98 protein-coding genes, 1 tRNA gene, 4 pseudogenes and 1 riboswitch (1 of these 104 running past the window's edge) are annotated in these 113,980 nt (G+C 72.6%); of the genes and pseudogenes, 65 read left to right on the top strand and 38 right to left on the bottom strand.

Going from position 1 to position 113,980, the window contains the following annotated elements; all coding sequences use genetic code 11:
- The first annotated feature begins 205 nt into the window (after positions 1–205).
- Both ACGFT2_RS05365 and ACGFT2_RS05360 read left to right on the top strand, forming a co-directional pair.
- A complete protein-coding gene (locus ACGFT2_RS05365; protein WP_393273677.1) occupies positions 206–1,111 on the top strand; it encodes a metallophosphoesterase family protein in 906 nt (301 codons plus the stop codon).
- A complete protein-coding gene (locus tag ACGFT2_RS05360) occupies positions 1,059–1,739 on the top strand; it encodes a 4'-phosphopantetheinyl transferase (protein ID WP_393273675.1) in 681 nt (226 codons plus the stop codon). The genes ACGFT2_RS05365 and ACGFT2_RS05360 overlap by 53 nt, the downstream gene beginning before the upstream one ends.
- Before the next feature lie 152 nt (positions 1,740–1,891).
- Here ACGFT2_RS05360 and ACGFT2_RS05355 read toward each other — a convergent pair whose 3' ends face one another.
- From ACGFT2_RS05355 to ACGFT2_RS05345, 3 genes are all read right to left on the bottom strand, one after another.
- Positions 1,892–2,119, bottom strand: coding sequence for a hypothetical protein (locus ACGFT2_RS05355; RefSeq protein WP_393273674.1), 228 nt, complete (start codon positions 2,117–2,119; stop codon positions 1,892–1,894).
- Between the two features lie 395 nt (positions 2,120–2,514).
- The gene (locus ACGFT2_RS05350) at positions 2,515–3,093 is read right to left on the bottom strand and encodes a toxin-antitoxin system, toxin component (RefSeq protein WP_393273672.1); all 579 of its coding nucleotides are present in this window, start codon (positions 3,091–3,093) and stop codon (positions 2,515–2,517) included.
- 17 nt (positions 3,094–3,110) lie between these two features.
- Positions 3,111–3,764, bottom strand: a complete 654-nt coding sequence (locus ACGFT2_RS05345; protein ID WP_393273670.1) for a helix-turn-helix domain-containing protein — start codon at positions 3,762–3,764, stop codon at positions 3,111–3,113.
- Between the two features lie 239 nt (positions 3,765–4,003).
- Here ACGFT2_RS05345 and ACGFT2_RS05340 point away from each other — a divergent pair, with 239 nt between their 5' ends.
- The 9 genes from ACGFT2_RS05340 (at position 4,004) to ACGFT2_RS05300 (ending at position 16,262) form a co-directional block, all read left to right on the top strand.
- The gene (locus tag ACGFT2_RS05340; protein WP_393273668.1) at positions 4,004–4,675 is read left to right on the top strand and encodes a hypothetical protein; all 672 of its coding nucleotides are present in this window, start codon (positions 4,004–4,006) and stop codon (positions 4,673–4,675) included.
- 159 nt (positions 4,676–4,834) lie between these two features.
- Complete coding sequence (locus tag ACGFT2_RS05335) at positions 4,835–5,833, top strand: LacI family DNA-binding transcriptional regulator (protein ID WP_393273666.1); 999 nt, start codon at positions 4,835–4,837, stop codon at positions 5,831–5,833.
- Positions 5,834–5,973: 140 nt separating this feature from the next.
- Entirely contained in the window at positions 5,974–7,326 is a 1,353-nt protein-coding gene (locus ACGFT2_RS05330; RefSeq protein WP_393273663.1) for an ABC transporter substrate-binding protein, read from the top strand.
- Between the two features lie 5 nt (positions 7,327–7,331).
- On the top strand, positions 7,332–8,285 hold the full coding sequence (locus tag ACGFT2_RS05325; protein WP_393273661.1) for a carbohydrate ABC transporter permease: 954 nt from the start codon (positions 7,332–7,334) through the stop codon (positions 8,283–8,285).
- Positions 8,282–9,160: a carbohydrate ABC transporter permease gene (locus ACGFT2_RS05320; protein ID WP_393273659.1), complete on the top strand. Its 879-nt coding sequence runs from the start codon at positions 8,282–8,284 to the stop codon at positions 9,158–9,160. Before ACGFT2_RS05325 ends, ACGFT2_RS05320 begins: the two co-directional genes overlap by 4 nt.
- A 37-nt stretch (positions 9,161–9,197) precedes the next feature.
- Positions 9,198–10,814 carry an alpha-amylase family glycosyl hydrolase gene (locus ACGFT2_RS05315; RefSeq protein WP_393273657.1) on the top strand — a complete coding sequence of 539 codons (1,617 nt, stop codon included), beginning with the start codon at positions 9,198–9,200 and terminating at the stop codon, positions 10,812–10,814.
- 50 nt (positions 10,815–10,864) lie between these two features.
- The gene (locus ACGFT2_RS05310) at positions 10,865–13,042 is read left to right on the top strand and encodes a discoidin domain-containing protein (protein WP_393273655.1); all 2,178 of its coding nucleotides are present in this window, start codon (positions 10,865–10,867) and stop codon (positions 13,040–13,042) included.
- A 259-nt stretch (positions 13,043–13,301) separates the two neighbouring features.
- Positions 13,302–15,350: a phosphocholine-specific phospholipase C gene (locus ACGFT2_RS05305; RefSeq protein ID WP_393273654.1), complete on the top strand. Its 2,049-nt coding sequence runs from the start codon at positions 13,302–13,304 to the stop codon at positions 15,348–15,350.
- A gap of 66 nt (positions 15,351–15,416) precedes the next feature.
- Complete coding sequence (locus ACGFT2_RS05300; RefSeq protein WP_393273652.1) at positions 15,417–16,262, top strand: phospholipid scramblase-related protein; 846 nt, start codon at positions 15,417–15,419, stop codon at positions 16,260–16,262.
- Between the two features lie 78 nt (positions 16,263–16,340).
- On the opposite strand, the gene ACGFT2_RS05295 is transcribed toward ACGFT2_RS05300, so the two are convergent.
- A complete protein-coding gene (locus tag ACGFT2_RS05295) occupies positions 16,341–17,402 on the bottom strand; it encodes a hypothetical protein (protein WP_393273650.1) in 1,062 nt (353 codons plus the stop codon).
- Positions 17,399–18,214 (bottom strand): phosphatase PAP2 family protein, encoded by an 816-nt coding sequence (locus ACGFT2_RS05290; RefSeq protein WP_393273648.1) that lies wholly within the window; start codon positions 18,212–18,214, stop codon positions 17,399–17,401. The genes ACGFT2_RS05295 and ACGFT2_RS05290 overlap by 4 nt, the downstream gene beginning before the upstream one ends.
- Before the next feature lie 245 nt (positions 18,215–18,459).
- Between ACGFT2_RS05290 and ACGFT2_RS05285 the strand changes: the two genes are divergently transcribed.
- On the top strand, positions 18,460–19,104 hold the full coding sequence (locus ACGFT2_RS05285) for a TetR/AcrR family transcriptional regulator (protein WP_393273646.1): 645 nt from the start codon (positions 18,460–18,462) through the stop codon (positions 19,102–19,104).
- Positions 19,105–19,221: 117 nt separating this feature from the next.
- Here the strand turns inward: ACGFT2_RS05285 and ACGFT2_RS05280 are convergent, their stop codons facing one another.
- The 3 genes from ACGFT2_RS05280 to ACGFT2_RS05270 all read right to left on the bottom strand — a co-directional run bounded on the left by ACGFT2_RS05280 (position 19,222) and on the right by ACGFT2_RS05270 (position 23,153).
- The gene (locus ACGFT2_RS05280) at positions 19,222–20,421 is read right to left on the bottom strand and encodes a DUF2510 domain-containing protein (protein WP_393273644.1); all 1,200 of its coding nucleotides are present in this window, start codon (positions 20,419–20,421) and stop codon (positions 19,222–19,224) included.
- Positions 20,422–20,531: 110 nt separating this feature from the next.
- Entirely contained in the window at positions 20,532–21,701 is a 1,170-nt protein-coding gene (locus ACGFT2_RS05275) for an anhydro-N-acetylmuramic acid kinase (protein WP_393273642.1), read from the bottom strand.
- A 3-nt stretch (positions 21,702–21,704) separates the two neighbouring features.
- Entirely contained in the window at positions 21,705–23,153 is a 1,449-nt protein-coding gene (locus ACGFT2_RS05270) for an MFS transporter (protein WP_393273896.1), read from the bottom strand.
- 226 nt (positions 23,154–23,379) lie between these two features.
- Here ACGFT2_RS05270 and ACGFT2_RS05265 point away from each other — a divergent pair, with 226 nt between their 5' ends.
- Positions 23,380–26,061 (top strand): ATP-binding protein, encoded by a 2,682-nt coding sequence (locus ACGFT2_RS05265; protein WP_393273640.1) that lies wholly within the window; start codon positions 23,380–23,382, stop codon positions 26,059–26,061.
- A 178-nt stretch (positions 26,062–26,239) separates the two neighbouring features.
- On the opposite strand, the gene ACGFT2_RS05260 is transcribed toward ACGFT2_RS05265, so the two are convergent.
- Complete coding sequence (locus tag ACGFT2_RS05260; RefSeq protein WP_393273638.1) at positions 26,240–27,256, bottom strand: DUF3048 domain-containing protein; 1,017 nt, start codon at positions 27,254–27,256, stop codon at positions 26,240–26,242.
- A gap of 188 nt (positions 27,257–27,444) precedes the next feature.
- Here ACGFT2_RS05260 and ACGFT2_RS05255 point away from each other — a divergent pair, with 188 nt between their 5' ends.
- A complete protein-coding gene (locus ACGFT2_RS05255; RefSeq protein ID WP_393273636.1) occupies positions 27,445–28,635 on the top strand; it encodes a zinc-dependent alcohol dehydrogenase in 1,191 nt (396 codons plus the stop codon).
- A gap of 242 nt (positions 28,636–28,877) precedes the next feature.
- On the opposite strand, the gene ACGFT2_RS05250 is transcribed toward ACGFT2_RS05255, so the two are convergent.
- On the bottom strand, positions 28,878–29,957 hold the full coding sequence (locus ACGFT2_RS05250; protein ID WP_393273634.1) for an ATP-dependent DNA ligase: 1,080 nt from the start codon (positions 29,955–29,957) through the stop codon (positions 28,878–28,880).
- Positions 29,958–30,030: 73 nt separating this feature from the next.
- Here ACGFT2_RS05250 and ligD point away from each other — a divergent pair, with 73 nt between their 5' ends.
- Both ligD and ACGFT2_RS05240 read left to right on the top strand, forming a co-directional pair.
- Positions 30,031–31,050 (top strand): non-homologous end-joining DNA ligase, encoded by a 1,020-nt coding sequence (gene ligD, locus ACGFT2_RS05245; protein WP_393273632.1) that lies wholly within the window; start codon positions 30,031–30,033, stop codon positions 31,048–31,050.
- A 95-nt stretch (positions 31,051–31,145) separates the two neighbouring features.
- The gene (locus tag ACGFT2_RS05240) at positions 31,146–32,234 is read left to right on the top strand and encodes a LacI family DNA-binding transcriptional regulator (protein WP_393273630.1); all 1,089 of its coding nucleotides are present in this window, start codon (positions 31,146–31,148) and stop codon (positions 32,232–32,234) included.
- A gap of 44 nt (positions 32,235–32,278) precedes the next feature.
- Here the strand turns inward: ACGFT2_RS05240 and ACGFT2_RS05235 are convergent, their stop codons facing one another.
- Positions 32,279–33,073 carry a VOC family protein gene (locus ACGFT2_RS05235; protein ID WP_393273627.1) on the bottom strand — a complete coding sequence of 265 codons (795 nt, stop codon included), beginning with the start codon at positions 33,071–33,073 and terminating at the stop codon, positions 32,279–32,281.
- A 332-nt stretch (positions 33,074–33,405) separates the two neighbouring features.
- Here ACGFT2_RS05235 and ACGFT2_RS05230 point away from each other — a divergent pair, with 332 nt between their 5' ends.
- Positions 33,406–33,654: a WhiB family transcriptional regulator gene (locus ACGFT2_RS05230; RefSeq protein WP_393273625.1), complete on the top strand. Its 249-nt coding sequence runs from the start codon at positions 33,406–33,408 to the stop codon at positions 33,652–33,654.
- A 42-nt stretch (positions 33,655–33,696) separates the two neighbouring features.
- Here the strand turns inward: ACGFT2_RS05230 and ACGFT2_RS05225 are convergent, their stop codons facing one another.
- The 4 genes from ACGFT2_RS05225 to ACGFT2_RS05210 form a co-directional block, all read right to left on the bottom strand.
- On the bottom strand, positions 33,697–34,671 hold the full coding sequence (locus tag ACGFT2_RS05225; RefSeq protein WP_393273623.1) for an acyl-ACP desaturase: 975 nt from the start codon (positions 34,669–34,671) through the stop codon (positions 33,697–33,699).
- A gap of 221 nt (positions 34,672–34,892) precedes the next feature.
- Positions 34,893–35,669 carry a dimethylargininase gene (gene ddaH, locus ACGFT2_RS05220; protein ID WP_393273621.1) on the bottom strand — a complete coding sequence of 259 codons (777 nt, stop codon included), beginning with the start codon at positions 35,667–35,669 and terminating at the stop codon, positions 34,893–34,895.
- 135 nt (positions 35,670–35,804) lie between these two features.
- A complete protein-coding gene (locus ACGFT2_RS05215) occupies positions 35,805–37,430 on the bottom strand; it encodes an ABC-F family ATP-binding cassette domain-containing protein (protein WP_393273619.1) in 1,626 nt (541 codons plus the stop codon).
- Positions 37,431–37,796: 366 nt separating this feature from the next.
- The gene (locus ACGFT2_RS05210; RefSeq protein WP_393273617.1) at positions 37,797–38,213 is read right to left on the bottom strand and encodes an SsgA family sporulation/cell division regulator; all 417 of its coding nucleotides are present in this window, start codon (positions 38,211–38,213) and stop codon (positions 37,797–37,799) included.
- A 204-nt stretch (positions 38,214–38,417) separates the two neighbouring features.
- Between ACGFT2_RS05210 and ACGFT2_RS05205 the strand changes: the two genes are divergently transcribed.
- The 3 genes from ACGFT2_RS05205 (at position 38,418) to ACGFT2_RS05195 (ending at position 40,933) form a co-directional block, all read left to right on the top strand.
- Positions 38,418–39,536 (top strand): WD40/YVTN/BNR-like repeat-containing protein, encoded by a 1,119-nt coding sequence (locus ACGFT2_RS05205; protein WP_393273615.1) that lies wholly within the window; start codon positions 38,418–38,420, stop codon positions 39,534–39,536.
- Between the two features lie 82 nt (positions 39,537–39,618).
- On the top strand, positions 39,619–39,957 hold the full coding sequence (locus ACGFT2_RS05200) for a plasmid stabilization protein (RefSeq protein WP_393273613.1): 339 nt from the start codon (positions 39,619–39,621) through the stop codon (positions 39,955–39,957).
- Positions 39,958–40,189: 232 nt separating this feature from the next.
- Positions 40,190–40,933, top strand: coding sequence for an endonuclease V (locus tag ACGFT2_RS05195; protein ID WP_393273611.1), 744 nt, complete (start codon positions 40,190–40,192; stop codon positions 40,931–40,933).
- On the opposite strand, the gene ACGFT2_RS05190 is transcribed toward ACGFT2_RS05195, so the two are convergent.
- Positions 40,897–41,085 (bottom strand): hypothetical protein, encoded by a 189-nt coding sequence (locus ACGFT2_RS05190; RefSeq protein ID WP_393273609.1) that lies wholly within the window; start codon positions 41,083–41,085, stop codon positions 40,897–40,899. The two genes, ACGFT2_RS05195 and ACGFT2_RS05190, sit on opposite strands and share 37 nt — an antisense overlap.
- Before the next feature lie 189 nt (positions 41,086–41,274).
- Positions 41,275–42,453 carry a saccharopine dehydrogenase family protein gene (locus ACGFT2_RS05185; protein WP_393273607.1) on the bottom strand — a complete coding sequence of 393 codons (1,179 nt, stop codon included), beginning with the start codon at positions 42,451–42,453 and terminating at the stop codon, positions 41,275–41,277.
- Positions 42,454–42,869: 416 nt separating this feature from the next.
- Here ACGFT2_RS05185 and ACGFT2_RS05180 point away from each other — a divergent pair, with 416 nt between their 5' ends.
- Genes ACGFT2_RS05180 through ACGFT2_RS05170 form a run of 3 tightly spaced genes read left to right on the top strand, consistent with a single transcriptional unit; the run spans position 42,870 to position 47,512 of the window.
- A complete protein-coding gene (locus ACGFT2_RS05180) occupies positions 42,870–44,030 on the top strand; it encodes a CaiB/BaiF CoA transferase family protein (RefSeq protein WP_393273605.1) in 1,161 nt (386 codons plus the stop codon).
- 42 nt (positions 44,031–44,072) lie between these two features.
- Positions 44,073–45,287, top strand: a complete 1,215-nt coding sequence (locus ACGFT2_RS05175; protein WP_393273603.1) for an acetyl-CoA C-acetyltransferase — start codon at positions 44,073–44,075, stop codon at positions 45,285–45,287.
- A gap of 41 nt (positions 45,288–45,328) precedes the next feature.
- A complete protein-coding gene (locus ACGFT2_RS05170; protein WP_393273601.1) occupies positions 45,329–47,512 on the top strand; it encodes a 3-hydroxyacyl-CoA dehydrogenase NAD-binding domain-containing protein in 2,184 nt (727 codons plus the stop codon).
- Positions 47,513–47,622: 110 nt separating this feature from the next.
- On the opposite strand, the gene ACGFT2_RS05165 is transcribed toward ACGFT2_RS05170, so the two are convergent.
- Positions 47,623–48,330, bottom strand: coding sequence for a MerR family transcriptional regulator (locus tag ACGFT2_RS05165; RefSeq protein ID WP_393273599.1), 708 nt, complete (start codon positions 48,328–48,330; stop codon positions 47,623–47,625).
- A gap of 232 nt (positions 48,331–48,562) precedes the next feature.
- On the opposite strand from ACGFT2_RS05165, the gene ACGFT2_RS05160 reads away from it, so the two are divergent.
- Together ACGFT2_RS05160 and ACGFT2_RS05155 are read left to right on the top strand one after the other, a co-directional pair.
- Positions 48,563–50,032, top strand: a complete 1,470-nt coding sequence (locus ACGFT2_RS05160) for an amino acid permease (RefSeq protein ID WP_393273597.1) — start codon at positions 48,563–48,565, stop codon at positions 50,030–50,032.
- A 125-nt stretch (positions 50,033–50,157) separates the two neighbouring features.
- Positions 50,158–51,066 (top strand): PfkB family carbohydrate kinase, encoded by a 909-nt coding sequence (locus ACGFT2_RS05155; protein ID WP_393273596.1) that lies wholly within the window; start codon positions 50,158–50,160, stop codon positions 51,064–51,066.
- A gap of 61 nt (positions 51,067–51,127) precedes the next feature.
- Here ACGFT2_RS05155 and ACGFT2_RS05150 read toward each other — a convergent pair whose 3' ends face one another.
- On the bottom strand, positions 51,128–52,615 hold the full coding sequence (locus tag ACGFT2_RS05150) for a M1 family metallopeptidase (protein ID WP_393273594.1): 1,488 nt from the start codon (positions 52,613–52,615) through the stop codon (positions 51,128–51,130).
- 172 nt (positions 52,616–52,787) lie between these two features.
- Here ACGFT2_RS05150 and ACGFT2_RS05145 point away from each other — a divergent pair, with 172 nt between their 5' ends.
- Positions 52,788–54,740: a Xaa-Pro dipeptidyl-peptidase gene (locus ACGFT2_RS05145; protein ID WP_393273592.1), complete on the top strand. Its 1,953-nt coding sequence runs from the start codon at positions 52,788–52,790 to the stop codon at positions 54,738–54,740.
- 187 nt (positions 54,741–54,927) lie between these two features.
- Here the strand turns inward: ACGFT2_RS05145 and ACGFT2_RS05140 are convergent.
- Positions 54,928–55,828 (bottom strand): annotated as a pseudogene (locus ACGFT2_RS05140) (FAD-dependent oxidoreductase).
- 254 nt (positions 55,829–56,082) lie between these two features.
- Between ACGFT2_RS05140 and ACGFT2_RS05135 the strand changes: the two are divergent.
- Entirely contained in the window at positions 56,083–57,723 is a 1,641-nt protein-coding gene (locus ACGFT2_RS05135) for an ABC-F family ATP-binding cassette domain-containing protein (RefSeq protein ID WP_393273590.1), read from the top strand.
- 43 nt (positions 57,724–57,766) lie between these two features.
- On the opposite strand, the gene ACGFT2_RS05130 is transcribed toward ACGFT2_RS05135, so the two are convergent.
- Positions 57,767–58,333 carry a TetR/AcrR family transcriptional regulator gene (locus tag ACGFT2_RS05130; RefSeq protein WP_393273588.1) on the bottom strand — a complete coding sequence of 189 codons (567 nt, stop codon included), beginning with the start codon at positions 58,331–58,333 and terminating at the stop codon, positions 57,767–57,769.
- 85 nt (positions 58,334–58,418) lie between these two features.
- Between ACGFT2_RS05130 and ACGFT2_RS05125 the strand changes: the two genes are divergently transcribed.
- Positions 58,419–58,880: a nuclear transport factor 2 family protein gene (locus ACGFT2_RS05125; protein WP_393273586.1), complete on the top strand. Its 462-nt coding sequence runs from the start codon at positions 58,419–58,421 to the stop codon at positions 58,878–58,880.
- A gap of 237 nt (positions 58,881–59,117) precedes the next feature.
- On the opposite strand, the gene ACGFT2_RS05120 is transcribed toward ACGFT2_RS05125, so the two are convergent.
- Together ACGFT2_RS05120 and ACGFT2_RS05115 are read right to left on the bottom strand one after the other, a co-directional pair.
- A complete protein-coding gene (locus tag ACGFT2_RS05120; protein ID WP_393273584.1) occupies positions 59,118–61,637 on the bottom strand; it encodes a Tex family protein in 2,520 nt (839 codons plus the stop codon).
- 103 nt (positions 61,638–61,740) lie between these two features.
- Positions 61,741–61,872 (bottom strand): LPFR motif small protein, encoded by a 132-nt coding sequence (locus ACGFT2_RS05115; protein WP_251095718.1) that lies wholly within the window; start codon positions 61,870–61,872, stop codon positions 61,741–61,743.
- 141 nt (positions 61,873–62,013) lie between these two features.
- Between ACGFT2_RS05115 and ACGFT2_RS05110 the strand changes: the two are divergent.
- Positions 62,014–62,160 (top strand): annotated as a pseudogene (locus ACGFT2_RS05110) (DJ-1/PfpI family protein); the annotation flags it as partial.
- Here the strand turns inward: ACGFT2_RS05110 and ACGFT2_RS05105 are convergent.
- Positions 62,147–62,902: an enoyl-CoA hydratase/isomerase family protein gene (locus tag ACGFT2_RS05105; protein WP_393273581.1), complete on the bottom strand. Its 756-nt coding sequence runs from the start codon at positions 62,900–62,902 to the stop codon at positions 62,147–62,149. The pseudogene ACGFT2_RS05110 and the gene ACGFT2_RS05105 overlap by 14 nt on opposite strands.
- Positions 62,903–63,236: 334 nt before the next feature.
- Here ACGFT2_RS05105 and ACGFT2_RS05100 point away from each other — a divergent pair, with 334 nt between their 5' ends.
- Complete coding sequence (locus ACGFT2_RS05100; protein ID WP_393273894.1) at positions 63,237–63,731, top strand: ATP-binding protein; 495 nt, start codon at positions 63,237–63,239, stop codon at positions 63,729–63,731.
- Between the two features lie 14 nt (positions 63,732–63,745).
- Here the strand turns inward: ACGFT2_RS05100 and idi are convergent, their stop codons facing one another.
- Both idi and ACGFT2_RS05090 read right to left on the bottom strand, forming a co-directional pair.
- The gene (gene idi, locus ACGFT2_RS05095) at positions 63,746–64,339 is read right to left on the bottom strand and encodes an isopentenyl-diphosphate Delta-isomerase (protein WP_393273579.1); all 594 of its coding nucleotides are present in this window, start codon (positions 64,337–64,339) and stop codon (positions 63,746–63,748) included.
- Positions 64,340–64,514: 175 nt separating this feature from the next.
- Positions 64,515–65,456: a cation diffusion facilitator family transporter gene (locus ACGFT2_RS05090; RefSeq protein WP_393273577.1), complete on the bottom strand. Its 942-nt coding sequence runs from the start codon at positions 65,454–65,456 to the stop codon at positions 64,515–64,517.
- A gap of 713 nt (positions 65,457–66,169) precedes the next feature.
- Between ACGFT2_RS05090 and ACGFT2_RS05085 the strand changes: the two genes are divergently transcribed.
- From ACGFT2_RS05085 to ACGFT2_RS04990, 20 genes and pseudogenes are all read left to right on the top strand, one after another.
- Entirely contained in the window at positions 66,170–67,975 is a 1,806-nt protein-coding gene (locus ACGFT2_RS05085) for a DUF5941 domain-containing protein (RefSeq protein ID WP_393273575.1), read from the top strand.
- Positions 67,972–68,724, top strand: a complete 753-nt coding sequence (locus tag ACGFT2_RS05080) for a sugar phosphate nucleotidyltransferase (RefSeq protein WP_393273573.1) — start codon at positions 67,972–67,974, stop codon at positions 68,722–68,724. Before ACGFT2_RS05085 ends, ACGFT2_RS05080 begins: the two co-directional genes overlap by 4 nt.
- Positions 68,712–69,773, top strand: a complete 1,062-nt coding sequence (locus ACGFT2_RS05075) for an iron-containing alcohol dehydrogenase family protein (protein ID WP_393273571.1) — start codon at positions 68,712–68,714, stop codon at positions 69,771–69,773. The genes ACGFT2_RS05080 and ACGFT2_RS05075 overlap by 13 nt, the downstream gene beginning before the upstream one ends.
- Entirely contained in the window at positions 69,751–70,530 is a 780-nt protein-coding gene (locus tag ACGFT2_RS05070; protein WP_393273569.1) for a CDP-alcohol phosphatidyltransferase family protein, read from the top strand. Before ACGFT2_RS05075 ends, ACGFT2_RS05070 begins: the two co-directional genes overlap by 23 nt.
- Entirely contained in the window at positions 70,527–71,411 is an 885-nt protein-coding gene (locus ACGFT2_RS05065) for a glycosyltransferase family 2 protein (RefSeq protein ID WP_393273567.1), read from the top strand. The genes ACGFT2_RS05070 and ACGFT2_RS05065 overlap by 4 nt, the downstream gene beginning before the upstream one ends.
- Before the next feature lie 107 nt (positions 71,412–71,518).
- Positions 71,519–72,448: an ABC transporter permease gene (locus ACGFT2_RS05060; protein ID WP_393273565.1), complete on the top strand. Its 930-nt coding sequence runs from the start codon at positions 71,519–71,521 to the stop codon at positions 72,446–72,448.
- A complete protein-coding gene (locus tag ACGFT2_RS05055; RefSeq protein WP_393273563.1) occupies positions 72,441–73,220 on the top strand; it encodes an ABC transporter ATP-binding protein in 780 nt (259 codons plus the stop codon). Before ACGFT2_RS05060 ends, ACGFT2_RS05055 begins: the two co-directional genes overlap by 8 nt.
- 361 nt (positions 73,221–73,581) lie before the next feature.
- Positions 73,582–74,478 carry a squalene synthase HpnC gene (hpnC, locus tag ACGFT2_RS05050; protein WP_393273561.1) on the top strand — a complete coding sequence of 299 codons (897 nt, stop codon included), beginning with the start codon at positions 73,582–73,584 and terminating at the stop codon, positions 74,476–74,478.
- The gene (gene hpnD, locus ACGFT2_RS05045; RefSeq protein WP_393273559.1) at positions 74,475–75,425 is read left to right on the top strand and encodes a presqualene diphosphate synthase HpnD; all 951 of its coding nucleotides are present in this window, start codon (positions 74,475–74,477) and stop codon (positions 75,423–75,425) included. Before hpnC ends, hpnD begins: the two co-directional genes overlap by 4 nt.
- Positions 75,425–75,553 (top strand): DUF6380 family protein, encoded by a 129-nt coding sequence (locus tag ACGFT2_RS05040; RefSeq protein WP_393273557.1) that lies wholly within the window; start codon positions 75,425–75,427, stop codon positions 75,551–75,553. Before hpnD ends, ACGFT2_RS05040 begins: the two co-directional genes overlap by 1 nt.
- A complete protein-coding gene (gene hpnE, locus ACGFT2_RS05035) occupies positions 75,550–77,025 on the top strand; it encodes a hydroxysqualene dehydroxylase HpnE (RefSeq protein ID WP_393273555.1) in 1,476 nt (491 codons plus the stop codon). The genes ACGFT2_RS05040 and hpnE overlap by 4 nt, the downstream gene beginning before the upstream one ends.
- Positions 77,025–78,158 carry a polyprenyl synthetase family protein gene (locus tag ACGFT2_RS05030; RefSeq protein ID WP_393273553.1) on the top strand — a complete coding sequence of 378 codons (1,134 nt, stop codon included), beginning with the start codon at positions 77,025–77,027 and terminating at the stop codon, positions 78,156–78,158. Before hpnE ends, ACGFT2_RS05030 begins: the two co-directional genes overlap by 1 nt.
- A gap of 156 nt (positions 78,159–78,314) precedes the next feature.
- A complete protein-coding gene (gene shc, locus ACGFT2_RS05025; RefSeq protein ID WP_393273552.1) occupies positions 78,315–80,345 on the top strand; it encodes a squalene--hopene cyclase in 2,031 nt (676 codons plus the stop codon).
- 1 nt (position 80,346) lies between these two features.
- Entirely contained in the window at positions 80,347–80,988 is a 642-nt protein-coding gene (locus ACGFT2_RS05020) for a 1-hydroxy-2-methyl-2-butenyl 4-diphosphate reductase (RefSeq protein ID WP_393273550.1), read from the top strand.
- Between the two features lie 5 nt (positions 80,989–80,993).
- On the top strand, positions 80,994–82,016 hold the full coding sequence (gene hpnH / locus ACGFT2_RS05015) for an adenosyl-hopene transferase HpnH (RefSeq protein WP_393273548.1): 1,023 nt from the start codon (positions 80,994–80,996) through the stop codon (positions 82,014–82,016).
- A 211-nt stretch (positions 82,017–82,227) separates the two neighbouring features.
- A pseudogene (locus tag ACGFT2_RS05010) lies at positions 82,228–82,371 on the top strand (4-hydroxy-3-methylbut-2-en-1-yl diphosphate synthase); the annotation flags it as partial.
- Positions 82,372–82,402: 31 nt separating this feature from the next.
- Positions 82,403–84,301 (top strand): 1-deoxy-D-xylulose-5-phosphate synthase, encoded by a 1,899-nt coding sequence (gene dxs, locus ACGFT2_RS05005; RefSeq protein WP_393273546.1) that lies wholly within the window; start codon positions 82,403–82,405, stop codon positions 84,299–84,301.
- Positions 84,298–85,683 carry an aspartate aminotransferase family protein gene (locus ACGFT2_RS05000; protein WP_393273544.1) on the top strand — a complete coding sequence of 462 codons (1,386 nt, stop codon included), beginning with the start codon at positions 84,298–84,300 and terminating at the stop codon, positions 85,681–85,683. Before dxs ends, ACGFT2_RS05000 begins: the two co-directional genes overlap by 4 nt.
- Positions 85,684–85,962: 279 nt before the next feature.
- Entirely contained in the window at positions 85,963–86,577 is a 615-nt protein-coding gene (locus ACGFT2_RS04995; protein ID WP_393273542.1) for a helix-turn-helix domain-containing protein, read from the top strand.
- The gene (locus ACGFT2_RS04990) at positions 86,574–86,696 is read left to right on the top strand and encodes a DUF6126 family protein (RefSeq protein WP_393273540.1); all 123 of its coding nucleotides are present in this window, start codon (positions 86,574–86,576) and stop codon (positions 86,694–86,696) included. The genes ACGFT2_RS04995 and ACGFT2_RS04990 overlap by 4 nt, the downstream gene beginning before the upstream one ends.
- A gap of 70 nt (positions 86,697–86,766) precedes the next feature.
- Here ACGFT2_RS04990 and ACGFT2_RS04985 read toward each other — a convergent pair whose 3' ends face one another.
- Positions 86,767–87,564: a tyrosine-protein phosphatase gene (locus ACGFT2_RS04985; protein ID WP_393273537.1), complete on the bottom strand. Its 798-nt coding sequence runs from the start codon at positions 87,562–87,564 to the stop codon at positions 86,767–86,769.
- A 172-nt stretch (positions 87,565–87,736) separates the two neighbouring features.
- Here ACGFT2_RS04985 and ACGFT2_RS04980 point away from each other — a divergent pair, with 172 nt between their 5' ends.
- The 3 genes from ACGFT2_RS04980 (at position 87,737) to ACGFT2_RS04970 (ending at position 92,309) form a co-directional block, all read left to right on the top strand.
- Positions 87,737–89,809 carry an alpha-galactosidase gene (locus tag ACGFT2_RS04980; protein ID WP_393273893.1) on the top strand — a complete coding sequence of 691 codons (2,073 nt, stop codon included), beginning with the start codon at positions 87,737–87,739 and terminating at the stop codon, positions 89,807–89,809.
- Positions 89,810–90,121: 312 nt separating this feature from the next.
- Positions 90,122–90,284, top strand: a riboswitch (cyclic di-AMP (ydaO/yuaA leader).
- A 4-nt stretch (positions 90,285–90,288) separates the two neighbouring features.
- Complete coding sequence (locus ACGFT2_RS04975) at positions 90,289–91,251, top strand: peptidoglycan DD-metalloendopeptidase family protein (RefSeq protein WP_393273535.1); 963 nt, start codon at positions 90,289–90,291, stop codon at positions 91,249–91,251.
- A 272-nt stretch (positions 91,252–91,523) separates the two neighbouring features.
- Complete coding sequence (locus ACGFT2_RS04970; RefSeq protein WP_393273533.1) at positions 91,524–92,309, top strand: SGNH/GDSL hydrolase family protein; 786 nt, start codon at positions 91,524–91,526, stop codon at positions 92,307–92,309.
- A 245-nt stretch (positions 92,310–92,554) separates the two neighbouring features.
- Here the strand turns inward: ACGFT2_RS04970 and ACGFT2_RS04965 are convergent, their stop codons facing one another.
- Together ACGFT2_RS04965 and ACGFT2_RS04960 are read right to left on the bottom strand one after the other, a co-directional pair.
- Positions 92,555–93,175, bottom strand: a complete 621-nt coding sequence (locus ACGFT2_RS04965) for a TetR/AcrR family transcriptional regulator (protein WP_393273531.1) — start codon at positions 93,173–93,175, stop codon at positions 92,555–92,557.
- A gap of 71 nt (positions 93,176–93,246) precedes the next feature.
- Complete coding sequence (locus ACGFT2_RS04960; RefSeq protein ID WP_393273529.1) at positions 93,247–94,431, bottom strand: Glu/Leu/Phe/Val dehydrogenase dimerization domain-containing protein; 1,185 nt, start codon at positions 94,429–94,431, stop codon at positions 93,247–93,249.
- A gap of 296 nt (positions 94,432–94,727) precedes the next feature.
- Here ACGFT2_RS04960 and ACGFT2_RS04955 point away from each other — a divergent pair, with 296 nt between their 5' ends.
- The 10 genes and pseudogenes from ACGFT2_RS04955 to ACGFT2_RS04910 all read left to right on the top strand — a co-directional run bounded on the left by ACGFT2_RS04955 (position 94,728) and on the right by ACGFT2_RS04910 (position 105,213).
- Positions 94,728–95,894, top strand: coding sequence for an MBL fold metallo-hydrolase (locus ACGFT2_RS04955; protein ID WP_393273527.1), 1,167 nt, complete (start codon positions 94,728–94,730; stop codon positions 95,892–95,894).
- A 659-nt stretch (positions 95,895–96,553) separates the two neighbouring features.
- A pseudogene (locus ACGFT2_RS04950) lies at positions 96,554–98,629 on the top strand (sensor histidine kinase); the annotation flags it as partial.
- Positions 98,630–99,233: 604 nt separating this feature from the next.
- Positions 99,234–99,668 (top strand): roadblock/LC7 domain-containing protein, encoded by a 435-nt coding sequence (locus ACGFT2_RS04945; protein ID WP_393273526.1) that lies wholly within the window; start codon positions 99,234–99,236, stop codon positions 99,666–99,668.
- Between the two features lie 2 nt (positions 99,669–99,670).
- Positions 99,671–100,042 carry a DUF742 domain-containing protein gene (locus tag ACGFT2_RS04940; RefSeq protein ID WP_393273524.1) on the top strand — a complete coding sequence of 124 codons (372 nt, stop codon included), beginning with the start codon at positions 99,671–99,673 and terminating at the stop codon, positions 100,040–100,042.
- Entirely contained in the window at positions 100,020–100,619 is a 600-nt protein-coding gene (locus ACGFT2_RS04935; protein WP_393273522.1) for an ATP/GTP-binding protein, read from the top strand. Before ACGFT2_RS04940 ends, ACGFT2_RS04935 begins: the two co-directional genes overlap by 23 nt.
- 61 nt (positions 100,620–100,680) lie before the next feature.
- Entirely contained in the window at positions 100,681–101,256 is a 576-nt protein-coding gene (locus ACGFT2_RS04930) for a GAF domain-containing protein (protein ID WP_393273520.1), read from the top strand.
- 229 nt (positions 101,257–101,485) lie between these two features.
- Positions 101,486–102,514, top strand: a complete 1,029-nt coding sequence (tdh, locus tag ACGFT2_RS04925) for an L-threonine 3-dehydrogenase (protein WP_393273519.1) — start codon at positions 101,486–101,488, stop codon at positions 102,512–102,514.
- 49 nt (positions 102,515–102,563) lie between these two features.
- The gene (locus ACGFT2_RS04920; protein ID WP_393273517.1) at positions 102,564–103,763 is read left to right on the top strand and encodes a glycine C-acetyltransferase; all 1,200 of its coding nucleotides are present in this window, start codon (positions 102,564–102,566) and stop codon (positions 103,761–103,763) included.
- Positions 103,764–103,794: 31 nt separating this feature from the next.
- A complete protein-coding gene (locus tag ACGFT2_RS04915; protein ID WP_393273515.1) occupies positions 103,795–104,697 on the top strand; it encodes a LysR substrate-binding domain-containing protein in 903 nt (300 codons plus the stop codon).
- Positions 104,698–104,853: 156 nt separating this feature from the next.
- Positions 104,854–105,213: an MmcQ/YjbR family DNA-binding protein gene (locus tag ACGFT2_RS04910; RefSeq protein ID WP_393273514.1), complete on the top strand. Its 360-nt coding sequence runs from the start codon at positions 104,854–104,856 to the stop codon at positions 105,211–105,213.
- A 262-nt stretch (positions 105,214–105,475) separates the two neighbouring features.
- Here the strand turns inward: ACGFT2_RS04910 and ACGFT2_RS04905 are convergent, their stop codons facing one another.
- Together ACGFT2_RS04905 and ACGFT2_RS04900 are read right to left on the bottom strand one after the other, a co-directional pair.
- Positions 105,476–106,399, bottom strand: a complete 924-nt coding sequence (locus ACGFT2_RS04905; protein WP_393273513.1) for a transketolase family protein — start codon at positions 106,397–106,399, stop codon at positions 105,476–105,478.
- A 34-nt stretch (positions 106,400–106,433) separates the two neighbouring features.
- Positions 106,434–107,141, bottom strand: coding sequence for a transketolase (locus ACGFT2_RS04900; protein WP_393273511.1), 708 nt, complete (start codon positions 107,139–107,141; stop codon positions 106,434–106,436).
- 125 nt (positions 107,142–107,266) lie between these two features.
- Here ACGFT2_RS04900 and ACGFT2_RS04895 point away from each other — a divergent pair.
- Positions 107,267–107,340: transfer RNA gene (locus ACGFT2_RS04895), tRNA-Pro, on the top strand.
- 63 nt (positions 107,341–107,403) lie between these two features.
- On the opposite strand, the gene ACGFT2_RS04890 is transcribed toward ACGFT2_RS04895, so the two are convergent.
- From ACGFT2_RS04890 to ACGFT2_RS04870, 5 genes are all read right to left on the bottom strand, one after another.
- Positions 107,404–108,174: a maleylpyruvate isomerase N-terminal domain-containing protein gene (locus tag ACGFT2_RS04890; protein ID WP_393273509.1), complete on the bottom strand. Its 771-nt coding sequence runs from the start codon at positions 108,172–108,174 to the stop codon at positions 107,404–107,406.
- Positions 108,175–108,388: 214 nt separating this feature from the next.
- Positions 108,389–108,916: an NUDIX hydrolase family protein gene (locus ACGFT2_RS04885; protein WP_393273891.1), complete on the bottom strand. Its 528-nt coding sequence runs from the start codon at positions 108,914–108,916 to the stop codon at positions 108,389–108,391.
- Positions 108,917–108,932: 16 nt separating this feature from the next.
- On the bottom strand, positions 108,933–110,111 hold the full coding sequence (locus ACGFT2_RS04880; RefSeq protein ID WP_393273507.1) for an amidohydrolase family protein: 1,179 nt from the start codon (positions 110,109–110,111) through the stop codon (positions 108,933–108,935).
- Between the two features lie 2 nt (positions 110,112–110,113).
- Positions 110,114–111,517: a glutamine synthetase gene (locus tag ACGFT2_RS04875; RefSeq protein WP_393273505.1), complete on the bottom strand. Its 1,404-nt coding sequence runs from the start codon at positions 111,515–111,517 to the stop codon at positions 110,114–110,116.
- 29 nt (positions 111,518–111,546) lie between these two features.
- Positions 111,547–111,960, bottom strand: coding sequence for an SAM-dependent methyltransferase (locus ACGFT2_RS04870; protein WP_393273504.1), 414 nt, complete (start codon positions 111,958–111,960; stop codon positions 111,547–111,549).
- A gap of 159 nt (positions 111,961–112,119) precedes the next feature.
- Here ACGFT2_RS04870 and ACGFT2_RS04865 point away from each other — a divergent pair, with 159 nt between their 5' ends.
- The gene (locus ACGFT2_RS04865) at positions 112,120–112,974 is read left to right on the top strand and encodes a Cof-type HAD-IIB family hydrolase (protein ID WP_393273889.1); all 855 of its coding nucleotides are present in this window, start codon (positions 112,120–112,122) and stop codon (positions 112,972–112,974) included.
- A 116-nt stretch (positions 112,975–113,090) separates the two neighbouring features.
- Here ACGFT2_RS04865 and ACGFT2_RS04860 read toward each other — a convergent pair whose 3' ends face one another.
- Together ACGFT2_RS04860 and ACGFT2_RS04855 are read right to left on the bottom strand one after the other, a co-directional pair.
- Positions 113,091–113,888 carry an SAM-dependent methyltransferase gene (locus ACGFT2_RS04860; RefSeq protein ID WP_393273502.1) on the bottom strand — a complete coding sequence of 266 codons (798 nt, stop codon included), beginning with the start codon at positions 113,886–113,888 and terminating at the stop codon, positions 113,091–113,093.
- Between the two features lie 67 nt (positions 113,889–113,955).
- Positions 113,956–113,980, bottom strand: partial view of an endonuclease gene (locus ACGFT2_RS04855; protein ID WP_393273501.1) — the 3' portion only. It continues 623 nt past the right edge of the window; 25 of the gene's 648 nt are visible here — the last part of the coding sequence; the start codon falls outside the window, past its right edge; the stop codon is at positions 113,956–113,958.

Here is a 113,980-nt window from a genome sequence, read left to right as displayed (position 1 = left end):
CCGGCCCCCGCAGTGCGTCCGCGCCCGGTGCGGCGCGGCCCTCCCCGGCGCGGTGCCGGGACATGTCCGGCCGGGCCGTCTTCCCTACGCCGGGCGGGTGTTCGGCGCCAGGTGGAAGCCGGTGCCCGGCCCGAAACATCTTGTCCACCGTATGGAAATGTGTTCTCGTGGTGTCCACGACCGATGATCGGAAAAGGGGTGCGGGGTGGAGACGACGGCCGGGGCCGGACAGCTGCTGGCCATCAGCGACCTGCACATCGGCTACCCGGAGAACCGGGCCCTGGTCGAGAGCATGCGCCCCGCCGGCGACGACGACTGGCTGATCGTGGCAGGCGACGTCGCGGAGAAGGCCGCCGACATCCGCTGGGCGCTCGGCACGCTCGCGGACCGCTTCCGCAAGGTGCTGTGGGCACCGGGCAACCATGAGCTGTGGACCCACCCGAAGGACCCGGTCACCCTGCGCGGCGTCGCGCGCTACGAGCACCTGGTCGAGCTGTGCCGGGAACTGGGCGTGCTCACCCCCGAGGACCCGTACCCGGTGTGGCACGGCGCCGGCGGCCCGGTCGCCGTCGCCCCGCTGTTCCTCCTGTACGACTACTCGTTCCTGCCGGCCGGCTGCGCCACGAAGGCCGAGGGCCTCGCCTACGCTGAGGGCACGGGCATCGTCTGCAACGACGAGTACCTGCTGCACCCCGACCCCTATCCGACCCGTGAGGACTGGTGCCGGGCCCGGGTCGCCGAGACGGAGCGCAGGCTCGAGGCGCTGCCCGAGGGCCTGCCGACCGTGCTCGTCAATCACTATCCGCTGGACCGGCATCCCACCGAGGTCCTGTGGCACCCCGAGTTCGCCATGTGGTGCGGGACGAGCGCGACCGCCGACTGGCACCGCCGGTTCCGCGTCGCCACGATGGTCTACGGCCATCTGCACATCCCCCGCACCACGTGGCACGACGGAGTCCGCTTCGAAGAGGTCTCCGTGGGGTATCCCCGCGAGTGGCGCAAGCGCCCCGGGCGCCCGGGAACGCTACGTCGTATTCTGCCGATGGAGGTCGAAGCCGGTGATCGAGGAGCTGCTCCCGGAGTCGGTCGTGGCCGTGGAGGCACACCGTGACGACCCGCTGTGGGACGCCCCGCTCCACCCGGAGGAGCAGACGTTCGTCGCGCGTGCCGTGGCCAAGCGCCGCCGCGAGTTCGCGGCCGTGCGCGGCTGTGCCCGGCGTGCCATGGAGAAGCTCGGCGTGCCGCCCCAGGCCATCGTCACCGGCGAGCGGGGCGCCCCGCGCTGGCCGGACGGTCTGATCGGCAGCATGACCCACTGCGACGGCTACTGCGCCGCCGCCCTGGTCCGCGTCGGCGACCTTGCGTCCGTCGGCATCGACGCCGAACCGCACGGCCCGCTGCCGGACGGCGTGGGAGCCACCGTCTTCCTGCCGGCCGAGGCCGAACGGCTGGCCCGGCTCGCCGGGCAGCGGCCCGCCGTGCACTGGGACCGGATCCTGTTCAGCGCCAAGGAGTCCGTCTACAAGGCGTGGTACCCCCTCACCCGCAAGTGGCTGGACTTCTCGGAGGCCGACATCACCCTGAGTCCACACCCCGGCGGCGGACCGGCCGGCACCCTGCACGCCGAGCTTCTCGTCCCCGGGCCGCTGGTCGGCGGCCACCGGCTGCAGTCCTTCGACGGCCGCTGGGCCGTACGCGACGGAGTGGTGGCCACGACCGTCGTCGTACCGCACGCCTGACCCCGCCGCCCGGCCCGTCCTCGGCGGGCGCGTGCGGCAGCGCGGCCGCGTCGGGCCGGACCTTTCGTGGCCGCTGCCACCGGGTGCGCATCGCGAGGCCTCCGCCGCCGGCCTCGCGGCGCACGTGCCGGCGGCGGACCGGCTCCGGCCGGTCAGGAGGCCGGGCACCATTCGCGCAGCAGCAGGAAGAACCGCTCCTCGTTGCCCGAGAGTCCCGCCCGGTCCAGGGCCGCCTCCGCCTCGGCGAGCACGCTGGGCGGGACGACGGCGGGCCGGTCGCCGTCCGGCGGCCCGTCGAAGGCGGCGCGCACCGTATGCAGCAGCCGCAGGTAGGCCTGGACGGCGGTGCGCTCACGGTCGGTCAGTACGGCGGTGGGCATCGGTCGGCTCTCCCCGGGTAGGCGTCACGGTCACGCGCCCTGCGGCGCCGTGCGCCGAGTCGTACGGCGCACGATTCCAGCTTGCCGTCCACCACTGACAACGCCGTCCGGCGCCGCGTCGGTTCGCCCGCTCAGCGGAGGTGAAAGGGCGGCGCATCCGGCGGACGGACTCCCGGCCGTGCGGCTGGCCGGTCGCGCGGCGACATGGCGACGGGGCGACGGGGCAGTGCGGCGATGCGGCCGTGCGGCGAGGCGGTATCAAGGTCACGCGCCGTACAGTCATGCGGTCATGCGCCGTACCGCCCTGCGGTCCTGCGGTCGTGCGGTCGTGCGGTCGTGCCGCGATTGTGCGATGCGGCGGGACCTGGTCAAACTCCGTGGCGCCCGCGTCCGGCTCAGCCCTGCGAGCCCCGATATCCCAGGGACGCGCCGATGCGGCCGACGAGGCCGTCGTGTTGCACCGGGCCGCGCGGCGCGGAACCGATGAGCCGGGTACGGCACTTGCTGGCCAGCAGCAGTCCGAAGGTCTCGGCCTGCCGTTCCTCGACGTGGTCGAAGCGGGTATGGGCCGCGACGCGGCGCCCTGCCGCCCGCGGCCCGACACGGTCGGTGCCGTCCCGGTCCGCGTCGGCGAGCAGCCGCCGCGCTCCACCCGGCCCCTCCCCGTGGCCGCCGTCCTGACCGCGCTGGTGTGCCTGCATGTGCCACAGTTCGTGGCCCAGGATCACCAACTGGTGCTCGGGGGCCGTGCGTTCCTCCACGACGATGAGATCACGGTCGGCCAGATCCAGCCAGAGCCCGCTCGCCGTTCCCGGCGGGAAGACGGCCGTACGGCAGAGCACGGGGCGGCCGCGGCGACCGCTCATCGCCTCGCACAGCGCGCGGTACAGCTCGTGCGGCGGCGCGGGTGCGGGCGTCGCGAGTCCGCTCACCAGCTCGTCGCACAGCCGGCGCATCTCCCTGGGGACGCCCACGGTCCACCCCCGGCTCACTACTCGGGTCGTTTGACGCTCTCCAGCAGCATGTCGAGCCACTCGGCGACCTTGTCCCGGTGCTGATCGGTGGGCAACTGGGCGGCACGCCAGGCGATTCCGCGCACCCCGTGGTCCTGCAGCAGCCGCTCCAGCGGATCCTCGGCCGCCTCCGCCGCGGCCCGCTCCCGGTCGGCGAGCTTCTGCAGCAACTCCTGCTCGGTGCGCTGCAGGGCGCCGGCCAGTGCCTCGGGATCCTCCGCGGTGAGGAAGCCGGCGTGCACCCGGAAGAAACGCTGCAACGCGTCGCAGTGCTCCATCGTGGGCCGCCGGTCGCCGTTGATGAGCGCGCCGGCCTGCTGCCGGGACATGCCCGCACCGTCGGCGATCTCCTGCTGGGTGTACCTGCGGCCGTTGGGCTTCAGCCGCGTGCGCCGCAACAGGTCCAGGCGCTGCAGGAATCGCGCCTGGACATCGGGTTCGCCCGCCGGCCGCCCGCTGAGCAGGGCCTTGACCACCGGCTCGGGCACACCGCAGCCGGTGCAGAGCCGCCCGACGTCGAAGACCTCGGCGTGCGCCACACCGAGCCGGTCGGCGAGCGCGGTGACGCGGGCGACGACGGCCGGCAGCTGGGCGGTCGCCGCGGCGCCCGGATCCTCGTAGCCATCCGTCACCGACAGAACTCCTACGTCTCTCGAGGGTTTCAGACGCGTGCGTGCTTCTCGCAAGCGGTCGCCGTGAACTTCCCGGAGAGTAGCGGGTGCCTCGAACTCACATCCAGGTCTCGCCACAACTGTGGCGAATTTCAGCCGTCGAGCGGCATGAAATGCCACGATAGTTGACACCGATCGTGGCGGGCAGCAGGATCACATCGCCGCGTGAAGGCCGCAGAGGCAAGAGGGGTGACCTCCCGATGGCATATCAGGCAGGAGGGCGGCGGCCGGCACCGCGGCCCGTCCCCGAGACCTGCGCGACCCAGTCGTACCTGGCGGACTACGCCACGCTGCTGGAGTCCCTGCCCTACCCGTCCCTTGTCGTCGACCGGCACTGGAACGTCGTCATGGCCAACAACGCCTTCGGGACGCTCTTCCGCGGCATGCGCCCCCATCCGACGGCCATGCCCGGCGACAACTTCCTGCGGTTCGTCCTGTTCCACCCCGACGCGGGCGAGGTCCTCGGCGAGCACGAGCCGGGCTGGTGCCTGCCGATGCTGGCCCACCTGCGCACCGCGCTGGAGAGCGGCGGTCACGACCACGAACTCCAGGCGATCCGCCGGGACATCGCCCAGGACCCGCTCATGGAGGCCGCCTACCGGCAGGGTCTGCCGCACTGGATCCGGGCCGTCGGAGAGGCCGCCACCCGGCTCGACGGGGCCGTCCGGCTGCTGCTCCACCCCGACCCGCGCCGGGGTCCCGTGGAGTGCCGCATCGTGGAGGAGACCCCGCAGACCCTGCGGGACCTCGGCCACCGGCGTCTGACCATGGTCCTGCGCGAGCCCCGCCGGGCGGTCGCGCAGGTGCGCCGCTCGCGCCGGCACCGCGGCACGGGCACCCATCTGACGGTCGTTTCGGCACCCGAGGACTGACCCGGCACCGCCGGTGTTCAGGTCACCGGCGGCGCCGGGTCGAAACGGGCCGGCCCCCTGCCACGGGACCTGCCCCTGTCCACGGCCCCCGCCCGGCCCGCCGATTCACCGCGTACCGTTACGCAAGCTGTTTGCGTTGCTTGCGCTAGGCTTGCATGCATGACGCGACGACTTGCGGAAGTGGCGAAGAAGGTCGGGGTCAGCGAGGCCACGGTCAGCCGGGTGCTCAACGGCAAACCCGGGGTCTCGGACGCCACCCGGCAGTCGGTGCTGTCCGCACTGGACGTGCTCGGCTACGAGCGGCCCACCCAGCTGCGCGGCGAACGCGCCCGGCTCGTCGGCCTGGTCCTGCCGGAGCTGCAGAACCCCATCTTCCCCGCCTTCGCCGAGGTCATCGGAGGCGCCCTCGCCCAGCTGGGGCTCACCCCGGTGCTGTGCACGCAGACCAAGGGCGGTGTCTCGGAGGCCGACTACGTCGAGCTGCTGCTGCAGCAGCAGGTCTCCGGAGTGGTCTTCGCCGGCGGTCTGTACGCGCAGGCCGACGCGCCGCACGACCACTACCGGCTGCTCGCCGACCGGCACATCCCCGTCGTGCTGGTCAACGCGGCCATAGAGCACCTCGGCTTCCCCGGCGTGTCCTGCGACGACGCCGTCGCCGTGGAGCAGGCCTGGCGGCACCTGGCCTCCCTGGGGCACGAGCGCATCGGCCTGGTCCTCGGCCCCGCCGACCACGTGCCCTCGGCCCGCAAGCTGGCGGCCGCGCGGGCGATCACCGGCGACCTGCCCGAGGAGTTCACGGCGCGCGCCATCTTCTCCATCGAGGGCGGCCACGCCGCGGCCTCCCGGCTCATCGACCGCGGCGTCACCGGCATCATCTGCGCCAGTGACCCGCTCGCGCTCGGCGCCGTACGGGCGGCCCGCCGCAAGGGGTACGACGTCCCGGGCCGGATCTCCGTCGTCGGCTACGACGACTCGGCCTTCATGAACTGCACCGAACCGCCGCTGACCACCGTGCGCCAGCCGATCGAGGCCATGGGCCGCGCGGCCGTCGAGCTGCTGAACGTGCAGATCGGCGGCACCGCCGTATCCGCGGAGGAGCTGCTGTTCGAGCCCGAGCTGGTGGTGCGCGGGTCCACCGCGCAAGCGCCGCGTCCCTGAGAACCGCAGGCTCGGCGGAGTCCTTCCATCCGCTGTCAAATAATTACAGATTCTGCGCGCCATCTTGCGGTCACTTGCCGGCGGTGCTTGAGTGTGCGGCGCCCACCGCTCCTGCCATGAGTGCCACGAGGGGTCCACCGATGAGAAGCACCGGGTTCCGCCGTACCTATGTCGCGATCGGCGTCTGTTCCGCCCTCGCGCTTGCCGCTACCGCCTGCGGGTCGAGTGACGACGACGCGGCGGACGGCAAGACGCGCATCACCGTCAACTGCGAGCCGCCGAAGAGCGCCAAGGTCGACCGGAAGTTCTTCGACGCGGACGTCGCCGCGTTCGAGAAGCAGAACCCGGACATCGACGTCGTCCCCCACGACGCATTCCCCTGCCAGGACCCGAAGACCTTCGACGCCAAGCTCGCCGGCGGTCAGATGGAGGACGTCTTCTACACGTACTTCACCGACGCGGGCCACGTCGTCGACATCAACCAGGCGGCCGACCTCACGCCGTACCTGAAGGAACTGAAGAGCTACGGCACCATCCAGAAGCAGCTGCGGGACATCTACACCGTGGACGGCAAGGTCTACGGCATCCCGCGCACCGGGTACTCGATGGGACTGATCTACAACCGCAAGCTCTTCGGGAAGGCCGGACTCGACCCGGACAAGCCGCCGGCGACCTGGGAAGAGGTCCGCGCCGACGCCAGGAAGATCGCGGCCCTCGGCGGCGGCACCGTCGGATACGCCGACTACAGCGCCCAGAACCAGGGCGGCTGGCACTTCACCGCCGAGCTGTACTCGCAGGGCGGCGACGTCGTCGGCCCCGACGGCAGGAAGGCGACGATCGACACCCCCGAAGGCCACGCCGTCCTGCAGAACCTGCACGACATGCGGTGGACGGACGACTCGATGGGCAGCAAGCAGCTCCTCGTCATCAACGACGTCCAGCAGCTGATGGGTTCGGGCCGGCTCGGCATGTACCTCGGCGCCCCGGACAACATCCCGATCCTGGTCAAGGAGAAGGGCGGCGACTACAAGGACCTCGCCCTCGCCCCCGTGCCCGGCGGGAAGGGCACCCTCATCGGCGGCGACGGCTACATGTTCGGCAAGAAGGACAGCCCGGCCCAGATCCGCGCCGGCCTGAAGTGGCTCGACCACATGTTCCTCACCCCCGGATCCGGCTTCCTCGGCGACTACGCGCGCTCCAAGCAGAACGACGCCCCCGTCGGCCTGCCCGAGCCGCGCCTGTTCACCGGCGCCGCCGACGCCAAGGACCAGCAGCTCAAGAAGGCCAACGCCAATGTGCCGGTGGACAACTACCAGGCCTTCCTGGACGGCAACCAGCAGCTGCAGATGAAGATCGAGCCGCCGAACGCCCAGCAGATCTACTCGGTCCTCGACGGCGTCGTCTCCGCCGTCCTCACCAAGAAGGACGCGGACATCGACCAGCTCCTCGAGGACGCCTCCGGCAAGATCGACAGCATCCTGGCCCGGAGCTGACCGCCATGACGAAGACGGCCGAACGGCGGCTCCCGGCACAGCCGGCCGCCCACCCGGTCCCGGCGCCGCCCCCGGCAGGGGACCGGAGGCGGCGCCGCCTCGTCGACCAGGCCCGCGCCTACGGCTTCCTCCTCGGCGGCCTGGTCTGCTTCGCCCTGTTCTCCTGGTACCCGGCGATCCGGGCGGTCGTGATCGCCTTCCAGAAGTACACGCCCGGCTCCTCGCCCGAGTGGGCCGGCACCGCCAACTTCACCCGCGTCCTGCACGACCCCGAGTTCACCGCGGCCTGGCGCAACACCTTCACGTTCACGCTGCTGGCCCTGCTCATCGGCTTCGCCGTCCCCTTCGCCCTGGCGCTCGTCCTCAACGAACTGCGGCACGCCAAGGCCTTCTTCCGGGTCGTGGTCTACCTGCCGGTGATGATCCCGCCGGTGGTCAGCGCCCTGCTGTGGAAGTGGTTCTACGACCCGGGGGCCGGCCTCGCCAACGAGGCGCTGCGCTTCGCGCACCTGCCCACCTCGAACTGGTCCAACGGCGCCGACACCGCGCTCGTCTCCCTGGTGATCGTGGCCACCTGGGCCAACCTGGGCGGCACCGTCCTCATCTACCTGGCCGCCCTGCAGTCCATCCCGGGCGAGCTGTACGAGGCCGCGGAACTGGACGGGGCGAACCTGCTCCAGCGCATCCGGCACGTGACGATCCCGCAGACCCGGTTCGTCATCCTCATGCTGATGCTGCTTCAGATCATCGCCACCATGCAGGTGTTCACCGAGCCGTTCGTCATCACCGGTGGCGGCCCCGAGAACGCGACGGTCACCGTCCTCTACCTCATCTACAAATACGCCTTCCTCTACAACGACTTCGGCGGGGCCTGCGCGCTCAGCGTGATGCTCCTCGTCCTGCTCGGCGTCTTCTCCGCGATCTATCTGCGGCTCACCCGGGCCGAGGGGGACGCATGAGCGGGACCCGCACCCTGATCTCCCCGGCCACCCTCGCCCGCCCGCGTGGAAAGGCCGCCTACTGGACGGTGTTCACGGCCGTCGTGCTCCTCTTCGCGCTCGCCTTCCTCTTCCCGGTCTACTGGATGGTGACGGGCGCGATGAAGTCCCCGGACGAGGTCGCCCAGACCCCGCCGACGCTGCTGCCGAAGCACTGGCACACCGGCGGCTACACGGACGCCTGGGACCTGATGCAACTGCCGCGGCACCTGTGGAACACGGTGGTGCAGGCGGCCGGCGCCTGGGCCTGCCAGCTCGTGTTCTGCACGGCAGCCGCCTACGCCCTGTCCAAGCTGAGACCCGCCTTCGGCAAGGTCGTCCTGGGCGGCATCCTGGCCACCCTCATGGTCCCGGCACAGGCACTCGTCGTACCCAAGTACCTCACCGTCGCCGACCTGCCGTTCCTGCACACCAGCCTGCTCAACGACCCGCTCGCCATCTGGCTGCCGGCCGTCGCCAACGCCTTCAACCTGTATCTGCTCAAGCGGTTCTTCGACCAGCTGCCACGCGATGTGCTGGAGGCCGCCGAGATCGACGGCGCCGGCAAGCTGCGCATCCTGTGGTCGGTGGTGCTGCCCATGTCCCGGCCGGTCCTCGGCGTGGTGTCCATCTTCGCCCTGGTGGCCGTCTGGCAGGACTTCCTGTGGCCGCTGATGGTCTTCTCCGACACCGGCGAACAGCCGATCAGCGTGGCGCTCGTCCAGCTGTCGCAGAACATCCAGCTCACCGTGCTCATCGCCGCGATGGTGATCGCCAGCATCCCGATGGTGGCGCTGTTCCTCGTCTTCCAGCGGCACATCATCGCCGGGATCAGCGCGGGCAGCACCAAGGGCTGAACCGCCCTGGAGCCCCCGAGACAGAAAGGCACGCACCGTGGGACAGCCCACCCCTGCCCGCAACCCCCAGCCGGACCAGGACTGGTGGCGCTCCGCCGTCATCTACCAGGTGTACGTCCGCAGCTTCGCGGACGGCGACGGCGACGGCACCGGCGACCTCGCGGGCGTCCGCGCCCGGCTGCCGTACCTCGCCGAACTCGGCGTGAACGCCCTGTGGTTCACCCCCTGGTACCTGTCGCCCCTGAAGGACGGCGGCTACGACGTCGCCGACTACCGGACCATCGACCCGGCCTTCGGCACCCTGGCCGAGGCGGAGAAGCTCATCGCCGAGGCCCGTGAGTCGGGCATCCGCACCATCGTCGACATCGTGCCCAACCACGTCTCCGACCGGCACCCCTGGTTCCGGGCGGCGCTCGCCGCCGGACCCGGCAGCCCGGAGCGGGAACTGTTCCACTTCCGGCCCGGCCGCGGCCCGGACGGTGAGCTGCCGCCCAACGACTGGCCGTCGCAGTTCGTCGGCTCCACCGAACCGGTGTGGACCCGGCTGCCCGACGGCGACTGGTATCTGCACCTGTTCACCCCCGAGCAGCCGGACCTCAACTGGGCGCACCCGGCGGTCCGCCGGGAACACGAGGACATCCTGCGGTTCTGGTTCGAGCGGGGCGTCGCCGGTGTCCGCATCGACTCGGCGGCCCTGCTCGTCAAGGACCCGGAGCTGCCCGACCTCGCCGCGCACCCGCAGCCGCACCCGTTCGTCGACCGCGACGAACTCCACGACGTCTACCGCTCCTGGCGATCCGTCGCCGACGCCTACGACGGCGTGTTCGTCGGCGAGGTGTGGCTCCCCGACGCCGAGCGCTTCGCCCGCTATCTGCGCCCCGACGAACTCCACACCGCCTTCAACTTCTCCTTCCTCGCCTGCCCCTGGGACGCCGAGCGGCTGCGCGCCTCGATCGACACCACCCTGGCCGAGCACGCCCCCGTCGGGGCCCCGGCCACCTGGGTGCTGTGCAACCACGACGTCACGCGCACCGTCACCCGCTACGGCCGCGAGGACACCGCCTTCGACTTCGCCGCCAAGGCCTTCGGCACGCCGACGGACCTCGCGCTCGGCACCCGGAGGGCCCGCGCGGCCGCCCTGCTGTCGCTGGCGCTGCCCGGATCGGTGTACGTCTACCAGGGGGAGGAACTGGGCCTGCCGGAGGCCGACATCCCGGCCGACCGCGTCCAGGACCCCATGTACTTCCGATCGCACGGCGTCGACCCCGGCCGCGACGGCTGCCGGGTGCCGCTGCCGTGGGCCGCCGGCCTGCCGTACGCGGGATTCGGCTCGCGCGAGGAGCCGTGGCTGCCGCAGCCGGCCGGCTGGCCGTCGTACGCGGTCGACCGCCAGCGCGACGATCCGCGGTCCATGCTCTCCCTCTACCGCGAGGCCATCGCCACCCGTCCGGTCTTCGGCGACGGACCCCTCACCTGGCTGCCCGCCCCCGACGGGGTCCTCGCCTTCTCCCGTGCCGGAACAGCGGTGTGCGTGGTCAACCTCGAGCCCGCCCCCGCCGATCTCCCCGCACACTCACGAATCCTGCTCAGCAGCGGTCCCCTGGACGACGCGGGCCGGCTGCCGCAGGACACGGCGGCCTGGCTGCGCGCCTGAGCCGGCCACGCACAGCTGTCCCCGCACCCCCACCACGAAGGGATCAGCACATGCACAGAAGTACCGCCAGATATGTCAGGAGCATGCCGGCCATCGGCGCGGTCGTCGCGCTCGCCGCCGGCATGCTCGTCACCGTGGCCCCGGCCGCGCACGCGGCCGCGGGTGCCACGCTTCCCTTCACCTCCGTGGAGGCCGAGTCCGCGACGACCGACGGCACCCGGATCGGACCCGACTACACCCAGGGCTCCCTCGCCTCGGAGGCCTCCGGCCGGCAGGCCGTGCGGCTGACGGCCGGTCAGCGCGTGGAGTTCACCGCGCCGCGCGCGGCCAACGCGTTGAACATCGCCTACAGCGTCCCCGACGGCCGGTCCGGTTCGCTGAACGTGTACGTCAACGGCACCAGGCTCGCCAGGACCGTCCCGGTGACCGCGAAGTACTCGTACGTCGACACCGGCTGGATCGCCGGCGCGAAGACGCACCACTTCTTCGACGACGCCCGGCTGCTGCTGGGGCGGAACGTCCAGGCCGGCGACCGGATCGCCGTCGAGTCGGCCGGTACCCAGGTGACCGTGGACGTCGCCGACTTCGAGCAGGTCGCCGCGGCCGCCGCCCAGCCCGCCGGTTCGGTGTCGGTCGTGTCCAGGGGAGCCGATCCCAGCGGCAACGGCGACTCCACCCAGGCGTTCCGGGACGCCATCGCCGCCGCCCGGGGCGGAACCGTCTGGATCCCGCCGGGCGACTACCGCGTCACATCCTCCCTGAGCGGCGTGCAGAACGTGACCCTGCGGGGCGCCGGCAGCTGGTACTCGGTCGTGCACACCTCCCGCTTCATCGACCAGTCCGGCTCCGCCGGCAACGTCCACATCAGGGACTTCGCGGTCATCGGTGAGGTCACCGAACGCGTCGACTCCAGCCCCGACAACTTCGTCAACGGCTCCCTCGGCCCCAACTCCTCCGTGTCCGGCATGTGGATCCAGCACATGAAGGTCGGCCTGTGGCTCACGGGCAACAACGACAACCTGGTGGTCGAGAACAGCCGCATCCTCGACACCACCGCCGACGGACTCAACCTCAACGGCAACGCCCGCGGGGTCCGCGTCCGCAACAACTTCCTGCGCAACCAGGGCGACGACTCGCTCGCGATGTGGTCGCTGTACTCGGCCGACACCGACAGCAGCTTCGAGAACAACACCATCTCGCAGCCCAACCTCGCCAACGGCATCGCCGTCTACGGCGGCACCGACATCGCCGTACGGAACAACCTCGTCTCCGACACCAACGCCCTCGGCAGCGGCATAGCGATCTCCAACCAGAAGTTCGCCGACCCCTTCTCCCCGCTGTCCGGCACCATCACCGTCGACGGCAACACACTGGTGCGTACCGGCGCGATCAACCCCAACTGGAACCACCCGATGGGCGCGCTGCGCGTGGACTCCTACGACAGCGCCGTCGACGCGACCGTTGACATCACCAACACCACCATCACCGACAGCCCCTACAGCGCCTTCGAGTTCGTCTCCGGCGGCGGACAGGGACACCCGGTCCGGAACGTCGACGTGACCGGTGCGACCGTGCGCGGCACCGGCACGGTCGTGGTCCAGGCCGAGGCGCCGGGAGCGGCCACCTTCCGGAACGTCACCGCCACCCAGGTGGGCGCCGCGGGCACCTACAACTGCCCCTACCCGGCGAACTCGGGCTCCTTCACGCTCACCGACGGCGGCGGCAACTCCGGCTGGCCCGGCACCTGGGCGGACTGCTCCACCTGGCCCCAGCCCGGTCACGGCAGCCCCGACCCCGACCCCGGCCGCAACCTCGCCAAGGGCCGGCCGGCCACCGCGACCGGCTCCCAGGACGTCTACACCCCCGGCAAGGCCGTCGACGGCGACGCGGGCTCCTACTGGGAATCGGCCAACAACGCATTCCCGCAGTCCCTGACGGTCGACCTCGGCTCCTCCTACGCCGTACGGCGGCTGGTGCTGAAGCTGCCCCCGTCCACGTCCTGGGGCGCCCGCACACAGACCATCGCCGTGCTCGGCAGCACCGACGGCGCCGGCTACACGACCGTGCTGGGCTCCCAGGCGTACCGCTTCGACCCGGCCACCGGCAACACGGCCACCGTCACCCTGCCCGTGTCCACCAGCCTGCGCCACCTCCGGCTCAGTGTGACCGCCAACACGGGCTGGCCGGCCGCCCAGCTCAGCGAGGTGGAGGCCTACCTGACGCCCTGAGTGCCGCCGCCCGCCGCCGCGTCTTCGGAGCAACGCCTTCGGAACGCGGCGGCGATCCACGGACTTCCGCCGATCAGCCCGGAACGAGAGCCGGTCGACGGCGCCGACGCCGGTGGTACGCCGCACCGCACGGACCGCCGAGATTCACACGGGCGCCACCAGACCCTTCCCTGACGTTTGTTGCTCTTGGAACACTCACTCCGCGCAGATTCCGTCATCTGACGGGATCACGTACGTCAGGATGAGAGGGTCCTCACTCATGTCCGAAGTCAATCGGCGGCGATTCCTGCAACTCGCGGGAGCCACCACCGCCTTCACGGCGCTGTCCGGCAGCATCCAGCGTGCCGCGGCACTGCCCGCCCAGTCCCGCACCGGATCGGTGGAGGACGTCGAGCACATCGTCGTGCTGATGCAGGAGAACCGTTCCTTCGATCACTACTTCGGCTCGCTCAAGGGAGTCCGGGGCTTCGGCGACCCACGTCCCGTCACACAGAACGGCAAGTCCGTCTGGAGGCAGTCCGACGGCAAGAAGGACATCCTGCCGTTCCACCCGGACGCCGACGACCTGGGCCTGGCCTTCATCCAGGACCTGCCGCACGGCTGGAGCGACGGCCATGCCGCCTTCGACCAGGGCAAGTACGACAAGTGGGTGCCCGCCAAATCCGCGACGACGATGGCGTACCTCACCCGGAACGACATCCCGTTCCACTACGCCCTCGCCGACACGTTCACCGTCTGCGACGCCTACCACTGCTCGTTCATAGGCTCCACCGACCCCAACCGCTACTACATGTGGACCGGGCACACCGGCAACGACGGCAAGGGCGGCGGTCCGGTCCTCGGCAACGAGGAGGCGGGCTACGGCTGGACGACGTACCCCGAGCGGCTGGAGCAGGCGGGCGTCTCCTGGAAGATCTACCAGGACATCGGCGACGGCCTCGACGCCGCCGGCTCCTGGGGCTGGATCGGGGACGCCTACCGGGGCAACTACGGCGACAACTCCCTCCTCTACTTCGATCAGTACCGGAACGCGCAGCCCGGCAACCCGCTGTACGACAAGGCCCGCACCGGCACCGACGCGAGGAAGGGCGAGGGCTACTTCGACCGGCTGAAGGCGGACGTGAAGTCCGGCGAGCTGCCCCAGGTGTCCTGGATCGTCGCCCCAGAGGCCTTCACCGAGCACCCCAACTGGCCCGCCAACTACGGCGCCTGGTACATCGCGCAGGTCCTGGACGCGCTCACTTCCAACCCCGACGTATGGGGCAGGACCGCGCTGTTCATCACCTACGACGAGAACGACGGGTTCTTCGACCACGTGATCCCGCCCTACCCGCCGGCCTCCGCCGCCCAGGGCCGGTCCACCGTCGACGCCTCCCTGGACCTGTTCAAGGGTGACGCCGGGCACGCCGCCGGCCCCTACGGGCTCGGCCAGCGGGTGCCCATGCTGGTCGTCTCCCCCTGGAGCAAGGGCGGTTACGTCTGCTCCGAGACCTTCGACCACACCTCGATCATCCGGTTCATCGAGCGCCGTTTCGGTGTACGCGAGCCGAACATCTCACCCTGGCGGCGCGCCGTCTGCGGCGACCTGACGAGCGCCTTCGACTTCTCCCGCAAGGACACCGCACCGGCCGCGCTGCCCTCCACGGCCGGCTACCAGCCGCCGGACCGCAACCGTCACCCCGACTATGTGCCCACCCCGCCCGCCAACCCCTCCCTGCCCAAGCAGGAACGCGGCAGCCGGCCCGCCCGGCCGCTGAAGTACGCACCGGTGGTGGACGGCTCCGCGGACACAGCGGCCGGGAGGTTCACGCTCACCTTCGCCTCGGGGGCGCAGGCGGGTGCGGCCTTCCTCGTCACCTCGGGCAACCGCGCCGACGGCCCCTGGCCCTACACCACCGAGGCCGGCAAGACCCTCTCCGACACCTGGAACTCCACCTACTCGGGCGGCTCCTACGACCTCGCCGTTCACGGCCCGAACGGCTTCCTGCGTGTCTTCAGGGGCCGCAACGCGGTCGCGGGCCCCGAGGCCACCGCACGGTACGCCGGCGACCGCGTGGAGCTGACGTTCACCAACAAGGGATCCGGCACGGTGGAGCTGAAGGTCACGAGCGGCTACGGCGGCGGCCCGGGCACGGTGACCGTACGGCCCGGTGCCACCGTGAAACGGACCTTCGACCTGACGGCGAGCCTGCGCTGGTACGACCTGACCGTCACCTGCGCCACCGACCCGGCGTTCCTGCGCGGGTTCGCCGGGCACGTCGAGAACGGGCTGCCCGGGGTCAGCGACCCGGCGATCGTGACGGGGTGAACGGGCGGTGAACACCGTTCCGTGCGGACTGGTCAGGTACCGGTCACATCAAGGTAGTGTGCCCCGGTGACCACGCAATCGAACACTCCTGCAGGCTGGTACCCGGATCCGCACGGAGCGGCTCAGACGCTCCGCTACTGGGACGGCTCGCAGTGGACCGAGCACACCAACCCGGCGCAGCAGGCCGCCGTGCAGGCGCCGCCGCAGGCCGCTCCCCAGCAGCCGGCCTTCCCGCAGCAGCAGACCGCCGACGCCAAGGTGCAGCGCCAGGTGCAGCGGCAGGCCGGCGTCGCCGGCGGCGGCCCGGGCGGCGGCACCCTCTTCACCGAGCCCGTCCTGGTCGTGAACCAGAAGGCCAAGCTGATCGAGCTGACCAACGAGTACAAGGTCATGGATCAGAACGGCCGGGAGCTCGGGTCGGTCACCCAGGTCGGCCAGGGCGTGCTGAAGAAGATCCTGCGCTTCGTCTCCAGCCTGGACCAGTTCATGACGCACAAGCTGGAGATCCGCGACGCCTACGGCCAGCCGCAGCTGCTGCTGACCCGGCCGGCGAAGATCTTCAAGTCCCGGGTGATCGTGACCCGTCCGGACGGGTCGCAGGTCGGCGAGATCGTCCAGAAGAACATGATCGGCAAGATCAACTTCGCGATGAACGCGAACGGCCAGCAGGTCGGCGCGATCAAGGCGGAGAACTGGCGGGCCTGGAACTTCGCGATCGTCGACCACGCGGACAACGAGGTCGCCCGGATCACCAAGACCTGGGAGGGCCTCGCCAAGACCCTGTTCACGACCGCGGACAACTACGTCCTGCAGGTCCACTACCAGCTGCCCGAGCCGCTGCTGAGCCTCGTGGTGGCGACGGCCCTGACCGTCGACACCGCGCTCAAGCAGGACGCGCGCGGCTGGGGCTGAGACCGCCCGGGCAGCTACGGCGACGGCGGCGGCCGGTGTTCGCGGGTCTCCCCGCGCATCGGCCGCCGCCGTCTTCGCTCACAGGGCGGTGAGATGCCCCGGCTGCTCCGGTTGCCGCGGCTGCCCCGGCTGCCGGGGCACCAGTGCCGGTTCCGCCGTCGCCGTCCCCGGCTCCAGCGCGAGCACCGCCGCGACCGGATGCTCGTCGTGCTCGTCGTACCCGTCCTGCTCGGCGTGTCCGCCGCGTTCGCTCCGGCCGCCCTGCCCCTCGTGCCCGGTGGACGCTCCGTGTGCGCCGGGGTGACCGGTGTGCTCCGGCGCGGAAGCCCTGCGGGTCAGCAGGAGCACGCCCCACGCGGCCAGGCCCGCCCCGGCCAGGGCCAGCAGCACACCCGCGGCGCCGCCCTGCAGTCCCTGTCCCAGCATGGTCAGGCCGATCACCGCCGCGGCCAGCGGGTTGGCGAGGGTGACCACCGCCAGCGGAGCCCCGAGCCCGCCGCGGTAGGCGGTCTGCGAGAGCAGCAGCCCGCCGACGGCGAAGGCGGCGACGAGCACGGCGACCACGATCACCCCGACGCCGAGCGCCGGGCCGGAGCGGTCGGTGGCCGCCACGGTCACCGTCTGGGTCAGCGCCGAGGCGACGCCCGAGGCGAATCCGGACGCGGCCGCATGCCTCAGCCCCGGGCGCGCGCCGGGCCGGGACAGCACACCGATCGCGGCCGCGGTCGTGGCGGCGACCGCCAGCGCCCCGGTCAGCGACAGCACCCGATCGGGGGCCGGTCCGGATGCGGTGACCAGCAGCGTGGCCAGCCCGAGCAGCGTCAGCGCCGTACCGCGCCACTCCGCCGTGCTGACCCGCCGCCCGGCCGCACGCGCCCCGAGCGGCACGGCCGCCACCAGGGTGAGCGCGCCCAGGGGCTGTACGACGGTCAGCGGCCCGTACTTGAGGGCGACGACGTGCAGCAGGGCCGCGGCGGCGTTCAGGCCGACCGCCGACCACCAGGCACCGGTGCCCAGCAGCCGCAGCAGGCCGGCGCCGGCGTCGCGGGAGGCGAGGCGTTCCTGGGCGACGGCGGCCAGCGCGTAGGCGACGGCCGAGATCAGCGAGAGGCCCACGGCGACCAGGGCGGCGGCGCTCATCGGCCCGCTCCCACCAGGACGGAGGTGCCGGCGGCGAGCCCGTCCGTGCCATGCTCCGCCGTGCCGCGCTCCGCCGTGGCGGGCGTCCGCTGCGGCGGGTGGATGACGGCGAGGGCGAGACCGAGCATGACGGTGGCGACGATGGCGTCCAGCCAGTAGTGGTTGGCCGTACCGACGATCACCAGCAGCGTGACCAGCGGGTGGGCCAGCCACAGCCAGCGCCACCGGGACCGGGTGGCCGCGATCAGGCCGATCGCCACCATCAGCGCCCAGCCGAAGTGCAGCGAGGGCATCGCCGCGAACTGGTTGGAGAGGTGGTCGCTGGACGGCGGCCCGTACACGGAGGGGCCGTAGATCCGGGCGGTGTCCACCAGGCCCGTCCCGGTCAGCATCCGCGGCGGGGCCAGGGGGAACGTGAACGGCAGCACCAGGGCGGCCGAGGTGAGCACGGCGAGGACCCGGCGGGCCCACACGTAGTGCGCGGGCCGCCTGAGGTACAGCCAGACCAGGAAGGCCAGCGTGGCCGGGAAGTGGACGGTCGCGTAGTAGGTGTTCGCGAGGTGGACCAGGGCGTCGCCGTGCAGCAGTGCGGACTGCACGGAGGTCTCGTGGGGCAGGTGCGCCGCTCGTTCGAGATCCCATACGCGGCGGGCGTCGCGGAAGGCGTCCCCGGTGTGGCCGGTGGCCAGCTGCCGGCCGAGCTTGTAGACGAGGAAGAGTCCCGCGACCAGCAGAAACTCACGTATGAGAGCCGGACGCGCGGTAGCGTCCGGCCCCGCTTCTGCCGCTGCGGGCTCGGTTCGGGCAGTCATCCCCCGGCCCCTTCGCTGACGGTGGTGCGTGCGGTGGTGCGCTCGCGTCCGGGCCGCGCCCGGAAACTCATCGATACGTCCGCGTACCGATACGCCAGTGTACCGATACGATTCAGTACCGGTACACTGCCGTATCGATTGATGTGCGCCACACTGGAGACGCGGCCTGGAGACCGGCTCGAGCCCCGCTCCAGGGCGCCGCACACGCTGAGGACGGGCCGCACACGAGTGAGGGGAAACACCGCATGACGTCGCAGGCCGCGGACGGACCGGAGACGGTCGCCGCCTCGCGCCGCTCCAAGATCACGCCGGAGCGTGAGCGGGAGTTCTTCGACGCCGTGCTGGAGCAGATCCGCGAGTGCGGATACGACTCCGTCACCATGGAGGGGGTCGCCGCCAGCACCCGGTGCAGCAAGTCCACGCTGTACCGGCAGTGGAGGAACAAGCCGCAGTTCGTCGCGGCCGCGCTGCGCGCCAGCCGCAAGGTGCGGTTCGCCGGCATCGACACCGGATCGCTCGCGGAGGACCTGCGGCAGGCCGCCCGGGCGGCCGGCGACTGGTCCAACAAGGACGCGACGCTCATGCAGGCCCTCGGGCACGCGGTCACGGCCGACCACGAACTGGCCCAGGCGCTGCGCGAGGCGCTCGTGCTGCCCGAGATCGCGGCGCTCCAGGCGATGCTCGACCGGGGCGTGGAGCGGGACGAGGTGGCGGCGGGCCACCCCGCGCTGGAGTACGTACCCGCCATGATGTTCGGTGTCCTGCGCGTCCGGCCCGTGCTCAGCGGCCAGTACGCCGACGCCGACTACCTCGTCCGCTTCGTGGAGGCCACCGTGCTGCCCGCGCTCGGACTGACCCAGGACCCAGGCCGCCGTTCACGGGATGACTGAACGGTGACCTGATCGCGCCGCACCGTGGGGACGGGGGCGGCGCGCACCCCCGGCCGGGTGGGGTTCCCCTTGAGCGGAGGGGCGCCCCGCCCGGCCGGCTCACAGCGCCGGCAGGCGTCAGACGTCCTGGCCCGCGCCGTCGGCCGATGAGGCCTTGATGCCCTTCAGGATCTCGTCGATGACGGACACCTTCTGGCCGACGTCCACGCCGAAGCGCACCACCACGATCTGCTGGGCGTTGCCGGGGGAGGGGAAGGCGACCGACTCCACGTAGCCGTCGGCGCCCTTGCTCGTGACCGCCTTCCAGCGCACCCGGTAGCCCTTCTGCCCGGCCACCGTCACCGCCCTGGACGCCAGCACCTTATGCGAGGTGACGGCGCCGTAGGTGGCACCGCCGTACGACTGCTCGGCGTTGGCCGCGATGTCCGCCTTGGCGACCTCCTCGGCCGTCTCGCCCTTGTCCTTCAGCAGCGCTGCCGGAGCCGTGTAGGCGCCGCCCGGGGTGCACGTCTTGTCGCTGTCGCCCGGGCACTTGTAGGCGCCGCCGGAGGTGATCTGCGCGCCGGCCCTGAACGTCTGCCCGGTCCAGCCCTCGGGCACGTGCAGGCTGATGCCGTCGGCCGGGTCCTGCACCGTGCCGCCGCCCTGGACCTTCGGCGCCTGGGACGGACCGGGCGAGGCCGAGCCACCACCAGTCCCGCCGGAGTCACCGGGCCCACCGGATCCACCAGTCCCGCCGGAGTCACCGGGCCCGCCGGATCCGCCCGTCCCGCCGGGCCCGCCGAAGGGGCCGCCGCGGCCGCCGTCCTGGCCCTGCCCCTGCGAACCGGCGCGGTTGCCGCCGCCCCCGTCGTCCTTGGCGAGGGCGTACACGCCGACGCCTATGCTCACCAGCACCGCGGCCGCCACCGCTACGGCGATGCCGGTGCGCAGACCGCGCCGCGAACCGGCCGCGGGCGGCTGGGGAAAGCCCCCGTACCCCGGATGGGGGCCGTACCCGCCCGGGACCGTGGGCGCCGCACCGGCCGGCATGCCGTAGCCGCCGGGAGCCATGGGCGCCGCACCGGGGGGCACGCCGTATCCACCCGGAGCGGAGGGTGCCGCACCGGCCGGCGGTGCCGGGTGTGCCGGCGGTGCCGGCTGCCCCGGCTGCGGGGTGCCGGGACCCGGATGCGTCGGGGGACCCCACGCGGCGGCCGTCCCGGCGGGGCGGGTCCGGTCCGTCCAGGCTTCGCCGTCCCACCAGCGCTCGGTGGGCGGACCGTCATTCGTCTGCCCGGGGTCGGGGTACCACCCGGGAGGAGTCACCTGCGTCATGCCCCCACCGTATGAGGCGCCGGTGAAAGTGGGATGAGAGGATCCCCCGCGATTCCGGCGAACCCGCCCGCTTCGCCACGCAATCTCCCCCGGTGTCCGCTACGGCGGTGCTACGGCGTGCTGTTCGGGGGCTCCACCACCAGGCGTTCCGGTGCGCGCTGCGGGGGAGGGGGCAGCTGGAGACCGGTGGAGCCCGGCGTCAGGGAGCCCAGGACGCGGGCGTGCCGGGCGCCGGTGCTGCGTGGGTCGGTGCCCGGCAGGCCGTGGGCGGTCAGAAAGCCGAGGACCGCGAAGGCGTACGCCTCCTTCGCCGCGGCCGGCAGCCCCAGCTCGTCCGAGGCCCGCAGCGGGATCCCGGCGAGAAGCCGCCCGAGCCTTCCGGCCAGCACCGGGTTGCGCATGCCCCCACCGGACGCGATCACCTCGGTGGCGCCGACGGACCGTACCGCGCCGGCGACGGTCCGGGCCGTCAGTTCGGTGAGCGTCGCCAGCGCGTCCTCGGGGCGGACCCCGTCGAGCATCCCCGACGCCCGCAGATACCCGGCGTGGAACAGCTCCTTGCCGGTCGTCTTCGGCGTCGGCAGCGCGTAGTACGGCTCCGCGAGCAACCGCTCCAGCAACCCGCGGTCCACCCGGCCCCGCCCGGCCAGCGCGCCGTCGGCGTCGTACGCCAGCCGCCCGCCGCTGAACTCGCGCACCGCGGCGTCCAGCAGCGCACAGCCCGGCCCGGTGTCGAAGGCCGTCCCGTCGGGGGCGGTCAGATTGGCGATGCCGCCGATGTTCAGGGCCACCGGCCTGCCGGGCCGGCCCCGCAGCCACAGCAGGTCGAACAGGCTCACCAGCGGCGCGCCCTGGCCGCCCGCCGCGACGTCCCGGGCCCGGAAGTCGGCGACCACCGGCAGCCCGGTCGCCTCCGCGATCCAGGCCGGCTGCCCGAGCTGCAGCGTGCCGTGCACCCGGCCGTCGGCCACCCAGTGGAACACCGTCTGCCCGTGCGAGGCCACCAACTCGGCATCTCCACCGCACAGTTCACGATCGGCCCGGACCGCCGCGGCCGCGAACGCCCGTCCGATGCAGGTGTCCAGCCGGCACACCTCGGCGAGCGGCAGCGAGGCCGGGGGCAGCGCGGCCGCGAGGGCGGCCCGCAGACCGTCGTCGTACGGCGTGCTCAGCATCCCCAGCGGCCGCAGCACCAGCGTGCCGCCCTCGAACCGCAGGCCGGCCGCCGCGGCGTCGACCGCGTCGTACGACGTGCCCGACATCAGCCCGATCACCAGCATGGGTCAACTCCCGTTCCCGGAGGTCCGCTTCAGAAGGGCGACGGCGCTCACCGCGCAGGCCGCCGCCGCGTAGAGGGCGGGCACGTCCGGGTTCCCGGTGCGCCGCACCGCCTCCGTGATGATCAGGCCCGCGCAGCCGGAGAACAGCGCGTTCGACAAGGCGTAGGCGAGCCCGAGTCCGGTCCAGCGCACCCGGGTGGGGAACATCTCGGCGAGCAGCGCGGGTCCGGGCCCGGCCATCAGCCCCACGATCGCGCCCGCGGCGCACAGCGCCCACGCCTTCACCGCGCTCGACGCGTCCGGATCCCGCAGCAGACCGAGCAGGGGCAGCGCCGTCGCCACCACCAGCACGGCCCCCGCGAGCAGCACGGGCCGCCGCCCGACCCGGTCGCTCAGCAGCCCCGCCGGGAGGATCGCCACCGCGAACCCGGCGTTCGCGGGCAGCGCCGCGAGCAGTGCGTGCCGGACGTCCGTGTGCAGGGTGAGCTGCAGATACGACGGAAGCACCACCAGAAAGGTGTAGCCGGCCGCGGACCAGCCCATCACCCGCGCCGCCGCCAGCACGAGCGCCCCGCACCCGAGCCGCACCACCCCCTCCCGCTCCGGCCCGGGAGCCACGGCCGGCGGCGACGGCGGATCCGCGGCGCCGGCCGCGGACCGCGCCGACGGGGGATCCGCCGCGCGGGCCGCGGACCGCGCCGACGGAGGATCCGCCGCGCGAGCCACGGACCGCGCCGACGGAGGATCCGCCGCGCGAGCCACGGACGGCGACGCCTCCGGATCCGTGACGCCGGCCGCGAACGGGCACGCCTCCGGATCCGTCCCGCCGGCCGCGAACGACGGCGACTCCGCCAGGCCCGTCCGCAGCCACAGCGCCACCAGTCCCAGGGGCAGCGCCAGCAGGAAGGGCAACCGCCAACCCCAGGAGGCCAGTTGGGCATCGGTGAGGGACGTCGCCGTCACCGCCGTCACCCCGGCCCCGCCGAGCAGGCCCAGCGCCACCGTGAAGGACTGCCACGCGCCGTACAGCCCGCGCCGGCCCGGCGGTGCCAACTCCGTCAGCAGCGCCACCGCCCCGCCGAACTCCCCACCCGCCGCGAGCCCCTGGACGGCCCGCAGCAACGTCAGCAGCCAGGGCGCGAGGGCCCCCACGGTGTCGTACGTCGGCAGCACGCCGATCAGCGCGGTCGCGCCCGACATCAGCGAGACCACCCCGATCAGCACCGGCCGCCGCCCCCACCGGTCGCCCAGCCTGCCGAACACCACCGCACCGACCGGCCGGAAGAAGAACGCCAGGGCGAACGAGGCGTACGTGCGCACCAGCGCCGCCGCCGCGCCGCAGCCCGCCGGGGCGAAGAACCGCTCCGCCAGCACCGTCGCCAGAAAGCCGTAGACGCCGAACTCGTACCACTCGACGAGGTTGCCCACCGACCCCGCCGCCACCGCGCGCACCCCCGGACCCCGCGTCACCTCGCGGCTGCCGGTAACCGGCCTCGTTTTAGACACCGTTGACGCTCCGTCCGCTGCTGGCCCGCTGGTCGGGGCGGGTGCGCGTCGCCCCGCCGCACCCACTTTCACCCGGCGGGGCAACAGGTGCCCCGACCGGCCACCACACATCCCACCGGACGGCTACGCTCGTGGTCTGTACGTCATTCGGGCGACCTGGGGAGGTAACGGGATGACGGAGGGACGGCCGGCGGCGGCCGCCTCGGCTTCTCTGTGGGAGCGGGACGCGGAGATCGCCACCGTCGTGCAGGCGCTCGACGTCCTGTGCGCCGACCAGTCCTCCGCGGGCAGCCTGCTCGTCTTCCGCGGCGAAGCCGGACTCGGCAAGACGGCGCTGCTGCACGAGACACGCCGTATCGCCGAACGCCGCGGCTGCACGGTCTGGTCCGCCCGCGGCGCGGAGACCCTCAGATCCGTGCCGTTCAACGTGGTCCGGCAGCTGCTCCAGCCCGCGCTGCTGTCCCTGCTGCCCGAAGAGGCCCGCGAATACCTCGGCGACTGGTACGACATCGCGGGTCCCGCCCTCGGCATAGTCGACCCCCAGGAGGGCAGCCCGGACCCGCAGTACGTGTGCGACGGACTCGTCGCGGCGGTGCGCCGGCTCGCCCGCCGCGAGTGGCCGCTCGTCCTGCTCGTCGACGACGCGCACTGGGCCGACCAGGAGACACTGCGCTGGCTCGCCGCGTTCGCCGAACGCCTGCAGGACCTGTCGGTGCTCGTCGTGGTGGCCCGCAGGCCCGGCGAGGTCGGCGGGGAGAGCGCCCGCCATCTGGACGCGGTGGCCGCGGCGGCGGACCGCCCGGTCAACAACCTCAGCGCCCTGACGCCCGATGCCACCGCCGGGATCACCCGGGCCACCGTCGGCCGGCACGCCGACGACGCCTTCTGCCGCGAGGTCTGGGCGGTCACCGCCGGGAACCCCTACGACGCCGTCGAACTCCTCGCCAAGGTGCAGGACAGCGAGCTGCAGCCGGTCGAGGCCCAGGCCGCGGAACTGCGCGGCCTGAACCGTGCCGCGCGCGGCGGCGGACTGGTCGCCCGGCTCAAGGGGCTCGGCCTGGAGGCCACCCGGTTCGCCTGGGCGGCCGCCATCCTCGGCACCAACATCACCGTCGACATGGTCGCCCGCCTCGCCACCATGGACGACGACCTCGCCCGGCACTGCGCCGAACGGCTCTGCGGCTCCCGCATCCTCACCGAGCCGGACCCGGCCTCCGGTGCCGAACACGAGGACGGCGAGCTGGAGTTCGTCCATCCGCTGATCGCCACCGCCGTCTACAACTCCATCCCGCCCGGCGTGTGCACCGCCATGCACGGGGTCGCCGCGCAGATCATCACCGAGCTGGGCCGCGGCGCCGCCGAGGCCGCCCGGCACCTGCTCAAGGTGCACCCGGACGACGACGAGGAACTCGTCGAGCAGCTGCGCGAGGCCGCCCGTGAACACCTCGCCGTCGGTGCGCCGGACGCCGCCCGCCGCTGCCTGGAACGCGCCCTCGAAGAACCGCCCCGGCCCGCCGTCCACGCGCAGGTCCTGTACGAACTGGGCTGTGCCACCCTGCTGACCGCGCCCGCCGTCACCATCGACCACCTGCAGAGCGCCCTCGGCATGCCCGGGCTGGACGGCGACGACCGTGTGAACGCCGTCGTCCGGCTCTCCCAGGCCCTGCTCCACAACGACCAGACGGAGGAGGCCGTCCGCACCGTCGAGTCGGAGGCCGCCCGGCACGACGCGGGCCCGGTCCGCATGCGGCTGCAGGCCTTCCAGTACATGCTGGAGGGCATCCACGGGGACACCGTGACCACGGCCCGTCCTCTCGGCCTCTCCGAACTCGCTCGCACCTGCGTCGGCCGCGACAACGCCGAACGCGCCCTGCTGATCCTGCGCGGCTTCGAGGCGATGACCCATGGCGAGAACGCCGCCGAGGTCATCGAGCTGTGCGACCGGGCCCTGGTCAACGGCCGTCTCGCGCCGGGCCTCGGCTGGACCGACCCCGAGTGGGGCGTGGAACTGCTGATGATGCTGGGCAGTTCCTACGCCTACGCCGACCGGCTCGACCGTGCCGAGAGCCTCTTCGCCGAGGCCCGCCGCGTCTATACCGGCGCCGGCTGGCGCGGCGGCCATCTCTCCCTCGCCAACGCCTTCCTCGGCCTCGCCTACCGCAGACAGGGCCGCCTGAAGGACGCCGAGGCGACCCTGCGCGAGGGCCTGGCCCTCGCGGAGCGCGTCGGCCGCCGCCTGCCCCTGTACTGGTCCTCCACCTGCGGACTCGTCGACACGCTGCTGGCCCGCGGCCGGGTCGAAGAGGCGTGGGCGATCGCCCGGCAGTACGGGTTCGCGCCGCCGTACCCGTCGACGATCGTGCTGCCCGACATCCGCTCCGTGCGCGGCCGGCTGCTGCTCGCCGTCGGCCGCACCGAGGAGGGCATCGACGAACTCGAGGCCGCCGAGAAGACCGCCGTCTCCCGTGGCGGCCACAACCCCGTCCTCGCACCCTGGTCCATCGACCTCGCCAAGGCCCTCGCCGGCCGGGACCCGGCCCGCGCCGCCCAGCTCGCCGCCGACGCCCGCCGGCAGGCCGAGCGCTTCGGCACGGACACCGCCATCGGCGAGGCTCTGCGCTGCGCCGCCGCCCTGGAGACCGGACAGCGCGCGGTCGCACTCCACGCCCAGGCCGTCACCTACCTGGAGGCCTCGCCCTGCCAGTACGAACACGCGGCGGCCCGGGTCGGCTACGGCATCGCCGCCGGCTCGGCGGCGGAAGTCAACAGGGGCCTGGACCTCGCCCGCGCCTGCGGAGCCGACGGCTTGGTGGCGCAGGCCCGGGAGGCCCTGCAGACGGGACGGGCACGCTAGCCCGCCCGCGGCCCGGCGCCCGGCCTGCCGAGGACCTGTGCCTTTCGGCACCCGCCGGCCACCGGAAGGCAGCCCCCGGGCCACCGCAAGGCAGCCCGCCGGTCACCGCAAGGCAGCCCGCCGGTCACCGGAAGCTGACCGCCGGTCACCGGAAGGCAGCCCGCCGACGGCCGCGCCCCTACGGCGCCGGTGCGAACACCACCCACACCTGCCCGGTGGCGAAGCTCAGCGGGCTGCCGTCGGCCGCCGTGAACGTCGTACCGCCCCCCGCGGCTGGCCGCGACCAGGTGGCCGCGAAGGCACGTCCGTCGCGCAGCACCTGCGCCTTCCCGGACCCGACCGTCTCGGTGTAGGGGGTGCGACTGCCGAGCACGTCGTGGTACTCGGAGTCGCGGACCCGCACGTACTGCACGACGACCGTGGCCGCCGCCACCCGCGCGCCCCGCGCCGTCACCGTGGGAGTGCCGTCCATCGCGACCAGCCAGCTCCCGGGCCCGGGGGACCAGGTGAAGGTGAAGCGGGCCGCCGGGTAGCGCACCGTGCGTGACGCCGTGGGCGTGCCGCCGGCGGGCGCCGGGCCGTAGCGGAAGCCGGTCGTCAGCGCGCCGCCGCCCGGGGCGGTGGGCAGCAGCTCGGCGGGGCGCAGGTACAGGTTGTGCGGGGCGGCCCGCCCGGTGTCCCGGTAGTAGGCGTCCGGGGCCGCGTCGGGCGGTTCGGCCCGCAGCGGCGCCCGGCCGATCAGCGGCAGCAGGGCGTGCCGGGCGCCGGAGAAGGCCAGGGTGGGCCGGTCGAACTGGCGCAGCAGCTCCAGGTCCGACTCGCGTGCGCTGCGCACCGGCCCGACGGTCTTCGGCAGCCGCGTCGCGTACACCGCCATCAGCCGGCTCAGGCCGCCCTCCACCTGCTCGGCGTACACGACGTCGGCCTCCTCGAGGCCGGACTGCGGGCGGGCCGCGGGCAGGTTGTCGATCTTCACGGCGAGCGGTGCGCCGGCCGCCGCGAGCGAGTGGCCCGGTGCCGGGGTACGGTCCGGGGCGCGGTCGCCGTCCCGGCCGTGGCCGGTACAGCCGGCCGTGAGGGACACCGTCAGCGCGGCGGCCAGAAGAGCCGCCGCGCATGTCCCGCGCCGCGAGCGCGTCCCGTGTCCCATGCCCACCGCCGCCACCCCGTCCGTGTGGTCCGATTGTGCGCTCATCGGGTCCCGCCGGCCATACACGCCGGCCACGGACGTGCGCAGCGGGGGCATCCGGCGCGGCGCGACCGGACGGGTTCGGCGCACCGGCGCACGGGTACCCGGCCGCCATCGCACACAGGACGCAGACACTGCGCACCGGATGCGCCAGGGCGGACCGGCGCGCAGGTGAGGCAAGGGAGCGCGACCCCATGAAGGCAGTGACCTGGCATGGCAGGCGGGACGTACGGGTGGACGAGGTGCCCGACCCCAGGATCGAGGAACCCACGGACGCCGTCATCCGCATCACGTCCACCGGACTGTGCGGGTCCGACCTGCACCTGTACGAGGTGCTCACGCCGTTCATGACCCCGGGCGACATCCTCGGCCACGAGCCCATGGGCATCGTCGAGGAGGTCGGCTCCGAGGTGACGAACCTGCGGCCCGGCGACCGGGTCGTCGTGCCGTTCCAGATCGCGTGCGGGCACTGCTTCATGTGCGACACCGGGCTGCCCACCCAGTGCGAGACCACCCAGGTCACCGGCGAGGGCATGGGCGCCGCCCTGTTCGGCTACACCCGTCTGTACGGTGCCGTGCCCGGCGGCCAGGCCGAGTATCTGCGCGTTCCGCAGGCGCAGTTCGGGCCGATCAAGGTGCCCGAGGGCCCGCCCGACGACCGGTTCGTCTACCTCTCCGACGTGCTGCCCACCGCCTGGCAGGCCGTCGAGTACGCCGCGGTCCCGCCCGGCGGCACCGTCGCCGTCCTCGGTCTCGGCCCGATCGGCGACATGTCCTGCCGGATCGCCCTCGCCCGTGGTGCCGAGCGGGTGTTCGGCGTCGACCTGGTGCCCGAGCGGCTCGCCCGGGCCAACCGGCGCGGCGTGCAGACGTACGATCTGAGGGCCTTCGACGACGAGAAGGCACTGGTCAACGCGATCCGCGACGAGACCGGAGGCCGCGGCCCGGACGCCGTGATCGACGCCGTCGGCACCGAGGCGCACGGCAGCGCCGCCGCGAAGCTGGCCCAGTCGGCCACCGCGATCATGCCGCGCAAGCTCAGCGCGCCCTTCGCGGAACGCTTCAGCATCGACCGGCTCGGCGCCCTCTACATGGCCATCGACCTGGTCCGGCGCGGCGGCACGATCTCGCTCAGCGGTGTGTACGGCGGCATGGCCGACCCGATGCCGATGCTGACCCTGTTCGACAAGCAGATCCAGCTGCGCATGGGCCAGGCCAACGTGCGCCGCTGGAGCGACCAGATCATGCCCTACCTCACGAGCGAGGACCCGCTCGGCGTAGAGGACTTCGCCACGCACCGGGTGCCGCTCGCCGAGGCCCCGCACGCCTACGAGATGTTCCAGCGCAAGCAGGACGGCGCGGTCAAGGTCCTCATGCAGCCGTGAGGGTGTGAGCGGCGGGTCGGCGAGCCGGAGGCTTGGCGAGTCGGCGAGTCGGCGTGGCGGGTCGGCGAGCCGGAGGGTCGGCGAGTCGGAGGGGTCGGCGAGTCGTTGGGCTGTGGCTGTGGCTGTGGCTGTGGCTGTGGCTGTGGCTGTGGCTGTGGCTGTGGCTGTGGCTGTCGCTGTGCCTGTGGCGTGGCTGTGGGCCGGGTGCCGTGCCGGGCCGTCGGGGTGGCGGACCGGGCTGGTCAGTCCGCGGAGTCCTTCTCGCCGAGGATCTCCGCCAGGTCGTAGCGCACCGGCTCCTCCAGCTGCGCGTAGGTGCAGCTGTCCGGCACCCGGTCCGGGCGCCAGCGGCGGAACCGGGCGGTGTGCCGGAATCGCTGCCCGTTCTCCATGTGGTCGTAGGCCACCTCGGCCACCCGCTCCGGCCTCAGCGGCACCCAGGACAGGTCCTTCTTGCCCGACCAGCGGCTCGGCGCACCCGGCAGCCGGGCCGTCTCGTGAGCGGCCTCGTCCGACCAGGCCGCCCACGGGTGGCCCGCCACGTCCGCCATCCGCAGCGGTGCCAGCTCCTCCACCAGCTCGGCCCGCCGCTGCATCGAGAAGGCGGCCGACACGCCCACGTGCTGGAGCCTGCCGTGCTCGTCGTACAGCCCCAGCAGCAGTGAGCCGACCACCGAGCCGCTCTTGTGCAGGCGGTATCCGGCCACCACGACGTCCGCCGTCCGCTCGTGCTTGATCTTGAACATGGCCCGCTCGTCCTGCCGGTACCGCAGGGTGAGCGGCTTGGCGACCACCCCGTCCAGCCCGGCGCCCTCGAACTGCTCGAACCACTGCCGGGCCACGTCGATGTCGGTCGTCGCCGGCGCCACGTGCACCGGCGGTGTCGACCGGGCCAGCGCCCGCTCCAGGAGGGCCCGCCGGTCGGTCAGCGGGACGTCGACCAGGGAGTGTTCGTCCAGCGCCAGCACGTCGAAGGCGACGAACGAGGCCGGATTCCTCTCGGCCAGCATCCGCACCCGGGACTGGGCCGGATGGATGCGCTCGGTCAGCGCGTCGAAGTCCAGCCGGCCCTCGCGGGCGATCACGATCTCACCGTCCAGCACGCACCGCTCGGGCACCCGCTCCCTCAGCGCCTCGACCAGCTCGGGAAAATACCTGGTCAACGGCTTACCGGTACGGCTGCCCAGCTCGATGTCGGCCCCGTCGCGGAACACGATCGAACGGAACCCGTCCCACTTCGCCTCGTAGTGCATACCCGGCGGAATCTTCGCCACCGACTTGGCGAGCATGGGCTTCACGGGCGGCATCACCGGCAGATCCATGGTCCGATTCTGCGCGCCGGGGCCCGCCGCCGCCCGGTGTGCGAGCCGTGCGGGGTGCGCCTACCGTGGCGGCATGGGCGATGCGGTGCAACTGGAGGTCGGCGGCCGGGCCGTACGGCTGTCCAGCCCGGACAAGGTGTTCTTCCCGGAGCGCGGCTTCACCAAGCTGGACGTCGCCCGGTACTACGCCGCCGTCGCCCCCGGCATCCTGCGCGCCCTGCGCAACCGGCCCACCACCCTGGAGCGCTACCCGGACGGTGTAGGCGGCGAGTGGTTCTACCAGAAACGGGCCCCCAAGGGCATGCCCGACTGGATCCCCACCGCCCACATCACCTTCCCCAGCGGGCGCAGCGCCGACGAGATGTGCCCCACGGAACAGGCCGCCGTGGTGTGGGCGGCGCAGTACGGCACGCTCACCTTCCACCCCTGGCCGGTGCGCGCCACCGACGTCGACCACCCCGACGAACTGCGCATCGACCTGGACCCGCAGCCCGGGACCGACTACGACGACGCCGTCCGCGCCGCCCACGAACTGCGCGCGGTCCTGGACGAGTTCGGCGGGCTGCGCGGTTGGCCCAAGACCTCCGGCGGCCGGGGCCTGCACGTGTTCGTCCCCATCGAACCGCGCTGGACCTTCACCCAGGTGCGGCGCGCCGCGATCGCGGTCGGCCGGGAGATGGAACGCCGTATGCCGGACCACGTGACCATCAAGTGGTGGAAGGAGGAGCGCGGGCGCCGGATCTTCCTCGACTACAACCAGACGGCTCGCGACCGCACCATCGCCTCGGCCTACTCCGTGCGCCCCCGCCCGCAGGCCCCCGTCTCGGCCCCGCTGCGCTGGGAGGAGGTCGGGGTGGCCCACCCCGCCGACTTCGACCTCGCCACCATGCCGGCCCGCTTCGCCGAACTCGGCGACGTGCACGCCGACATGGACCACCACGCCTACTCGCTGGACGCGCTGCTGGAACTGGCCCGCCGCGACGAACACGACCACGGCCTGGGCGACCTGCCGTACCCGCCGGAGTACCCGAAGATGCCGGGCGAACCGAAGCGGGTCCAGCCCAGCCGCGCGCGCCCCGGGGCGGCGCCCTAGCTGTTCAGGGAGGGCGGCGAGCTGCCGATTCCGCAGGTACGGCGTGCCGGGCGCGCGGCTAAGCTGGCCCGCAGCCGCCGATGAGGAGTCCCGAAGTGACCGAGGCAGTGTCGCGTCCCACGCTGGAGGCCGTGGCCGCGCGGGCCGGCGTGTCCCGGGCCACCGTGTCACGGGTGGTCAACGGCGGGGACGGGGTGCGGGAGCCCTTGGCCGAGCGGGTCCGCCGAGCGGTTGCGGAACTGGGCTACGTCCCCAACCAGGCGGCGCGCAGTCTCGTCACGAAGCGGCACGACGCCGTCGCCGTCGTCATCGCCGAACCGGAGACCCGGGTCTTCGCCGACCCGTTCTTCGCCCTCCAGCTGCGCGGCATCAGCAAGGAACTGACCGCCCACGACAACCAGCTCGTGCTGCTGCTCACCGAGGGCCGCGACGACCACGCGCGCGTGGCCCGGTATCTCGCCGGCGGCCACGTCGACGGCGCCCTCGTGTTCTCCCTGCACCTCGACGACCCGCTGCCCGGCCTCATCCAGGACGCCGGAGTGCCCACCGTGTTCGGCGGGCGGCCCGGCTGGGGTGACGGCACCGGCGGCTCCCCGAGGGGGCACGCGGACGCCGTGTACGTCGACTGCGACAACCGGGGCGGCGCCCGTACGGCCGTACGCCATCTCGTTGGCCTCGGCCGCGGGCGCGTCGCGCACATCACCGGCGCGCTGGACCAGACCTCCGCGGTGGACCGGCTCGACGGGTACCGGGACGTCATGGACGGCCTGCCCGGCGGGAGCGATCCCCGGCTGGTCGTGGAGAGCGACTTCACCCCGGCCGGCGGTGAGCGCGCGATGCGCACGCTGCTCGACCGCTGCCCGGACGTGGACGGCGTGTTCGCCGCCAACGACCTCACCGCACTCGGTGCCCTGCGCGTGCTGCGCGAACGCGGCCGGCGGGTGCCCGAGGACGTGGCCGTGATCGGCTTCGACGACATGGTGCCGGTGGCCGAACAGAGCGACCCGCCGCTGACGACGGTCCGTCAGGACATCGAGGAGATGGGCCGGCTGATGGCCCGCATGCTGCTGCGGGGCACCCGGTTCGGCGGCCGCGGCGGCGAGGGGCCCGCACCGGACGCGCAGGTCGCGCCGGGCGCCGGTGTGATCCTGCCGACGACGCTGATACGCCGCGCGTCCGCGTAGCCGTCCGCGTCACGCGGGAGAAGCGTCATCGCAGCGGTGCGGGATCAGTCCTGCGGCGACTCGCTCCTGATCACCGCGAAGCGTACCCCGTAGGGGTCGGCGAGTTTCGCCATGCGGCCCACGCCCGGCACGGACGTCGGGGGCAGCCGCACCGTCCCGCCGAGCCGCTGCGCCAGGTCGGCCACGGCGTCGGCGTCCTCGACCTCGAAGTACGGCAGCCAGTACGGGCCGGCACCGGCCTCCGCCTCGGCGGGAGCGTCGGCCAGCGGCACCATTCCGCCGAACACCGCGTCGTCTGCGCCGCTCGGGTTGACACAGGTGTAGGTCCCGCCCGGGAAGGGCCCCGCCGACGTCTCGAGGCCGAGCACTTTGTGGTAGAAAGCGGCGGCCGCGGCGATGTCCGGGGTGTACAGCTCGACCCAGCACAGGGCGCCCGGTTCGTTCGCCGCCTCCACGCCCTTGGTAAGGCCCGGCTGCCAGACGCCGAACGTCACGCCCGCCCGGTCGGCGAGAACCGCCAGGCGCCCCTGGCCCATCACGTCCGTCGGCTGCCGGAGCACCCTGCCGCGGGCCTGTTCGGCCGCCTCGGCCGTGGCCCGTGCGTCCTCAGTGCGGAAGTACACCGTCCAGGCGGGCGGGCCCTGCCCGGGGTCGGTCTGCATACCGCCCGCCACGGTCCTGCCGTCGAGCTGGAAGAAGCCGTAGCCGCCGGCGTCCGGTCCCGCCGAACGGAAGCGCCAGCCGAAGAGGTCGCCGTAGAAGGAGCCGGCACCGGCGATGTCGGGCGTGGCGATGTCGATCCAGTTCGGGGCGCCGTCGGCGAAACGGGTGGTGAGCATCTTCGCCCTCCTCGGAAAGATCCCGGCCTGTGCACCGCCGAGCCCGGCCTGTGCACTGCCGAGTCTGGCCTGTGCACCGCCGAGCCCGGCCTGCGCACTGCCGAGTCTGGCACCGCCCACCGGCAACCGCCGCCGGAGCACCACGGCGCGCCCGGACCGCGCCCGCCCTCACGCCGGGTGACCGGAGGCTTTCCTTCGGTCTTCCGCTCGCCCCGCGCGCCGCCGTGCACGGGTGTGCGTCCGAGGAGCATCATCGGGGCGGCGGGAGGTCCGGCGGTCGCGTTGACCCCGCGTTGATCGAACGTTTTTCGCCGCACGGCACGATCCTGGCCATGCACTTCGACACGACCATCACCCCGGCCGACGACACCTGGCGGGCGCAGGCCCTGTGCGCGCAGACCGGGCCGGACTTCTTCTTCCCGGATCCCGGCAGCTCGGTGCGCGAGGCGAAGCGGATCTGCGCCATGTGCGAACTGCGCCCGGCCTGCCTGGACTACGCGCTGACCAACGACGAGCGTTTCGGCGTCTGGGGCGGCCTGTCCGAGAAGGAGCGCCTCGCACTCAGGCGCACCTCCTCCTGACCCCGCGGGGCCCACCCTGCACGCGGCACACCCGGCCCGGCGTCAGCCGGCGGCGCGCGCCGCCATGCGGGCCTTGCGGGCGGCCAGCTTCTCGTCGAACTTGAGGGCCTCCGCGTCCAGGCCGCCCATGAACAGACCCAGCTCCTCCTGCGCCTGGTGCCCCTCGGGGCCTAGGCCGTCGATCTCCAGGACCTTGAGGAAGCGCAGCACCGGCTGCAGTACGTCGTCGTGGTGGATGCGCAGGTTGTAGACCTCGCCGATCGCCATCTGCGCGGCGGCCCGCTCGAAACCGGGGATGCCGTGGCCGGGCATGCGGAAGTCGACCACGACGTCGCGGACCGCCTGCATGGTCAGGTCGGGGGCCAGCTCGAAGGCGGCCTTCAGCAGGTTGCGGTAGAAGACCATGTGCAGGTTCTCGTCGGTCGCGATGCGGGCCAGCATGCGGTCGCAGATCGGGTCGCCGGACTGGTGACCGGTGTTGCGGTGCGAGATCCGGGTGGCGAGTTCCTGGAACGCCACGTAGGCGATCGAGTGCAGCATCGAGTGCCGGTTGTCGGACTCGAAGCCCTCGCTCATGTGCGACATGCGGAACTGTTCCAGCTTGTCCGGGTCCACCGCGCGCGAGGTGAGCAGATAGTCCCGCATCACGATGCCGTGGCGGCCCTCCTCGGCCGTCCAGCGGTGCACCCAGGTGCCCCAGGCGCCGTCGCGGCCGAACAGCGAGGCGATCTCGTGGTGGTAGCTGGGCAGGTTGTCCTCGGTCAGCAGGTTGACCACGAGGGCGATGCGGCCGATCTCCGTCACCTTGGACTGTTCCTTGCCCCAGGCCTCGCCGTCCTCGAAGAGGCCGGGGAAGTTGCGGCCGTCGCTCCACGGCACGTACTCGTGCGGCATCCAGTCCTTGGCGACCTTCAGATGCCGGTTCAGTTCGTTCTCGACCACTTCCTCCAGCGCGTACAGCAGCCGCGCGTCGGTCCATACGGACGGGCTGCCGAGGTGAGGGGAGGTGATCGTCACGAGAACTCCAGGGGGACGCCGAGCAGGGGGAGGGGACGGTCCGGCGAGCGGTACCGGGAAACCTACGAGATCGTAGGCTACGAATCCGTAGGTTACGAAGCCGTAGGTTAAGGCCTCCGTAAAGATCGCTGATCAGGGGGCGTGGCCCGGCCTCGGCTCCGTGTCCGACACAGCCCAAGGACCGCTGGCCCCGGGGCTGTTCGAGCAGACCGTGTACCCGTTCAGGCGTACAACTCCCGCAAGCGTACCGAGAGGCAGGTCACACAGCCCTCCAGCTTCTCGAACTCGCTGATGTCCACCGTGACCACCTCGTGCCCTAGGTCGGTCAGCAGTTCCGCGGTCCGCGGGGCGCTCGCGGCCATCAGCAGCTTGCCGCCGCCGAGGAGCACCACGTGCGCGCCGGCCTCCTCGGGTACGGACAGGAAGCCCGGGAACAGCGAGGGCCGGTCCACCATCGGGATGTGCCCGATCACCGTGCCGTCCGGCAGAGCGGTCACCGCCGACTTCAGGTGCAGCACCTTGCTCACCGGTACGGCCACCACCCGCGCGCCGAGCGGCTCGAACGCGGCCCGCAGCTGCTGCACGCCGGCCGCGTTGGTCCGCCCGCCCCGGCCGACGTAGACGGTGTCGCCGACCTTCAGGACGTCACCGCCCTCCAGCGTGGCCGGCTCCCAGATCCAGTTCACCGAGCAGCCGAGGCGGGCCACCGCCTCCTCGACACCGGCGGTCTCCTCCCGCCGGGACTCGGCACCGGGCCGGGTGATCAGCGCCACGTTCTTGTACATGACGACGGTGTCCTCGACGAACACCGAGTCCGGGCAGTCGTCCGCCGGATCGACCTCGATGGTGTCCCAGCCGTGCGTGCGCAGTGCCTCGACATAGGCTTCCCACTGCTCCACGGCGAGCCCGACGTCGGCCTTCTCCCGCTCGATGTGTGTCACCAGGCCTTCGGCGAGGCGGGGGGAGGGGCGGCGGACGAGGGCCTTCTTGCTGGGCACGAGGGACCTTTCTCATCGGTCGGGGCGGTGGTGCGCTCTTTCGGTGCCGGCGGTGCGGCACCGGTCCGCCATCATGCAGGGCGGACCGGCCGGGGCCAAACACCGGCCGGCCGGGCCCGGCCGAGACGTGCGGACCTAGGCGGGGGAGCCGACGTCCCCGGACGTGATCTCCTTCAGTTCCCCCTCCTCCATCAGCAGCCAGCGGGTGATGCCGATCGACTCCAGGAACGGCAGGTCGTGACTGGCGACCAGCAGCGCGCCCTCGTACGACTCCAGGGCCGAGGTCAGCTGCCGGACGCTGGCCATGTCGAGGTTGTTGGTGGGCTCGTCGAGCAGCAGCAGCTGGGGAGCGGGCTCGGCGAGCATCAGTGCGGCCAGAGCCGCCCGGAAGCGCTCGCCCCCGGAGAGCGTGGCCGCCGTCCGGTCGGCGCGTGCGCCCCGGAACAGGAAGCGCGCGAGGCGGGCCCGGATCCGGTTGTTCGTGGCGCCCGGTGCGAACCGGGCCACGTTCTCGGCGACCGTCAGCCCGTCGTCGAGGACGTCCAGCCGCTGCGGCAGGAACCGCAGCGGGACGTGTGCCCGCGCCTCGCCCGCCACCGGCTCCAACTCCCCGGCGACGGTCCGCAGCAGTGTCGTCTTGCCGGCGCCGTTGCGGCCGACGAGCGCGATCCGCTCCGGGCCGCGCAGATCGACGACGCCGTCCACGCGCGCGCCGTAGGCCATCGCCAGGTTCTCCAGGGTGAGCACCTGCCGGCCGGGTGGCACGGCCGTCCAGGGCAGTTCGACGCGGATCTCGTCGTCGTCCCGCACCGCCTCCGCCGCCTCGTCCAGCCGTTCCCTGGCCTCGGTGAGCCGCTCCTCGTGCATGATCCGGTGCTTGCCCGCCGACTCCTGGGCGGCGCGTTTGCGGTTGCCCATGACGATCTTCGGTTCGCGTTTCTGCTCGTACATCTTCTGCCCGTACCGCTTGCGGCGGGCCAGTTTGACCTGGGCGTCGGCCAGTTCCCGCTTCTGTTTTCGCACATCGGCCTCGGCGACGCGCATCATCCGTTCGGCGGCGTCCTGTTCGACGGCGAGGGCCTCCTCGTAGGCGGTGAAGTTGCCGCCGTACCAGGCGATCTCCCCGGAGCGCAGTTCCGCGATCTGGTCGACCAGGTCGAGCAGATCCCGGTCGTGACTGACCACGAGCAGCACGCCCGACCAGGCGGCGACGGCCTGGTACAGCCGGCGGCGCGCGTACAGGTCGAGGTTGTTGGTGGGTTCGTCCAGCAGCAGGACGTCGGGACGGCGCAGCAGCAGTGCGGCGAGCCGCAGCAGCACCGACTCGCCGCCGGACACCTCGCCGACGGTGCGGTCCAGGCCGATGTGGCCGAGGCCGAGCTCGCCGAGGGTGACCAGGGCGCGTTCCTCCACGTCCCAGTCGTCGCCGACCGTCTCGAAGTGCTCCTCGGCCACGTCGCCCGCCTCGATGGCGTGCAGCGCGGCCCGCCGGTCGGCGATCCCGAGCGCCTGGTCGACGCGGAGGGCGGTGTCGAGGGTGACGTTCTGCGGGAGGTGACCGATCTCGCCGGTCACCCTGACCGTGCCGTCGGCCGGGTGGAGTTCCCCGGCCAGCAGTTTCAACAGGGTCGACTTCCCGGATCCGTTGACGCCGACGAGCCCGGTTCTGCCGGGGCCGAGGGCGAGGTCGAGGCCGTCGAGGACGGCGGTGCCGTCGGGCCAGGCGAAGGACAGGGACGTACAGGTGAGGGCAGCGGACATGAGGGCCTCGCGAGGGGGTGTGCGGTCGTGTGGACGCGTGTCGAGACACCGCGAGGCGAGGAACCGAAGGGCCTGGGCACGGGGAGGCCACGAAAAAGGGCCTGTGCCGGGAGGACGGCTCGAACGCCGAGGTCGTACGCCACGCACACCCAAGGGGTGTGGACGCGGTGTCTCAGGACCTCAGACGAGCAACGTCCTTCTCCAATCGACGGCAACAGGACCGATGTAACCGTACGAAGGGGCTGCTGGGCTGTCAACGCGATTACGGTCCCGCTTCGCCCGTGCCCCGGCGCGTACCGGGTCCGCAGCGCGGCCCCGCACCCTCACGCGCGCGCAGGGCTCAGCAGGCGTTCGCGCACGCAGGGCTCAGCACGCGTCCCGCATCAGCTCGGCCAGGCCGTCGTCCAGATCGAGCTGGAGGTGTTCGCGGCCGACGGGCACCAGTTCGCCGGCCGCCGCCAGGAACCGCCGTATCTCACCCGAACGCACATGGATGACGGCCGTGCCCTCGGGGGCGTGGAACTCCAGCACCGTGCGGTCGTACCCGTACGGCCGCACGCGCACGTCGCCATGGCCCTCGGGGCCCTGAAGTCCGGCCGTCAGCAGCTCCCGGGAGAAGGTCCAGCACACCTCGACGCCCTCCAGGGTGGCAGGCGCCGGAAAGGTCATGCGGACGGCGAACGGGTCGCACCGGTCGTAGCGCAGCGTGGCGGGGATGCTCGGCATGCGCGGTGCGGCGGCGACGAGACGGGCCTCTACGGGCTGCTCGATGACGGTGGACAACGCGTTGCTCCCTCGTGACGGCTGGACTACGTCCGAATGTGCGACACCCGGCACAGGAGGAGACGACGGATTCGGCCGATGCGTGCACACGATGTACTAGTGACCTCGGTCACCGCCTCCATGCATGGCGGAAAACCGATGACTGTGCATGCCGGGTTGCGGGCCTCTGGACGGCGTCCGGGGCATGGGCTAGCTTCGCCCGCCATGAGGCGCTTGGGGAGCACGCGACGCGGCGGACGGACGAGCAGACTGGTGGCGGCGGGGGTGGCGTGCGGCGCCGCGCTGGCCGCGCTGACGGTCCCGGCGGCCGAGGCCGGCCCGTTCGGGCGGGACGGCGCGCACCCCGGCGGCGTGCACTGGGCGGCCAAGGACACCGGTACCCCGCAGGTCCGCTTCCGCGGACTCGCCGCCGTCGACCGGCACACGGCCTGGCTGGCCGGCACGGGCGGCACCGTGCTGCGCACCACGAACGGCGGCTCCACCTGGCGAAACGTCTCTCCGCCGGGGGCCGGCGAGCTGGAGTTCCGCGATGTGCAGGCCTTCGACGCGCGGCGCGCGGTGGTCCTGGCCGTCGGCGAGGGCCAGGACTCCCGGGTGTACCGCACCGAGGACGGCGGCGTGACCTGGACGGAATCCTTCCGCAACGCCGACCCGAAGGCCTTCTACGACTGTCTGGCCTTCTTCGACCGCCGTCACGGCCTCGCCCTGAGCGACCCCGTGGACGGGAAGTTCCGCATCCTGTCCACCCGCGACGGCGGCCGCTCCTGGCGGGTGCTGCCCTCCGACGGCATGCCGCCCGCCCTGGACGGCGAGGCGGGGTTCGCCGCGAGCGGACAGTGCCTGGCGACCGCCGGATCGCGGGACGTCTGGCTGGCCACCGGCGGCGGCGCCCACGCGCGCGTACTGCACTCGGCCGATCGCGGACTGACCTGGCAGGCCACCGGTGCGCCCGTCCCGGCGGGCGATCCGGCCCGGGGTGTCTTCGCCCTCGCCTTCCGCGACCGCGCCCACGGGGTCGCGGTGGGCGGCGACTACCGGCCCGGGCGGCCCTCCCCGCAGGCCGCCGCGGTCACCGCCGACGGCGGCCGCACCTGGCGGTCCGCCACCACGCCCCCGCCCGCCTACCGCTCCGGCGCGGCCTGGCTCCCGCACAGCCGTACCGCCGCGCTCGCCGTCGGTCCGACCGGCACCGATCTGACCACCGACGGCGGCCGCACCTGGCGCACGATCGACACCGGCTCCTACGACACCGTCACCTGCACCGCCGACCTGAGCTGCTGGGCGGCCGGCGAGCAGGGCAGGGCCGCCCGGTTGGAGCGCTGAGCCCGCGCCCGGCGCGTCGCGGGCCGACGTAGGGGACCCGAAACCGGGTACCCGTTCCCCGTCGCAAAGGAAAGGAGCGATCATGCCAGCCGGTTCCAGCCCCAAGCGCGAGCGTCAGTACGAGCACATCAAGAAGAGCGCGCAGGACCGGGGCGAGAGCGCCGGACGCGCCGAGGAGATCGCCGCACGGACGGTCAACAAGGAACGCGCCCGCTCGGGCGAGTCGAAAACGGCCAGCCGCACCTCGACGCAGGACATGTCGTCGAGCAAGCGGGGTGGCCAGCGGTCGGGCAACCGGGTCGGTTCGCAGGGCCCGACGCGCGACCAGTTGTACAACGAGGCCAGGCAGCGCGGCATCGAGGGTCGTTCGCACATGAACAAGGACCAGTTGCAGCGTGCGCTGAACTCGAAGAAGAGCTGAGCCGGGAGGGAGCCGGACGGTACGGACCGGCTCCGCCGGCCGCACCGCAGCGCGAGCGCGAGCGCGAGCGCGACCAGCGGCTCCGGCAGGCCGCCGTGCGCGCCGCCGCCCGGCTCGCTCGCGGGCCGGTTCCGCGACGATCTCCGGACGGCGCACGGGCCGCCCGCGACGGAGTCCGGTCGCCTGCCCGCCGTCCGGGTGCCGGCCCCCGGCCCGTACAGTCGTGATCATCATGACGACCGTAGGTGTACCGGCGGGCTGGCCCGCTACCGAGGAAGAGGCCCGCGCCGTACAGGACGAACTGCGCGGACGGGTCGTGCTCGACGAGCCGGGACCGCCGGCCGGGACCGGCCGGGTCACCGGGGTCGACGTCGCCTACGACGACGATCTCGATCTCGTCGCCGCGGCGGCCGTCGTCCTCGACGCCGCCACGCTGGACGTGGTGGCCGAGGCCACCGCCGTCGGCCGGATATCGTTCCCGTACGTTCCCGGCCTCCTCGCCTTCCGCGAGATCCCCACCGTCCGGGCCGCCCTGGACGCCCTGCCGTGCCCGCCGGGCCTGGTGGTGTGCGACGGCTACGGCCTCGCCCACCCGCGCCGCTTCGGGCTCGCCAGCCACTTGGGCGTGCTGACGGATCTGCCGACCATCGGCGTCGCGAAGAACCCGTTCACCTTCGCCCACCCGGACCCGTCCCACGCCCGGGGCGGCAGCGCGCCGCTGCTCGCGGGGAACGAGGAGGTCGGGCGCGCGCTGCGCACCCGGGACGGTGTCAAACCGGTCTTCGTCTCGGTCGGCCACCGGGTGAGCCTGGACAACGCCGTGGCGCACACCCTGGCGCTGAGCCCCCGGTACCGGTTGCCGGAGACCACGCGCAAGGCGGACGCCCTGTGCCGCCGGGCGCTGCGCGAGGCGGCACGGGAACCGGCCGGCGGGAAGGCTCAGGACTCCACGACGCGCCAGGCGCCGACCTCCTGATACGCCGAGTCGTAGACGGCCGAACGGTCGCCGGGCCGGAGCGCGTAGTGGTGCAGGTTGCCACCCCAGTACCGCAGGATGCGACCCAGCTCGCCCGCCGGGTCCTCCGCCATCGCACCCTCGTCCACGGTCACTTCGAGCACGAACTTCACGTCTGCTCCGCCTCCTTGGGCTCTTCCGCCGGGGCCTCATCGTCTCATCCGGCGGCCGGCCGGCGCCCCGGGCCGGTACCCGCGCGCGACGGACGCGCCGGCCGGCGGGACGTCACCCGTGGCGGGGGCGAGGTGGTGGGGGCGAGCCGGACAGCGGGCGCGGGTGCCGGGCGGCCGCCCGGCGGTGCGCTAGTGGGTCGCCGCCACCCGGAAGGTGATGCCGGCGGCGCGCAGCCGCTCGGTCAGGGCGTCGCCCATCGCCTGTGCCGTGGTGACCTGCCCGGCCGTCGGCGGCAGGTCGTCGAAGGCCAGGCCCAGGGCCGCCTCGGCGAACATCTTCGCCGTCTCGTCGTAACCCGGGTCGCCGCCCGCGACCTCGGTGAACACGCGCCGTCCGCCGCCCTCGCCGACGAAGCGCACCGCGAACCAGCTGTTCGCGCGCTTCTCCGCGCTGGGCCCGTCCCCCGGCTTGAGCCGGTCCGACAGCCAGCGCCGCGCGGGCGGCAGCTGGGCTGCGGCCACCGCCGTGCCGACGGCCGCGACCGAGCCGAGGGCGACCGGGAGACGCTTCACCGCGGCGTAGTGGCGATAGCGGAAGTCGGGACCGTACCGCTCCAGGGCCTTCGCCGAACGGCGCACGATCTGCGGATCGATGGTCGGCAACGGCAGCGCCCACGCGCCGACCTCCCCGGCGAACCTCGGAACGCCCGTCGGCGCGGCCACCTTGCGTCCCACGAGCCGCGGCTCGTGCCGCCCCCGTTCGCGCGCCGCGGCGAACATCCGCCGGCCGCGGGCCGCCTGGTTCAGCGCCGAGGCGAGGGTGCCGCCGGAGAAGGCGGCGTCGGCGCTCACGTATCCGTCCACGGTCAGCGGCACACCCTCCGGCAACTGCCGCACCGTGAAGTACACGCCGAGATCGTGCGGAACCGAGTCGAAACCGCAGGCGTGCACCAGCCGGGCGCCCGTCTCACGCGCGCGTGCGTCGTGCCGGACGTACATCAGGTCCACGAACTCCGGTTCACCGGTGAGATCCAGATAGTCCGCGCCGGTGTCCGCGCAGGCGGCGACCAGTTCCTCGCCGTAGCGCACGTACGGTCCCACGGTCGTGGCGACCACGCGCGCGCTCTCGGCGAGGGCGCGCAGGGAGGCCGGTTCGCCCACGTCGGCTCGCAGGACGCCGATGTCCGTGCCGCCGGGCAGCCGCTCGCGCAGCCGCTCCAGCCGGCGTCCGTCGCGGCCGGCGAGCGCCCAGCGCAGGTCCTTCGGCGCGTGCGCGGCGAGATACTCCGCGGTGAGCGTGCCGACGAACCCCGTCGCTCCGAAGAGCACGACGTCATAGGGACGGTCTGTCCTTTTTGGCCTGTTCATGACACCCCTTGGTCGTTCAGCCCGCGCCACTGTCGGTGGCCGAGGCTAGCGTGAAGTGTGCGCAGTCCCACGAGCAGCCCGCAGGCGGCGGTGACCGCAGCGACCCGCCGGGCGTCACGGTCGAGCCCGGCGCCGACGCGCTGTCCGCGAGGACCGGAAGCCGCCGCCCGGCCGGTGCCGACGCGCTGCCCGCGGGGGCCGCGGGGGCCGGAAGCCGCCGCCCGTGCGGCGCCGGGCCGGGGCCCCGGGGGCCGGGGCTGCCCGACGGCGCGCTTTCTCACTCTCCCGGGTGACAGCGGCCGCGTCGGGCACTTGGCTAAGCGCTTGCTCGTTCAGGTCTTGTGTCCGGTGGAACGTGTTCTTAGCATCACCGGTGTTACATCAGTTGTGTCATACGCACTCTGGGGGCTGGACGCATGACGACGGCAGGGAAGCCGACCAGGCCGGGCACCGGCCCGCTCTCCGGCGTGCGCGTGGTGGAGCTGGCCGGTATCGGGCCGGGCCCGTTCGCCGCGATGCTGCTGGCCGACCTGGGCGCGGACGTGGTCCGGGTGGACCGGCCGGGCGGTCCGGGCCTCGCGATCGACCCCGCGTACGACGTGACGAACCGCAACAAACGCTCGGTCGTGATCGACCTGAAGGCACCGGACGGCCCCGCCCGTGTCCTGGACCTCGCCGAGCGGGCCGACATCCTCGTCGAGGGCTACCGCCCGGGCGTCGCCGAGCGGCTCGGCGTCGGCCCCGAGGAGTGCCACGCCCGCAACCCGCGCCTGGTCTACGGCCGGATGACCGGCTGGGGCCAGGACGGCCCGCTCGCCCCCCGCGCCGGCCACGACGTGGCCTACATCGCGCTCACCGGCACCCTCGGCATGATCGGCGGCCCGGACGAGCCCCCGGCCGTCCCCGCCAACCTGCTCGGCGACTACGCGGGCGGCTCCCTGTACCTGGTCGTCGGCGTTCTCGCGGCCCTCCACCACGCCCGGGCGACCGGCACCGGCCAGGTCGTCGACGCCGCCATCGTCGACGGCACGGCCCATCTGTCGGCGATGATCCACGGCATGCTGGCCGCGGGCGGCTGGCAGGACAGGCGCGGCGCCAACCTCCTCGACGGCGGCTGCCCCTACTACGGCACCTACGAGACCGCCGACGGCCGGTACATGGCGGTGGGAGCCCTGGAAGGGCGGTTCTACGAGGAGTTCCTGCACCTGCTCGGCCTCGACGACCTGGCCGGTGCCCGCAGGGACTGGACCCGCTGGGGCGAGCTGCGCGAGCGGATCGCGTCCCGCTTCGCATCCCGTACGCGCGACGAGTGGACGGCCGTGTTCGAGGGCTCCGACGCGTGCGTGGCCCCGGTCCTGTCCCTGAGCGAGGCTCCGCACCACCCGCACCTGGCCGCCCGCGGCACCTTCACCGACCACGCCGGCATCACCCAGCCCGCGCCCGCTCCCCGCTTCTCCGCGACCCCCACCACCGTCCGCACCGGCCCCGCCCGGCCCGGCGCGGACACCGAGGCGGTGGCGCGGGACTGGGGAATACCGGAACGTGTGGACGACGACCCGGTCGCCGACCACCACTGACCCGGCCCACCCGCTCGGCCCACCCTCCCGAAAGGCACACCAGTGAGCACCGAAGCGTACGTGTACGACGCGATCCGCACCCCGCGCGGCCGCGGCAAGGCGAACGGCGCCCTGCACGGCACGAAGCCCATCGACCTGGTCGTCGGTCTCATCCACGAGATCCGCGCCCGCTTCCCCGGCCTCGACCCGGCCGCGATCGACGACATCGTGCTCGGCGTCGTCGGGCCGGTCGGCGACCAGGGCTCCGACATCGCCCGGATCGCCGCGATCGCCGCCGGACTGCCGGACACGGTGGCGGGTGTACAGGAGAACCGCTTCTGTGCCTCCGGTCTCGAGGCCGTCAACCTGGCCGCGGCCAAGGTCCGTGCGGGCTGGGAGGACCTGGTCCTGGCAGGTGGCGTCGAGTCCATGTCCCGCGTCCCGATGGCCTCCGACGGCGGCGCCTGGTTCAACGACCCCATGACCAACCTCGAGGTCAACTTCGTGCCGCAGGGCATCGGCGCCGACCTCATCGCCACCATCGAGGGCTTCTCCCGCCGGGACGTCGACGAGTACGCGGCCCTGTCGCAGGAGCGCGCCGCCAACGCCATGAAGGACAGCCGCTTCGAGCGCTCGGTCGTCCCCGTCAAGGACCGCGCCGGCCTGGTCGTCCTCGACCACGACGAGCACCCGCGCCCCGGCACCACCGCCGACTCCCTCGCGAAGCTCAAGCCGTCGTTCGCGGACATCGGCGAGCTGGGCGGCTTCGACGCCGTGGCGCTGCAGAAGTACCACTGGGTGGAGAAGATCGACCACGTCCACCACGCGGGCAACTCCTCCGGCATCGTGGACGGCGCCTCGCTCGTCGCGATCGGCTCCAAGGAGGTCGGCGAGCGCTACGGCCTCACCCCGCGCGCGCGGATCGTCTCCGCGGCCGTCTCCGGTTCCGAGCCGACCATCATGCTCACCGGGCCCGCCCCGGCCACCCGCAAGGCCCTCGCCAAGGCCGGCCTCACCATCGACGACATCGACCTGGTCGAGATCAACGAGGCGTTCGCGGCGGTCGTGCTGCGCTTCGTGAAGGACATGGGCCTGTCCCTGGACAAGGTCAACGTCAACGGCGGGGCCATCGCCCTCGGCCACCCGCTCGGCGCGACCGGCGCCATGATCCTGGGCACCCTCGTCGACGAACTCGAGCGCCAGGACAAGCGGTACGGCCTGGCCACACTGTGCGTGGGCGGCGGCATGGGCATCGCCACGATCATCGAGCGCATCTGAACTCCCAGCGGTATCAAGCGACTTCAACGGAGACGACTGTCATGACCGAGAGCACCACCATCCGCTGGGAGCAGGACGACACCGGTGTCGTCACCCTCGTCCTGGACGACCCGAACCAGTCCGCGAACACGATGAACCAGGCGTTCCGCGACTCCCTCGCCGCGATCACCGACCGGCTGGAGGCCGAGCGGGACTCCATCCGCGGCGTCGTCTTCACCTCGGCGAAGAAGACCTTCTTCGCGGGCGGCGACCTGCGCGACCTGATCCGGGTCACGCCCGAGACCGCGCGGGAGCTGTTCGACGGCGGCCTCGCCATCAAGCGGAACCTGCGCCGCATCGAGACCCTGGGCAAGCCGGTCGTCGCCGCGATCAACGGCGCGGCCCTCGGCGGCGGTTTCGAACTGGCCCTCGCCTGCCACCACCGGGTGGCCCTCGACACCTCCGGCACCAAGATCGGCTGCCCCGAGGTCACCCTCGGCCTGCTCCCCGGCGGCGGCGGAGTCGTCCGTACGGTACGGCTGCTGGGCATCGCGGACGCGCTGCTGAAGGTGCTGCTCCAGGGGCAGCAGTACAACGCGCGCCGGGCCCAGGAGAACGGCCTCGTGCACGAGGTCGCCGGCACGCAGGAGGAACTGCTGGCCAAGGCCCGCGCGTTCATCGACGCCAACCCCGAGTCCCAGCAGCCCTGGGACAAGCCCGGCTACCGGATCCCCGGCGGCACCCCGGCCAACCCGAAGTTCGCCGCCAACCTGCCCGCCTTCCCGGCCACCCTGCGCAAGCAGACGGGCGGCGCGCCCTACCCGGCCCCCCGCAACATCCTCGCCGCCGCCGTCGAGGGCTCCCAGGTCGACTTCGAGACCGCCCAGGTCATCGAGGCCCGCTACTTCGTGGAGCTGGCCGCCGGGCAGACCTCGAAGAACATGATCCAGGCGTTCTTCTTCGACCTCCAGGCGGTCAACTCCGGCGCCAACCGCCCGAAGGGCGTCGAGCCGCGCAAGGTCCGCAGGGCAGCCGTCCTCGGAGCCGGGATGATGGGCGCCGGCATCGCCTACTCGTGCGCTCGCGCGGGCATCGAGGTCGTCCTGAAGGACGTCTCCCTGGAGGCGGCCCTCAGGGGCAAGGCGTACTCCGAGAAGCTGTGCGCCAAGGCCGTGGCCAAGGGCCGTACCAGCCAGGAGAAGGCCGACGAGCTGCTCGCCCGCATCACACCCACCGCCGAGGCGGCCGACCTCGCGGGCTGCGACGCCGTCATCGAGGCCGTCTTCGAGGACACGACCCTGAAGCACAAGGTGTTCCAGGAGATCGAGTCGGTTCTCGCGCCGGACGCGCTGCTCTGCTCCAACACCTCCACGCTCCCCATCACGACGCTCGCCGAGGGCGTGGAGCGCCAGGCGGACTTCATCGGGCTGCACTTCTTCTCGCCGGTCGACAAGATGCCGCTGGTGGAGATCATCAAGGGTGAGCGGACCGGCGACGAGGCCCTCGCCCGGGCCTTCGACCTGGTCCGGCAGATCAACAAGACGCCGATCGTCGTGAACGACTCGCGCGGCTTCTTCACCTCCCGGGTGATCGGCCACTTCATCAACGAGGGCGTCGCCATGGTCGGCGAGGGCATCGAGCCCGCCTCCGTCGAGCAGGCCGCGGCCCAGGCCGGTTACCCCGCCAAGGTGCTCTCCCTGATGGACGAGCTGACCCTGACCCTGCCGCGCAAGATCCGCAACGAGACCAGGCGGTCCGTCGAGGAGGCGGGCGGCACCTGGGCCGCGCACCCGGCCGAGGCCGTCATCGACCGCATGGTCGACGAGTTCGGCCGCACCGGCCGCAGCGGCGGCGCCGGCTTCTACGACTACGCGGAGGACGGCAAGCGCGCGGGGCTCTGGCCGGGGCTGCGGGAGCACTTCACCGAGCCCGGCCGCGAGATCCCGTTCCGGGACATGCAGGAGCGCATGCTCTTCGCCGAGGCGCTCGACACCGTGCGCCTGCTGGAGGAGGGCGTCCTCACCTCCGTCGCCGACGCCAACATCGGCTCGATCTTCGGCATCGGGTTCCCCGGCTGGACCGGCGGCGTGCTCCAGTACATCAACGGCTACGAGGGCGGACTGCCCGGATTCGCGGCACGCGCGCGGGAGCTCGCCGAGAGCTACGGCGAGCGTTTCACCCCGCCCGCGCTCCTCGTGGACAAGGCGGAGAAGGGGGAGACCTTCGGCGACTCGGTCCGATCCTGATCCGCTGAGCCACCGGCCCGGCGGCTCGTCCGTGTTCCGAGCCGCTGAGCCGCCAGCCCGGCGGCTCGGTCCGGTGCGGTCCTGTGCCGGTGGGCCACCGGCCCGGCGGCTCAGTCCGGTTCTGAGCCGCCGAGCCACTCGCTCAGCTCTTCCCGCAGCGACCGCTGGAACGTGGTCAGCAGTGCCTGCACCACCAGAGGATGCATGTGCGCCGACAGGGACTTCACATCCCGGGCGTCACGCTCCGCCACCTCGCCGCGGAAGAGCTGGGAGAGTTCGTGAGCCGCGGCGCGCGAGTGCTCGACGAGCACCTTGCGCGCGGCGAGGATCGCCTCCTGGGACAGCGGTACGTCGAGGAGCCGGACGCCGAGCCTGAGCAGCCCGGCGTCCACGCGGAAGGTGTCGCCGTCGCCCGGTGCGACGGCGTTCATCGCCGTCAGCCGCTCCACGTCCTCCTCGCTCAGCGGCCGGCCCGCCCGCCGCTCCAGGTCCCGGCGCGAGACCGTCTCCGCCGCGTCCGGCGCCCAGGAGGCGATCACCGCGCGGTGGATGGCCAGATCGTGCGGGGTGAGGTCCGGCGGCAGCTGCCGCAGGTAGCGCTCGATCGCCGCCAGAGTCATGCCCTGCCGCTGCAGCTCCTCGATGAGGGCCAGCCGCGCCTCGTGCCGGGGGCCGTAGCGACCCACCCGGCGCGGGCCGATCACCGGCGGCGGGAGCAGGCCCCTGCTGCCGTAGAAGCGGACGGTGCGGACCGTGACGCCGGCCCGGGCGGCCAGCTCGTCGATGGTGAGGCTGGGCTCCTCGGCATCGGTCGTCATGTGCAGCAGTATCGCTGTTACACCAATACTGTGAAACCTCGCGGAAACTCGTGTGTACTTCGGGCGGAACATGTGAGAAGTCACGCTCTGTGACGTAGGCCACCGCATACCGGCGATCTCTCTGGGAAGCTGCTGCCTTGGTCTGTACCGCGACACTCAGGGTGGTGCGGGCCAGGACCTGCACGAACCCCGGGCCCACGAGGCCCGGGCGCACCAGGAAGTGGTACCACCCGTGAGCAGCAAGGAAGCCGTGGAAACGGCACAGACCGCCGCCCATCCCGAGGTGGACCGGACGCCCGTGGACGCGGGCGACGCCGGTTACAGCAAGGACCTCAAGGCCCGGCACGTCAACATGATCGCCATCGGCGGCGCCATCGGCACCGGCCTGTTCCTCGGCGCCGGCGGCCGCCTGCACAACGCGGGGCCGGCGCTCGCCCTGGCCTACCTGGTCTGCGGCGTGTTCGCCTTCTTCGTCGTCCGTGCCCTCGGCGAGCTGGTCCTGTACCGGCCGTCCTCCGGCTCCTTCGTGAGCTACGCGCGCGAGTTCCTCGGCGAGAAGGGCGCCTACGTCGCCGGCTGGATGTACTTCCTGAACTGGTCGACCACCGGCATCGCCGACATCACCGCGATCGCGCTGTACACGCACTACTGGAGCCTGTTCACCTCCGTCCCCCAGTGGGTGCTGGCCCTGATCGCCCTCGCGGTGGTCCTCGCCGTGAACCTGATCTCGGTGAAGATCTTCGGCGAGATGGAGTTCTGGTTCGCGATCATCAAGGTCGCCACGCTGGTGAGCTTCATGCTCGTCGGCATCTTCCTGCTGGCCACCCAGCACGACGTCGACGGCACCAAGCCCGGTCTGAGCGTCATCACCGACCACGGCGGCGTCTTCCCGCACGGCCTGATGCCGGTCGTCCTCGTCATGCAGGGCGTGATCTTCGCCTACGCCGCCCTGGAGCTGGTCGGCGTCGCCGCCGGCGAGACCGCCGAGCCGGAGAAGGTCGTCCCGCGCGCGGTGAACTCGATCATGTGGCGCGTCGGCGTGTTCTACGTCGGCTCCGTCGTGCTGCTCGCCCTGCTGCTGCCCGGCGCGGTGTACTCCGCCGACCAGAGCCCGTTCGTCACCGTCCTGTCGAAGATCGGCATCCCGGCGGCCGGCGACGTGATGAACCTGGTCGTCCTGACCGCCGCCATGTCCTCGCTCAACTCCGGCCTGTACTCCACCGGCCGCATCCTGCGCTCCATGGCCATGGCCGGCTCCGCGCCTAAGTTCACCGCCCGCATGAACCGCAGCCAGGTCCCCTACGGCGGCATCCTGCTGACCTGCGCGGTCTGCGTGCTCGGCGTCGGCCTGAACTTCCTGGTGCCGAGCCAGGCCTTCGAGATCGTGCTGAACGTCGCCTCCCTCGGCATCATCAGCACCTGGGTGATCATCATGGTCTGCCACCTGGTCTTCGTCCGCCGTGCCCGCGCGGGCCTGGTGGCCCGGCCGCACTTCCAGCTGAAGTTCAGCCCGGCCACCGAGATCGCCACGATCGCCTTCCTGATGGTCTGCCTCGGCATGATGTGGAACGACCCCGAGGTCGGCCGCAAGACCCTGCTGCTCATCCCCGTGATCGCCGTCATGCTGGTCGCCGGCTGGTTCGGCGTCCGCCGCCGGGTGTCGCAGAACTCCGCAGAGCGGCTGACCGGGTCCTCGAAGTAGCACCCGGGAAAACCCTGTGCCACGGTCCGTGGCACCGCCTACGGTGGCGTCATGTCGGAGATCTTGTGTGTCCGGGCTGACGCCACCGTTCCGTGTCCGCGCGTGGTCACGGCGGAGGGCGGCCGATGACCCGGCGGGCCGATGTCCTGGTGCTGGGCGGAGCGGGCGTGGACACGATCATCCAGGTCCCCGAGCTGCCCCTGCCGTACGCCGACAGCTACATGATCGACTCCGGGATCCGCACCAGGGCCGGCCAGACCGGCGATTTCGTCGCTCTCGGCCTTGCCGCCCTCGGCCTGGACGTCCACCACCTCGACCTGCTCGGTGACGACCCCGAGGGGGATCTCGTCCGCGCCCTTCACCGCGAGCACGGCATCGCCCTCACCGCGCTCCCGCAGCCCGCCGGGACCAGGCGGGCGGTGAACCTGGTCGGCCCGGACGGCCGCCGCCTGTCCCTGTACGACACCAGCCGCGCCCGCGCCGGCGACCGCTTCCCCGAGTCCACCGTGCGCGCCCTGGCCGCCGCCGTCGGACATGTGCACGTGACCATCACCCAGCCGTGCGCCGAGGCCCTCCCGGTTCTGCGCCGGACGGGCGTGCCGCTCTCCACCGACCTGCACGACTGGGACGGCGAGAACCCGTACCACGAGCCGTTCGCGTACGCGGCCGACGTCGTCTTCCTGTCGGCCGCCGCCCTGACCGACCCCGAGCGGACCATGCGGCGCATCGCCGAGCGCGGCCGCGCCGGCACCGTCGTCGCCACGGCCGGTGCACACGGGGCGTACCTGCTCGCCGGCGGCGAGCTGACCCGGATACCGGCGGCGCCCCCGCCCGCGCCGGTGGTCGACTCCAACGGCGCGGGCGACGCCTTCGCCGCCGCGTTCCTCTACGGCCGGCTCAGCGGCGAGCCGCCCGAGGTGTGCGCCCGCTACGGCGCGGTCGCGGGCGCCCACGCGTGCACCGTCCCGGCCTCCCGCACTCAGGCGGTGGGCCGGGACGAGCTGCTGGGGCGAGCGGCCGAGCCGAGCCCCTGAGGCGGGCGCCGCGGACGCCGGTGGCCATAACGGCGTCGGTGGCCCTGGCCGCCGAGGGACCTCAGTGGCCGTGGACGTCGTTCGTGGCCTCGATCCTCTTCCACGACTTCGGCTGCGCGACCACCTCGGCCGACTTCACCAGGGACCGGGCGGCGGCCGCGGCCGGCTTCGACGGCTGGAAGAGCCAGGTGTCGAACAGCCCGGACAGCCTCTTGCCGGACACCTGTTCGGCGTACCGCTGGAAGTCGGCCACCGAGGCGTTGCCGTACGCGTGCTTCTCCGGCCAGCCCTTCAGGATCGCGAAGAAGGCGCGGTCACCGATCTCGTTGCGCAGGGCCTGGATGGCGGCCGCGCCCCGGTCGTAGACCGCGGCGTCGAACTGGCCGTCCGCGCCGGGATCGCCGGGTGCGACCTTCCAGAACGCGTCCTCGGCCGGGTGTGAGGCGTACACGTAGTCGGCGAGTTCCTGGGCGGTTCCCTCGCCCTCGTGCTCGGACCACAGCCACTGCGCGTAGCGAGCGAAGCCCTCGTTGATCCAGATGTCCTTCCAGCGCTTCAGCGACACGTCGTCGCCGTACCACTGGTGGGCCAGCTCGTGCACGACCACCGAGGTGTTGGAGCCGCTCGCGAACTGCTTCGGGCTGTAGTAGACCCGGGTCTGGGTCTCCAGCGCGTAGCCGGTGGTGGTGTTCGGCACGTAACCGCCGGCCGAGGCGAACGGATACGGCCCGAAGTAGCCGCTCAGCCAGTCGACCAGCTCACCGGTGCGCTCTACGCTCGCCCGCGCGGCACCGTCGTTCCCGCCGAGGTCCCTGCTGTAGGCGTTGACGACGGGCACACCACCGTCGGAGGTGCCGGTGGTGATGTCGAACCGGCCGAGGGCGAGCGTGGTCAGATAGGTCGCCTGCGGTTTGTCCTGCCGCCAGTTGTAGCGGGTCCAGCCGAGCTTCGAGCTGGTGGACTGCAGAGTGCCGTTGGAGATGGCCTGGGTGCCGTCCGGGACGGCCACCGACACGTCGTAGGTGGCCTTGTCGCTCGGGTGGTCGTTGCTCGGGTACCACCACCAGGCGGCCTCGGGTTCGTCGGCCGCGACGGCGCCGTCCGGCGTGCGGTGCCAGGTGGTGAAGCCGTAGGCGCTCTTCGTCGACGGCACCCCGCTGTAGCGGACCACCACCGTGATCGGCGTGCCGGCGGCGATCGGCTGCTTCGGGGTGACGACCAGTTCGTGCTGGCCGGAGGTGGTGAACGCCGCCTTGGCGCCGTTGACCCGCACCTCGCCGACGTCCAGCAGGAAGTCCAGGTCGAAACTGGACAGGTCCTCGGTGGTCTTCGCCAGGATGGTCGCCGTGCCCTGCAACTCGTCCGTCTTCGGCTGGTACTGCAGCCTCAGGTCGTAGTGCGACACGTCGTAGCCGCCGTTGCCGTAGTACGGGTAGTAGGGGTCGCCGATCCCCGGTGCGCCGGGGGACCAGCTCGCGGCCGATGCCGGGATCGCCAGCAGGAGGGAGGCCGCCGCCAGTGCCCCCGGCGCGATGATTCTGCGGTGCACGTCAGCTCCAAGTCGTCGGGACAGGAAGTCTGTTCGGAGCCTATTCAGACCCGGTGGCCCCTGGCCTGTCCATGACCGCTCCTGTCACACGATCGCCATTCAGCCGTCACGAGCGCTCGCGTCACCCAGCTGCCCTCTTTTGCCCGGGAGTTGACCGGAGTACCGTCCGCGCATGCCGACACGCACGCGCTTCACGACCTGGAGGACGCTCGCGACAGCGGCCGTCGCCGTCCTGACGGCGGCCCTCCTCACCCCGGCCGCCGCCCACGCCGCCTCCCCGCGCGAGAGCCGGCCCGTCTACTCCTACGCCGGCGCCGTCCGTGAGTCCGTGTGGGTGGACACGGGCCTCGACGGCGACGGCGACGGGAGGACCGACCGGGTCGCCGCCGACATCGTCCGGCCCGCCGAACCGGCCCGGCAGGGCCGCAAGGTGCCGGTCATCATGGACGCCAGCCCGTACTACTCCTGCTGCGGGCGCGGCAACGAGAGCCAGCTGAAGACGTACGACGCGAGCGGCCATGTCGTGCAGATGCCGCTGTTCTACGACAACTACTTCGTGCCCCGCGGCTACGCCTTCGTCGGTGTCGACCTCACGGGCACCAGCCGCTCGGACGGCTGTGTCGACGTCGGCGGGCGCTCGGAGATCCGCTCAGCGAAGGCCGTCGTCGACTGGCTGAACGGCCGGGCCAGGGCGTACACCGGCCGCACCGGCGGCACACCGGTCACGGCCGGCTGGACCAACGGCCGGACCGGCATGATCGGCAAGAGCTGGGACGGCACGATCGCCAACGGCGTCGCCGCCACCGGGGTCAGAGGCCTGAGGACCATCGTCCCGATCAGCGCCATCTCCTCCTGGTACGACTACTACTTCGCGCAGGGCGCCCCGCTCTACGACGGCGGCCCCGACGAACTGGCCGGCTACGTCGAGAGCGACGACGCGCGGGCCCGCTGCGCGGCCGTGCACAAGAGACTCGCCGACGGCAGCCCACGCAGCGGCGACTGGACCCCGCTGTGGACCGAACGGGACTACGTCAAGGACGCGGCCGAGGTGCGCGCCAGCGTGTTCGTCGTGCACGGCATGCAGGACCTCAACGTCCGTACGAAGAACTTCGGCCAGTGGTGGGACGCCCTCGCCCGGCACGGCGTCGAGCGGAAGATCTGGCTGTCCCAGACCGGGCACGTCGACCCCTTCGACTACCGGCGCGGCGCCTGGGTCGACACCCTGCACCGCTGGTTCGACCACGAACTGCTCGGCTACGACAACGGCATCGACCGCGAGCCGACGGCCGACGTGGAACGCCACCCCGGCCAATGGGTGACCTCCCGGACCTGGCCCCCGCCGGGCACTCGCGCCACCACCCTGCACCCCGCCCCCGGCACCCGGGCCGGTGTCGGCACGCTCGGCCTGCGGCCGGCCGCCGGCACCGAGATCCTCACCGACGACCCGAAGCTCGGCGAGACCGACTGGGCGGCCCACCTCACCACGTCCACACCCGAGAAGGCCGGTTTCCTTACGGCACCCCTCACCCGCGACCTGCGCCTGTCCGGTTCCTCCAGAGTGACCGTCACCGCCACCCCGAGCACGGCCTCGGCGCACCTGACCGCCGTCCTGGTGGACCTGGGCCCCGCCACCATCCGCGACTACGCCGACGGCGGCGAGGGCATCACCACGCTCACCGACCGCACCTGCTGGGGCGAGAGCACGGCGGGCGACAGCGCCTGTTTCAAGGAGACCGAGGCCAGGACGGCCGCCGTCGAGCACACGGTGTTCAGTCGTGGCTGGGCCGACCTCGGCCACCACGCCTCCCTCGGCAAGGGCGTCCCGCTCATCCCCGGCAGGGCGTACACGATGACCCTCGACCTCGCGGCCACCGACCACGTCGTGCCCAAGGGACACCGACTGGCCCTGATCGTCGCCGGCACGGACAAGGACCTCATCGATCCGCCGTCCACCCGGCCGACGCTCCGGCTGGCCCTGTCCGGTACGGGCGCGCGGCTCCCCCTGGTCGGCGGCGCGGCGGCATTCGCCCGAGCCACCTCCGGCAGCACCTCCGGGCTTCCCGCCCCGGCGGTCCTCGACGGCCTGCGCACCCACCACGCTCCGGGCCACGTCCCGGCGGGCTGACACGAGCCGAGCCGGCCGGTGCGAGCCGGCGCCGGCCCGGGCGGGGGCGATGTGTGCTGACGCCGACCCGGGCGGGGGCGATGTGTGCTGACGCCGGGCGGGCCGCCCCGCCCGGGCCCCGCCGGCACGCATCGGCACCACACCGGACCTGCAACAGCACCTCGGGAGTCCGGGGGACGGGGACGGATCAGGCGGCCGGAGCCACCAGTCCGGCCGCCTCCCGGGCGCAGCCCCACGCCACCGTGATCCCGGCCCCGCCGTGGCCGTAGTTGTGCACGAGCGCCCGTCCGTCCGGCAGGGTCTCCCGCTCCAGCCGTACCGCGTCGCGGGCCGGCCGCAGTCCCACCCGGTGGGCGAGCACCCGCGCACCGGCGATCTCCGGCCGGACCGCCGCGCAGCGGGCGACGATCGCAGCGGCGGTGTCCGGGTCCGGCTCCAGGGACCAGTCGTCCTCGTCCGCCGTCCCGCCGAGGAGGAGTCCGCCCGGCTGCGGGATGAAGTACGTGGAGGCCGCCGAGGAGTGGTCGACGGAGGTGAACCAGGTGCTGACGCCCGGGTTCGCCACGACGACCAGTTGCCCGCGCACCGGACGCACAGCGGGGTCCGGCACCAGCGAACGGGCCCCGAGACCGGTGCAGTTGACCACCACCGGGGCGGGCACCGCGGTCAGGTCGGTCACTTCCCGCTCCTGCACCGTCCCGCCCGCCTTCGCCAGCCGCTCGCGAAGCCACGCCAGGTGCACCGGCATGTCGATCACGGGCAGCCGGGCGGCCAGTCCGCCGTCCACCCCGCGCAGCCCCGCAACCCGGCCCGCCCACTCGCCCAGCTCGTCCGGCCGGGCCCCCCGGTGCACGCCGTCGAGCAGGCGGACGCCCGTCTCGCGCGGGCGCGCGGCCAGTTCCCCGTACACCGCGAGCGATTCCAGCGCCCAGGCACCGGCCAGCGGCTCCGGTTCGATGCGATACGGCCACCACAGGCCACCCGCGACCGCCGAGGTCGTACGCCCGGTGGGCTCCCGCGCCCACACCCGGACCCGCCGCCCGGACTCGGCCAGCACGCCCGGCGATCCCGGCCCCGACCACGATCACTTCGTCACTCGGCTCGCTGTCCACGCGAGGACGATAGGTCCTGTCCGGCCGAAACCGACATGGCCCGTCCGGCCGAAACCGGCATGGCCTGTCCGGCCGAAACCGGCATGGCCTGTCCGGCCCGGCGAACAGTCGGCCGGATCCCGGCCGGTCCGGGCCGGGCGCGTCCCACGGCGCGTTCCGTGCCGCGTCCGCTGCCGCGTCCGACCGCGCGTGGGATGCACGGATCCCCGGCGGACTAGGATCGCGTTCTGATGACTGCCACCCTCGTCGCCAAGAACCTCGCCGCCGGGCACGGCGACCGCTCCCTCTTCTCGGGTCTCGACCTCGTCGTCGCCCCCGGTGACGTGATCGGACTGGTCGGTGCCAACGGCGCGGGCAAATCCACCTTGCTGCGCCTGCTCGCCGGGCTGACCGCACCCGAGCAGGGCGAGCTGCGGCTGTCCCCGCCGGCCGCGACCGTCGGGCACCTGCCGCAGGAGCCCGAGCGCCGGCCGGCGGAGAGCGTCCGGGCGTTCCTGGCCCGCCGCACCGCAGTCGCCGAGGCGCAGCGCGTGCTGGACGAGACCACGCAGGCGCTGGTCGACGGGGCGCCCGGAGCCGACGACGCCTATGCGGTCGCGCTGGAACGCTGGCTCGGACTCGGTGGCGCCGACCTGGAGGAGCGCGCGGAGGAGGTCGCCGACTCGCTCGGCCTCGCCGTGGACCTCGACCAGCCCATGACCTCCCTGTCCGGCGGCCAGGCGGCCCGCGCCGGCCTCGCCTCCCTCCTGCTCTCCCGGTACGACGTCTTCCTGCTCGACGAGCCGACCAACGACCTCGACCTGGACGGCCTGGAACGCCTGGAACGGTTCGTCACCGGCCTGCGCGCGGGCACGGTCGTCGTCAGCCACGACCGCGAGTTCCTCACCCGCACCGTCACCAAGGTCCTCGAACTGGACCGCGCCCAGGGACAGATCAATCTGTACGGCGGCGGCTACGAGGCCTATCTCGAGGAACGCGAGGTGGCCCGCCGGCACGCCCGTGACGACTACGACGAGTACGCCGACAAGAAGTCCGCCCTGCAGGACCGCGCCCAGATGCAGCGGACCTGGATGGACAAGGGCGTGAAGAACGCCCGGCGCAAGGCCGGCAACGACAACGACAAGATCGGCCGCAAGTTCCGCAGCGAGGCCAGCGAGAAGCAGGCCGCCAAGGCCCGGCAGACGCAGCGCATGATCGAGCGCCTGGAGGTGGTCGAGGAACCCCGCAAGGAGTGGGAGCTGCGCATGGAGATCGCGGCCGCCCCGCGCTCGGGCGCCGTGGTCGCGACCCTGCGGGAGGCCGAGATCCGCCGCGGCGACTTCACCTTCGGCCCGGTGTCGCTGCAGATCGACTGGGCGGACCGGGTCGCGGTCACCGGGGCCAACGGCGCAGGCAAGTCGACGTTGCTCGGTGCGCTGCTGGGCCGCATTCCGCTCGACTCCGGCCACGCGGCGCTCGGCTCGGGCGTCCTGGTCGGCGAGGTCGACCAGGCCCGGGGGTTCTTCCACGGCCCCGAGACCCTGTTCGACGCGTTCCGCGCGGCCGTCCCCGACACCGAACCCGTCGAGATCCGCACCCTGCTCGCCAAGTTCGGCCTGAAATCGGACCACGTGCTGCGTCCGGCCGCGACCCTCTCGCCGGGCGAGCGCACCCGTGCGGCGCTCGCGCTGCTCCAGGGCCGGGGCGTGAACCTCCTCGTCCTGGACGAGCCGACGAACCACCTCGACCTGCCGGCCATCGAGCAGCTGGAATCGGCCCTCGACGCCTACGAGGGCACGCTGCTCCTGGTCACCCACGACCGGCGCATGCTGGACGCGGTCCGGGTGACCCGGCGCCTGGAGGTGGCCGACGGCAAGGTGACCGAGCGCTAGGTGGGGTGGACCGGCGCGCCGCCGGCCCACCCAGCCCACGGGATCAGGGGTTCGCGAGCAGCGTCGCTGCGGCTGCACGGGCATGGCGGGCCGGGGCCGGATCGCCGCTGACGGCCGCGGTCACGATGGCTCCTTCGGCGAGCAGGCACACCGGTTCGGCCGCCGGCGTCCCGGCCGCGTGGACCCATGCGGCTATCTGGCCGTGGAACGCCCGCTTGTGCGACCGGACCTCGGCCAGGACCGCCTCCGACGAGGAACCGAGCTCGCCGTAGGCGTTGATCCACGCGCAGCCCCGGAAGCCGGGCCGCGCGAACCACTCGCCGAGCCAGTCGAAGACCGCGAGCACCCGCCCCCGAGGATCCGGGACCCGGTCCACGTACGCGGCCAGCTCTCCTCTCCAGCGCCGGTCGCGGCGCCGGAGCACCGCCACGACCAGGTCCTCCTTCGCCGCGAAGAATCGGTAGATCCGCTTCAGCGGCAGACCGGACGCCGTGCGCACCTCGTCCATTCCGACCGCCTGGACGCCTCGTTCGTAGAAGAGCCGCTCCGCCGCGTCGAGCAGCGCCTCGCGGTCCAGGCGGTTCCGCTCCTCGGTGATCGGGGCTGGCATCCGGGCTCCTTGAGTTGAGAACGACCGTTCCCTAAGCTAGTCGACGGCAGTAGAGAACGCACGTTCTCGATGTGAGGAGGCCGCCGTGCCCGAAGATCGCCCGCCCTTCCCGCCGTTCACGCGGGAGACAGCAGTGCAGAAGGTCCAGGCCGCCGAGGACGCGTGGAACACCCGTGACCCCGAGCGGGTGGCCCTGGCCTACACGCCGGACTCGGTCTGGCGGAACCGCGACACCTTCCTCCGCGGACGCGAGGAGATCGTCGCGTTCCTGACGCGGAAGTGGGAGCGCGAACTGGACTACGCGCTGCGCAAGAGCCTGTGGTCGTTCCACGACGACCGGATCGCCGTCCGATTCCAGTACGAGTGCCACGACGCGGACGGCCGGTGGTGGCGCAGTTACGGCAACGAGCTGTGGGAGTTCGACGAGCACGGTCTGATGACACGCCGCGAGGCGAGTATCGACGACGTCGAGATCACCGAAGCCGACCGGCGCATCCACGGCCCGCGCCCCGCGGACGAACACGGCCTCGACATCCCGCTCCGGTAGCCCCGACGGCGGCGCGGCCCGGCGGCCGGAGCCGCCGGGCAAGCCGGTAGACGGGGGAGCGGCGAGATGGCGAGGGGCCGGGGGTGGCTGCCCCGGCCCCGGCGTCGAAACGGCGAGGGGGCCGGGGGTGGTTGCTCCGGCCCCGGCGTCGAAACGGCGAGGGGGCCGGAGGTGGCTGCTCCGGCCCCGGCGTCGAAACGGCGAGGGGGCCGGAGGCGGTTGCTCCGGCCCCTCTCGTCAGCGCTTCTTCGGGTCCAGCAGGCCCGCCCGCCGCAGCGCGTCGGCCATCGCACTGTTGGCCGGGGCCGGCGCCTGCCGTCCGCCCCGGTCGCCGCCGGCGCGGCCCTGCCGCTGACCCTGACCGGCCTGACGCTGGGCCTGGCCGCCCTGGCCGCCCTGGCCGCCCTGGCCGCCCTGGCCGCCTTGGCCGCCCTGGCCTCCTTCGCCGCCCTGCCGAGGGGCCTGCCCGCCCTGACGCCGGCCCTGGCCGGCCTGCCGCTGCTGGGGCGGCCGGGCACCGCCGCGCTGCGGCCGGCCGCCGCCCTGCCCCTGCGGGGCCGCCTCGTCGTCCAGGCGCAGGGTCAGCGCGATCCGCTTGCGCGGGATGTCCACGTCGAGCACCTTCACCTTGACGATGTCACCCGGCTTGGCGACGTCCCGCGGGTCCTTGACGAACGTCTTCGACATCGCCGAGACGTGCACCAGACCGTCCTGGTGGACGCCGATGTCCACGAACGCGCCGAACGCCGCCACATTCGTGACCACTCCCTCCAGGATCATCCCGGCGGACAGGTCGGAGATCTTCTCCACACCCTCCTTGAAGGTGGCCGTCTTGAAGGCGGGACGCGGGTCGCGGCCCGGCTTCTCCAGCTCCTTGAGGATGTCGGTGACGGTCGGCAGGCCGAAGGTGTCGTCGACGAAGTCGGCGGGGCGCAGCGAGCGCAGCACCCCGGTGTTGCCGACCAGGGAGGCCACCTCCTGGCCGGTGGTCTTCACCATCCGGCGGACCACCGGATAGGCCTCCGGGTGCACGCTCGAGGCGTCCAGCGGGTCCGCGCCGCCGCGGATGCGCAGGAAGCCCGCGCACTGCTCGTACGCCTTCGGGCCGAGCCGGGCGACCTTCTTCAGCTCCGAGCGGGAGGTGAACGGCCCGTTCGTGTCCCGGTGCGCGACGATGTTCTCGGCGAGGCCCGCGGAGATGCCGGACACCCGCGACAGCAGCGGCACGGACGCGGTGTTGACGTCCACGCCGACGCCGTTCACACAGTCCTCGACGACCGCGTCCAGCGAACGGGACAGCTTCACCTCGGACAGATCGTGCTGGTACTGGCCGACACCGATCGACTTCGGGTCGATCTTCACCAGCTCGGCCAGCGGATCCTGCAACCGCCGGGCGATGGAGACCGCGCCGCGCAGCGAGACGTCCATGCCGGGCAGCTCCTGCGAGGCGTACTGCGACGCCGAGTACACGGACGCGCCGGCCTCGGACACCATCACCTTGGTGAGCTTCAGCTCAGGGTGCTTGTCGATGAGCTCACCGGCGAGCTTGTCGGTCTCGCGGGACGCCGTGCCGTTGCCGATCGCGACCAGGTCGACCGCGTGCCGCTCGGCGAGCCGCGCCAGCTTGGCGATCGACTCGTCCCACTTGTTGGCCGGGACGTGGGGGTGGATCACGTCCGTGGCGACGACCTTGCCGGTGCCGTCCACCACCGCGACCTTCACCCCCGTGCGGAAACCGGGGTCCAGGCCCAGCGTGGCGCGCGTGCCGGCCGGCGCGGCCAGCAGCAGGTCGCGCAGGTTCGCCGCGAAGACGTTCACCGCCTCGTCCTCGGCCGCCGTCCGCAGCCGCAGCCGCAGGTCGATGCCGAGATGGACGAGGATGCGGGTGCGCCACGCCCAGCGGACCGTGTCCGTCAGCCATTTGTCCCCGGGGCGGCCCCGGTCGGCGATCCCGAAGCGGTGGGCGATGATCGCCTCGTACGAGGACGCCGCCTGCGGCGGGTCGGACGGCTCCTCCGGCTCCAGGACGAGGTCCAGGACCTCCTCCTTCTCCCCGCGCAGCATCGCCAGGATCCGGTGCGAGGGCAGCTCGGTGAAGGGCTCGGCGAAGTCGAAGTAGTCGGCGAACTTGGCGCCCGCCTCCTCCTTGCCCTCGCGCACCTTGGCGGCCAGCCGCCCGCGCACCCACATGCGCTCGCGCACCTCGCCGATCAGGTCGGCGTCCTCCGAGAAACGCTCGGTCAGGATGGCCCGCGCCCCGTCCAGCGCGGCCTGCGGGTCGGCGACTCCCTTGTCCGCGTCGACGAACGCGGCGGCGGCCGCCGACGGTTCGACGGAGGGGTCGGCCAGCAGGCCTTCCGCGAGCGGCTCCAGGCCGGCCTCGCGCGCGATCTGCGCCTTGGTGCGCCGCTTGGGCTTGTAGGGAAGGTAGACGTCCTCCAGCCGCGCCTTCGTCTCGGCGCCGCGGATCCGCGCCTCGAGTTCCGCGGTGAGCTTGCCCTGCTCACGAACCGACTCCAGGATCGCGGACCGCCGCTCCTCCAGCTCCCGCAGATAGCGCAGCCGCTCCTCGAGCGTGCGCAGCTGCGCATCGTCGAGCATCTCGGTCGCTTCCTTGCGGTAGCGGGCGATGAAGGGCACCGTCGAACCGCCGTCGAGCAGTTCGACCGCGGCCTTCACCTGCCGCTCCCGTACGCCGAGTTCCTCGGCGATCCTGCCTTCGATGGATCCTGCTTCGATGGACCCGGGTGTCGTCACGATCCCGTACCGCCTTCTCCACTGAGGTTGCGCGGCAATTGTGGCAGGTGGCGCCGACAATCGGGGATCAGGGCGGCACGCGGCGGGCCGCCGGGCCGGAACCTCAGGCCCGGCTCCCGCGGGCGGAGGAGGAAGCTCCGCCGAACAGCCGGGCGACCGCCCGGAAAGGCAGCGTGACCACCGTGGCGATGGCCCCGCCGATCTGCCGCAGTACGTCAGCGATGGCGCGGAACACGAATTGCTCTCCTTTCCGCCTGATCCCGGTGACCAGACGGGGACCGGGTACCTCCGCACAGCGCGCTGGAACCCGCGACGGCGGAAAAGGTGGGAAACCCGTCGTTGCGGCCATCGCGGAACCCGCCGAGAAGGACCGGACAGGATCGCCGGCGACGACCACGCCCAGGTTGTCCAGCTCGCCACGGAGTGCGATCCGCAGCCGCCCTACGACGCCGGCTCGCCGGGGAAGGCACCCGCGCACGTCGTCGCGGAACTCCGCGGGCGCAGCCGCTTCATTCTGTCGTAGCCACGCTCCAGGTGAAGCGGGGCTGCCGGCGCTCCAGGAAGGCGGCGACCCCCTCCGCGGTGTCGCCGCCCGTGCGCGCCTGCTCCGCCCAGTGCCCGTCCCGGTCGCTCCGGCCGTTGGCGAACTCCTTCGCCGCTGCCTGGGTGAGCTGCGAGCGGGACGCCAGGACCCGGGCCAACCCGGCGACCCGCTTGTCCAGTTCGCCTTCCGGCAGTACCTCGTCCACCAGCCCGGTGCGCAGCGCCCGCCCGGCGTCGATCAACTCGGCCGTGAACAGCAGGTACTTGGCGGCGGCCGGCCCCACCAGCGACACCAGCCGCCGGGTCGAGGACGCGGGGTAGACGATGCCCAGGCGCGCCGGCGTCACCCCGAACAGCGCGCCCTCCTCGGCCAGCCGCAGATCGCAGGCCGCGGCGAGCTGCGCCCCGCCGCCCACGCAGTGCCCGCGCACCGCGGCGAGGGTCGGCTTCGGGAACCCGGCCAGCGCCTCCTCGGCCGCCACCGCGAGCCCCTGCGCCTCCTGCGGGGCCCCCTGGAGCGTGCTGATGTCCGCGCCCGCACAGAAGGTCCCGCCCTCCCCGGTCAGCACCAGCACCCGGACGTCCGGGTCGCGCGCGAACCGGTCCAGCAGCGGTGGCAGCGCTCGCCACATCGCGGCCGTCATGGCGTTGCGCTTGGCCGGGTGGCGGATGACCACGGTGGCGACGGAGTCGGCGACCTGGTGCGACAGCTGGGGCTCCATGATCCGGATCGTAGCCGCAGCCCCGCCCCCGTTCGGCCCCGGCCCGGCTCGCCCCCCGCCCCGGCCCCCCCACCCCGGTTCGGCCCTGCCCGGGCGCCTGCCGCCGGCTCCCCGGCTCGCGGTGGCACACCGGCAGGTCAAACACCTACAAGCCGAAGAGTTCGCGAACCGGCGTCCGGGAGGCAGGAACAGTCCCACACGTGCCGATGTCATACGCAGTCGATCAGAAACCGCTCGATACCCGCTGACTTCTGTTCAGTCCGACGGAACACGGTGGATCGTTACCAACACTCGACGTGTGGTGACAATCGAGCGCGAGGGTGGCGACCGGACGATGGATGACCACGGGCGCGGGGACGGCCCGGGCCCGGCGGGGGCCCCCGAGCGGCCGCCCGGTCCACTGCCGTACGAAGGGGTCTGGCGGTTCACCGCGCCCGCCGTGGACGCCTCGGTTCCGCAGGCGCGCCGCGCGGTGCGCGACCTGCTGCTGCGTCAGGGCGTGCCGGTCGGGGAAGACCTGGTCCACGGCCTGCTGCTGATCGTCTCCGAACTGGTCACCAACGCGGTACGGCACGCGGCGCTGCTGTCGCCGATGCTGGCCGTGGAGGTGGCCGTCGGAGCCGAATGGGTACGGGTGTCCGTGGAGGACAACCACCCCTATCGCCCGACCGCCCTGGAGGCCGACCACGGCCAGACGGGCGGCCGGGGACTGCTCCTGGTCCGCGAGGTCGCCCGGGAGGCGGGCGGGGTGATCGACATGGAGCACACGGCGAGCGGCGGCAAGGTGATCTGGGCCGCCCTGCCGCTCGAGCCCGCCCTCCTCACGTAGCGACGCGCGGCGGCCTACCAGCCGGCCGACGGGCCCGTCAGCTCCCTGACCGCCGGACGGGCCGCGTCCAGGACGGTCATGAACCAGGCCGAGAACGGGTCCCGGGCGTGCCGCTCCGCCAGCTCGGCCGCCGTGACGAAGGCGGTCGAGCCGACCTCCTCCTCGTCGGGCGCGAGCGGAGCCTGCACCAGGCCGACGAACAGGTGGTTGTACTCCTGCTCCACCAGGCCCGAGGCCGGGTCCGGGTGGTTGTAGCGGACCGTGCCCGCCTCCGCCAGCAGTGACGGGGACACGCCCAGCTCCTCGAAGGTGCGCCGGGCCGCCGCCGCGAAGGGTGCCTCGCCCGGGTAGGGGTGGCCGCAGCAGGTGTTGGACCACACACCGGGGGAGTGGTACTTGCCGAGCGCCCGCTGCTGGAGAAGCAGCCGGCCCTGCTCGTCGAAGAGGAACACCGAGAACGCGCGATGCAGCTGTCCCGGCGGCTGGTGGGCGGCGAGCTTCTCCGCCGTTCCGGTCGTCACGCCCTTCTCGTCGACCAGTTCCAGCAGAATCGCCTCTTCGGTGCCCTTCGACGAGCTGTGCGTCGCGGTGGCAGGTGTGATCGGCATACCCATCCTTCGCCTCGGTCTTCGCCCCCCAAGTCTGCCGTACGAATCCGGCACTCCCGGCACTTCCCGGCACGTCCGCGCGCGGCGCGGCACCGGAAGCGGGATCCGGTGGATCACCGTGCCCGCGGCTCGCGGTCCGGAACCGCCCAGGAGGCCCGAACGGCAGTACGCACGGTCAGTGGCACAGCCGGGCCTCGTGCTCGGCGTGGCCGCCCGGCTCCAGCTGGAAGGTGCAGTGCTCCACGTCGAAGTGGTCGCCCAGGCAGCCCTGCAGTTCGTGCAGCATCTTCTCGTGGCCGATGGCGTTCAGCGCCTCGGAGCTGACCACGACGTGAGCGGAGAGCACGGGCATGCCCGAGGTGATCGTCCAGGCGTGCAGATCGTGCACGTCCTCCACGCCGTCCAGCGCCAGGATGTGCGCCCGGACCTCCGCCATGTCGACGTTCTTGGGGGCCGCCTCCAGCAGCACGTCCAGCGTCTCGCGCAGCAGCTTCCACGTCCTCGGCACGATCATCAGGCCGATCACCAGCGAGGCGACGGGGTCGGCCGCCTGCCAGCCGGTGGTGAGGATCACGGTCGCGGAGATCAGCACCGCCACCGAGCCGAGCGCGTCGGCGGCCACCTCGAGGAAGGCGCCGCGCACGTTCAGGCTCTCCTTCTGCCCGCGCATCAGCAGGGTGAGCGAGATCGTGTTGGCGACCAGGCCGACCAGGCCGAACACGATCATCTGGCCGCCCCGGGTGTCCGCGGGCGTGACGAACCGCTCGATGGCCTCGAAGAGGACGTACCCGCCGACGCCGAGCAGCAGCAGGCAGTTGGCCAGTGCGGCCAGGATCTCGGCGCGGGCGTAGCCGAAGGTGCGGTTGGTGCTCGCCGGGCGGTTCGCGAAGTGGATCGCCAGCAGCGCCATGGCGAGGCCCACCGCGTCGGTCGCCATGTGCGCCGCGTCCGCGATCAGCGCGAGCGAGTCCGCGACCAGACCGCCGATGATCTCGACCACCATGACCGTGAGCGTGATGCCCAGCGCGATGCGCAGCCGGCCCTGGTACGCGGCCGCGGCCGTACCCGTGGGCGGCGCGTGCGAGTGCGCGTGCCCGTGGTCGTGCCCTGCCCCCATGACCTACCGCCCTTCCGTGTGCCGTCAGGCAGCCAGTCAACTACGGGCGGGGGGTATCGGGCAACGCGGCACTGAACACCGTTGTCATGTGCCCTGACCTGCGGAAACGTTACGCAGGTCAGGGCGGTGACGCGCGCCCCGCGCCCGGCGCCCCCGCGCCCGGCGCCCCCGCGCCCGGCGCCCCGCGCCCGCCGCCGCCTGTCGTGGGCCCTGCGGGCCGCGACCAGGTCGCCGTCGTTCCACCGGGCCACGGAGCGCCCGTGTGCCGCGCGAAGCCCTGCGCCCAGCGAAGCCCTGCGCCCAGCGAAGCCCTGCGCCCAGCGAAGCCCTGCGCCGCGCGAAGCCTTGTGCCGCGAACCCCGTGCGCCCCGCCAAGCCCGTGCGCTCCCACGGTTCATGCGCCGGCCCCCCACGGCCCGTACGCCCCGCCGCGCCCGTGTGCCCCATGACGTCCGTGCGCGGCCCGGGCCCGAGGGGTGTCCCGGATGCCCGGGTCTGCTCCGTGGGTTTGTGGGCCGGGCCCCGGATCACCGATGATGATCGCGGCAAAGGCCGGGGCAGCCCCCGTGGACCGGGCCGTGAACGGGCGGTGAACACGGGCTCCGCACCATCCGATAGCCTTCGCCGACATGCCGCCCGGGTGCCGCAGGCAGGGCGCCCCACCACGCACGAAGACCGGCGCCCGCGCGCCGGCACCCAGGGAGTGAGTTCGGTTGCCGACCGCCATCGTCACCGGTCTGCCGGTCCCCGGATCGTCGCTCGAGAGCGATCTGCGGACGCTCGGCTTCGACGTGCAGGTGGCAGCGGGCGCCGCCGAGGCCGAGACCCTGGTCGCCGCCACGCCCGCCGCGGACCGCGTGGCCCTGGTCGACGCCCGCTTCGTCGGCCACCTGCACACCCTGCGCCTCGGCCTGACCGACCCCCGCTTCCCGCTCGCCGCGGTCCCCGGCGCCGTCACCGCCCAGCCGGCCGCCCGGCAGGCGCTGACCCGGGCCCTGGCCCGCGAGACGTCGGCGAGCGGCGGCACGGCACTCGCCGTGGACAGCCTCGCCGACCGCATCGCCACCGCGCTCGACGTCGACGTCGACGGCGGCGCGGTGCACCGGCCCGAGCTGGGCAGCCTGGTCGCCGCCGTCCCCGCCGACCCGCAGGCCCGCAACGAGGCCCGGCAGTCCGTCGCCGCCGTCGACGACGAGGCGGTACGCCTGAAGTCGGCCGTGAAGTCCCGCGACGGGTTCTTCACGACGTTCTTCATCAGCCCGTACTCGCGCTACCTCGCCCGCTGGTGCGCCCGCCGTGGCCTGACCCCGAACCAGGTCACCACGGCTTCGCTACTCACCGCCCTGATAGCGGCGGGCTGCGCGGCCACCGGCACCCGGGGCGGGTTCGTCGCGGCCGGCGCCCTGCTGATCGCGTCGTTCGTGCTCGACTGCACCGACGGCCAGCTCGCCCGCTACGCCCTGAAGTACTCCACGCTCGGCGCCTGGCTCGACGCCACCTTCGACCGGGCCAAGGAGTACGCCTACTACGCCGGCCTCGCCCTCGGCGCGGCCCGCGGCGGCGACGACGTCTGGGCCCTGGCGCTCGCCGCGATGATCCTGCAGAGCTGCCGGCACGTGGTGGACTTCTCGTTCAACGAGGCCAATCACGACGCCGCAGCCAACACCAGCCCCACCGCCGCCCTCTCCGACAGGCTCGACAGCGTCGGCTGGACGGTCTGGGTACGCCGCATGATCGTGCTGCCGATCGGCGAGCGCTGGGCGCTGATCGCGATCCTGACCGCCGCCACGACCCCGCGCGTCACCTTCTACGTGCTCCTCGTCGGCTGCGCTCTCGCCGCGGCCTACACCACGGCCGGCCGTGTGCTGCGCTCGGTGACCCGCAAGGCCCGGCGTACCGACCGCGCGGCCCGGGCCCTGGCCGACCTCGCCGACTCGGGCCCGCTCGCCGAGGCCGTCGGGCGGGTGGCCGGGAGGGGGCTGCCCGGCCTCGCCGTGCCGGCCGTGGCACTGCTGGGCGGCACCGCCGTCGTGGCCGGCTCGGCCCTGACCGGCTTCGGCGGCTACCTGCCGGTCCTCGGCGCCCTCGTGTACGTCGTCACCTCGGCCCTGGCCGTCGCCCGCCCGCTCAAGGGCGCCCTCGACTGGCTCGTACCCCCGATCTTCCGGGCCGCCGAGTACGGCACCGTCCTCGCGCTGGCCGGCAAAGCCGGGGTGAACGGTGCCCTCCCTGCGGCTTTCGGCCTGGTGGCCGCCGTCGCCTACCATCACTACGACACGGTGTACCGCATCCGCGGCGACGCCGGAGCGCCGCCAGCCTGGCTGGTGCGCGCGGTCGGAGGGCACGAGGGGCGGACACTGCTGATCGCAGTTCTCGCCGCGGTGCTCACCGCTTCTCAGTTCAAGGTCGCGCTCACGGTGCTCGCCGTGGCCGTCGCCGTGCTGGTGCTCGTCGAGAGCATCCGCTTCTGGGTGTCCGCTGGGGCGCCCGCCGTACACGATGAAGGAGAAACCGCATGATCGGCCTCGTGCTGGCGGCCGGCGCCGGGCGGCGTCTGCGCCCCTACACCGACACCCTGCCCAAGGCTCTGGTGCCGGTCGGACCCGAGGGCGCGCAGGACTCGCTCACGGTTCTCGACCTGACCCTGGGCAACTTCGCCGAGGTGGGTCTGACCGAGGTCGCGGTCATCGTCGGTTACCGCAAGGAGGCCGTGTACGAGCGCCGGGCGGCCCTGGAGCAGAAGTACGGCCTGAAGATCACGCTGATCGACAACGACAAGGCCGAGGAGTGGAACAACGCCTACTCCCTGTGGTGCGGCCGTGACGCGCTGAAGGACGGCGTCATCCTCGCCAACGGCGACACCGTGCACCCGGTGTCGGTCGAGCAGACGCTGCTCGCCGCGCGGGGCGAGGGCAAGCGGATCATCCTCGCGCTGGACACCGTGAAGTCCCTGGCCGACGAGGAGATGAAGGTCGTCGTCGACCCGGACAAGGGCGTTCAGAAGATCACCAAGCTGATGGACCCGGCCGAGGCGACGGGCGAGTACATCGGCGTCACGCTGATCGAGGGCGACGCGGCCGAGGAGCTGGCCGACGCGCTGCGGGCGACCTTCGAGCGGGACCCCCAGCTGTACTACGAGGACGGTTACCAGGAGCTGGTGAACCGGGGCTTCAAGATCGATGTTGCGCCGATCGGCGACGTCACGTGGGTCGAGATCGACAACCACGACGACCTCGCGCGCGGCCGGGAGATCGCATGCCAGTACTGACCCGGCTCATCCCTTCGCCCGTCGTCGTGGACATCCGCCCGGGTGCCCTCGACGACCTGGGATGCGTCCTCGCCGACGAGCGGATCGCGCAGTCCGGCCGGCTCGCGGTCGCCGTCAGCGGCGGCTCGGGCGCCAGGCTGCGCGAGCGCATCGCGCCCTCGCTGCCCGGAGCCACCTGGTACGAGGTGGGCGGCGGCACCCTGGACGACGCCATCCGGCTGGCCGGCGACATGAAGTCCGGCCGCTACGACGCGGTCGTGGGCCTCGGCGGCGGGAAGATCATCGACTGCGCCAAGTTCGCGGCGGCCCGCGTCGGCCTGCCGCTGGTCGCCGTCCCGACCAACCTCGCCCACGACGGCCTGTGCTCCCCGGTCGCCACGCTCGACAACGACGCGGGCCGCGGCTCCTACGGCGTGCCCAACCCGATCGCGGTCGTCATCGACCTGGACGTGATCCGCGAGGCCCCGGCGCGCTTCGTGCGGGCCGGCATCGGCGACGCGATCTCCAACATCAACGCGATCGCGGACTGGGAGCTGGCGAACCGCGTCAACGGCGAGAAGATCGACGGTCTGGCCGCGGCGATGGCCCGGCAGGCCGGCGAGGCCGTGCTCCGGCACCCGGGCGGGATCGGCGACAACGAGTTCCTCCAGGTGCTGGCCGAGGCGCTGGTGCTCAGCGGCATCGCGATGTCGGTGTCCGGTGACTCCCGCCCCTCCTCCGGTTCCTGCCACGAGATCAACCACGCCTTCGACCTGCTGTTCCCCAAGCGGGCGGCCGCCCACGGCGAGCAGTGCGGCCTGGGCGCGGCCTTCGCGATGTATCTGCGCGGCGCCCACGAGGAGTCGGCGTACACGGCCGAGGTGCTGCGCCGGCACGGGCTTCCGGTGCTGCCCGAGGAGATCGGCTTCACCGTGGACGAGTTCGTCCGCGCCGTGGAGTTCGCCCCGGAGACCAGGCCCGGCCGCTACACGATCCTCGAGCACCTCGACCTCAAGCCGAACCAGATCAAGGACATCTACGCCGACTATGTCAAGGCCATCGGTAGCTGAACTCCGTCCGGTCGTCCACCCCGCCGGGGTGAAGGACCGGCGCAGCGGTGAGCACTGGGCGGGACGCCTCTACATGCGCGAGGTGTCCCTGCGCGTCGACCGCTACCTGGTCGACACCAGGGTCACGCCCAACCAGCTCACGTACCTGATGACCGTGTGCGGCGTGCTCGCGGCCCCGGCCCTGCTGGTGCCCGGGGTCTGGGGCGCCGTCCTCGGTGTGGTCGCCACCCAGCTGTACCTGCTGCTGGACTGCGTCGACGGCGAGATCGCCCGCTGGCGGAAGCAGTACTCGCTCGCCGGTGTCTACCTGGACCGCGTGGGCGCCTATCTGACCGACGCGGCCGTGCTGGTCGGCCTCGGCCTGCGCGCGGCCGACCTGTGGGGCGGCGGCCGTATCGACTGGCTGTGGGCCTTCCTCGGCACCCTCGCCGCGCTCGGCGCCATCCTGATCAAGGCCGAGACCGACCTCGTCGGGGTCGCCCGCCACCAGACCGGCAAGCCGCCGGTGCAGGAGGCGGCCGCCGAGCCGCGTTCCTCGGGCATGGCGCTGGCCCGCCGGGCCGCCGCCGCGCTGAAGTTCCACCGGCTCATCCTCGGCATCGAGGCCTCGCTGCTGATCGTGCTCCTCGCGATCGTGGACCAGATCCGCGGGGACCTCTTCTTCACCCGCCTGGGCACCGCCGTCCTGGCCGGCATCGCCCTGCTGCAGACCCTGCTGCACCTGGTGTCCATCCTCGCCTCCAGCAGGCTGCGATGAGCGCGCCCCTGCGCGTCGGCGCCGTCGTGATCACCATGGGCAACCGGCCCGAGGAGCTGCGGGCCCTGCTCGACTCCGTCGCCAAGCAGGACGGCGAGCGGGTCGAGGTGGTCGTCGTCGGCAACGGCTCGCCCGTCCCGGACGTCCCCGAGGGCGTGCGGACCATCGAGCTGCCCGAGAACCTGGGCATCCCCGGCGGCCGCAACGTCGGCATAGAGGCCTTCGGCCCCGGCGGCCGTGATGTCGACATATTGCTCTTCCTCGACGACGACGGCCTGCTCGCCCGGCACGACACCGCCGAGCTGTGCCGCGAGGCCTTCGCGGCCGACCCGAAGCTCGGCATCATCAGCTTCCGCATCGCCGACCCCGAGACCGGCGAGACCCAGCGCCGGCACGTGCCCCGGCTGCGCGCCTCCGACCCGATGCGCTCCTCCCGGGTCACCACCTTCCTCGGCGGCGCCAACGCCGTCCGCACCCGCGTCTTCGCCGAAGTCGGCGCACTGCCGGACGCATTTTTCTACGCCCACGAGGAAACCGACCTGGCATGGCGGGCCCTCGACGCGGGCTGGATGATCGACTACCGGTCCGACATGGTGCTGTACCACCCCACGACCGCCCCTTCGCGGCACGCGGTCTACCACCGCATGGTCGCCCGCAACCGCGTGTGGCTGGCCCGCCGCAACCTCCCCGCCCTCCTGATCCCGGTCTATCTCGGGGTCTGGATGCTGCTCACCCTGCTCCGCCGCCCCTCCCGGCCGGCCCTGAAGGCCTGGTTCGGCGGCTTCAGGGAGGGCTGGGCGAACGAGTGCGGCCCCCGCCGCCCGATGCGCTGGCGCACGGTGTGGCGGCTCACCCGGCTGGGCCGGCCTCCGGTGATCTGACAAGCTCGACCTGAGAGAGGTCGCAGACCGCCGAACGACTCGTGAACGCGCGCTCGCCGCTGCGGCGGCGCCGAAGCAGACGAACCCGAAGACGAAAGTATCCACCTGTGAGTGAGACCACGCACGACGGTACGGTCGCGGTGACCGCCGCCCCGTCGCCCGACGGGGGACTGACGGCGGCCGATCTCGCCGCCAAGTACGGGCTCTCCGTGAGCGGCGCCCGGCCCTCGCTCGGGGCGTACGTCCGTCAGCTGTGGGGACGGCGCCACTTCATCCTCGCCTTCTCCCAGGCGAAGCTGACGGCGCAGTACAGCCAGGCCAAGCTCGGCCAGCTCTGGCAGGTGGCCACGCCGCTGCTGAACGCGGCCGTGTACTACCTCATCTTCGGCCTGATCCTGCACGCCAGCCGCGGCATGTCACAGGACGTGTACATTCCGTTCCTGGTCACGGGCGTCTTCGTGTTCACCTTCACGCAGAGCTCGATCATGTCGGGCGTCCGCGCGATCTCCGGCAACCTCGGCCTGGTGCGCGCCCTGCACTTCCCGCGCGCCTCGCTGCCCGTCTCCTTCTCGCTGCAGCAGCTCCAGCAGCTGCTGTTCTCCATGATCGTGCTGTTCCTGGTGGTGATCGGGTTCGGCAGCTATCCGGGCATGTCCTGGCTGCTGATCCTGCCCGTGCTGGCGCTGCAGTTCCTGTTCAACACCGGGCTCGCGCTGATCCTGGCGCGCCTGGGCGCCAAGACGCCGGACCTGGCGCAGCTGATGCCCTTCCTCCTGCGCACGTGGATGTACGCCTCCGGCGTCATGTTCTCGATCGGCAACATGCTGGAGGGGCGCCCCGAGTGGATCGTCCGGGTGCTCCAGGTCAACCCGGCCGCGGTCTACATGGACCTGATGCGGTTCGCGCTGATCGACGGATACGGTGCCTCGAACCTGCCGCCGCACGTGTGGGCCATCGCCCTGTTCTGGGCGGTCGCCGTCTTCGCGGGCGGCTTCGTGTACTTCTGGAAGGCGGAGGAGCGGTACGGCCGTGGCTGAGCAGAGCAACCAGGACCGGCGCCCGACGGTCATCGCGGACGAACTGCACATCGTCTACCGGGTGAACGGCGCCAAGACCGGCAAGGGCAGCGCGACGGCCGCCCTCAGCCGGATCCTGAAGCGCGGCGAACAGCGCGGGGTGCGCAAGGTGCACGCCGTGCGCGGCGTCTCCTTCGTGGCCTACCGCGGCGAGGCAATCGGGCTGATCGGCTCCAACGGCTCCGGCAAGTCCACCCTGCTGCGGGCCATCGCCGGGCTGCTGCCCGCGGAGAAGGGCAAGGTGTACACCGACGGCCAGCCGTCCCTGCTGGGTGTGAACGCGGCCCTGATGAACGACCTCACCGGCGAGCGCAACGTCATCCTGGGCGGTCTCGCCATGGGGATGTCCCGGGAGCAGATCAAGGAGCGTTACGAGGACATCGTCGACTTTTCCGGCATTAATGAAAAGGGCGATTTCATCACACTTCCGATGCGCACCTACTCCTCGGGTATGGCGGCACGCCTGCGGTTCTCCATCGCCGCGGCCAAGGACCACGACGTCCTCATGATCGACGAGGCGCTGGCCACGGGCGACCGCAAGTTCCAGAAGCGCTCGGAGGAGCGCATCCGCGAACTGCGCAAGGAGGCCGGAACCGTTTTTCTGGTCAGTCACAACAACAAGTCGATCCGCGACACCTGCAACCGTGTGCTCTGGCTCGAGCGCGGCGAACTGCGCATGGACGGGCCGACGGACGAGGTCCTGAAGGAATACGAGAAGTTCACGGGCAAGTAGCCCATTTCGGCCAGGGCCCCGCCGGAAACCGTCCGGCGGGGCCCTGCGTCTGCAAAGGAAACGTCAACTCCTGCTGCTGTAAGGAATCTTGAAGCCAATCGGTGTGTTGTTGTGATGTGCAGGACACCCCGACGGTCCTTGCTGCGTTGTACAACGTAAGCTGTACCGGTGCCGGAAAGCGGCAAGTGGGGCGATAATGCGCGACACCCTCCATCGGGGGCGGCCCCACGCAATGCCGGGCGGCGTGTCCGAAATAGTGTGTATTGGGTCGGCAGTGTAGAACGGGAGATGTGACGGCAATGGCGACGGAAACTCCCCAGCTCAACGCAGCGTGTGCCGTCCACGCCCCGGGCAGCGCCCGATGACGGCCGCCGGCGCGGCGCCGGACCCCGAACGCGCCACACTCGACAAGGCCACGAGCGAGAACTTCCCCGTCGCCCCTTTCTTTCTGCCCCGGGCCTGGCGCGACGACCTCATGGCCGTCTACGGTTTCGCCCGCCTCGTGGACGACATCGGCGACGGCGACCTCGCCCCCGGCGGTGCCGACGCCCGCCTGCTCGGCGTGTCGGCCGCCGAGGCCGAAGACAGCCTGGTCCTCCTCGACGCCCTCGAGTCGGACCTGCGCCGCGTCTTCGACGGCACCCCGCACCACCCCCTGCTGCGCCGTCTGCAGCCCACCGTCCGCCGCCGCCGCCTCACTCCCGGGCCGTTCCACGGCCTGATCGCCGCCAACCGCCAGGACCAGCTCGTCACCCGGTACGAGACCTACGACGACCTCGTCGCCTACTGCGAACTGTCCGCCAACCCCGTCGGCCGCCTCGTCCTCGCCGTCACCGGTACCTCGACCCCGGAGCGGATCCGGCTGTCCGACGCCGTCTGCACCGGCCTGCAGATCGTGGAACACCTCCAGGACGTCGCCGAGGACCTTCGCCGCGACCGCATCTATCTGCCGGCAGAGGACATGAAGCGCTTCCACGTCCAGGAAACGGACCTCACCGCGAAAACCACGGGCGCATCGGTGCGCGCCCTGGTTGCATACGAGGCGCAACGCGCCCGCGATCTGCTGAATGAAGGCGCCCCCCTGGTGGGTAGCGTCCACGGCAGGCTGAAGCTGCTGCTCGCGGGGTTCGTGGCGGGGGGGAGGGCGGCGATCCGGGCGATCGCCGCCGCCGACTACGACGTACTTCCCGGCCCGCCCAGACCCGGCAAGGTCCAGTTGCTGCGTGAGGCGGGCGTGATCCTGCGAGGAGAGGGGTGATCCGGACCGTGGATTCTCCGCCGCACGTGTCCGCACCGGTACTCGCCGCCTACAGCTACTGCGAGGCCGTCACCGGGCAGCAGGCCCGCAACTTCGCCTACGGCATCCGGTTGCTGCCGTCGGCCAAGCGCCGCGCCATGTCGGCGCTGTACGCGTTCTCCCGGCGCGTGGACGACATCGGCGACGGCGACCTGGCCGACGACGTCAAGCTGGCGCGGCTGGCCGACACCCGGGCGCTGCTCGCCCGGATCCGGGAGGACGAGGTCGAGGAGGACGACACGGACCCGGTGGCCGTCGCCCTCACCCATGCAGCACGCGCTTTCCCGATCCCGCTCGGCGGCCTGGACGAGCTGATCGACGGCGTCCAGATGGACGTACGCCCAGAGGCCTACGAGACCTGGGACGACCTGAAGGTCTACTGCCGGTGTGTCGCCGGTGCCATCGGCCGCCTCTCGCTCGGCGTGTTCGGCACCGAACCCGGCGCGCGCGGCGCCGAGCGGGCACCCGAGTACGCCGACACGCTCGGTCTCGCGCTGCAGCTGACCAACATCCTGCGGGACGTCCGCGAGGACGCCCAGGGCGGCCGTACGTACCTGCCCGCCGACGACCTCGCCAAGTTCGGCTGCTCGGCCGGGTTCGACCGGCCGGTCCCGCCGGAGGGTTCCGACTTCGCCGGCCTCGTGCACTTCGAAGTTCGCCGGGCCCGCGCCCTCTTCGCCGAGGGCTACCGGCTGCTGCCCATGCTCGACCGGCGCAGCGGCGCCTGCGTGGCCGCCATGGCCGGCATCTACCGCCGGCTGCTGGACCGCATCGAGCGCGACCCGGAGGCGGTGCTGCGCGGCCGGGTCTCGCTGCCCGGACGCGAGAAGGCCTACGTCGCCGTGCGCGGTCTGTCCGGCCTGGACACCCGGCATGTCTCCCGGCGGCCCGTCAGGAGGCGCGCTTGATGGGCCCGTCCGAACCGGCCGGCGCGCGCCGGGCAACCCTTCGCTGCGGCGTGGCGTCCCTGACTGCGACAGCCGGGCGTGCACCGTTCAACCAGCACGTCCGGCATGCAGGGAAGGACGCACGATGAGCGACGGCGCGCGCCCCGCGCAGGCGCAGGACGGCACCCCGCCGGCGACCGGGCGCAGTGCCGTGGTGGTCGGCGGTGGCCTCGCCGGCATCACCGCGGCGCTCGCACTGGCCGACGCGGGAGTCCGGGTGACCCTGCTCGAAGGCAGGCCCAGGCTGGGCGGCCTCGCCTTCTCCTTCCAGCGCGGCGACCTGACCGTCGACAACGGCCAGCACGTGTACCTGCGCTGCTGCACCGCCTACCGCTGGTTCCTCGACCGGATCGAGGGCGCGGCGCTGGCACCGCTGCAGGACCGCCTGGACGTGCCCGTCGTGGACGCCGCCAAGCCCCCGGGCAGGCGGCTCGGCAGGCTGCGGCGCGACCCGCTGCCCGTCCCCCTCCACCTGGGGCGCAGCCTGGCCGGCTATCCGCACCTCTCGCTCGCCGAGCGTGCCGCGGTCGGGCGGGCCGCGCTCGCGCTCAAGGCACTCGACCTCACCGATCCGGCCCTGGACGCACAGGACTTCGGCAGCTGGCTGGCCGCACACGGCCAGTCGGCGCGCGCCGTCGAGGCCCTATGGGACCTGGTCGGGGTCGCCACCCTCAACGCGGTCGCGGGCGACGCCTCGCTGGGGCTCGCCGCGATGGTGTTCAAGACCGGTCTGCTGTCCGACCCGGGAGCGGCCGACATCGGCTGGGCCCACGTCCCGCTGGGCGAACTGCACGACCGGCTGGCCCGCAAGGCGCTCGACTCCGCGGGCGTGCGTACCGAGGTCCGTACACGCGTCACCTCCGTCTCTGTGAACGAGAACGGCGGCTGGAGCGTTCAGGTTCCCGGCGAACGTCTTCAGGCCGACGTCGTCGTCCTCGCCGTACCGCAGCGCGAGACCCACGATCTGCTGCCGCCCGGCGCCCTGGACGCCCCCGAGAGGCTGCTGGAGATCGGCGTGGCGCCGATCCTCAACGTCCACGTCGTCTACGACCGCAAGGTGCTCGCGAAACCGTTCTTCGCGGCCCTCGGCAGCCCCGTGCAGTGGGTCTTCGACCGCACCGACGCCTCCGGGCTGTCGAGAGGCGGCCCCGGAGGGCCGCCGGCCGAGGGCGGCGGCGGGCGACGGGCGGGGCAGTACCTCGCTCTGTCCCAGTCGGCCGCCCAGGACGAGATCGACACGCCGGTCGCCGACCTGCGCGAGCGCTACCTCCCCGAGTTGGAACGACTGATCCCCGGTACCCGCGCCGCCGTGGTCGAGGACTTCTTCGTGACCAGGGAGCGCACGGCCACGTTCGCCCCCACCCCCGGCGTCGGGCGGCTGCGGCCCGGCGCCCGCACCAAGGCCCCCGGCCTGTACCTGGCCGGAGCGTGGACCGCCACCGGGTGGCCCGCGACCATGGAGAGTGCGGTCCGCAGTGGAGTGAGCGCGGCCGACGCCGCGCTGAGCGCCCTGGGCCGGCCCCGCCCGAGCCGTCTCTTCGCGTTCGAGGAGGCGGCCTGATGCTCGATCAGCGCGCGGCGGGCCCCCGCACCACCGGTACCGCAACAAGAGGAGAGACTGTGCCCACTGTGCCCCCGGCCTCGACGCCCGCTCCACGGGCCGCGGTGGACGTGACCGCGCTGCTGGAGCGCGGCCGGACCCTGTCCACACCGGTGCTGCGTGCGGCCGTCGACCGCCTGGCGCCTCCCATGGACACCGTCGCCGCCTACCACTTCGGCTGGATCGACGCCGCCGGCAACCCGGCCGACGGCGACGGGGGCAAGGCCGTGCGCCCCGCGCTCGCCGTCCTCTCCGCCGAGGTCACCGGCGCCAGGCCCGAGGTGGGCATCCCCGGTGCCGTCGCCGTCGAACTCGTCCACAACTTCTCGCTGCTGCACGACGACCTGATGGACGGCGACGAGCAGCGCCGGCACCGCGACACGGTCTGGAAGGTGCACGGCCCCGCCCAGGCCATCCTGGTCGGCGACGCCCTGTTCGCGCTCGCCAACGAGATCCTGCTGGAGATCGGCACCGTCGAGGCCGGCCGTGCCACCCGCCGGCTGACCGCCGCCACCCGCGCGCTGATCGACGGCCAGGCCCAGGACATCTCCTACGAGCACCGCGACCGCGTCAGCGTCGAGGAGTGCCTGGAGATGGAGGGCAACAAGACCGGCGCGCTGCTCGCCGCCTCCAGCTCCATCGGCGCCGTCCTCGGCGGCGCCGGCGACCGCACCGCCGACGCCCTGGAGAAGTACGGCTACCACCTGGGCCTCGCCTTCCAGGCCGTGGACGACCTCCTCGGCATCTGGGGCGACCCCGGCGCCACCGGCAAGCAGACCTGGAGCGACCTGCGCCAGCGTAAGAAGTCCCTGCCGGTGGTGGCCGCGCTCGCCGCGGGCGGCTCCGCCTCCGAGCGGCTCGGCGAGATCCTCGCCGCCGATGCGAAGAGCAGCGACTTCGCGAGCTTCTCCGAGGAGGAGTTCGCCGCCCGTGCCGCCCTCATCGACGAGGCCGGCGGCCGCGAGTGGACGGCCGGGGAAGCCCGCCGCCAGTACGCCATCGCCCTCGAAGCCCTCGACGCCGTCGACATGCCCGACCGGGTGCGGGCCTCCTTCACCGCGCTCGCCGACTTCGTCGTCGTACGAAAGAGATGATCACTATCGGCTCGACACACCTCGCGTAGTCGCCGGCCGGTGCCTGTCCCGCGCTCTCGGTTTCCGTCCGGGCAGCCGAGGGCCCAGGGACGCAGGACACCGGCCGACGGCGGACCCACAGCAGCACGACTCGCACGACTGCACGAAGGGGAAGCCATGACAGCGACGACCGACGGAAGCACCGGGGCGACCTTGCCGCCTCGCGCAGCCGCGGCCAGCGACACCACCCTCATCACCCCCGAGGCGACCGGGGTACAAGAAGCCGCCGCTCGCGCCGCCAGGCGCGCCACCGACCACCTGCTCGCCCTGCAGGACGCCCAGGGCTGGTGGAAGGGCGACCTGGAGACGAACGTCACCATGGACGCCGAGGACCTGCTGCTCCGCCAGTTCCTGGGCATCCTCGAGCCGTCGACCACCGAGGCCGCCGCCAAGTTCATCCGCGGCGAGCAGCGCGCCGACGGCACCTGGGCCACTTTCTACGGCGGGCCCGGCGACCTGTCCGCCACCGTCGAGGCGTACGTCGCCCTGCGCCTGGCCGGCGACGCGCCGGACGACCCGCACATGGCGCGGGCCTCGGCCTGGGTCCGCGAGCGCGGGGGCATCGCCGCCGCCCGGGTCTTCACCCGGATCTGGCTCGCCCTGTTCGGCTGGTGGAAGTGGGAGGACCTGCCCGAACTCCCGCCGGAGCTGATCTGGTTCCCCACCTGGATGCCGCTCAACATCTACGACTTCGGGTGCTGGGCCCGGCAGACCATCGTGCCGCTCACCATCGTCTCGGCCAAGCGCCCGGTCCGCCCGGCGCCCTTCCCGCTGGACGAGCTGCACACCGATCCGGCCCGGCCCAACCCGGTCAAACCGCTGGCCCCCGTGGCCAGTTGGGACGGCGCCTTCCAGCGTCTGGACAAGGCGCTGCACCGGCTGCGCAAGGTCGCGCCGCGCAGACTCCGCAAGGCCGCGATGAACTCCGCGGCCCGCTGGATCATCGAACGGCAGGAGAACGACGGCTGCTGGGGCGGCATCCAGCCCCCGGCCGTGTACTCGGTGATCGCCCTGTACCTGCTCGGCTACGACCTCGAGCATCCGGTGATGCGCGAGGGCCTCGCCTCGCTGGACCGTTTCGCCATCTGGCGTGAGGACGGCTCCCGGATGATCGAGGCCTGTCAGTCCCCGGTCTGGGACACCTGCCTCGCCACCATCGCACTCGTCGACGCCGGCCTGCCCGCCGACCATCCGCAACTGGTCAAGGCGGCCGACTGGATGCTGGGCGAGGAGATCGTCCGCCCCGGCGACTGGGCCGTGAAGCGGCCCGGACTCCCGCCCGGCGGCTGGGCGTTCGAGTTCCACAACGACAACTACCCGGACATCGACGACACCGCCGAGGTCGCCCTCGCGCTGCGCCGGGTCAGGCACCACGACCCCGAACGCGTCGACCGGTCCATCGGCCGGGCGGTGCGCTGGAACCTGGGGATGCAGTCGAAGAACGGCGCCTGGGGCGCCTTCGACGTCGACAACACCAGCCCGTTCCCCAACCGGCTGCCGTTCTGCGACTTCGGCGAGGTCATCGACCCGCCGTCCGCGGACGTCACCGCGCACGTGGTCGAGATGCTCGCCGCCGAGGGCCTCGCCCACCACCCGCGCACCCGGCGCGGCATCGACTGGCTGCTCGCCGAACAGGAGCCGGACGGTTCGTGGTTCGGCCGCTGGGGGGTCAACTACATCTACGGCACGGGCTCGGTGGTGCCCGCGCTCACCGCGGCCGGCCTGCCCGGCTCCCACCCGGCGATCCGGCGCGCGGTGACCTGGCTGGAGAGCGTGCAGAACGACGACGGCGGCTGGGGCGAGGACCTGCGCTCCTACCGGCACGTCAAGGAGTGGAGCGGCCGCGGCGCCTCCACCGCCTCGCAGACCGCGTGGGCGCTGATGTCGCTGCTCGCGGCGGGGGAGGCGGGGTCCAGGGCCGTCGAGCGCGGGATCCGGTGGCTGGCCGAGACCCAGCGCCCGGACGGCTCCTGGGACGAGCCGTACTTCACCGGCACCGGCTTCCCCTGGGACTTCTCCATCAACTACCACCTGTACCGGCAGGTGTTCCCGCTCACCGCGCTCGGCCGGTACCTGCACGGCGACCCGTTCGAGCGCAAGCTGCTCGCCAGGGCCGAGAAGGTTCCCGCGAAGGCCGAGAGGAGCTGACTTGAGCAAGCGGCCCGTTCCGGCCCCGCTGCTGATCGCCTGCGCGCTCGGCATCGAGCACCTCGCCCTGCGTACCGGCGACCGCGGCGGTGCCGGCGGGCCGTACACCGTCGTCCGCACGGGAATGGGTCCCCGGGCGGCGGAACGCTCCATCACGGGCCGGCTGGCGGCCCCGGCGTTCGCCGGAGCCGCCGTCCTGGCCACCGGCTTCTGTGCCGGACTCGCCCCCGGGATGCACCCCGGCGACCTGGTCGTCGCCGAGGAGACCCGGGACCCGCGCGGGACCGTCCCGTGCGTGGCTTCCGATCTGCTGGTCAAGGAACTCACCCGCGTCCTGCCCGGACGCACCGTCCACACCGGCCCGCTCACCGGCTCCGACCATGTGGTCCGGGGCGTGGAGCGGTCCGATCTGCGGGCGACCGGCGCGATCGCGGTCGACATGGAGTCGGCGGCCACGCTCCTGGCCGCCGTCCGCGCGGGCGTTCGCACGGTTGCGGCCGTACGGGTGGTGGTGGACGCTCCTGAACATGAGCTCGTCCGGATCGGCACGGTACGCGGTGGAATATCAGCCTTCCGTGTCCTTCGTTCCGTTCTTCCCGCATTTTTCGAATGGCACCGATCTTTGTTGCTCCCCCGGAGGTGAGCCAGATGGCCATGCCGTTGCGTCAGTCCGTCAAGGTCGCTACTTATTTGGCCGAACAGAAGCTCCGCAAGCGGGACAAGTTCCCGCTCATCGTCGAGCTGGAGCCGCTGTTCGCCTGCAACCTCAAGTGCGAGGGCTGCGGCAAGATCCAGCATCCGGCCGGTGTGCTCAAGCAGCGCATGCCGGTCGCCCAGGCCGTGGGAGCGGTGCTGGAGTCCGGTGCGCCGATGGTGTCCATCGCCGGTGGCGAACCGTTGATGCACCCACAGATCGACGAGATCGTGCGCCAGCTGGTGGCGAAGCGGAAGTTCGTCTTCCTGTGCACCAACGCGATGCTGCTGCGCAAGAAGATCGACAAGTTCACGCCCTCGCCCTACTTCGCCTTCGCCGTGCACATCGACGGACTGCGCGAGCGGCACGACGAGTCCGTGGCGAAGGAGGGTGTGTTCGACGAGGCGGTGGAGGCGATCAAGGAGGCCCAGCGGCGCGGCTTCCGGGTGACCACCAACTCCACCTTCTTCAACACCGACACCCCGCAGACCGTCATCGAGGTGCTCAACTTCCTCAACGACGACCTCAAGGTCGACGAGATGATGATCTCGCCCGCCTACGCCTACGAGAAGGCGCCCGACCAGGAGCACTTCCTGGGCGTCGAGCAGACCCGCGAGCTGTTCAAGAAGGCCTTCGCCGGCGGCAACCGCAGGAAGTGGCGACTCAACCACTCCCCGCTCTTCCTGGACTTCCTCGAGGGCAAGGTCGACTTCCCGTGCACGGCATGGGCGATCCCGAACTACTCCCTCTTCGGCTGGCAGCGCCCCTGCTACCTGATGAGCGACGGATATGTGCCGACCTACCGCGAGCTGGTCGAGGACACCGACTGGGACAAGTACGGCCGCGGCAAGGACCCGCGCTGCGACAACTGCATGGCGCACTGCGGCTACGAGCCCACCGCCGTCCTCGCCACCATGGGCTCACTGAAGGAGTCGCTGCGGGCGTTGCGCGAGACCGTCTCGGGAAACCGCGACTGACGCCATGACCGCCGTCCCCTCGGGCGTTCCCGAGGTACCGGCCCGTCCCGTCGCGCCGCGCCGTCGGCCGCGGCGGATCGGCGGCGGGCCGGTGGCGGTCGGGGGCGGACCCCGGCGTCGGTGCGGCCGATGTGGGAGGCGTCCCTCTTCGAGGAGCACGACTTCCGGGACATCGAGATCTCGGTGGAGCACAACGACCCGGTCGTGCTGCGTCGCCCCGGGCCACGGCAGGGGTCAGATCCTCGTCAGGGGCGACGTCGTCAGGACCGTCCCCGGGTCCGAGATCGTGGAGGCCCTCATCGAGGAGGCCATGAAGCTCGCCGAGCCGAGGCGCCCGGCAGAACAGTCGAGTTGAGGCAGGGAACGGACCTAGAGGGGGCCCGAGCGTGACCATTCTGGAGACGATCCGCGGACCACGCGACCTGAAGGCGCTGTCCGAGGCGGAACTCGTGGAACTGTCCGCCGAGATACGTGAGTTCCTGGTGCACGCCGTGGCGAGGACCGGCGGTCACCTCGGACCCAACCTGGGAGTGGTGGAACTGTCCGTCGCGCTCCACCGGGTCTTCGAGTCGCCGGTCGACCGCATCCTGTGGGACACCGGCCACCAGAGCTACGTGCACAAGCTGCTGACGGGCCGTCAGGACTTTTCCAAGCTGCGCTCCAAAGGCGGTCTGTCCGGCTACCCCTCGCGCGAGGAGTCCGAGCACGACGTCATCGAGAACAGCCACGCCTCCACCGCGCTCGGCTGGGCCGACGGCCTCGCCAAGGCCCACCAGGTGCAGGGGGAGAAGGGCCACGTCGTCGCGGTCATCGGCGACGGCGCGCTGACCGGCGGCATGGCCTGGGAGGCGCTCAACAACATCGCGGCCGCCAAGGACCGGCCGCTGATCATCGTCGTCAACGACAACGAGCGGTCGTACTCCCCGACCATCGGCGGCCTGGCGAACCACCTGGCCACCCTGCGCACGACGGACGGCTACGAGAAGGTCCTGGCCTGGGGCAAGGACCTGCTGCTGCGGACCCCGGTCGTCGGCTCCACGCTCTACGAGTCCCTGCACGGCGCGAAGAAGGGCTTCAAGGACGCCTTCGCCCCGCAGGGCATGTTCGAGGACCTGGGCCTGAAATACGTCGGCCCGATCGACGGCCATGACATCGGCGCCGTCGAGTCCGCGCTGCGCCGGGCGAAACGGTTCCACGGCCCGGTCCTCGTCCACTGCCTCACGGAGAAGGGCCGCGGCTACGAGCCCGCCCTCGCCCACGAGGAGGACCACTTCCACACCGTGGGCGTGATGGACCCGCTCACCTGCGCCCCCCTCGTACCCTCCGGCGGGCCGTCCTGGACCTCGGTGTTCGGTGACGAGATGGTGCGCATCGGGGAGGAACGACAGGACGTCGTCGCGATCACGGCGGCCATGCTGCACCCCGTGGGTCTGGGCGGATTCGCCGAACGTTTCCCCGACCGGGTGTGGGACGTGGGCATCGCCGAGCAGCACGCGGCCGTCTCCGCGGCCGGCCTCGCGACCGGCGGCCTGCACCCGGTCGTCGCCGTCTACGCCACCTTCCTCAACCGCGCCTTCGACCAGTTGCTGATGGACGTGGCCCTGCACCGCTGCGGGGTGACCTTCGTGCTGGACCGGGCGGGCGTCACCGGAGTGGACGGCGCGTCGCACAACGGCATGTGGGACATGTCGCTCCTCCAGGTGGTGCCGGGCCTGCGGATCGCCGCCCCGCGCGACGACGCCCAGCTGCGCGCCCAGCTGCGTGAGGCCGTCGCCGTGGACGACGCGCCCACCATGGTCCGCTTCCCGAAGGAGTCCGTCGGCCCGCGGATCCCGGCCGTCGACCGCGTGGGCGGTATGGACGTCCTCCATCGCGCCGGGAACCCAGAGGTGCTCCTGGTGGCCGTCGGCGCGATGGCACCGGTGTGCCTGCAGGCCGCCGAGCTGCTGCAGGCCCGCGGGATCGACTGCACGGTGGTCGACCCGCGCTGGGTCAAGCCCGTCGACCCCGCCCTGCCGGGCCTGGCGGCCGAACACCGGCTGGTGGCCGTGGTGGAGGACAACAGCCGTGCCGCGGGCGTCGGTTCGGCCGTCGCGCTGGCCCTCGGTGACGCCGACGTGGACGTGCCGGTACGGCGGTTCGGCATCCCGGAGCAGTTCCTCGCGCACGCCAAGCGCGGCGAGGTACTGGCCGACATCGGCCTCACGCCCGTCGAGATCGCCGGGCGGATCAGCGCCAGCCTGGCCGTCAGGGACGCGGACGGCACAGCCAAGGAGAACGCATGACCACCGAGTTCGACCTCGGCGCCCTGCTCGCCGAGCGCGGAGCCGAGCGCTACGAGCTGCACACGAAGTACCTCAACGCGCAACTCCCGCGCATGCTGCACACCATCGGCTTCGACAAGGTCTACGAGCACGCGGAGGGCGCCCACTTCTTCGACGCGGAGGGCAACGACCACCTGGACATGCTCGCCGGGTTCGGGGTGATGGGCCTGGGCCGCCATCACCCGGTCGTCCGCAGGGCGCTGCACGACGTCCTCGACCTCGGCCTCGCCGACCTCACCCGGTTCGACTGCCAGCCGCTGCCGGGCCTGCTCGCGGAACGGCTGCTCGCCCACAGCCCGCACCTGGACCGGGTGTTCTTCGGAAACAGCGGCACCGAGGCCGTCGAGACGGCCCTGAAGTTCGCCCGGTACGCCACCGGCAGGCCGCGCGTCCTCTACTGCGACCACGCCTTCCACGGCCTGACCACCGGCTCGCTCTCGGTCAACGGCGAGGACGGCTTCCGCGACGGGTTCGCCCCGCTGCTGCCCGACACCGCCGTCCCCCTCGGCGATCTCGACGCCCTTGCGAGGGAGCTGAGGAAGGGTGACGTCGCCGCCCTGATCGTCGAGCCGATCCAGGGCAAGGGCGTGTACGAGGCCCCGCCCGGCTATCTGCGCGCCGCCCAGGAGCTGCTGCACCGCCACAAGGCGCTGCTCATCGCCGACGAGGTGCAGACCGGACTCGGCCGGACCGGCGACTTCTACGCCTACCAGCACGAGGACGGAGTGGAACCGGACCTGGTGTGTGTGGCCAAGGCCCTGTCCGGCGGCTACGTCCCGGTCGGCGCCACCCTCGGCAAGGACTGGATCTTCAAGAAGGTCTACTCGTCCATGGACCGGGTCCTGGTCCACTCGGCCAGCTTCGGTTCCAACGCCCAGGCGATGGCCTGCGGCCTCGCCGTGCTGTCGGTCATGGAGAACGAGCAGATCGTCGCCGGGGTGCGCAGGACCGGCGACCTGCTGAAGTCACGGCTGACGGCGCTGATCGACAAGTACGAACTGCTCGCCGACGTCCGCGGCCGGGGCCTGATGATCGGCATCGAGTTCGGCAGGCCGTCGTCGCTGGGGCTGCGCAGCCGCTGGACCATGCTCCAGGCCGCGCGCAAGGGACTGTTCGCGCAGATGGTGGTCGTACCCCTGCTCCAGCGGCACCGGATCCTCACCCAGGTCTCCGGCGACCACCTGGAGGTGATCAAGCTCATCCCGCCGCTGATCATCGACGAGTCCGACGTGGACCGGTTCGTGGAGGCCTTCACCGCCGTGATGGACGACGCGCACAGCGGCGGCGGCCTGATGTGGGACTTCGGCAAGACGCTGATCAAGCAGGCGGTGGCGGGCCGCTGACACCGCTTCGCCGGCCGGGCGGGCGGTGCCGGGCCGCCGACCGCTCGACCGCGACCGCTCGACCGCGACCGCTCGACCGGCGACCGCTTGACCGCGACCGCTCGACCGGCGACCGCTTGACCGCGACCGCTCGACCGCGACCGCTCGACCGGCGGCCGGCCGGCCCGGGACGGCGGCACCGTCACCGAGACGGTGACAGTGAGCGCGTGGCGGCGCCGGCATCTTTGCCTCTGAGGCAACTAAATTGCCTCATGGGCAAGTCTCCGGCTCAATGGAGGCATGAACACTCCCGAGGAGCCGGGGCCCGGAGCCGAGCTGCCCGCGGTGGCCCCGCGACTGCGCGCGCTGCGAAGGCGTGCCGGTCTCACCCTGGAGGCCGCGGCCCGGGCCGCGGGCCTTTCCCCGGCCCACCTCTCCCGGCTGGAGACCGGGCACCGCCAGCCCTCGCTGCCGATGCTCCTCGCGCTCGCCTGCATCTACGGTACGACGGTCTCCGACCTGCTGGGGGAGGCGGCCGCCGACCGGGACGCGATCCTGCGGTCCGCCGACATGGAGCCGACCCGGGCGGGCGGCTGGACCTATGTGCGGGCCGGGGCGCCGGGCCGTGGCATGCAGGCCCTCCGGGTGCGCGTGCCGTACGGCTCGCAGGGCGACATCGTGCGCGTCCACCCCGGCGAGGAATGGCTCTACGTCCTCCAGGGGCGCCTGCGCCTGCGCCTCGGCGACACCGCGCACCTGCTCGCGCCCGGCGACAGCGCGCACTTCGACTCGCTCACCCCGCACCGCCTCGCCGCCGAGGACCACGACGGCGTGGAGCTGCTGTTCGTCCACACCCTGCTGCAGAGCCCCACGGCCACGCTGTGCCTGGGCCCGTCGACCGGAGAGCTGCCATGAGCAACTACGAGGAGAAGTTCCCCCGATCCCTGTGGATCCGGCTCCTCATCTACATCGCGCTCGGCCATGTGCTGGCCGCGTTCCTCTACCTGCTGTTCGCGGTGGGCGCCAAGGGCTGAGCGGGCGGTGGCCGGCCGGGCCCGTGCCGCCCGGCCGGGCGGCACGGGAGCGCCGCTTCTCCGCCCGGTCTCAGTCCAGCAGTCGCTCGCGGAGCCGGTCCCGGGTCTCGGGGGAGAGGCCGAGCCCCTGCTCCAGATAGGGGTCGAATCCGCCCCAGGTCTGCTCGATGCTCTCGAAGGCCGCCTCGAGATACTCGGCGCGGGCGTCGAAGAGCGGGCTGAGCAGCTCCATCACCTCGGGGGTGTAGGCGGTGGTGGGGCTGCCGTTGCGACGGACCTTGTAGCGGCGGTGCTTGGCGTTGGACTCCAGGTAATCGGTGACGATCGCGTCGCGTTCCACACCGACGGCGAGCAGCGTGACGGCTATGGAGATGCCCGCGCGGTCCTTGCCCGCCGCGCAGTGCATCAGCGCGGGCACACTGTCCTCGGCGAGCGCGTGCAGCACCCGGGAGTGCTCGGCGGTGCGCTCCTTGACGATCATCCGGTACGACGTGGTCATCCGGGCCGCGGCCCTGCCGTCGTCCAGGATCGCGCGCAGCTGGTCGAGGTCGCCGTCGCGGACCATCTTCCAGAACTCGGCGCCGTCCGCCGGGTCGCTCAGCGGCAGGTTCACGTTCCGCACGCCGGACAGCTCGACGTCCGGGCCTTCCAGCTTCTGGTCGGCCGCGTTGCGGAAGTCGAAGATCGTGTGCAGCCCCAGGGAGGAGAGGAAGGCCGCGTCCTCGCCCGTCGCGTGCGCGAGGTGCCCGCTGCGGAACAGCACTCCGTGTCGCACTCGCCGCCCGTCCACGGTGGGCAGTCCGCCCACGTCACGGAAATTGCGCACTCCGGCCAGTTCCGGCTCGGTCGACGGGACCTGCTGCGTCACGGGGGCTCCTCCCGACGGGTCCCCGTCGGCGTGACTCGCCGACGGGCGCTCCGTCGACCATACGACATTGCTTTCCTCGGGCAATGAGTTGTCCACAGGCATTGTCACCAGGGGCTCCCGAGCCTGATGATGTTCGAACTTGAGTGGATCTGTTGACACCTGTGAGGTCTCGATGGTGGACATCGCCGAAGACGGTCGCACATGGCTCCTCTCGGGGCCCACCAGCGGCTATGCCCTGCACCTCACCGGGGCCGACGAGCTGCTCCACCTCCACTGGGGGCCACGGATCGCGCTCGCCGACGCCGAGGCGCTGGCCGCCGGCCCGCTGCCCGGCCACCGGCCCTTCGAGTCCCCGCTGGACGGCCGCGAGGAGTACCCCGTCGAGGGCGGCCCGCGCTTCGTCCGCCCCGCCCTTTCCGTGCGCACGGACGAGCGCCGTGGCACGGAGTGGCGCTTCGAGGGGTACGACTCGGAGGGCGGCGGGCTGCGGCTGCGCTTCGCCGACGACGGGCTGGCGATCAGCCTGCACTACCGGATGCGCGGGGACGTCGTGGAGCGCTGGGTGAGCGTGGACAACGGCGGGCACACGCGCGTGGAGTTGCTGCGGGCCGACGCCGCCACGTGGACCCTGCCCGACCGCGAGGGCTGGCGGCTGTCCCAGCTGCACGGCCGCTGGGCCGCCGAGTCCCGGCTCACCACCGCCCCCCTCACCTACGGCGACAAGGTCATCGGCAGCCGCCGCGGCCACACCGGCCACCAGCACCTGCCCTGGGTCGCCCTCGACACCGAGGCCACCGAGGAGCGCGGCGAGGTCTACGGCTGCGCGCTCGCCTGGTCCGGCTCCTGGCGCATCTCCGTGGCCCAACTCCCGGACGCGCGCGTGCAGATCACGGGAGGCGCCGGGTACGACGACTCGGGCCTGCTGCTCCTGGCGCCAGGGGAGTCGTACACCACCCCCGTCTTCGCGGGGCTGTGGAGCGACGGCGGCTTCGGGGGCGCGAGCCGGGCCTGGCACGCCTATCAGCGCGCGCACATCGTCCCGGACGCCGAGCGGGACCGGCCCGTCCTCTTCAACTCCTGGGAGGCGACGAACTTCGACATATCCGAGGAGCAGCAGGCGGCGCTGGCCCGCCGCGCCGCCGGGATCGGCGTCGAGCTGTTCGTCGTGGACGACGGCTGGTTCGGCGCCCGTACCGGCGACCGCGCCGGGCTCGGCGACTGGACCCCCAACCCCGACCGCTTCCCGCACGGCCTCGCACCCCTCGCCGACCGGGTGCGCGCCCTCGGCATGCGATTCGGCATCTGGGTCGAGCCCGAGATGGTCAACCCGGACAGCGACCTGTACCGCGCCCACCCCGACTGGGTCCAGTACCAACCGGGACGGAAGCGGACGGAATTCCGCAATCAGCTCGTCCTCAATCTCGCGCGCCCGGACGTCCAGGAGTATCTGTGGGGGCGACTGGACACCCTGCTCTCCAGCACCCCGGTCGACTACGTGAAATGGGACTTCAACCGCTGCTTCACCGACGCGGGCTGGCCGGGCGAGCCGTACCCCCAGCGGCTGTGGATCGACCACGTCCACGCCCTGTACGCCCTGCTGGACCGGTTGCGCGCCGCGCACCCCGAGGTCGCCTTCGAGTCCTGCTCGGGCGGCGGCGGCCGGATCGACCTCGGGGTGATGAGCCGCACCGATCAGGTGTGGACGTCCGACAACACCGATCCGCTGGACCGGCTCGCCATCCAGCACGGCTTCACCCAGATCCACCCCGCCCAGGTCATGGCCGCCTGGGTCACCGACAGCCCGAACACCCAGCTCAACGGCAGGGTCAGCTCGTTGCGATTCCGCTTCGTCAGCGCCATGGCCGGCGTCCTCGGCGTCGGTGGCGACCTCACGCGCTGGAGCGAGGAGGAGCTGACCGAGGCCCGGCGGTGGGTGGAGCTGTACAAGGAGATCCGCCCGGTCGTCCAGCGCGGCGAGCTGTTCCGGCTGCGGCCCCCGGCGGGCGGCTCGAGCGCCGTCCAGTACTCCCTCGGGGACGACGTGGTCGTCCTCGCATGGCTGCAGGCCCAGAGCTACGGCGAACCGGTGCCGGCGGTCCGGCTGCGCGGACTCGACCCCACCGCATCGTATGAATGCCGCGAAACGGGCGAAGTGCTGAGCGGGGCGGTCCTGCTGCACCACGGACTGCGCACCGGTCTGCGGGGTGATCTGGATGCGACGGTTCTCCGATTGAGTCGCATCTAGGTGTTCTGCCCGAATTTGTAGAGCTGGTCATGACTAGATACGGCTGGACATGAAATGAGGGTGTGTGGCGAGGTGGCGCGTGAGGAGCGTCATATCGGTGACCGAGCGTCGCGGATCACGTCCACGTAATTCCGATAAGGAAAAGGGAACTTACCGGAATGCGGGCTCGGTAATTCACGGAGGGTGACGGGGGATTCGGGTCCTCGATCTTCCGGAACGCGAACCCCGGGAATCGGCTGCTTGTTTCCGTACGTCCCGCTCGCTTACGTTCGCCCCCATCCGGACGGAACGCCGAATCCTGCCGCCGCCCGGAATTCCCACACACTTGACCCGTGTCCGGCAGGAGCGGGGGACCCACCAGGTACGACTGCCTGTCCGGTCTCCGCGACAGGCTAGGGGTGAAGCCGTGCACCGCGCGGCCGGGCAACTCCAGCCCGAACCCGACAGCTGACCTCGCAGGCGCCGGAGAGGAATGCGCCATGCCCGCGAAGGGTAAGCACCGACGTCCCAAGACCCCGCGTCTTTCCCGCTCCGTCGCCGTCGCCGGAACCGGTGGCGCCGCACTGGCCCTCCCGCTCTTCGGAGCCGTCGGGGCGCACGCCGCCACTCCGGCACACTCCGTCTCCACGAAGCCCGCGCAGTCCGTTCCGGCCACGGCGAAGAAGTCCGCGCCGCAGCAGGATCCGGCCGTGCACGCCTACACGGTGAAGGCCGGCGACTGCCTCTCGGCGATCGCCGAGAGGCAGCACGTCGGCGGCGGCTGGCACCGGCTCTACGACGACAACCGGCAGGCCGTCGGCGCCGACCCGTCGCTGATCCACCCCGGCCTGAAGCTCACGGTCGGCGGGAAGGCCGCGCAGCACAGCCCCGGGCCGGCCGCCCCGCAGCACGCCTCGGCCGCCCCGGGGCGTGTATCGGCCGCCCCGCAGCCCGCGTCGGCCAAGGCGCAGTCCCCGGCCTCCGCGAAGACCCCCCAGGCGCAGGCGGCCCCGGCTGTCGAGCCGGCCGGCTCCACCGCTCCCGCCACCGCCACCGGCTACACCCTCCCGGTGACCGGCGCCACCGTCGGCACGGGCTATCACGTGGCCGGCAGCATGTGGTCCAGCGGATACCACACCGGCGTCGACTTCGTCGTCCCGGCGGGCACCCCGCTCAAGGCCGTCGCCGCGGGCACGGTCGTCTCCGCCGGCTGGGGCGGCGCCTACGGCAACCAGGTCGTCATCAAGCTCGACGACGGCCTCTACGCCCAGTACGCGCACCTCTCGCAGCTCTCCGTCTCGGCCGGCCAGACCGTGACCGCGGGCACGCAGGTCGGTCTGTCGGGCGCCACCGGCAACGTGACCGGCCCGCACCTGCACTTCGAGATCCGCACCACCGCGGACTACGGCTCCGACCTCGACCCGGTCGACTACCTGCGCCGGCACGGCGTCGCCGTCGGCTGAGGACCACCGCACCCCGAACCACCCGCCTGACACGCCTCCGAAGGCCGGACTCCGATCCCCGGGTCCGGCCTTCGGTGTGTCCGCACGACGATCACACGACGACGAATCACACGCTCAACATCGCCGCCGACAGGTCTATTCCTGGCTTGGCAACTTATTTAAGGGTGTCTCATCTCACCGGCCGTCAACCCCTGCCTACGGTCGCGTAGGTCACATCAAGAGGTGAATCATGGTCCGATGTGGCAGACGATTCGAAGAGTGACAACAGATCAGTGATCGGGTCGTACGTGGCGGTGGGGGACAGCTTCACCGAGGGCGTCGGCGACCCCGGACCCGACGGGGCGTTCGTCGGCTGGGCCGACCGGTTCGCCGTGCTTCTCGCCGACCGGCGTCCCGAGGGTGACTTCCAGTACACCAACCTCGCCGTACGCGGAAAGTTGCTGGACCAGATCGTGGCCGACCAGGTCCCCCGGGCCGCCGAACTGGCCCCGGACCTGGTCTCTTTCTGCGCCGGCGGCAACGACATCATCCGCCCCGGCACCGACCCGGACGAGGTGGCCGAGCGGTTCGAGCGGGCCTTGGCCCGGCTGGCCGGGGCCGCGGGCACGGTGCTGGTGACGACCGGCTTCGACACCCGGGGCGTCCCCTTGCTCAAGCACCTGCGGGGCAAGATCGCCACGTACAACGGGCATGTGCGCGCGATCGCCGACCGGTACGGCTGTCCCGTGCTCGACCTGTGGTCCCTCAAGTCCGTGCAGGACCGCAGGGCCTGGGACAGCGACCGGCTCCACCTCTCGCCCGAGGGGCACACGCGCGTGGCGCTGCGGGCCGGGCAGGCGCTCGACCTCGAGGTCCCGGCCGACCCGGAGCAGTCGTGGCCGCCGCTGCCGCCGCGGGGCACCCTGGAGGTCCGGCGCGACGACGTCCAGTGGGCCCGCGAGTTCCTCGTCCCGTGGATCGGGCGACGGCTGCGCGGCGAGTCCTCCGGTGACCATGTGACCGCGAAGGGCACCCTGTCGCCCGACGACATCAAGATGAGGATCGCCTCCGTGGCCTGACCTCGCCGACCGTGCCCCCGCACGCCCTCGCGGCCAGGGGGCACGCCGGCCACGGGCCGCACCCGGCCGGCGCCGGGCGCCCGTCCCCGGCGAGCAGGGGACCGCCCGGGGGGACTGCGCGGCCCTCACGGCCTCATCTCCGTCCGGGACGCTCGCCTCTCCCGATCCGCAGGGGCGCGCTCGCCGCTCCCTCTCCGTCCGGGGCGCTCACCGCTCCCGGCGCGTACGGGGCGCCTACGCGGCGCTCACCGCTCCCGCTCGGTCAACGCCTTCCGGTCCAGACCCAGTTCACGGGCCAGGGCTTCGTCCACCCAGTCCTGGGCCCGGGCCCTCGGCACCCCGCCCGGATACGACGTCAGCTGTACGGCCAGCCCGTCCAGCAGCGCGGTCAGCCGGAGTGCCGTACCGGCCGGGTCGGCGCACCCGAACTCGCCCGCCGCCACGCCCTCGGCGATGACCTCGGTGAGCGCGGCCTTCCACTGCCTGTCCAGGTTCCGGGTGACCTCCCGCAGGGCGGGGTCGCGCAAGGACACGGCCCAGCCCTCGATCCACAGCCGCCAGCCCTTGGCCTGACCCGTGGGGGCGTACCAGCGCACCGCCGCCCGCAGCCGGCGCAACGCGGACGTGCGGCGCCCCAGCAGCTTGCGCAGATGTGCGAGATCGTCCTGTGCCGCGTAGGTGAACGCGGCGGCGACCAGCTTCTCCTTGGTCGAGAAGTGGTACAGCACAAGCGCGTTGCTCACGCCGAGCACCGCGGCCACGTCGGCGATCCTGACCGCCGCCACGCCCCGCGCCTCGATCTGCTGGATGGCGGCCCGCAACAGCTCCTCCTGCCGCTCGGCCACGCTCAACCGCACTCTCGCCACGCGGTCACCCTAGTCCGTGGCCGAGGGCGGCACCGAATCGGAAAGCCGGCCGTGCGGAGCGGACGGGTCCCTCACCGGTACCACCCGAAGCGTTCCGTGATCACCGGCAGCCGGTCGGCAACCAGCGCGTGGGCGGCCGCTCGTGCCGTCGTGCCGTCCGCTTCCGCGCGGTCGAGCATCAGGTCGATCAGCGCGCGCATCGAACGCCGGATGTGGGCGAACGCCTCGTCGGCGTCGGCACCGACGTCGCCGAACAGGGTCCACCACCACCAGGCGTTCGTCCCGGAGTTGACCACCACGTCCGGCAGCACCGTCACCCCGCGCGCGGCCAGCAGCGCCTCCGCCTCGGGCAGTACGGGCATGTTGGCGGCCTCGACGATCAAGCGGGCGGCGATCCGTGCCTGTTCGGCGGTGCCGATCGCGTACGACACGGCCGCCGGCACCAGCACCTCGGCATCGGCGGACAGCCAGGCCTCGCCCGGCAGTTCGCGGTCCCCGGAGCGCAGCACGCGCCGGTCGACGGTGCCGTGGGAGTCCCGCGCCGCCAGCAGCGCCTCGACGTCGAGGCCCGCCGGATTGGCGATCGTGCCCTTGACGTCGGCGACGGCCACCACGATCAGGCCCTCGTGCGCCAGGAAGCGCGCGGTGGCCCCGCCCATCGTGCCCAGCCCCTGCACCGCGACCCGGGTGCCCGGGTACGGCACCGACGCCCGGTCCAGGGCCGCGAGCACCGCCTCGGCGACTCCGCAGCCGCCGGCCAGCTCGTCCAGGCCGATGCCGTCCACCTCGACTGCGAAGGCGGCCGCGAGCCGCTCGCGGGCCGCCTTCTCGTCGTCCAGCAGCGGATACACCGCCTGGATGGAGGAGACCAGGCCCGCTTCGGCCGCGGCGCGGTCCACCAGGTCCTGACTCAGCCCCAGGTCCTCGCCGGTGGTCCAGCAGCTCTCGATGTACGGCCGCACGGCACGCAGATAGCGCACCAGCAGCCCGTAGGCCTCCGGGGCCCGCGGGTCGCAGTCGATTCCGCCCTTGGCGCCGCCCAGCGGGATGTACCGCCCCTCGGCGTTGTAGTGCAGGGCTTCCTTCATGGTCATGCCGCGGGCCAGCCCCGCCACCTCCTCCAGCGTGCAGCCGGGGCGCATCCGCAGCCCGCCACTGGCCACGCCCCGCACCAGCCGGTCCACGACCAGGAAACCCTGGTGGCCGGTGACGTGGTCGGTCCAGACGAGCGACATCAGGGGTGCGGGGGCGGTCATGGGGCCTCCTCGGGGACGGGGATCAGAGTAGGGCGGCCCGGCCGCGGCCCGGTGACCGGCGGCCCGCAGGCCGCGAGGGAGGCCGCGGTGAGGGTCGCCGCGGCACCACGTCCCTGCTTTCCCGCATCTCTGCATTACTGAACCGCGAATCAGTATACGGAGTCGCTCCCCGCCGGTCGGCGTGCTGGGCGGGTCTTCGGCGGCGTGCGCCGGAACCGGAGGTGGGACCGGTGGTCCCGGGCTGTCGGAGGGGCCGACCATAATGGAGGACCTCACCCACTCCACCTGGAGGTACCGTGACCGGTCCGCGTCCCTCGAGCTCCGGCCTCCGCGCGCTGCGGCCCGCGGCCTTCGGCGCGGACCCGGACGGTGAGCGCATGGCGCGCATCCGCCGCTCCCCGCACTTCAAGGACGGTGTCTTCCAGAACCCGGGCGGGACCGCGCGCACCCGGCCCTCCGGTTCCACGCTGGAGCTGGCCAAGGTGTTCCTGGACAAGGACACCAGGCCCCTGCGCGCCCCGAAGGGCACCATCCCGGTGCATCCCACGACCTTCGCCGACCTGGCCGAGCCACCCGCCACGGGACTGCGGCTGACCTGGATGGGACATTCCAGCGTGCTCGCGGAGATCGACGGTCACCGGGTCCTGTTCGACCCTGTGTGGGGCCAGCGCTGCTCCCCGTTCCCCTTCGCCGGGCCGAAGCGGCTGCACCCGGTGCCCCTGCCGATCGCCGCGCTCGGCGAGGTCGACGTGGTCGTGATCTCGCACGACCACTACGACCATCTCGACCTGCCCAGCATCAAGGCCCTGGCGGGCACCGACACCGTGTTCGCCGTGCCGCTCGGCGTCGGCGCCCATCTCGAACGCTGGGGCGTGTCCCCGGACCGGCTCCGCGAGCTGGACTGGCACGAGAGCGCGAAGGTCGGCGGGCTCACCCTCACGGCGACTCCCGCCCGCCACTTCTGCGGCCGCGGACTGCGCAACACCCAGCACACCCTCTGGGCGTCCTGGGTCGTCGCCGGCGAGGAGCACCGGATCTACCACAGCGGCGACACCGGCTACTTCGAGGGGTTCAAGGACATCGGAGCAGCGCACGGCCCGTTCGACGCCACGATGGTCCAGATCGGGGCGTACAGCGAGTTCTGGTCCGACATCCACATGACGCCCGAGGAAGGCCTGCGCGCCCACCTCGACCTGCAGGGCGGTGCGGCGCACGGCGCGCTGCTGCCGATCCACTGGGGCACCTTCAACCTCGCCCCGCACCCCTGGGCCGAACCGGGGGAGTGGACCAAGGAGGCGGCGGAGGAGGCCGGCCAGGCCGTCGCCCTGCCCCGGCCCGGCGAGCCCTTCGAGCCGGCCGGCAAGCTCCCGGCCGAGGCGTGGTGGCGAGGCGTGTCGGGGGACGTCCGGCGCACCTGGCGCTCCGTCGGGGCGTTCGTCGCCGAGCCGCCCAAGCGCGGCTGAGCGGGGCGGCCGGCCCGACGGGCCGGCCGCCCGGTGAACACGGCCGACGAGCCGGGCACTCGGTGAAACGCCGGATGAGCCGGTCACCCGGTGAAACGCCGGATGAGCCGGTCACCCGGTGACGCCCGACGAGCGAGGCGCCCCGGGGAACTAGGGCGCCCGGCGGCAGGTGAGGCGCTCGTTCGGGGAGAGCGCCCCTCGGTGAGGGCGTCCTTCGGGCCAAGGCTGACACTCTGCGTGACATCGTCGCGGTCGGTCTCGGGGGCCCGGACGGGGTGTGCGCCGCGCAGGCGCGAGGAGACCACCGTCGGAAACGTCCGGCGGTGAAGGGCGGCCGATCCCGGCTCGCCGAACGCCGCGCCAAGGCGGTGACCGTTTTTGACCAGGTCTTATCGATCGCTTTCGAGATAGCGGGGAAACCTCAACCCGGTTATCGGTCTTTCGTACGAGGCGTCATACCAGAGCGGGACGCTGCGCGTAGGAGTTTGTCAACTGCCCACCGCACATGATGTGCAGGCAACTACTGTGAGTGTCCGTCGGACGTCGTGAGGCCGGGCACACCGGTCCCGTCGGCCGGCATCGCGAGGGCGCGTGCCCGCATCGACGCATGCCCGCACCGCGCGAGGAAACAGGCCCGACGGACCAGTACGAGGACGCAGATGTCTCATCTCCGAGCACCGGCCACCCGCGCCGACCGTCGCGAGAGCGGCCGGCACGGGCGACCGGTCGCCCGACCCGCTCCCGCACTGCCCGAAACGCACATACGGCCCCAGCTCATGCGGCTCGCGGTACTGCCGCCCCTCGCCGTCGCGCTCAGCGCCACCGCCGCCGTGCTGTTCAGCATCCGCTCCACGGGCGCGCGCACCGGCCCCGCCCTGTGGGCCGTCCTCACCGGAGCGGTCACCGTGGCGGTCGCGGGCATCCTGATCGCCGCCGTGGCCGCCGACCGAGCGGCCCGCTCGGTCACCGACCGGGTCGCGGCGCTGCGCCGCACCGCCGCGCGCGGGGAAGCCGATCTGCACGCCCTGGTCGACGCGCTGCGCCAGGGCGAAACCCCGCCCCAGCGCACCACGCGCCGGCGGCCGCCCGAGGAGACCGACGACTTCGAACTGCTCGCCGCCGACCTGGCCCGCGCGCACGACGGCGCCGTCACCGCCGTCGTGCGGGCGGCCCAGCTCTCCAGCCAGACGAGCAGCGAGCAGAAGCTCGAGGTCTTCGTCAACCTCGCACGCCGGCTCCAGTCCCTGGTCCACCGTGAGATCTCGATCCTCGACGACCTGGAGAACGAGATCGAGGACCCGGACCTGCTCAAGGGTCTGTTCCACGTGGACCACCTGGCCACCCGGATCCGGCGGCACGCCGAGAACCTCGCCGTGCTCGGCGGCGCCGTCTCCCGGCGCCAGTGGAGCAATCCGGTGAACATGACCGAGGTGCTGCGCTCCGCCATCGCCGAGGTCGAGCAGTACTCCCGGGTCAAACTGGTGCCGCCGATCGACGGCGAACTGCGCGGGCACGCCGTCGCCGACGTCATCCACCTCCTCGCCGAACTCATCGAGAACGCAACGGTGTTCTCCGCGCCGCAGACCCAGGTGCTGCTCCGCGCCAATCTCGTCACCTCCGGCCTGGCCGTGGAGGTCGAGGACCGCGGACTCGGCATGCCCGTCGGCGAACAGCACCGGATGAACGCACTGCTCGCCGATCCCGACCAGGTCAACGTCGCCAGCTTGCTGGCCGACGGCCGTATCGGCCTCTACGTCGTCTCCCAGCTCGCCCGCCGCCACGGCATCACGGTGCGGCTGCAGACCAACATCTACGGCGGTGTGCAGGCCGTACTCGTCGTCCCCGAGGCACTGCTGGGAGCGGCGGCCGGAATCTCCGGTACCCCGGTCGAGGCCGGTGCCGCACAGCCGCGGAACCCCGCGGACACCGGTGCGGTACAGCAGCCGCAGCCGATCCGGGTACCCGTGTCGCCGGGCGGGCGGAACCCAGTGGGACAGCAGCCGGCCGGACTGCCTGCCGAGGCCGGGTCCGGCACCGGGTTCCCGGCCGGCTCGGCGGCCGCACCCGAACCGGCGGCCGCACCCGAACCGGCGGCCGCACCCGAACCGGCGGCCGCACCCGAACCGGGGGCCGCGCCCGAACCGGTGGTCGCCCCCGAACCGGCGGCCGCGCCCGGGTTCGAGCCGGGACCCGGGTCCCAGGTGGTGAACGGGGCCGGTGCCGGGCCGGCCGGGCCCGCACCGGGCACCGGACGGCGACGGCACGCGCAGCGCGGGACCGGGCGGCGTGGCGCGGAGAGCGGGACCGGGCGGCGGAACGCCGAGACCAGGCCCACCCGCCGCGGTGCCGAGGGCGACGGCGGGCGGAACGGACTCGCGCCCGCCCCACTCCCGGTGCGGGGCGCCCAGGACGCGCGGCCGACCCCCGCCGAGGCCGTGCCCGGCATCAGCGCCGTGGACCGGCCGGCGGTGGAGGCGCACGCGGGCGTTCTGCCCAGCCCGCGCGGCAGCGTGCGCGGCACCATGGACAAGCCCCAACTGCCGCGCCGGCGCGCCCAGGAACACATCGTGCCCCAGTTGCGCGGGGGCCCCGCCCCCCGCCAGGACAGCGACACCGTCGCGGGCCACGATCCCGGGCTGATGGCCGCCTTCCAGCGTGGCATCGGACTCGCCGAGGCCCAGCAGCACCTGGAACCGGCGCCCGGGGAGCCGGCGTCCGGTGAGTCGCCGGGCGGGCAGCCGGCGTACGGGGAACAGGCCTACGGGGAACCGGCGCCCGGGGAGCCGCCCTTCACGCCGTCGACCTTCGCAGACTCGGCCCTCGCAGAGTCCGCCTTCGGAGACTCGGACTGCGGGAAGCCGGCGGGCACACAGCCGGCGTACGGGCAGCCGGCCCACCGGGACTCGCAGCACATGGGCTCCGCCCACGCAGATGCTCAACACACGGGCTCGGCCCACACGGACCCTGGCCATATGGGCTCGGCCCGCACGGACCCTGGCCATATGGGCTCGGCCCGCACGGACGCTCTCCACACCGGCTCTTCCCACGCCGACGCCGCCCACTTGGACTCCGGACACACAGGCTCCCCCCACCTCGACGCCGTCCACACGCGCTCCGCCCACGCGGACCCCGCGCACATGGGGTCGAACCCCATGGCCCCAACCCCGATAGTCCAGGCGCGCGACCACGCGCCCGTGTCCGACAGCACCCGTGGCAACGGCCGGAGCGACGGGAGCGCCCCGGCCGGCTGACCGCCTCAGCCCGCACGGGCCCCCCACCCGTACGTCCCCCCATCCAAGCGCTCCCGCAGAATTTCGTACCCCAAGGAGTCGATCCACCATGGCGAGCGATGCGCCGACCGCCCACGCATCCGACCTCGACTGGCTGCTGAGCGGCCTCGTGCAGCGCGTACCGCACACCAGCAGCGCGGTGCTCCTGTCCTGCGACGGACTCGTGAAGTCCGTGCACGGCCTCGACCCCGACAGCGCCGACCACATGGCGGCCCTGGCCTCCGGGCTGTACTCGCTCGGCCGCAGCGCGGGCGTCCGGTTCAGCGACGGCGGAGAGGTCCGGCAGGTGGTCGTCGAGCTCGACTCCACGCTGCTGTTCGTCACCACGGCCGGCTCCGGCACCTGCCTGGCCGTGCTGGCCGGCCGCGAGGCCGACGCCGCCGTCCTCGGCTACGAGATGGCGATGCTGGTCAAGAGCGTCCGGCCCTACCTGATGACCGCGCCCCGGCAGCATGCCGTCGACTCCACGGCGACGAGGCCTTGAGGGTGGCCGCAGCCGGCGACGGACCCTGGCTGGATGACGCGGCCGGACGGCTGGTGCGCCCGTTCACGGTCAGCAACGGCCGCACCGAACCGAGCATCGCCCTCGACCTGATGTCGCAGGTGATGGCTACCGGGGTGACCCCGCTCGGCTACCTCGGACCCGAGCACGCACAGGCACTCGACCTGTGCCGCGCACCCGTCTCGGTCGCCGAGATCGCCGCCCAGCTGAAGCTGCCCGCGGTGGTCACCAAGGTGCTGCTCTCGGACCTGGTCGACTGCGAAGCGCTCACCACCAGGCCGCCCGCGTTCCACCACACACCCACAGACCGGTCTCTGCTGGAGGCAGTGCTCGATGGACTACGACGACAGCTCTGACCCGTTCCCCACCGCGCTCAAGATCCTCGTGGCGGGCGGGTTCGGAGTCGGCAAGACGACCTTCGTGGGCGCGGTCAGCGAGATCGCGCCGCTCAGCACGGAGGAGCTGCTCACCACCGTCAGCGTCGCCACGGACAACCTCGACGGCATCGAGAACAAGATGGAGACCACGGTCGCCATGGACTTCGGCCGGATCACCCTCGATCCGGAGCACGTGCTGTACCTGTTCGGCACCCCGGGGCAGGAGCGGTTCTGGTTCATGTGGGACGAGCTGTCCGAGGGCGCGCTCGGCGCGGTGATCCTCGCCGACACCCGCCGGCTGCAGGACTGCTTCGCCGCCGTGGACTTCTTCGAGGAGCGCGGCCTCGCCTTCATCATCGCCGTCAACGAGTTCGACGGCTCCTTCCGCTACGACCCCGACGAGGTGAGGACCGCCATCGACCTCGACCCGCAGGTCCCGATCGTCCGCTGCGACGCCCGCATTTCCAGCTCCGGTGTCCAGACCCTGCTCACCCTTGTCCGCCACCTCCTCGCCCACACACCGGAGCCCGCGCCCAGCCGTGGCGCCCACATGTGACTCCGCCCTACCGCCCACGGAGCCCTTATATGAGGTTTGCCCACTGCGACGGAGTCCGGTCATGAGCTACGAGCCGCCCCGGCCGGTCCGGGGTCTGCTGCTCACCCCCGAGGACAAAGAGGCTCCCGCCCGGGTCGACCGGCTGCGCCGACTCGGCCTGGCGGACCGGCCCGATCCGGCGCTCGACGCCTTCGCCGACCATCTGGCCCAGCTCACCGGCGCGCCGTACGCCATGGTCAACTTCATCGGCGAGGCCCAGCAGTTCTTCGCGGGACTGAGCGCCCCGGCCATCGCCCCGGTCGTCCGGGAGGACGGCAGCAGAGCGGCACTCGGCCGGGTCCTGCCGCGCGACCACGGGTTCTGCCCCCATGTGGTGGTCCGGCGCAAGGCGCTGGTGCTGGAGGACGTCCGCGACTACCCGCGGTTCGCCGGCAACCCCGTCGTCGACGACTACGCCATCCGGTCGTATCTGGGCGCTCCGCTCATCGACAGTTCCGGCATGGCGCTCGGCACCGTGTGCGCCGCCGACACAGCGCCGCGCGTCTGGGGCCGGTCGGGCCTGGACACCATCAAGGCACTCGCCGCCGACCTCGTCGTACGCCTGGAACACGGTGCGGGGGACGGCCTTTCCCTGTGAAACGAAGGCATCTTTCCGGCAGAGGGGTCAGCCTGCCGGCCCGCTGGCCACGCCCCTGACGGGAGGGACGAGGCGAGGCTTGAAGGAAACCTGAGGCGGTGGTTAAGAAAAGCTCGATGGACCCCGAGCCGCGCATACGGCAGATTGCAGGGTGATTCCACCCCTCTGACCCGGTGCGGGCCGCTTCGGCATGCCCGCGGGCCGGGCCTCACCCACAGGAGCCGTACCGTTGAAGGCGCTGGTCAAGGAGAAGGCGGAGCCGGGGCTCTGGCTGACGGACGTCCCGGAGCCCGCGATCGGTGCCGGTGACGTACTGATCAAGGTCATGCGAACCGGTATCTGCGGCACCGACCTGCACATCCGGGCCTGGGACGGCTGGGCGCAGCAGGCGATCAGCACGCCGCTCGTGCTCGGGCACGAGTTCGTCGGGCAGGTCGTCGAGGTCGGGCGTGACGTGGCCGACATCCGCATCGGCGACCGGGTCAGCGGCGAGGGCCACCTGGTGTGCGGCAAGTGCCGCAACTGCCTGGCCGGCCGCCGCCACCTGTGCCGGGCCACCGTCGGTCTCGGCGTCGGCCGCGACGGAGCCTTCGCCGAGTACGTGGCGCTGCCCGCGTCCAACGTGTGGGTGCACCGCGTCCCCGTCGACCTCGACATCGCCGCGATCTTCGACCCGTTCGGCAACGCCGTGCACACCGCGCTGTCGTTCCCTCTCGTGGGCGAGGACGTCCTGATCACCGGCGCCGGACCGATCGGCCTGATGGCCGCCGCGGTGGCCCGGCACGCGGGCGCCCGCAACGTCGTCATCACCGACGTCAGCGAGGAGCGCCTGGAACTGGCCCGCAAGATAGGAGCGAGCCTCGCCCTGAACGTCGCCGAGTCCACGATCGCCGACGGCCAGCGGCAGCTGGGGCTGCGCGAGGGCTTCGACATCGGCCTGGAGATGTCCGGCCGCCCCGAGGCCATGCGGGACATGATCGCGAACATGACGCACGGCGGCCGGATCGCGATGCTCGGCCTGCCGGCGCAGGAGTTCCCGGTCGACTGGGCGCGGATCGTCACCTCGATGATCACCGTCAAGGGCATCTACGGCCGTGAGATGTTCGAGACCTGGTACGCGATGTCGGTGCTGCTGGAGAGCGGCCTGGACCTCGCCCCCGTGATCACCGGCCGGTACGGCTACCGCGACTTCGAGGCGGCCTTCGCCGACGCGGCGAGCGGCAAGGGCGGCAAGGTCATCCTGGACTGGACCGCATAGGCCGCAGGACGCGCAACCCCTCACCCCGTCAGAACCTTCAGGAGCCCCCATGTTCGAAACCGTCCGCGACGACCTGCGCGCCACCCTCGACGAGATCCGCGCCGCCGGCCTGCACAAGCCCGAGCGGGTCATCGGCAGCCCGCAGTCCGCGACCGTGAACGTCACCGCCGGCGGCCGTCCCGGCGAGGTCCTCAACTTCTGCGCCAACAACTACCTCGGCCTGGCCGACCACCCCGAGGTCGTCGCCGCCGCGCACGAGGCCCTGGACCGCTGGGGCTACGGCATGGCCTCCGTCCGCTTCATCTGCGGTACCCAGGAGGTGCACAAGGAGCTGGAGGCGCGGCTGTCCGCCTTCCTCGGCCAGGAGGACACGATCCTCTACTCCTCCTGCTTCGACGCCAACGGCGGTGTCTTCGAGACCCTGCTCGGCGAGGAGGACGCGGTGATCTCCGACGCCCTGAACCACGCCTCCATCATCGACGGCATCCGTCTGTGCAAGGCCCGCCGCTTCCGCTATGCCAACCGTGACCTCGCGGACCTGGAGACCAAGCTCAAGGAGGCGACCGCGGGCGGTGCGCGGCGCAAGCTGATCGTCACCGACGGCGTCTTCTCCATGGACGGCTACGTGGCCCCGCTCGGCGAGATCTGCGACCTCGCCGACCGCTACGACGCCATGGTCATGGTCGACGACTCGCACGCCGTCGGTTTCGTCGGCCCCACCGGCCGCGGCACCCCGGAACTGCACGGCGTCATGGACCGCGTCGACATCATCACGGGCACCCTCGGCAAGGCGCTCGGCGGCGCCTCCGGCGGTTACGTCGCCGCCCGCGCCGAGATCGTCGCGCTGCTGCGTCAGCGCTCCCGCCCGTACCTGTTCTCCAACACGCTCGCCCCGGTGATCGCCGCGGCCTCCCTGAAGGTCCTCGACCTGCTGGAGTCCGCCGACGACCTGCGGGTCAGGCTCACCGAGAACACCGCGCTGTTCCGCCGCCGGATGACCGACGAGGGCTTCGACGTCCTCCCCGGCGACCACGCCATCGCGCCCGTCATGATCGGTGACGCGGCGCAGGCGGCGCGGATGGCCGAGCTGCTGCTGGAGCGCGGGGTCTACGTGATCGGTTTCTCCTACCCGGTCGTCCCGCAGGGTCAGGCCCGCATCCGCGTCCAGCTGTCCGCCGCGCACTCGACGGAGGACGTGAACCGCGCGGTCGACGCGTTCGTCGCGGCGCGTGCCGAGCTGGCCGTCTGACCAGGGCGGTCGGCCTGGGATAATCGGAGGCATGATCGAGGCGCGGCGGCTCCACATCCTCCGTGCGGTGGCCGACCACCGCACGGTCACCGCGGCGGCCGCCGCCCTCTATCTGACCCCCTCCGCGGTCTCCCAGCAGCTCACGGCCCTGGAGCAGGAGACCGGTCACCGCCTGGTCGAGCGCGGCGCCAAGGGCGTACGGCTCACCCCGGCCGGCGAGATCCTGCTCAGCCACACCAACGCCGTCCTCGCCCAGCTGGAGCGGGCCGAGGCCGAGCTGGCCGCCTACGGCTCGGGCGAGGCGGGCACGGTCACCGTGGCCGCGTTCGCGACCGGCATCGCCCAGGTCGTGGCCCCGGCCGTGGCCCGCCTCTCGGCCCGGGCGCCCGGCATACGCATCCGGGTCCAGGACGCCGAGGGCGACGCCAGCCTGCCGATGGTCCTGGACCGGCAGGTCGACGTGGCGGTCGCCGTCGAGTACCGGGGCGCACCGTCCGCGGACGACCCCCGGCTCACCCATGTGCCGCTCTACGCCGAACCCTTCGACGCCGTCGTGCCGGTCGCGCACCGCCTCGCGGACGCCGCCGAGGTGCCCCTCGCCGAACTGGCCAAGGACTCGTGGATCGGCCCGTACCCGGGCAACCCCTGCCACGACGTGGTCGTCCTGGCCTGCGAGAGCGCCGGCTTCGAGCCCCGCCTGGAACACTCCTCCGACGACTTCCGGGCCGTCGTCGCCCTCGCCTCGGCCGACGCGGGGGTGGCGCTCGTACCGCGTTCCGCCCTGCGCGGCATGGATCTCGCCGGTGTGGTCGTGCGCCCGGTCGACGGCGTGGCCCCGACCCGCCGGGTGTTCGCCGCCGTACGCCGGGGTGCCGAGGCGCATCCGCTGATCCGGCCGGTGCTCGAAGCACTGGGCGAGGCGGCACAGGCGTGAGGTCTCCGTGACCCGGCAGTGGCCCGTCCCGTCCCCGGTGACGCCCTGAGCCCGGCGGGCGAACCGTGCCCCGAACCACGCCCCAAAGGCCCGTACTTCGGGCGGCCGGCCGCTCGGGTGGGGGGACTGTCGGTGGCAGGAGCTACGGTGCACGGCATGCCGGATGCCGAAGACGTACGCCGTATCGCTCTGTCCCTGCCGGAGACCACGGAGAAGGTCGCCTGGAGCATGCCCACATTCCGGGTGGCCGGGAAGATGTTCGCGACCCTGCCCGAGGAGGAGACCTCGATCGCCGTGCGCTGCCCCAAGGAGGAGCGCGACGAGCTGGTGCTGGCCGAGCCCGGCAAGTTCTGGATCGCCGGCCACGAGGCGCAGTTCGCCTGGGTCAGAGCGAGACTCGCCGCGCTGGACGACGCGGACGAGCTGCGGGACATCCTCACCGACTCCTGGCGACAGGCTGCCCCGCCCCGGCTGCTCGACGCCCACCCCGAGTTGGGGATGCCGTCCGCGGGCTGAAAATGCCGCGTGGGCGCGGGCCGGGCGTGGCATCGTCCCGCGGCGGAAGCGGTGCGGGGGACACCGCCGGGGCGGCGGGGAGGGGACACCCGGAAACGACCGGAACGGACGCACGGCGGGACATCGCCGCCCGGGACCCACACCTCGGCGGCGCGGCCGTGCCGGCCGTCTGGTCGCGGGACCTGCCCCGCTCGCAATCCCGGCGATCCGCGGTCTCGTCCGGGCCGACGCGGCCGCCCCCGCCGTGCGGGCGCGCTCTAGCTCAGACCGCCGTCGTCACCCGGTGCCCCGCACCCACGAAACGGCCGATCCGCTCGCGCAGTCCGTGCGCGTCCAGCCCGTGCGCGGCCACATGCTCCTCGAGGGTCCCGTAACGGCGCAGTTCGCGGCGGCCGACGCCGAGGCCCAGCACCCGGTGCGGGACGTCCGCCAGCGCCTCGCTCACCGCGCCCGTCGACGTCCCCGCGAGGTACGGCTCGACCAGCACGACGTCGGTGCCCGCCGCCCGCGTCGCCCGGCGCAGCCCCGCCGCGTCGAAGGGCCGCACGGTGGTCGCGTACAGGACGGTCACGTCCAGCCCCTCCGTGGCCGTGAGGACGGCGTCCAGCACCGGGCCGACCGCGAGGACCACGCCCGAGCGGCCCTCGCGGACCGGCACGAGATGCTTGCCGTCGATGGCCCGGCCCCGCCGGTTGGACTGCACGGACAGGCGCACGTACACCTTGTCGTCGCCGGCGGCGACCGCGTGGCGCAGCAGTGTCCCGGCCTCGTCGGGATGCCCCGGCACGTGCACGGTCCAGCCGTCCAGGGTGTCGAGGAGGGCCACGTCGCCCGGGGCCATGTGGGTGTGGCCACCGGCCGGCCAGTCGAACGAGGCGGCCGCGCTCACCAGCACCGCCCCGGTGTCCTGGTGCCCCAGATCCAGCTTCACCTGCTCGAACGGCCGCTCCACGAGGAAGCTGGCGAAGGTGTGCACGACCGGCCGCAGTCCGGTGAGCGCCAGCCCCGCCGCGGCCCCGACCAGGAGCTGCTCGCGGATGCCGACGTTGATCACCCGCTCGGGGTGCCGGCGCCCGGCTTCCCGGAATCCGTCCAGGCCGATCTCGGCGAGGACGACGGCGACCCGCGGGTCCTCGTCCAGCAGCCGGGAGACGACGGGTGCGAACCGGTCACGCATGGTGTCCATGAAGGGGTGCCCTTTCCGGGGAGCGGGGGGAGAATCAGGGGTTCTTCGGCTCGACACGGGCCACGACCACGTGCGGCCGTCCCGGGTGCGTGGCCGTGAAAGCGGCGTGCAGGGCCTCGTGGTCGCGCCCGTCGACGGTCACCGCGGACCAGCCGGCGGCCTCGAACCGGGCGGCGATCCCACCGGGCAGAGCGTGGCTCGCGGAGGAGTTGTCGACCACCACGGTGTGCAGCCGCTCCAGCCCCGCGGGCCCGGCGAAGGCGATCGCCTCGTGGTTGCTGCCCTCGTCCAGTTCGGCGTCCCCGATCAGCACCCACACCGCCGGGTCGTGCAGCCCCTGGGCCCGCAGTCCCAGCGCGGTGCCCACGGCGATCGGCAGCCCGTGCCCGAGCGAGCCGCTGCCGATCTCCGCGCCCGGTACCAGCACGCGGTCGGGATGATGCCCGAGCGGGGAGTCGTACGAGCCGAACCCGGGCAGCCAGGCCACGGGCAGGAAGCCCTTCGCGGCCAGCACCGCGTAGTACGCCATGGGCCCGTGGCCCTTGCTCAGCAGGAACCGGTCCCGGCCCGGATCGTCCCGCAGCCCGGGACCGACCCGGAGCACCCGGTCGTACAGCACCCACAGCACGTCGAGCGTGGACGTGGCCGCCGGGCCGTGTTTCTCGTCCCCGGTCATCAGACCCATCAGTCCGGAAAGGTCGGCATAGCCGTACGTGCGGCGTTCGTCCGCTGTGGTGGTCATGGAGTCGATCGTGCAACCTCGACCAAGGTTGAGGTCAACCGTGAAAGCGGGGCGCGATCACCGAGTCGAGTGCGGTATGGTTTCCCTGCGCGTTTCGATCGGGGAAATCCCAGGTCAAACGGCACCGGGACGTGGCGCAGCTTGGTAGCGCACTTGACTGGGGGTCAAGGGGTCGCAGGTTCAAATCCTGTCGTCCCGACGTGCGAGAACGCAGGTCGAGGGGCCGCTTCGGATTCGTCCGAGGCGGCCCCTCGACCGTTCCTCAGTAGCCGCTCAGCAGGGTCCGTAGCCTACGGAGGGTCTCCGGGCCGGCGGCGCTGTGCCAGCGGGACGGGTCGGCGGGGCGCCGTCCCCACAGCAGCAGGACCCGTACGGCCGCGTCGCTCTCGATCGTGGCGGGGCCTTCGGGGGCGGCGAGCCGGATGCCGCCGCCGTCCGCGTCGGCGCTCACCACGACGTCGTCGGTGCCCGGTGTGCGCAGCCGGCCCTCGAACCGTCCTCCGGGTTCCAGATCCAGACCGGCGTGGCCCTTGACCAGCAAGGGCCGGCCCACCGACACCACGCTGTGCTCCGTCATCCACGGCTCGTCGAGTGCCTGAACCGCCGTCAGGTCGTCGCCGGTCAGGTCCCAGCGGTGCAGAATCAGCTCCTCGCGCATGTGCTCCGCGAAGAAGGGGACCCGCACGGACCGGCCCGTCCACATCACCTCCGTGTCCGGCGGCAGATCCCGCGCGGCGGCCGCGGTGATCTCCGTCAGCTGGGCGCAGCGGTTCATGAACGCCGCCCAGAGCTCGGAGTCGGACAGCCGCCGGTAGGGGGCCTCGCGCTCGAAGCCCCGGGTCTCCACCGGAGATCCGGCCAGGAACGCCTCCAGGACCCGGGCCAGTTCCTCGGCGTTGCCCGTCTGGTGGATCAGGACGTCGCGCACCGTCCACGCCTCGCACCACGTCCCGTCCTCGGGCCGCCGCCCCTGCACGGCGTGAACGAAGGGGGCCAACTCGGGCAGCGTCTCGTCGACCTGAGAGGGAATCATGCGCCATGGGTATCCGGGCCGCCCCCACGGCCAAACCGGCGCACGCCCGGCGTCCCACCCGCGGCGCGTCCCACCCGCGGCGCGCCCTACCCGCGGCCCGCCGCCGGGGCGCCCCACCCGCGGCGCGCCCCGGCGGCGGGCCGCGCCGCCGGGGGACGGCCCTCGGCGGCGCATCCGCGCCGGCCGGGACGGCGGGTGGGGGCCGGCCACGGTCTCAGAAGGTGACACCCACGTGTGCGAGGGCCTGCTTCAGCAGGGCTCCGTGCCCGCCGGGCATCTCGCTCTGCACGGCGAGCGAGGCGGCGTCCTGCGGGCTGAACCAGACCAGGTCCAGCGCGTCCTGCCGGGGGCGGCAGTCACCGGTGACCGGCACGACGTAGGCGAGGGACACCGCGTGCTGGCGTGGATCGTGGTACGGCGTGATGCCCGCGGTGGGGAAGTACTCGGCGACGGTGAACGGCTGCAGGGAGGCGGGGACGCGGGGCAGGGCCACCGGGCCGAGGTCCTTCTCCAGATGGCGCAGCAGCGCGTCACGGACCCGCTCGTGGTGCAGGACGCGGCCGGAGACCAGGGTCCGGCTGACCGTGCCGTCCGGGCCGATGCGCAGCAGCAGCCCGATGCTGGTGACTTCCCCGCTGTCGTCGACGCGCACGGGCACGGCCTCGACGTACAGGATCGGCATCCGGGCCCTGGCCATCTCCAGCTCGTCCGTGGTCAGCCAGCCGGGCGTGGTCTCGGTCATGTCAGACATTGCTTGATCATACTTTCCGGGTGGGGTGCCCGCAGGATTCGCGGGCCGGTTCGGACAGGGGCGGTCCATACAGTCGGCGCGCGTTGTCGCGGCCCGTCCAGGTGGCGATGCGCAGGGCGTCGGGCAAACTCAACTCGTCCGCGTCCACCCGGTCCTGGAGCAGATCGGCGAGCCCCTGCCGGAAGGACAGCGCGCCCAGGTGGTGGAACTCGGCCACACCATAGGCGTCGGAGCTGTACAGCAGCTTGCGGAACGGGGTGATCTCCAATGCCTCCTCCAGTACCGCCCGGCACCGGGCCGGCCCGGTGTAGTGCAGGGCGAGACCGACGTCCAGGTACACCTGCCGGAACACCGTGGCCAGGTACGCGGCCTGGCGGTGGTAGGGCCAGCAGTGCAGCAGCAGGACCGGGATCGTGCCGGACGTCAGATGCAGCCAGTCGGTGAGCAGGGCCGGGTCCGCGCGGTGCAGCCGTACGTCGGCGTCGCCGAAGCCGGTGTGCAGCTGGAGCGGCAGACCCAGGTCGACGGCGGTCCACAGCACGTGCCGTACCAGGACCGGATCCGCCAGCCGGCCGCCGTGTGCGAGCCAGCGGGCGGCGGCCTCGGTCACCTCGGCGGCCGCGGGACGCGCCGGGTCCAGGGCGAAGCCGGTGCGGTAGGCGGCGACCGACTTCACCGCCACCACCTCCGGCCGGCGGACGGCCTCCTGGGCCGCCGCACGGAAGGCGTCCGCGTACGCGTTCGCCTCCACGCCCCGGGCCGCCACCGCCTCCGCGAGCTGCTCCAGCCGCACCACCTCGTAGGCGGCGGTCCCGGCCGCGCGGGCCAGTTCGGCCGGGGTGGTCACCGGGTGCGGGGCGTAGCCGGTGTCCACGCAGAACACCTCCGCCCCGGACGCGGTCAGGAAGCGGCGGTTGACCTCCTGCCAGCCGAGTGCCGAACGGCGGGCCAGATAGCCGGCCGGTGACGCGTGCCGGGGGAGGTCCAGCAGGGGCGCGCAGTGGCGGCGCACGGCCACGCCGACGGGGCTGTCGAACGGCGAGACGCCGGGCCAGGCCTCGCCCTCGGTGATGAGGGACTCGAACGTGTCCGGGGCGAGGTCGGCCGTCACGGCGCCGTGGCAGTGGTGGTCCACCAGCGGCAGCCCGGCGAGCGCCTCGTGGACCGGTCCGGACCGGGCGGCCATCGTCAGTACGTCCAGCGGTAGGCCGCCGCCACCCGGTCGTCGTCGAGACCGGCCACGGTCGCCGCCTCGCCGAGCCGCACGGCGATCACGGCGTCCGCGAGGACCGGCCCGAGCGCGTCACGCAGCACCCGGTCCGCGCGGAACTCCGCCACCGCCTGCGGCAACGACTCCGGCAGCCGCCGCACGCCGAGGGCCGCCGCCTCGTCCATGCCGTACCGGGCGGGGTCGCCGGTGATCTCCTCCGGGAGAGAGCGGTCCGTGATCAGGCCGTCGAGACCCGCGGAGATCACACAGCCGAGGGCCAGGTAGGGGTTGGCGGCCAGATCCACCGGCTTGACCTCCAGGTTGGCGTCCTGCTCGCGGCGGCCCGCCGTGCCCGTGATCACCCGCAGCGCCGCCTCCCGGGTCTCGCGGCCCCACGCGGTGAACGCCCCGGCCCACCGGGAGGGCCTGAGCCGGAGATAGCTGGCCGGGCTGGGGGCGGTGACCGCCGTCAGCGCCGGGAGGTGGGCGAGCACCCCGGCCGCGAACGACTCGGCCTCGCTCGTCATGCCGTACCGCAGCTCGCCGCCCGCGTGCAGGTTCCGCCCGTCGCGCCAGCAGGACAGGTGCAGATGTCCGCCGTTGCCGACGCCCTCGGCGGACATCGCGGGCGCGAACGACACCCGGAGGCCGTGCCGCTGGGCCACCGCCCGGACCGTCTGGCGCACCAGGACGCTGCGGTCGGCCGCCGCCACCGGGTCCAGCGCACCCACCGAGACCTCGAACTGCCCGGCCGCGTACTCGGGATGCAACTGGTCGACGTCCACGCCCTGCGCGGCGAACGCGGCCAGCAGGTCGGCGGTGTAGTCGCTCAGCTCGACCTGCCGGATCGCGCCGTACGCCGGACCGGACACCGCCGGCAGGAACTCCCCGGCGGGCGCCGAGCCCAGCCCGACCGCCCACTCGATCTCCACGGCCGCCTTGAAGACCAGGCCGTGCCGCTCGGCGGCGCCGGTGACGATCCGGCGCAGGAACGTCCGGGCGCAGCCGGGGTGCCGGTCGCCCTCCTGGGTGATCCGGTCCACCGGGGCCCACGCCCAGCCGGGCTGCCCGGCCAGCGCCACCAGCTGGTCGAGGTCCGGATAGAGCCTGAGGTCGCCGTCCGGGGAGCCGAGGACGTCGGTGGTGACGATGGAGTCGCCGGCCAGGAAGGTGTCGAACACCGGGGACATGCCGACCCCCCACGCCACGGCGGCCTCCAGCCGTGCCGTCGGGATCGTCTTCACCCGGCCGACGCCGGCGGTGTCGACGTAGCCGAGCACGATGCCGCGCACGTCCCTCGCCCTCAGGCCGGCGGTGAGCGCGGGGACCCGGCGCAGATCGCCGGGCCGCCCGCCCGGCACGGGGTCGGTCAAAGTCGTCATACGTCCTCCTCGGCGGCTCGGCGGCGCGGTCAGGGTTTCACGGCCACCGCGCCGAACCGCGGCACCGCGGCGGCCGACTCCGCGAGCCACCGCGAGGACGGCACCAGGCCGGGCTCCAGCGGGTCGAGACCGTCGAGGAAGGCGGCGCTCTCCTCCCGGCCGCGGGCGGTGATCGGCGGGGTGGCGCTGGCGTTCCCGAAGTCCGGGAACCGCCTGATCCCGCGCTCACCGGCCGGGAGGGCGACCGCCCGCGCCGGGAACTCCCGGTCCGCGCGGGCCACCGCCCGGATCACCGGGAACATGCCCGCGACGCGCTCGCCGGCCCGCCGGCGCGACTCATGGTCGTCCTTGCCGCCGGTCCGGTGGCTCCGCACCCGGGCGCCGTGCGCCACGGAGGTGTTCTGCTCCGCCGGTCCGGCCGTCGCAGGCCGCGCTTCGATCACGTCGCCGCCCTTCTCACGCGCGGTGCTCCGCCGTCATTGTGCCGCCCGTCGATCGCGCTGTCCGGGAAACGTGCACCGTAGGCGGTTCGGGGTGCCTTCGGGACGTTCCGGGCCATGGGGAACACTGGTCCGGTATCCCTCCCCGACCGGAAGCAGGACATGCCCGCCACGCCCACCCCCCTCACGGACGTCCCCGGCCCGCCCGCCGGGCCCGCCGGCATCCGGCTCGTCGTCACCGACATGGACGGCACACTGCTCGACGACGCCAAGCGGATCCCCGACGGGCTGTGGCCGGTGCTCGCCGAGCTGCGCCGGCGCGGGGTGCTGTTCAGCCCGGCGAGCGGCCGCCAGTACGCGACACTGGCCCGGCAGTTCGCGGAGGTCGCCGAGGGCATGGTGTTCATCGCGGAGAACGGCACCTACGTGGTCCGCGACGGGGTGGAGCTGAGCGCCGACCCCTTGGAGGGGTCCGTCGCGGCCTCGATCGCCCGGACGGTACGGCGGCTGGTCGCGGGCGGGGTGGACGCCGGCGCCGTCGTGTGCGGCAAGCGGGCGGCGTACGTCGAGCGCACCGACGAGCCGTTTCTGGCCGAGGTGCGCAAGTACTACGTCGAGCACCGGATCGTGCCGGACGTCACCGCCGTCGAGGACGAAATGATCAAGGTCGCGGTGTTCGCCTTCGGATCCGCCGAGCACTCCGTCGCCCCGGCCCTCGCGGAGTTCGCCGCCGGACACCAGGTCGTCGTCTCCGGCGAGCACTGGGTCGACGTCATGAACCGCACCGCGAACAAGGGCGCCGCACTGCGCGGTCTGCAGCGCGCGCTCGGCATCACGCCCGCGCAGACCATGGTGTTCGGTGACTACCTGAACGACCTGGAGATGCTCGACGCCGCCGAGTGGTCCTTCGCCATGGAGGGCGCCCACCCTGAGGTCGTCCGCAGGGCCCGCCACCTGGCCCCGTCCAACAACGACGACGGGGTGCCGAGGACCATCGCCCGGGTGCTCGGCCTGTAGGGCGGGCGGCCCGCGGGGAGTGTCCGGGCTGTGTGGGGCTGTGGGCTTTGGGGCTGTGCGGCGCCGGGCCGCGAGTCCTGTGGCCCGGCGGGCCGCAAGTACCGGCGGGCCCCGGGTCAGGGCTTGCGGGCGACTCCGCCGTACAGGGAGATCGGGCCGTCGCCGTCCGGTGCCTCCTCCCGGCGCCAGTCGGCGACCGGGACGATGCCGGGCTCCAGAAGCCGGAGGCCCTCGAAGAACGCGCCCACTTCGGTGTGCGTGCGGGCCACCAGGGTCACTCCGCCCGCGGCGTAGGCGGCGATGCCCCTCCGCACGTTCTCCGGCTCGAAGTCGGCCGTCATCGTGGACAGCACCAGGCAGCTGCCCGGTGCCAGTGCGCCGGCCAGGGTCGACACCAGGTCGTGGGCGCCGTCATCGTCGGCGACGAAGTGCAGCAGGGCGATGAGGGAGAGGGCCACCGGGCGGTCGAGGTCCAGGATGCCCGCGGCCCGGTCCAGGATGGCGTGCGGATCGCGGGCGTCGGCCTGCACGTACTCCGTCACGCCCGCGGGGGAGCCGCGCAGCAGCGCGCTCGCGTGGGCCAGCACGATCGGGTCGTTGTCGACGTAGACCACGCGCGCCTCGGGCGCCACCGACTGGGCGATCTGGTGGAGATTGGGCTCGGTCGGGATGCCGGTGCCGATGTCCAGGAACTGACGCACACCGTCCTCGGCCAGTGCACGGGTGGCCCGTTGCATGAACGCCCGGTTGGCGCGGGCGGCCCGCAGGGCGCCCCGGTCGATCGCCGTGATCCGGCGGCCGAGTTCCTCGTCGACGGGGTAGTTGTCCTTGCCGCCCAGGAACCAGTCGTACACCCTGGCCGGATGCGGCCGGGTGGTGTCGATGTACGGTGCGGCCGACTCGGTCCCCGTCACGCGCTGCTCCTCCGCTCGGCCGGTCCCCATGGTCGTCGTGGGTCGTGCGAGCAGCAGTCTTGCACGATCACCCGGCGCGGCGGAGACAGTCT

The organism is Streptomyces sp. NPDC048514 (assembly GCF_043199955.1).
Lineage (GTDB): Bacteria > Actinomycetota > Actinomycetes > Streptomycetales > Streptomycetaceae > Streptomyces.
This window is presented reverse-complemented; position numbering and strand designations above follow the sequence as displayed.

Bases quoted from the DNA above. Each gene is read 5' to 3' on its own strand.
- ACGFT2_RS05185 (WP_393273607.1), bottom strand. From the start codon at position 42,453: ATGAACAGGCCAAAAAGGACAGACCGTCCCTATGACGTCGTGCTCTTC.
- ACGFT2_RS04920 (WP_393273517.1), top strand. From the start codon at position 102,564: ATGTTCGAAACCGTCCGCGACGACCTGCGCGCCACCCTCGACGAGATC.
- ACGFT2_RS04885 (WP_393273891.1), bottom strand. From the start codon at position 108,916: ATGACCGAGACCACGCCCGGCTGGCTGACCACGGACGAGCTGGAGATG.
- ACGFT2_RS05280 (WP_393273644.1), bottom strand. From the start codon at position 20,421: ATGACGCAGGTGACTCCTCCCGGGTGGTACCCCGACCCCGGGCAGACG.
- ACGFT2_RS05340 (WP_393273668.1), top strand. From the start codon at position 4,004: ATGGCATATCAGGCAGGAGGGCGGCGGCCGGCACCGCGGCCCGTCCCC.
- ACGFT2_RS05040 (WP_393273557.1), top strand. From the start codon at position 75,425: ATGGGCCCGTCCGAACCGGCCGGCGCGCGCCGGGCAACCCTTCGCTGC.
- ACGFT2_RS04905 (WP_393273513.1), bottom strand. From the start codon at position 106,399: ATGGACACCATGCGTGACCGGTTCGCACCCGTCGTCTCCCGGCTGCTG.
- ACGFT2_RS05335 (WP_393273666.1), top strand. From the start codon at position 4,835: ATGACGCGACGACTTGCGGAAGTGGCGAAGAAGGTCGGGGTCAGCGAG.
- ACGFT2_RS05145 (WP_393273592.1), top strand. From the start codon at position 52,788: ATGCCGACACGCACGCGCTTCACGACCTGGAGGACGCTCGCGACAGCG.
- ACGFT2_RS05230 (WP_393273625.1), top strand. From the start codon at position 33,406: ATGCACTTCGACACGACCATCACCCCGGCCGACGACACCTGGCGGGCG.
- ACGFT2_RS05355 (WP_393273674.1), bottom strand. From the start codon at position 2,119: ATGCCCACCGCCGTACTGACCGACCGTGAGCGCACCGCCGTCCAGGCC.
- ACGFT2_RS04915 (WP_393273515.1), top strand. From the start codon at position 103,795: ATGATCGAGGCGCGGCGGCTCCACATCCTCCGTGCGGTGGCCGACCAC.
- ACGFT2_RS04945 (WP_393273526.1), top strand. From the start codon at position 99,234: ATGGCGAGCGATGCGCCGACCGCCCACGCATCCGACCTCGACTGGCTG.
- ligD (WP_393273632.1), top strand. From the start codon at position 30,031: ATGGGCGATGCGGTGCAACTGGAGGTCGGCGGCCGGGCCGTACGGCTG.
- ACGFT2_RS05000 (WP_393273544.1), top strand. From the start codon at position 84,298: ATGACCACCGAGTTCGACCTCGGCGCCCTGCTCGCCGAGCGCGGAGCC.
- ACGFT2_RS05195 (WP_393273611.1), top strand. From the start codon at position 40,190: ATGACGACCGTAGGTGTACCGGCGGGCTGGCCCGCTACCGAGGAAGAG.
- ACGFT2_RS05275 (WP_393273642.1), bottom strand. From the start codon at position 21,701: ATGCTGGTGATCGGGCTGATGTCGGGCACGTCGTACGACGCGGTCGAC.
- ACGFT2_RS04900 (WP_393273511.1), bottom strand. From the start codon at position 107,141: ATGACCACCACAGCGGACGAACGCCGCACGTACGGCTATGCCGACCTT.
- ACGFT2_RS05235 (WP_393273627.1), bottom strand. From the start codon at position 33,073: ATGCTCACCACCCGTTTCGCCGACGGCGCCCCGAACTGGATCGACATC.
- ACGFT2_RS05090 (WP_393273577.1), bottom strand. From the start codon at position 65,456: ATGGGGGCAGGGCACGACCACGGGCACGCGCACTCGCACGCGCCGCCC.
- ACGFT2_RS04890 (WP_393273509.1), bottom strand. From the start codon at position 108,174: ATGATTCCCTCTCAGGTCGACGAGACGCTGCCCGAGTTGGCCCCCTTC.
- ACGFT2_RS05295 (WP_393273650.1), bottom strand. From the start codon at position 17,402: ATGAGCGCCGCCGCCCTGGTCGCCGTGGGCCTCTCGCTGATCTCGGCC.
- ACGFT2_RS05260 (WP_393273638.1), bottom strand. From the start codon at position 27,256: ATGAGCGCACAATCGGACCACACGGACGGGGTGGCGGCGGTGGGCATG.
- ACGFT2_RS05310 (WP_393273655.1), top strand. From the start codon at position 10,865: ATGCACAGAAGTACCGCCAGATATGTCAGGAGCATGCCGGCCATCGGC.
- idi (WP_393273579.1), bottom strand. From the start codon at position 64,339: ATGCCGATCACACCTGCCACCGCGACGCACAGCTCGTCGAAGGGCACC.
- ACGFT2_RS04935 (WP_393273522.1), top strand. From the start codon at position 100,020: ATGGACTACGACGACAGCTCTGACCCGTTCCCCACCGCGCTCAAGATC.
- ACGFT2_RS05080 (WP_393273573.1), top strand. From the start codon at position 67,972: ATGATCGGCCTCGTGCTGGCGGCCGGCGCCGGGCGGCGTCTGCGCCCC.
- ACGFT2_RS05330 (WP_393273663.1), top strand. From the start codon at position 5,974: ATGAGAAGCACCGGGTTCCGCCGTACCTATGTCGCGATCGGCGTCTGT.
- hpnE (WP_393273555.1), top strand. From the start codon at position 75,550: ATGAGCGACGGCGCGCGCCCCGCGCAGGCGCAGGACGGCACCCCGCCG.
- ACGFT2_RS04880 (WP_393273507.1), bottom strand. From the start codon at position 110,111: ATGGCCGCCCGGTCCGGACCGGTCCACGAGGCGCTCGCCGGGCTGCCG.
- ACGFT2_RS04910 (WP_393273514.1), top strand. From the start codon at position 104,854: ATGCCGGATGCCGAAGACGTACGCCGTATCGCTCTGTCCCTGCCGGAG.
- hpnH (WP_393273548.1), top strand. From the start codon at position 80,994: ATGGCCATGCCGTTGCGTCAGTCCGTCAAGGTCGCTACTTATTTGGCC.
- ACGFT2_RS05135 (WP_393273590.1), top strand. From the start codon at position 56,083: ATGACTGCCACCCTCGTCGCCAAGAACCTCGCCGCCGGGCACGGCGAC.
- ACGFT2_RS05105 (WP_393273581.1), bottom strand. From the start codon at position 62,902: ATGGAGCCCCAGCTGTCGCACCAGGTCGCCGACTCCGTCGCCACCGTG.
- ACGFT2_RS05250 (WP_393273634.1), bottom strand. From the start codon at position 29,957: ATGGATCTGCCGGTGATGCCGCCCGTGAAGCCCATGCTCGCCAAGTCG.
- ACGFT2_RS05030 (WP_393273553.1), top strand. From the start codon at position 77,025: ATGCTCGATCAGCGCGCGGCGGGCCCCCGCACCACCGGTACCGCAACA.
- ACGFT2_RS04960 (WP_393273529.1), bottom strand. From the start codon at position 94,431: ATGACCGCCCCCGCACCCCTGATGTCGCTCGTCTGGACCGACCACGTC.
- ACGFT2_RS04930 (WP_393273520.1), top strand. From the start codon at position 100,681: ATGAGCTACGAGCCGCCCCGGCCGGTCCGGGGTCTGCTGCTCACCCCC.
- ACGFT2_RS04865 (WP_393273889.1), top strand. From the start codon at position 112,120: ATGCCCGCCACGCCCACCCCCCTCACGGACGTCCCCGGCCCGCCCGCC.
- ACGFT2_RS05155 (WP_393273596.1), top strand. From the start codon at position 50,158: ATGACCCGGCGGGCCGATGTCCTGGTGCTGGGCGGAGCGGGCGTGGAC.
- ACGFT2_RS05255 (WP_393273636.1), top strand. From the start codon at position 27,445: ATGAAGGCAGTGACCTGGCATGGCAGGCGGGACGTACGGGTGGACGAG.
- ACGFT2_RS05165 (WP_393273599.1), bottom strand. From the start codon at position 48,330: ATGACGACCGATGCCGAGGAGCCCAGCCTCACCATCGACGAGCTGGCC.
- ACGFT2_RS05180 (WP_393273605.1), top strand. From the start codon at position 42,870: ATGACGACGGCAGGGAAGCCGACCAGGCCGGGCACCGGCCCGCTCTCC.
- ACGFT2_RS04990 (WP_393273540.1), top strand. From the start codon at position 86,574: ATGAGCAACTACGAGGAGAAGTTCCCCCGATCCCTGTGGATCCGGCTC.
- ACGFT2_RS05325 (WP_393273661.1), top strand. From the start codon at position 7,332: ATGACGAAGACGGCCGAACGGCGGCTCCCGGCACAGCCGGCCGCCCAC.
- hpnC (WP_393273561.1), top strand. From the start codon at position 73,582: ATGACGGCCGCCGGCGCGGCGCCGGACCCCGAACGCGCCACACTCGAC.
- ACGFT2_RS05070 (WP_393273569.1), top strand. From the start codon at position 69,751: ATGTCAAGGCCATCGGTAGCTGAACTCCGTCCGGTCGTCCACCCCGCC.
- ACGFT2_RS05200 (WP_393273613.1), top strand. From the start codon at position 39,619: ATGCCAGCCGGTTCCAGCCCCAAGCGCGAGCGTCAGTACGAGCACATC.
- ACGFT2_RS05290 (WP_393273648.1), bottom strand. From the start codon at position 18,214: ATGACTGCCCGAACCGAGCCCGCAGCGGCAGAAGCGGGGCCGGACGCT.
- ACGFT2_RS04980 (WP_393273893.1), top strand. From the start codon at position 87,737: ATGGTGGACATCGCCGAAGACGGTCGCACATGGCTCCTCTCGGGGCCC.
- ACGFT2_RS05285 (WP_393273646.1), top strand. From the start codon at position 18,460: ATGACGTCGCAGGCCGCGGACGGACCGGAGACGGTCGCCGCCTCGCGC.
- ACGFT2_RS05170 (WP_393273601.1), top strand. From the start codon at position 45,329: ATGACCGAGAGCACCACCATCCGCTGGGAGCAGGACGACACCGGTGTC.
- ACGFT2_RS04975 (WP_393273535.1), top strand. From the start codon at position 90,289: ATGCCCGCGAAGGGTAAGCACCGACGTCCCAAGACCCCGCGTCTTTCC.
- shc (WP_393273552.1), top strand. From the start codon at position 78,315: ATGACAGCGACGACCGACGGAAGCACCGGGGCGACCTTGCCGCCTCGC.
- ACGFT2_RS05075 (WP_393273571.1), top strand. From the start codon at position 68,712: ATGCCAGTACTGACCCGGCTCATCCCTTCGCCCGTCGTCGTGGACATC.
- ACGFT2_RS04875 (WP_393273505.1), bottom strand. From the start codon at position 111,517: ATGACGACTTTGACCGACCCCGTGCCGGGCGGGCGGCCCGGCGATCTG.
- ACGFT2_RS04995 (WP_393273542.1), top strand. From the start codon at position 85,963: ATGAACACTCCCGAGGAGCCGGGGCCCGGAGCCGAGCTGCCCGCGGTG.
- ACGFT2_RS05320 (WP_393273659.1), top strand. From the start codon at position 8,282: ATGAGCGGGACCCGCACCCTGATCTCCCCGGCCACCCTCGCCCGCCCG.
- ACGFT2_RS05305 (WP_393273654.1), top strand. From the start codon at position 13,302: ATGTCCGAAGTCAATCGGCGGCGATTCCTGCAACTCGCGGGAGCCACC.
- ACGFT2_RS05065 (WP_393273567.1), top strand. From the start codon at position 70,527: ATGAGCGCGCCCCTGCGCGTCGGCGCCGTCGTGATCACCATGGGCAAC.
- ACGFT2_RS05205 (WP_393273615.1), top strand. From the start codon at position 38,418: ATGAGGCGCTTGGGGAGCACGCGACGCGGCGGACGGACGAGCAGACTG.
- ACGFT2_RS05100 (WP_393273894.1), top strand. From the start codon at position 63,237: ATGGATGACCACGGGCGCGGGGACGGCCCGGGCCCGGCGGGGGCCCCC.
- ACGFT2_RS05265 (WP_393273640.1), top strand. From the start codon at position 23,380: ATGACGGAGGGACGGCCGGCGGCGGCCGCCTCGGCTTCTCTGTGGGAG.
- ACGFT2_RS05130 (WP_393273588.1), bottom strand. From the start codon at position 58,333: ATGCCAGCCCCGATCACCGAGGAGCGGAACCGCCTGGACCGCGAGGCG.
- ACGFT2_RS05215 (WP_393273619.1), bottom strand. From the start codon at position 37,430: ATGTCCGCTGCCCTCACCTGTACGTCCCTGTCCTTCGCCTGGCCCGAC.